Source organism: Nocardiopsis sp. NPDC058789, from assembly GCF_042745575.1.
GTDB lineage: Bacteria > Actinomycetota > Actinomycetes > Streptosporangiales > Streptosporangiaceae > Nocardiopsis > Nocardiopsis eucommiae.
In genome coordinates this window covers 360,667-465,020 of record NZ_JBHYOW010000002.1, presented here as the reverse complement: position 1 = coordinate 465,020, position 104,354 = coordinate 360,667, and the positions used below count along the sequence as shown (strand labels likewise).

Sequence of the window (104,354 nt, the reverse complement as noted above, 5' to 3'; positions counted from 1 at the left end):
AGCGGGAGGGCGGCAGTCGTACCGACTCGTCCTCGCCTCCAGGGAGGACCGCCCCCCCCCCCCCCCCCCCGGGCAACATACCCCCGGGGTGCCCCCCCCCCCCCCCTCCTCGTCAGCGGCGGCTGAGCCCCTCCTGCCCCTCCTACGGGGTCCCGGGGTTGTTCGGCCCGTCCTTCGGGGCCCGGTGGCGTCCCGTGCGGGGCGTGGCCGTCCCGTCGTCCCCGGGGTCGGGCTCCGCGTCACGCCCCTCGCCCCGGTAACCGTCGGTGTAACCGCCCGCGTACCCCTCGTCGAACGCGCTCACCGGCCGGTCGGCGTCCCCGGAGGTCTCCGTGCCGGGCCGCTCGGCGGCCTCCGTCCCGTCGTCGGCCCCGTCGAGGCCGGCGTCGGCCACGGTGTCCTGCTCACCGGTCGGCACCGCGCCGTCCGCCGCGCCGCGCAGCTGGAAGCCCGCGACCGCCATGACCACACCGAACACGATGGCGTAGACACCGACGACCAGCATGATCGCCTCGGCGCCCGCCAGCGGCCAGAACCACACCAGGAGACCGAAGATCACCGAGAGGGCGCCGACGAAGATCAGCAGCCACTCGGAGCTGACGTGGGCGCGCAGGCGCACGGCGGTGACGATCTCCGCGACACCGGTGACGATCGCCCAGGCACCGATCAGGAAGACGATGGCGAGGACCGCCGCCATGGGCCAGGTGAGGGCGAGCAGACCCAGGACGATGCTCAGTCCGGCCTGGACGCCCAGCGGCATGCGGGCCCCCGGGGCGGCACGGTAGGCGGTGAACGCGAGCGCGACCCCGTCCACCAGCGCGAAGGCACCGAAGATGATCGCCAGGGCCAGCAGGCTCGCGCCGGGCCAGACCAGGGCCACCAGACCGAAGACCACCGCGACCACACCGCGTACGACCAGGACCCACCAGTGTCGGCTCAGATCTCCGAGTATGTTGCCTGTCAACGCGTACCGGACCATGACCAGGCCCCCTTCCTCGTGTGGTCCCGCTCGTTACGGGGTCACGCTCTGCCACTTCCCTCAACGTCGCATACGGATGACAGAAAGTGCGCAAAATACACGGAAAGGGAAGTTCTTCACCTGGTACCGGCTGGGGCGGGCGCTGGTCGCACGGGGCCGGGACGCTCGAACGCCCGCCCTCGTCGGTGACGTGGGCGGGCGGTCGGGGCACTGCGGCGGGAGCTAGCCCTGGCCGGGGTAACGGCGCTCGTCGGAGCCGACGTAGTGCTGACGCGGGCGGGCGATCCGGAAGGCCGGGTCGTGCAGCTGCTCGCGGTAGTGGGCGACCCAGCCGGGCAGGCGGCCGATGGCGAACAGCACGGTGAACATGTTGCTCGGGAAGCCCATGGTGCGGTAGATGACGCCGGTGTAGAAGTCGACGTTCGGGTAGAGCTTGCGCTCCGTGAAGTACGAGTCCTGGAGCGCGGCGGCCTCGAGCTTGAGGGCCAGCGCGAAGAGCTCGTCGGGGTTGTCGTGGCTGTCGAGGATCTGGCTGGCCAGAACCTTGATCTCCTTGCTGCGCGGGTCGAAGTTCTTGTAGACCCGGTGGCCGAAGCCCATGAGACGCATCTCGCGGGCCTTGACCTTCTCCAGGAAGTCCTCGATCGAGATACCGGAGTCGCGGATCTCCTCCAGCATCTCCAGGACGGCCTGGTTGGCGCCGCCGTGGGACGGGCCGGACAGGGCGTTCACACCCGAGGCGACGCTGGCGTAGATGTCGGCCTTGGAGGAACCGACCACCCGCACGGTGGCGGTGGAGCAGTTCAGCTCGTGGTCGGCGTGCAGCACCAGCAGCATGCCGACGGCCTTGTTGAACAGCTCGCCGAGCTCACCGGTGGGGGCCTTGTCCCCGAAGGTCATCCGGATGAAGTTGTCGACGTAGTCGAGCGAGGCGTCCGGCTCGATCGGGGTCTCACCGATGGAGTTGCGGTAGATGCGGGCCGCGATCGTCGGCAGCTTGGCCATCAGCCGGATCGTGGCGAGCTCGACCTGGTCCTCGTCGTCCGGGTCCACGCTGTCGTCGTAGTACGCGGCGAGGGTGTTCACGGCGCTGGCGATCAGCGCCATGGGGTGCCCGTTGCGGGGCATCGCGTCGATGAACGCGCCCATCTCGGCCGGGATGTCGGCGTTGTCGCGCAGCTTCTCGGAGAACTCCTTGAGCTGGCCGGGTTCCGGCAGCTCGCCGTAGATCACCAGGTAGGCGGTCTCAAGGAAGGTGCTGTGTACCGCGAGGTCCTCGATCGGGTACCCGCGATAACGCAGGATGCCCGCGGCCCCATCGATGTAGGTGATCTTCGAGCTACACGAAGCGGTGTTGCCGAACCCGGGATCCAGGGTCGTCATACCGGTCGACCCCAGCAGGGTCTTCAGCTCGATGGTGCTCTCACCCTCGGTACCGGTGAAAACCGGCAGCTTCAGCACGCCGCCCTCGTAGTGGAGCTCCACCGTGCGCTCTTTGTCATCGCTCATGCCCGAGGTCAACCTTTCCAGGCGGGGGATACGTGAGGTGCGTCAGACGCGAGGCGATCCGCCGCCGCGATCTTGTTCACTCGTTATTGTTCTGTTTTGTTAAACGACGGTTAAGCAAAATCATATAAGTTTCACCGATTCACGAACAGGTGACATGCAACACATACCCAGACGTGATCAGAATTACCACCGAGTGAAGATTTACAGACTTTGCCGAACGTCGATAACGTCGTGATCGCCCTGAGACTTCACGGACGCCGACGGGGTTCTCCCGCCACCCGCCCCTGGTCTCCTGAACCGGTCCCCTGGGCGCACCGAACCCCACGTGGGACGCACGTGGGCCCGTCCTTCGGCCCGCGCTTCACAGATGCGGACAGACCCGAACAGAACTCGGTGCGGCCAGGTGTTCGAACACGCCCTAGCGGCCTGCTATCAGAGTACCTTCGCCCTGATCACAAGGGCTGAGGCGGGGCACCCCCGACTCGGTGATCTTGGCCTCTGCCGCGCCCGGTCGGGGTGCGGCGGCGACGCGTCGGGCGCCTTCCCCGGCGCTCCGGGGACCTGAGTATGTGCCCAGGGCACGAGAGTTCACACGCGTCCGCGACGTGGTGTTCGTCCCCCTCGTCACGTCCGGGCCGAGGGGCCCGAACGGGGCAGTGAATGGCACACCGAACGTGACCGAAGTCGACAACGGGTGACCGGCATTCACCGCCGGTAAACAATGTCCTCGCACAATGCCGGAAAATCCGACCCCCGCGTTGACAGCCGGTGACCGGGGGCTACTCGCCCTCGTCGACACCACCGGCGAGCAACGCCTGCATGAACAGCGACGGGTGGTCCCGCTCGATCACGCGCAGACGCCACTTGTTGTGGACCAGCACCAGCAGTTCACCGTCCGAGCGGCGGCGCAGGACCTCGGCCCCGGACAGCGAGTGCAGGGTCGGCGCGGACTCCTCGTCGGTGCGCCGCGCCACCGAGTACTCCAGGGGGGAGGCCTCGATCGGGCTGCGGAACTCCTGCTCCATCCGGTGCCTGACCACGTCGAACTGGAGCGGGCCGACCGCCGCCAGCACCGGGGCCTGCTCGCCTCGCACGTCCGAGGTGAGCACCTGCACCACGCCCTCGGCGTCGAGCTGGGCGATACCCCGCTGGAACTGCTTGTACTTGCCCGCGTCCACCGCGCGCGCCACCACGAAGTGCTCGGGCGCGAAGCTGGGGATCGGCGGGAAGGCGACCTTCGGACCGTCGAAGAGGGTGTCCCCCACCGCCAGCGCGTGCGCGTTGACCAGGGCGATCACGTCACCCGGGTAGGCCGTGTCGATGGTGGAGCGGTCCGAGCCGAACACCGCCTGGGTGTACTTGGTGGCGAAGGGGCGACCGGTGGGCGCGTGCGTGAGCACCATGCCCCGGTCGAACCGGCCCGAGCTGACCCGCACGAACGCCATCCGGTCCCGGTGGTTCTTGTCCATGTTGGCCTGCATCTTGAAGACCTGGCCGGAGAAGGGCTGCTCCACCCGGCGCGGCCGGTCCTTGTCGTCGACCTTGGCCGACGGCGCGGGGGCCAGGCCCACGACCGTGTCCAGCAGCTGGCCCACCCCGAAGTTGGAGAGCGCGGCGCCGAAGAGCACCGGGGAGGACTCGCCCGCCATGAAGGACTCGTGGTCGAAGTCGGCGCCGAGCGCCTCCAGGAGCTCGATCTCCTCCTGGGCCTGCGTCCAGGCGTCGAGCTCGACCTCGGCGGCGCGGTCCGCGTCCAGGACCTCCTCGATCGCCTTCTGGGCGCCGCCGGGGGTCCGGGTCATCTTGGTGTACGTGCCGCTGGTGCGGTCGACCAGGCCGCGGAAGTCGCCCGCGATGCCGACCGGCCAGTTCAACGGGGTCGGGCGCAGGCCGATGCGCTGCTCGATCTCGTCCAGGAGCTCCAGCGGCTCTCGGCCCGGACGGTCCCACTTGTTGACGAACGTGATGACCGGCATCTTCCGGGCACGGCACACGTCGAAGAGCTTGAGGGTCTGCGGCTCCAGGCCCTTGGCCGAGTCCAGCAGCATGATCGCGCAGTCGACCGCCGAGAGCACCCGGTAGGTGTCCTCGGAGAAGTCGGCGTGACCGGGGGTGTCCAGCAGGTTGAGGACACGGTCGTCGTAGTCGATGCGCAGCGCGGCCGAGGTGATGGAGATCCCCCGGTCCTGCTCCATGTCCATCCAGTCCGAGGTGACGCCCTTGCGGTCGCCCTTGCCGTGCACCGCGCCGGCGGAGGAGATCGCCGCGGCGTGCAGTGCCAGCGCCTCGGTCAGCGTCGACTTACCGGCGTCGGGGTGGGAGATGACCGCGAAGGTCCGCCGCCGCTCCGCCTCATGGGCGACCTCGGACTCCTGCTTGGTCGCTCCCGCCGTGTCCACGCTCATCTGCGCTGTCCGCCCCGCCTCGTTCGCTGCCCTGCTTTCGGCCCCGTCCAGCCTACGCGCGCACGGACGTGGCTGGGACCCGATCGGGCTAGCGCTCCCGCTCGACCGCTTCCGAGACGCGTCGCAGCAGGTCGGAGGTGTCCGCCCCCCGCGGATAGACCGCCACCAGGACCCGTTCGCCGTGGGCCTCGCCGCCCCGCTCGGGCGCGTCGTCCGGGCCGCCGAGCAGGGGCGCGGCTAGGTCGGTGACCCTGGTCATCGCCTGGTCGAAGCGTTCCCAGACCCGCCCGCCGTCGGGCTCGCGCAGCCAGCCGCGCAGCACGTGGTTGTGGGCGGCGATGACGGCCGCCGCGACCATCTCGTCCTCCAGGGACGGTCGGTCGTGCCCGGCGCTGTGGGCCAGGTGGCGGCTGAACGCGGCCTGGTAGCGCGCGGTCATCGCCACCTCCCGGTCGCGCAGGCGGGGGTGGGCGCGGACCAGCCGGTACCGGGGGACGGTGATCTCGGGGTCGCGCACGTAGCCCTGGAAGACCAGGCGCGCGGCGGCGACCACCGTGTCCGCGGGGGGATCGGGGGAGGCGTCCATGTAGCGCACGACCGTCTCGAAGAGTTCGTCGTGCTCAGCGAAGAGGAGGTCCTCCTTGGAGCCGAACCTGCGGAAGAGGCTGCGGCGGCTCACGCCCGTGGCGGCGGCGATGCCGTCCATGGTGGTGCCGTCGAACCCCTCGTCGGTGAACAGGCGCACCGCCGCCAGCACGGCCTCGCGGGTCGACACACGTGTCGTCGCCATGTCCACCTCCCGTTCCGGCGCCAAGGTATCCGACCCCGTCTGTGTACTTCGTCCCGATCATCTCCTACTCTGGCACCGAATGCCATATTCAGGCACGCGGTGCCAGTACGAGGAGAGCGTGATGGGCGACTTCGACCTGTTCAAGACCAACGAGGAGCACGAGGAGCTGCGGGCGGCGGTCCGCTCCGTGGCCGAGGACAAGATCGCCCCGCACGCCGCCGAGGTGGACGAGCGCTCCGCCTTCCCGCAGAACGCGCTGGACGCCCTGGTCGCCACCGACTTCCACGCCGCGCACATCTCCGAGGACTACGAGGGCGTGGGCGCCGACGCGCTCGCCACCTGCGTCATCATCGAGGAGGTCGCCCGTGTGTGCGCCTCCTCCTCCCTCATCCCGGCGGTGAACAAGCTCGGCACCATGCCGCTCATCCTCGGCGCCTCCGAGGAGGTCAAGCAGCGCTACCTGCCGCCGGTGGCGCGCGGCGAGGCGATGTTCTCCTACGGCCTCTCCGAGCGCGAGGCCGGTTCCGACACCGCCGCCATGCGCAGCCTGGCCACCCCCAAGGGCGACGACTGGGTCCTGAACGGCCAGAAGTCCTGGATCACCAACGCCGGTGTCAGCGAGTACTACACCGTCCTGGCCGTCACCGACCCCGAGGGGAGGCGAGGCCGCAACATCTCCGCGTTCGTGGTCCACGCCGACGACGCCGGGTTCACCCTGGGCGAGCCCGAGCGCAAGCTCGGTATCAAGGGCTCCCCCACCCGCGAGCTGTTCTTCGACGACGTCCACATCCCCGGCGACCGCATGGTCGGTGCTCCGGGCGAGGGCCTCAAGATCGCCCTGCGCACCCTGGATCACACCCGTGTCACCATCGGCGCGCAGGCCGTCGGCATCGCCCAGGGCGCCCTGGACCACGCGGTGGCCTACGTGAAGGAGCGCAAGCAGTTCGGGAAGTCGATCGCGGACTTCCAGGGCATCCAGTTCATGCTCGCGGACATGGCCATGAAGCTGGAGACCGCCCGGCAGATGGTCTACGTGGCCGCCGCCAAGTCCGAGCGCGGCGACGACGACCTCGCCTTCTACGGCGCCGCCGCCAAGTGCTACGCCTCCGACGCCGCCATGGAGATCACCACCGACGCCGTGCAGCTGTTGGGCGGCGCCGGCTACGTGAAGGACTTCCCGCTGGAGCGCATGATGCGCGACGCCAAGATCACCCAGATCTACGAGGGCACCAACCAGATCCAGCGCATGGTGATGGCCCGCCAGCTCCTCAAGTAGGGGCCTCGTTCGGACGCCCGCCTCCCGTCCCGGGGAGGCGGGCGTCCCGTCAGTGCACGGACTCCCGCACGAACTTGGCCACGGGCACGGGGTCGCGCCCCAGGGCGCGGCGGACGTCCTCGGTGACCACGGCGGCCCGGCCGTCGGCGACGGCTCGGAACCGCTCGTTGAGGGTGTCCACGTACCGGTCCGACCAGCCCATGTTGGTGGCCCGGAAGTAGAACCCGGCCTCGTCGACCTTCTTGTACCGCCACACCGGACTCTCCGTCCCCTTGGTCATCCGCACGACGTCGCGGAAGGACACGGGGGCGGGTCCGGTGAGCGTGTACTCACGGCCGTGCAGGGAGTCGTCCGTCAGAGCCGCGACGACGGTGTGGGCGACGTCGCGCGCGTCCACGAAGCTGACCTCCGCGCGCTTGCTCAGCGGAAGTTCCAGACGCCCGTTGCGCGAGCGCGCCAGCCGGGCGAAGAGGCCCTCGGTGAAGTCCTGGTCCAGCCAGTTGGGGCGGACCACCGTCCAGTGGTCGAACAGCTCGCGGACCCGGCGCTCCAACACGCGCTGTTCGGAGTCGGGCGGCCCGTTCTCACTCCCCATCGCGGTGGTCAGCACCGCCGTCCGCACCCCGGACCCGGCCGCCCTCTCCAGGAAGGCCCCGGCCCGGTCGGCCAGCCCGCTGGCCATGGGAACGGTCACGAAGAGGCTCTCCACCCCCTCCAGCGCCGGTTCCCAGCTGGTGGTGTCGGTCCAGTCCAGCCGCACCTCACCGTCCCTGGAGGCACCGGCGGCGGGCAGGCCGCGTCTGCGCAGTTCGGTCAGGACACGTCGACCCACCTGTCCGGTGGCGCCGGTGACCAGTGTGCTCATCGGGTGATCCCCCAGGTTCACGCGCGGGTGCTCCGCCTGCTGACGGTACCCACTCCCGGGGGCGGAACGAGCGCGAACGGTGGAACGGCCCGGACGCACCGTCCCTCAGCCGCGACCACGGGAGGCGGCCAGCGACTCCACGGCGACGACGAGGACGAGACCGAGGGCGGCCAGGCCCAGGTTGGCGAGCAGGGCGTTCTCCTGGAGCGCCGCGACGTTCTGGACGACCAGGCGGTGGAAGGAGTTGAGCACGATCCCGAGGATCGGCTGGGTCCAGAGGTGGTCGACGGCCCCGCTGACTCCCATGAGGACGAGGAGGACACCCAGGGCCCGAAGTGGTTTGCGCATGGCACGAGCCTAGGAAGCGGGACCCCTCCGGCGGATCGGGCACAGGGTGGTCGCCCCACGACCAAAGTAGCGTCCCTCGCGGCCTTCGGTATCGACTCCGCCCCGTCCGCCCACCTGCGCGGCGTCCACTCCCTAGACTCCGAGACGATGAACGAGACGACCTCCTCCCGGCACCGGTACCGGCGCGGCGCGCGGGACTGGGTCGTGGACACCCTGATGTTCCTGACCGCCCTGGGCTTCGGACTCCTCGGCGCGGTGACCCTGCCCGGCGAACCCCCGCCGCCGGCCCCGCCCGACCCCCTGCGCGTCACCGAGCAGCTGGTCGCCCTGGCCTGCTGCGCCTCCCTGTGGTGGCGGCGCCGCTGGCCGGTGGGGATCGCGGTGGCCCTGGTCGCGGTCTCCGGGGTGTTCCCGCTGGCCGGTGGGGCGATGCTGGTCGCCCTGTTCTCCCTGTGCGTCCACCGCCCTCCGAGAGTGGGGCTCACGGTGCTCGGACTGAGCTTCCTGGCCTCCTACGTGGGCGCCCTGGTCCACCCCGACCCGTACGGGACCCCGGTGGTGACCACGTTCCTGCTGAGCGCGGTGTTCCAGGGAGCGGCGGCCGGGTGGGGCCTGTCGGTGCAGCACCGCCGCCAGCTGCTCGACTCCCTGCGGGAGCGGGCCGCGCACGCCGAGGCCGAGGCGCAGCTGCGCGCCGAACAGGCCCAGCACCGGGTCCGCGAGTCCATCGCCCGGGAGATCCACGACGTCCTCGGGCACCGTCTGTCCCTGCTCAGCGTGCACGCGGGAGCCCTGGAGTACCGGCCGGACGCCCCCGCCGAGGAGGTCGCACGGTCCGCCGGGGTGATCCGGGAGAGCGCCCACCAGGCCCTCCAGGACCTGCGCGAGGTGATCGGCGTGCTGCGCGCGCCGGTGGGCGAGCTCCCCCAGCCCACGATGGCCGACCTCGCCCAGCTGGTAGCGGAGGCCGGGGACACCGGTGCGGGGGTGGACTTCGTGGAGGAGTACTCCGGTGAGGTCCCCGAACGCACCGGGCGCACGGCGTACCGGATCGTCCAGGAGGGGCTGACCAACGCCCGCAAGCACGCGCCCGGCGCCCGCACGTCCGTGCGGATCTCGGGCTCCCCGGGCCGGGGGCTGAACGTGGAGGTGGGCAACGGACCCGCCGTCCGCACACCGGAGGCACCCGGCGGCGGCCAGGGCATGGTCGGCCTGACCGAGCGGGTCTCCCTCGCCTCCGGCCGCCTGGAGTACGGCGCGACCGCCGATGGTGGCTGGCGCCTGTCCGCCTGGCTACCGTGGCCCTCATGAGCGAAACGGAGCGGGACGTGGACCGTCGGATCGGTGTGGTGATCGTCGACGACGACGCCCTGGTGCGGGTCGGCCTGGTGATGATGATGGGCGGCGCCCCGGACGTGCGGGTGCTCGCGGAGGCCGAGGACGGGTCCGCGGTCCAGGAGCTGGTCGAGCGGCACGCGCCGGACGTGGTCCTGATGGACATCCGCATGCCCACGGTGGACGGGCTGACCGCCACCGAGAGGCTGCGCGCGCTCCCCGACCCGCCTGAGGTGCTGGTGCTCACCACCTTCGACGCCGACGAGCACGTGCTGCGGGCCCTGCGCGCGGGGGCGGCCGGGTTCCTGCTCAAGGACACCCCGCCGGAGGAGATCGTGGAGTCGGTCCGGCGGGTGGCGCGGGGGTTCCCCGTGCTGTCCCCGAACGTCACGCGGCGGCTCATGGACCGGGTCGCCCAGAGCGACCAGGGCGGGCGCGCGGACCGGGCCCGGGCCCGCCTGTCCCTGCTGAACGCGCGGGAGACCGAGGTGGCGGTGGCGGTGGGCGAGGGGCGTTCCAACGCGGACATCGCCGCGCGGCTGTTCCTGAGCGTGCCGACGGTCAAGACCCACGTGTCCAGCGTCCTGACCAAGCTGGACCTGAACAACCGCGTGCAGATCGCCCTCCTCGTGCACGACGCCAGGCTCCTCGACGAGGGCTGACCCGCGCGGGTCCTCCCAGCTCAGCGGGGCTCCGGATCGCATACTGGTGGTGACCGGTCACGGGGACGAGGGGGGTCCATGGGCGAGCACGACGACGCCGACGTCTACGCGGAGCGGCTGATGCGCCGCGGCGCGCCCAAGGAGGGCTTCCCCCAACGGGGCACCGAGGCGCGCGTGGCCTACCAGCTGGTCCACGACGAGCTCATGCTCGACGGCGTCTCCCGGATGAACCTCGCCACCTTCTGCACCACCTGGGTGGAGCCCGAGGTGCACCGGCTCATGGACGAGTCGCTCGACAAGAACATGATCGACAAGGACGAGTACCCGCAGACGGCGGAGCTGGAGAAGCGCTGCGTGCGCATGCTGGCCGACCTGTGGCACTCCCCCGACCCCGTCGCGGCCCCGGGCACCTCCACCACCGGTTCCAGCGAGGCCGCCATGCTCGGCGGGCTCGCCGCCAAGTTCGCCTGGCGGCGGCGCCGCGCTGCGGAGGGGAAGCCCACCGACCGGCCCAACCTCGTCTGCGGCCCGGTCCAGGTGTGCTGGGAGAAGTTCGCCCGCTACTTCGACGTCGAGCTCCGCCAGGTCCCCCTGCGGGGCGACCGGTACCTGATGGAACCGGACGACGTCGACCGCCACTGCGACGAGAACACCATCATGGTGGTCTGCAACTTCGGTCAGACCTTCACGGGGCTGTTCGAGGACGTCCGGGGTATCGCCGCCGCCCTCGACCGGTTCGAGGAGCGCACCGGCCACGACATCCGCATCCACGTGGACGGCGCGAACGGCGCCTTCGTCGCCCCGTTCTCCACTCCCGACCTCGTGTGGGACTTCCGGCTGCCCCGGGTCCGCTCGATCAACGCCTCCGGGCACAAGACCGGCCTGGCCCCGCTCGGCGCGGGGTGGGCGGTCTGGCGCACCCCCGAGGACCTGCCGGAGGAGCTCGTGTTCCAGGTCAGCTACCTGGGCGGGACCGAGGCCACCTTCAGCCTGAACTTCTCGCGCCCCGGCGGGCAGGTGATCTCGCAGTACTACGACTTCGTCCGCCTGGGCCGCGAGGGCTACCGGCGCGTGCACGGCGCCCAGCTGGAGACCGCCCGGCACCTGGCCTCGCGGGTGGCCGCGATGGGCCCGTTCGAGATCATCCACGGCGGCGACCCGGACCGGGGCATCAGCGCCGTGGCGTGGCGGATGGTCGGTGACGAACCCTTCACCCTGTACGACCTGGCCGACCGCCTGCGGACCCGGGGCTGGCTGGTCCCGGCCTACCCGCTGCCCGCCGACCGCCAGGACGAGGTCATCCAGCGCGTGCTGGTGCGGCACGGGTTCAGCCACGACATGGCCGACCTGTTCCTGAACGACCTGGAGCGCGCGATCGAACACCTGCGCGGCCACCCGCCCACGCCCTCGCTCACGCGGGACGAGGCGGGCGGCTTCAACCACGGCGCCGGATCGACCGTCCTCCCTCCGGGAACCTAGGAGGCGGGTTCGAAGGACTCGGAGATGCGGTCGAGGAGCTCGTGGTTGTAGTCCTGCTCGTCGGCGCTGACGAGGAAGAGGGCGTAGCCGACGTCCTCGGTGTGGAAGCCGCGGTTGATGGCGTGCATCTCGCCGTCGCGCCCGCTGAAGGTGAACTCCCAGTCGGCGGCGCTGACGTAGTCGTCGGCCCAGCCGCCGTCCACGTCCTCGATGCCGATCAGCGAGTAGCCGGAGAAGTTCTGGCGGCCGGTCGGCTCGAAGTCGCGCCAGTCGTCACCGGCGTCGTCGTTGGGGTTGTCCGTCTGGTCCACCAGCAGGTACCCGCCGTCCGGGTTGCGGAAGTAGACCATGTGGCCCTGGCGGTCGACCTCCCAGTTCCCGGGAACGTCGACGGAGAAGCCGCTGGAGTCCTCGTGGCGGTCGAGGAAGTCCCACTGGTCGTCGGCCTCCTCCTCGTCCTCCGGCGCCTCCTCCTCGTCCGCTCCCGCGTCGCCCTCGGCGGTGTCCTCGGTCCCCTCCTCGGTGGCGGCCTCCTCCGGGGCGCCTCCGGCGGCCTGTTCCTCGCTGGAACCGGCGAGCCCGGCGTCGGCGTCGTCCGAGCGGTTCATGCTGACGAACAGCGTGGTCGCGCCGACCACCAGCAGCAGGGCGACGGCGGCGGCCGCGACCAACAGCGTCCGGCTCCGCGATCCGGCCGTGCGCTCCCGGGGCCGTCGGGGGACGGCGGCGGGCGGCGGAGCCGGGGCGGGCGCGGCCTCGGCGGCGCTGACCGCGCGGTGCACGGTGCCCTGGTCGGTCACCCGGTTCCAGTCGGAGGGGTCCTCCGGGGCCGGTTCCAGGGAGGGAGCCAGCATGGTGGTGCTGGTCGAACCGGAGTCCCGGATCTCCCGCAGGAGGGCCCGCACCTCGAGGACCGACGGCCGGTCCTCGGGACGCTTCTCCGTGAGTGCCTCCAGGACCGGTCGGAGCGCTCCCGCGTTGGGGGTCTCCGGCAGGTCCTGCGTGACGATGGCGGTCAGGGTCGCCATCGGGGTGGGGCGGTCGAACGGCAGCGAGCCCTCCACCGCCTGGTAGAGGGTGATGCCGAGCGCCCACATGTCGGAGGCGGGCGTGGCCGCGCGGCCGTGCGCGATCTCCGGGGCGAGGTAGCTCGGTGAGCCGATCAGCAGTCCGGTGCTGGTCAGGTGGGTGGAACCGTCCAGGTGGGCGATGCCGAAGTCGGTGAGGACGGCGCGGTCGTTCCCGGCGATGAGCACGTTGCCGGGCTTGATGTCGCGGTGCACGATGCCGCGGTCGTGCGCCTCGGCCAGCCCGGCGGCCATCTGCTCACCGACGTTGGCCGCACGGGGGACCTCCAGCGCGCCCTCGTCCTTGATGAGGTCCCCGAGGGAGGGCCCCCGGACGAGCTCCATCACGATCCACGGGCGGCCGTCCTCCTCGGCCACGTCGAACACCGTGATGATGGAGGGGTGGCTGAGCTGGGCGGCGCTGCGGGCCTCGCGGATCATGCGGGTGCGCAGGACGTCGACCTCGTGCGGAGGCAGGTTCGGCGGCGTGGTCAGCTCCTTGACCGCGACCGGGCGGTCGAGCAGGGTGTCCGTGCCGCGCCAGACCCGTCCCATGCCGCCCGCGCCGATGACCTCGTCCAGGCGGTACCGGTTGACCAGGACACGGCCGGGGTCGGATTCCGAACTGTTCATGTGCGCGCGATCCTCTTCGGGGGAGGTGCCCTTCCGTGGGAGGAGGGCGGGACAGGGCAGGGGTCGAGAGGGCCGGGGGACCGTGCCGAGTCTAGGATGCCGCCCCGCTCCTTGGTGCTCTCCCGAAGGTGCCAACCCCGTTCCCGCAGGGCACGAACCGCCCGCAACCCTCCCTGAGGTGCACGAATCCCGCCGGAGGTCGTCGGTGTGACCTCCGGCGGGACGGGGGCGTCGGTCAGCGCAGTCGGACCGGGAGGGCGTCGACCCCGGAGGCGATGATCGACGGCGCCGGGACCAGGTCGGCGTCGTCCACGGCCACGGCCAGGTCGGGGAAGCGCGCGAACAGGCGCGGCAGCACCTCGTTCACCTCCATCCGGGCCAGGCTCGCCCCCAGGCAGTAGTGGCGGCCGTGGGAGAAGGACAGGTGTGAGCTGTCCTCACGGGTGACGTCGAACTCCTCGGAGGTGGGCCCGTGGCGAGCGTCGTCCCGGCTGGCCGAACCGTAGCCCAGCAGAAGCGGTTCGCCCTTGGGGATCGCCACCCCCGCCAGTTCCATGTCCTCCGTGGTGTAGCGCATCGGCACGTACTGGCCGGGCGGGTCCCAGCGCAGCACCTCCTCGACGGCCTTGGACCACTCGACCTTCCCCGCCACGACCAGGTCGAGCTGGTCGCGGTGGTGCGTGAGCGCCCGCACCGCGTTGGAGATCAGGTTCATCGTGGTCTCGTAGCCGGCGCTGACGAACAGCACCAGGTTCCAGATGAGCTCGTCCTCGGTGAGCCGGTCCTCCTCGTCGCGGGCGGCGATGAGGGCGCTGGTGAGGTCGTCGCCGGGTGCGGCGCGCTTGGTCTCCACCAGTTCGGTGAGCACGCCCCACAGTTCGAGGAAGGTGGACATCGCCTCCTCGGGGGTGACGCTCTGGTCGAAGAAGACGCCGACCGGCCCGTGCAGGCGGGGCCGCGTCGCCTCGTCCACCCCGAACAGCTCGCTGATCACGGTGAGCGGCAGCGGCTGGGAGACGACGGCCCGGAGGTCCACGACCCCGTCCGGGCTCTCCTCTGCCGCCCGCTCCAGGTCGTCCAGGAGCGACTCCACGATGGCGACGACTCCCCCGCGCAGCAGTTCGACCCGGCGCGGGGTGAAGGCCTTGGAGACGAGTCGGCGCAGACGGGTGTGGTCCTCACCGTCCTTGGAGAGCATGTTCTCGTTGATGATCCACGAGATCAGCGGCCAGTCCGCCGGGATCTCCCCGGCGTTGAAGGCCGTCCAGTACTTCTTGTCCTTCTGCACACGCGGGTCGGCCAAGGCCGCGCTGACGGCCTCGTGGGTGGTCACGACCCACGCGTCAACCTCACCAGGAAGCTGGACAGGGACGACAGGGGCGATCTTCCGGAGGTGGGTGCTCTGCGCGCGGAGGTTTCCGGGCGCGAGTCCGACGCGTTCCATGGAGTTCCTTCGACGGGGGTGGGGGGCGGGGGGATCTGGGGGTTGAAGCGCACGGGAAGGGTGACGGGGATCCAGGACAGGGCGGACAGCTGCCAGCGCAGGTCCTCCGGCGGCACCTCCACCCTGAGCCCCGGCAGGCGGTCGAGGAGGGTGCGCAGCGCGACCATCGTGATCGTGGTGGCCTCCTCGCGTGCCGGGCAGCGGTGCGGTCCGGCGCCCCAGGCCACGTGGGCCCGGTTGCGGGACTCCTCCATCCGCTCCGCGTTCTCCTCCACGTAGAAGCGGTTGGCCGCCGCGAAGCCCAGCAGGATCGGGGAACCCGCCTCGATGGTGCGGCCGCCGTCGAGCGGCACGTCCACGCGCGGGTAGATGACGGGGTAGTTGGTGATGGGCGGGTCGCGCCACAGCACCCGGTCGACGATGTCGGCCAGCATCGTCGGGGAGGGCGCGCGGTCGGTCGGCGCGTTGGGGTCGGCCAGGACCTCGCGCACGCCCGCGTTGATGAGGTTGGCGGTCGGCTCGTTGGCGGCGGCGACCACCAGCAGGAGCTGCATGATCACCTCCTCGTCGGTGAGCGCGGCGCGGTGCCGGATGAGGCGGGTGGTGACGTCGTCGCCGGGGTCGCGGTGCTTGGCGGTGACCACCTCGGACAGCGCCCGTTCCGCCTGGGCGTTTGACCGCTCCGTGTCGACGCCCAGCCACAGGTTGCGCATGGCCTCCACGAAGCGCACGCCCTGGTCGCGGTCGAACCCGAACAGCTCGTTGATGACGAGCAGGGGAAGCATCCGGGCGTACTCGTTGAGGGCGTCGGCCCGGCCGCGCTCGCAGAACTGGTCGATGAGCCCGTTCGCGTAGCGTGCGGTGACCTCGACCCAGCGGTCGGAGCCGATCGCGCCGAGGCTGTCGGTGATCGCCCTGCGGTAGCGCTGGTGCTCGGTGCCGTCCACGAAGAGGGCGTTGGGGCGGGGAGCCATCATGGGCAGGACCGCCGCGTCGGCGCTGACGCGCCCCTCGTGGAAGTCCTTCCAGAGGCGGGCGTCGTGCCCGAATGTGGTGGTGTCCCGCGACCACGAGATGAGGGTGGTGTAGTCGGTGACGAGCCACCCGTGCACACCGGGTTCGAGCTCCACCGGGACCACCGGGCCGTGCTCGGCGCGCATGCGTTCGTACACGGCGTAGGGGTCGGGTCGCGCTTCGTGGTGGTACAGCTTCGCGCGGGGGCATCCAGATGTCACGGAAGGGACCTCGGCTGTGCGGGGGGCGGCTGCGGAGCTGACGTCCTCTCTCGTGCTCGTGTCGTGGACGACGCTTCGCGGGCGGGCCGCCCGGATCGACGCGGAGCCCCACGGGGGTGGGGTTCCGCGCAACCCTAGCGGCCCGCCCGCGAAGGAGGCGAGACCTGAGTCACATTGCCACTACTACGTGTCGATCTGACCGGTTCCGGCCAGTGGGCGGAACCGGCGCAACCGCTGACTGTTGGTCACCACGAACACGCTCGACAACGCCATCGCCGCACCGGCGAGCATCGGGTTGAGCAGGCCCATCGCGGCCAGGGGCAGCGCCGCGGTGTTGTAGGCGAAGGCCCAGAACAGGTTGCCCTTGATGGTGCCGAGCGTGCGCCGGGACAGCCGGACCGCGTCGGCGGCCGCCCGGAGGTCCCCCCGGACCAGGGTGAGATCGCTGGCCTCGATGGCCACGTCGGTGCCGGTGCCCATGGAGAGCCCGAGGTCGGCCTGGGCGAGCGCGGCGGCGTCGTTGACGCCGTCACCGACCATGGCGACCGTGCGGCCCTCGGACTGGAGCCGGGTGACCACGTCCACCTTGTCCTTGGGCAGAACCTCCGCGACGACCTCGTCGATGCCCACCTCGGCGGCGACCGAGCGGGCCACCGCCTCGTTGTCGCCGGTCAGCAGGATCGGGGTGAGCCCGAGGTCGCGGAACTGGCGGACCGCCTCGGCGCTGGTCGGCTTGACGGTGTCGGACACCACCAGGACGCCCCGGGCCCGGCCGTCCCAGCCGACCGCGACGGCGGTGCGGCCCTCGGACTCGGCGGCCCGCATGGCCCGGGTCAGGTCGTCGGTCAGGGGCTGGGACCACTCCTCCAGGAGCGCGGCCCGTCCCACGAGGACGGCGTGGCCCTCCACGACGCCCTGGACGCCCAGGCCCTCGACGTTGCCGAAGTCCTCCGGGGTGGGCAGGTCCCCGACCCGCACCACGGCCCCCGTGGCGACGGCGCGGGCGATGGGGTGCTCGGAGGCGTTCTCCAGGGCGCCCGCCAGGCGCAGGACCTCGTCCTCGTCCTCCCCCTCGGCGACGGTGACACCGGCCAGGGCCATCCTTCCGGTGGTGACGGTGCCGGTCTTGTCCAGCACCACGGTGTCCACCCGCCGGGTGCTCTCCAGCACCTCGGGGCCCTTGATCAGGATGCCGAGCTGGGCGCCGCGCCCGGTGCCCACCATCAGGGCCATCGGGGTGGCCAGTCCGAGGGCGCAGGGGCAGGCGATGATCAGCACGGCCACGGCGGCGGTGAAGGCCGCCCCGACCGGGTCACCGGTGCCGAGCCAGAACCCGAGCGAGGCGACGGCGATCATGATGGCGACGGGCACGAACACCCCCGAGACCCGGTCGGCGAGCCGCTGCACCGCGGCCTTGCCGTTCTGGGCGTCCTCGACCAGGCGCGCCATCTGCGCGAGCTGGGTGTCGGAGCCGACCCGGGAGGCCCGCACGACCAGTCGGCCGCCCGCGTTGACGGTGGCCCCGACCACGGCGGAGCCGGTTTCGACCTCGACCGGGACGGACTCGCCGGTGAGCATGCTCATGTCGACGGCGGAGGTGCCCTCCTCCACGGTGCCGTCCGTGGCGATCTTCTCGCCGGGGCGGACCACGAAGCGGTCACCGACCGCGAGCTGGTCCACGGGGACCAGCTCCTCGCGGGCCGCGCCGCCGGTACCGCGCAGGACGGCGACCTCCTTGGCGCCCATCTCCAGGAGCGCGCGCAGGGCCGCCCCGGCGCGGCGCTTGGAGCGCGCCTCGAAGAACTTCCCGAGGAGGATGAAGGAGGTGACGCCCGCCGCGACCTCCAGGTAGACGTTGCCGGACCCGTCGGTGCGGGCGATGGTGAACTCGAAGGGGTGGGTCATGCCCGGGGTTCCCGCCGTGCCCAGGAAGAGGGCGTAGAGGGACCACAGGAAGGCCGAGGTGACACCCAGGGAGACCAGGGTGTCCATGGTGGCGGTGCCCAGCCTGAGGTTCTTCCACGCGGCGACGTGGAAGGGCAGTGCGCCCCAGACCACGACCGGCGCGGCCAGGGCGAGCGAGGCCCACTGCCAGTAGGTGAACTGGAGTGCCGGGACCATCGCCATCGCGATGACGGGGACGGACAGCACGAGGGAGACCAGGGCGCGGTTCCACAGGGCCTGGGTGGGGTCGGCCGGGTCGGCCGCGCCGCCGGTGGTCTCGGGTTCGGTCCGTGGCACGGTGGCGGTGTAGCCCGCCCTCTCGACCTGGGCGACCAGGTCCTCGACCGGGACCGCCGCGCCCTCGAAGGTGACACGGGCCTTCTCCGTCGCGAAGTTGACGGTGGCGGTGACACCCTCCACCTTGTTGAGGCGCTTCTCCACCCGGTTGGCACAGGCCGCGCAGGTCATCCCGCCGATCGCCAGTTCCACCGGCTCCACCGCGGCGGACGCCGTCTTGCTGCTACTCATATGCCGCTCCAGGATGGTCAGTGGTCGACGCCGTCGTCGGCGTGGTCCCGCTCGGTGCCGTCGTGGTCCTGTTCGGCGGGGGCCGGGTACTCCACGCTCTCCGTGGACCCTCCGGTCTGGTCCGGCAGGACGGGGCCGACGAGCGTGCCGACCCCGAACGCCGCGACGAACACGACCACGAGACCCACCGCGTACAGCGCGAGCTTCGCGGTCACACCCATGTCAGCTCGCCACCTCGTACCCGGCCTCGTCGATCGCGGCGCGCACGGCCGCGTCGTCGATCCGGCTCTCGGCGGTGACGGTGACGCTCCTGCTCTCCAGGTCGACCTTGACGTCGGTGACGCCGGTGATCCCGCTGACCTCCTCGGTGACCGAGTTGACGCAGTGTCCGCAGCTCATGCCCTCGACGGTGTAGACGGCGGTGCTGGCCATTGCTGCCTCCTGGTGGTTCTGCCGCGCAGGTGCGCGGCCTCGCGTTCCTACGAGGCCCAATATACCCCCCTGGGGTATATGCCTGTCAAACACCGGCGCCACCTCGACGCGGAACACGCGGCCCAGCGTACCCCAGGGGGGTACCAGGAGTCGATGGAACCCCTGGCAGGAGCGGACGGGCGCACGAGAAGGGGCCCCCGCGACGCGCGCGGGGACCCCTTGGATCATCGGACACCCCGGGGCCGCCGTTCTGGCGACGTACCCGCGCTGACCGGGAGAAGTCGTGTTCCGGATACCCTCCCCCCGTTTGTCGGACACCGTCCGGGCGGCCGGAGGAGGGAGGAGCGGAAGGGGGTGACGGGGGACTGGGGGATCGGGGACTCGGCCGCGGGGGTGGGCTACTCGGCCTTGAGCTCCAGCCGGGCCACCACACGCTCACTCAGATGGTGCCCCTCCAGCGTGAACCCGGCCCTGCGGAACATCTCGACCGTGCCGGTGTAGACCTCGGCGCTGGGGGCGCGCCCGCCCGCCGTGTCCACGGGGTAGGCCTCCAGGACCCTCCCCCCGCCCGCACGGGCGTACTCGATCGCACCGTCCAGCAGGCGGCTGCCCATTCCGCGCTTGCGTCTGCGCGGCGGCAGCCAGAAGCACACCAGGGACCACACCCCGGGTTCGTCGGGATCGGCCGGGCGCAGCGTCCGCGAGCGGGACAGGCGGATGAAGTCCTCCCGCGGCGCCACAGAGACCCAGCCGCAGGGGCCGTCCCCGTCATAGGCGATCAGCCCGGGGACACGACCGTCCTGGGTCAGTCGACGCAACTCCTCCTTGTTGTCCAGACCCCGCGTGGACCGGTCGCAGGACACGCTCGCCGTGTGGTCCTTGGCGCGTCTTCGGAAGAACGTGCACCAACAGTGCCCGTACGCTCCGGTCGGTCCGAACAGGTTCTCCAGGTCATCCCACCGCTCGGCGGTGGCGGGCTCGATTGAGACGATGGACATCGGACTCCCTCGCGAGACACAACTCTGACCGCCACAACTGTGATCCAGCACACTAGCGATGATCCGCGGTGACCGAAAGAACACGGATGCCTGAAAGCTCCTACCGTTAGGGATTTGTGTGCTTTCGGAAGTGAACCCAGCGCCGCCTGAGCCGTCGGGGACCCCTGGGAAGCACACGGGGGCACGCCCGAACCGCTCGGACGCGCCCCCGTCGGCCCTCGGTCAGGAGGAGAGCCCCTCCTTCTCCCGGACCTCGGCGTCCTCGGCCGGCTCCCAGCACTCCACCCCGCGCACGTCCGGCATCCGGTCCCTGGTGAAGACCGGGTCCAGGCCCTGCTTGCGCTGGTCCGTGTAGTCCTTGAGCAGACGGCAGGCGATCACCGTCAGCGGGGTGATGGCGATCAGGTTGACCAGCGCCATCATGCCCATCGTGGTGTCCGCCAGGGTCCAGATCAGGTCGATCGAACCCAGCGACCCCAGGAAGGTGGCGACGAGGAAGACGACCTTGTAGCCGAACAGCACGTTCCCGTTGCCGGTCAGGTACTCGATGTTGGACTCGCCGTAGTAGTAGTTGCCGAGCACCGAGGTGAACGCGACCAGGAAGATGATGAGGGTCATGAGGTGCAGCGCCCAGGGCCCGAGCATGGACATCAGGGCCATCTGGGTGAGGTCGCCCTCCAGGGTGCCGTCGAGCGTCCCCTGGTAGCCGAGCAGGACGATGAAGGCGGTCACCGAGCAGACCACCAGGGTGTCCAGGTAGACGCCGAGGGTCTGCACCAGGCCCTGCTTGACCGGGTGCGAGACCGAGGCGCTGGCCGCCGCGTTCGGCGCGGAACCGAGACCGGCCTCGTTGGAGAACATGCCCCGCCGCACGCCCTGGATGATCACCACGCCCAGAGCGGCCGCCGCGAACTCGCCCAGGCCGAACGCGTTCTGGATGATCGAGGCGAACATGCCCGGCACGAGCTGCCAGTTCAGCGCCATGACGATCAGACCGATGACGATGTACAGCCCGGCGAAGAAGGGGATGAGCGCCTGCGCGGTGTTGGCGATCCGTCGGACGCCGCCGAAGATCACCAGGGCGGTGAGGACCACCAGCAGGGCACCCACGATCGCGGAGAACAGCAGGTTGGTCTCGGCACCGAGCTCACCGGCGGAGTTGGCGATCGTGTTGGTGATGGTGTTGCTCTGCACCGCGTTGAACACCATCGGGAAGGTGATGATGAGGATGATCGCGAAGACCACGGCGAGCCAGCGCTGCCCCAGGCCGCGCTCGATGTAGTAGGCGGGCCCGCCCCGGTACCCCGCCGAGTGGCGGACCTTGTACAGCTGCGCGAGCGTGGACTCCACGAAGCTCGCGCCACAGACCACCAGCGCCATCGCCCACATCCAGAAGACCGCTCCGGGACCTCCCAGGGAGATGGCGATCGAGACGCCGATGATGTTGCCCGTGCCGATCCGGGCCGCGGCCGAGATGAAGAAGGCCTGGAGCGAGGAGACCGCCTTCTTGCCGTCGGGCGCGACCTCGGGCTTGCTCTTCAGCACCCGGAACATCTCCGGGAACAGTCGGAACTGCACGAGCCCGCTCCGGACGGTGATGTACACGCTCACCACGATCAGGAGCGGGATCAGGACCCACGCCCAGAAGAAGTCGTCGTTGAAGGTGCCGATCGCGTCCGTGACGCGGGCGTCGAGGGTGGGTACTGCGTCTGCCAGTAGCACGGCGGTGGGGCTCCTTCGCTCCAAACAGGGACAACCGCCGACCCATGCCCCGAAACGGGCACGGAACACCATCCGGAGCGCACTGTACCCGGATGGTGACTCTTCCGTTATTCGGTCGTCCCGACCGCGTCACCCCTCGTGAACGAGGTCCGCGTACTCCGGGTTGCGCTCGAGGAAGGCGCGGGCGAAGGGGCAGACGGGCACGATCCGCAGTCCCCGCTCCCGGATCTCGTCCAGGGACCGGCGCATCAGCTCGCTGGCCACCCCCCGCCCCTCGACGGCGGACTCCACCTCCACGTGCGGCAGGGCCAGGACCCCCTCGGAGATGAGGTGGTAGGCGGAGAAGCCGACCACCCTGCCGTCGGCGCTCACCTCGTAGCGCGATCGTTCCGGCACGTCGACGACGGACAACTCCATGGCCACTTCCCCTGACTCGTGCGTGTCGCACGCGCGTGGCGCGCGCGTCGTGGGCCCCACAGGATGTCATGTTCCCTGCCGGACCCGCCCACGCACACCCCTCCGGGGTTCAGTGCCCCCCGAGGTGGGGGTCGGTGACGCCGCCGGGGCACGCCAGGGCGTCGATGTCCCACCCCAGCCTCCCCGCCCCGGCCCGGTAGGCGCTCTCCAGGAACCCGAGGACCGCCGCACGGGGATCGGGGTGCTCACGGGCGTCGGCGTAGCGCAGCAGTGCCAGGTGTCCGTGGCCGCTGGGCCGCCACTCCGCCTCGACGGGGCTGAGTGGCTCCTGGGTGAGCCCCTCCGGTTCGGGGGCCGCGTAGGCGTAGAAGCAGGGTTCGGGGACGTCGTCGTCACCGAACCAGAAACCGAAGCTGACCACCTCGCGCGAGTAGGCCTCGCGCACCAGTGCGCCCGCCTGCCTCGGCTGGTCGATCGGGTGCGGTGAGAAGCGGGTGACGGCGATGTCGAACGTGTGCCAGAAGTGGTGCACCGGGCTGGTCTTGCCGGAGAAGGAGGACGCGAACTCCTCCAGCACGAGGTTCACCTGGCTCAGGATCCGCCAGTACCGGTTGGCGTGCTCGGGCACGTAGGTGGCGTGCTGGACGTCCTCCGCGAAGGGGCGGCCGGTGTCCGGGAGGTCGAAGGGGGTGGCCAGCGGGACGCTGCCGTCCACGCCCAGGCTGTCCAGGGCCGACTGGAACTGGAGGTAGAACGAGGACACGGTGTGCCCCTGGAGCGGGAAGCTCGCGGTGTGCCCCTCCAGGTTCGACGCCACCAGCTCGTGACGGACGAAGTCGAAGTCCACCGTGAAGACCGGGTTGCCGTCCACCAGCCCCATCGGGCGGGACGTCACGCCCGTGCCGGTCAGGTGGAAGGGCACGTGCCACCAGTGGTTGCGGCGGGGACTGTGGGCCAGCCGGACCTTGCCGACGATCTGCTCGAAGCGGTGCAGGGTCTGCTTGGTGTCGTACCACTCGTCGAGCGGCAACGCGGGGAACAGCTCCATGGTGACGGTTCTCCTGGTCTGGTCACGTGGCGGCGCGTTCGCGCGGCGCCCGGGCGCGTCGTGGACCGGCCGGTTCACCAGCCCCGGCGGGCGGTACGCACCGCCTGTCCGGAGGCGGGCGAGTGCGGGTCACGCGTGCGGTAGAGGACGTAGGGACGGAACAGGTAGCCGATCGGCGCGCTGAACGCGTGCACGAGCCGGGTGAACGGCAGCAGCGCGAACAGGGCCAGGCCCATGAGCGCGTGCAGCTTGTAGGGAGCCTCGGCGGCCGCCATCGCGGCCACGTCCGGTCGCAGGATCCAGATCGACCGGAACCACGGCGACACCGTCTCCCGGTAGTCGCCGGAGTGCCCGCCCGCGAGCGCCACCCCGGCGAAGTAGACGGTCATGCCCAGGCCGGTCACGATGGCCAGCACCAGGACCACGTACATGAGCTTGTCGTTGCGGGTGGTGGCGCTGAAGACCGGTCCGGTGGTGCGCCTGCGCCAGATGAGCAGGGTGATCCCGGCGAGCGTGCACACGCCCGCCACGATCCCCATCGACAGCGCGACGACGTGGTACGCGGTGTCGGAGACGCCCAGCGCCCTGGTCCACGTGTCCGGGACCAGCAGGCCCACCACGTGCCCGACGATCACCACGAGCAGGCCGAAGTGGAAGAGCGGGCTGCCGATCCGCAGCAGGCGGGACTCGTACAGCTCCGAGGAACGGGTGGTCCAGCCGAACCGGTCGTAGCGGTAGCGCCACACCAGCCCTCCCACCACGAGCACCAGCACCACGTACGGCAGCACGCCCCACAGGACGAGGTCGACCGGCCCCGTCGACCCGGAGCTCACCGCGGTCGCCTGGTCACGTCGGTCAGGGGCAGCGGGACCCGGGGGCGCGCGCCGTAGGGCTCCATGCCCACGTCCTCGGCGGGAGGCCCCTGCTGGGCCAGCAGGCGCACGCGCTCCTCGTCCGCGCGGCGGGGCGCCGGCAGCGTGTGCCGGACCGCGTCGACCACCCGCGCGTAGGGCGTGCCGTGCTCCTCCAGGGACCGGGAGAGCAGGTCCAGGCCCGAGCGGAAGTCCACCAGCAGCTCCTGCCCGGCCTCGGCGTCCCCCCGGGCCGCGAACTCCAGCATGACCGCCAGGTGGTCCGGCAGCTCGCGGGCGTGCACCCGCCACCCCGCCTCGCGGTAGACCCGCTTGATCTCGGCCAGCGCGTGGCCCCGGCGCCGGGTGTCGCCGTCGGTGTAGTAGGTCATGTGGAGCGCGCGGCGGCGGCGCAGGTCGAACACGTCCACGTAGTGTTCGGCCAGTTCCAGTTCGGGCGTGCTGGAGGCGTGTTCGCAGAACTCCAGCAGGAGGGTCCGGGGCTGGCCCTTCGGCAGTTCGGCGACGGCGCGCGCGGCTAGCGGGAGCCGTTCGAAGAAGAGGGCGTCCGGGTAGCCGAGCAGGACGGACGCCGCCTGGTGGGTGACCGCCCGGGCGTGCGCCCTGCGTGCCTCCCGGCCGGCGCCGAGCCAGCCCGTGCGCCCCGGGCCGTCCGGGTCGCGGCCGTCCTGGCTCGGGATCACCGGGCGGGCGCCGAGGCCCTCGCCGGAGACGCCCCCCGTGCCGTCGGTGTTGGTGTTGGTGCTCATGGTCGACCCCCTTCGGGCGGCCCGGGGTCCGCGCCCCGCCCGCCGCCGTCGTCGGTACCGCCACCCCGTCGGGGTGGGAAGAGTCCTCCGGGACGACCGTTGCCGTCCCAGTTCAGCAGGTTGACGCGGCCGTCGGTCGTGGACCCCTCGGGCCCGCCCTCGCTGGTCTGGCGGTCGCGCAGGGCGTGGAAGGTCTCCACGGTGGCGGCGTCCGGGCGCCCGGAGGCCTCCCCGAAGGGGACGTCGCCCATCCCGCCCATCCCCGGGCCGCCGTCGAAGTCGAGACTGCACCCGACCTCCTCGATGACCCCCTTGTCGGCCTCGTCCACGCCGAAGGCCGTCGGCACCACGTAGCGCTCGTCGTACCTGGCCAGCGCCAGCAGCCGGTACATGTCCTCGATCTCCGCCCCGGTCATCCCGACCGCCTCGGCGATGGACTCGTCGCGCTCCTGGCCGAGGTTGATCCGGCGCATGTACGACCGCATGGCCGCCAACCGCCGCAGCACGAGGTCCACGGGCGCGGTGTCCCCCGCCGTGAACAGTTCGGCCAGGTACTCGATCGGGATGCGCAGGGCGTCGATGGCCCCGAACAGGTGGTCGGCCTCCTCGCCGTCGTGGCCGGTCCTGGTGAGCGCGTCCACCACCGGCGACAGCGGCGGGACGTACCAGACCATCGGCATCGTCCGGAACTCCGGATGCAGCGGCAGGGCCACCCGGAAGCGCTTGGCCAGGGCGAGGATCGGGGACCTGTCGGCGGACTCCACCCAGCGGTCGGGGACGCCGTCGCGCCGGGCGGCCGCGCGCACGGCCGGGTCGGCGGGGTCGAGGAACACGTCCAGCTGCGCCTCGTAGAGGTCCCGCTCGTCCTCGACGGCCGCGGCCTCACCCACCCGGTCGGCGTCGTAGAGCACGACCCCCAGGTACCGCAGGCGCCCCACGCACGTCTCCGAGCAGATGGTGGGCATGCCCACCTCCACGCGCGGGTAGCAGAAGGTGCACTTCTCGGCCTTGCCCGTCCTGTGGTTGAAGTAGATCTTCTTGTACGGGCAGGCGGTGACGCACATGCGCCAGCCCCGGCAGCGGTCCTGGTCCACGAGCACGATGCCGTCCTCGACCCGCTTGTACAGCGCCCCGCTCGGGCAGGCGGCCACGCAGGTGGGGTTGAGGCAGTGCTCGCAGATGCGCGGCAGGTAGAACATGAAGGTCTCCTCGAAGGAGAGCTTCACCTTGTCCCCGAGCCTGCGCACGATCGGGTCCTGGGAGGCGAGTTCGGGGCCGCCGCCCAGGTCGTCGTCCCAGTTGGCGCTCCAGCTCACCCGCATGGGCTTGCCGGTGAGCGCCGAACGCGGGCTGGCCACGGGGAAGTCGTCGCCCAGGGGCGCGTTGGTCAGGGTCTCGTAGTCGTAGGTCCAGGGTTCGTAGTAGTCCTGGATGGAGGGCATGACCGGGTTGGCGAAGATGGTCGCGAGCCGCTTGATCCGCCCGCCCGCGCGCGGCACGAGCCGACCGTCGGGGCGACGGACCCAGCCGCCCTTCCACCGCTCCTGGTCCTCGTAGGTGCGGGGGTACCCCTGGCCGGGCCGGGTCTCGACGTTGTTGAACCACGCGTACTCGACACCGCTCCGGTTGGTCCACGCCTGCTTGCAGGTGACCGAGCAGGTGTGGCACCCGATGCACTTGTCGAGGTTCATGACCATGGCGACCTGCGCCATGACCCTGCCGATCGGCCTCCCCTCCGAGTCCCGGGTGGCTCCGCCCGTCCGCTCCCGGCTCCGCTCCGTCATCAGTACCGCACCTCCGTCGTCCGCTTGCGCACGACCGTGACCTCGTCGCGCTGGTTCCCGGTCGGGCCGAGGTAGTTGAAGGCGTAGGTGAACTGGGCGTAGCCGCCGATCAGGTGGGTCGGCTTGACCAGCAGGCGGGTGAGCGAGTTGTGGATGCCGCCGCGACGTCCGGTGGTCTCCGTCTTCGGCACGTCGATGGTCCGCTCCTGGGCGTGGTGCATGTACACCGTGCCGGTCGGCATGCGGTGCGAGACCACCAGGCGCGCGGCGACGACCCCGTTCCGGTTGACCGCCTCGACCCAGTCGTTGTCGGCCGCCTCGATCGCCTCGGCGTCGGCCACGCTCATCCAGATCGTGGGGCCGCCCCGGGACAGGGTCTGCATGAGCAGGTTGTCCTGGTACTCCGAGTGGATCGACCACTTGGAGTGCGGGGTCAGGTAGCGCACGACCACCTCGCGCTGTCCGGTCGGGCCGATCCGGGGCTCCCCGAACAGGCGGCCCATGTCCAGCGGGGGCCGGTAGACCGGCAGGGCCTCACCGAACTCGTGCATCCAGTCGTGGTCCAGGTAGAAGTGCTGGCGACCGGTGAGCGTGTGCCAGGGCTTGTCGTGCTCGACGTTGATGGTGAAGGGCGAGTACCGGCGGTCGGCGGCCTCCTTGCCGGACCACTCGGGGCTGCTTCCCACCGGGGTCGGGCCGTGCCGCGCGTCGTCGAAGACCACCCGGCGCCCCTCGGCGTGGTGGATCAGCTCGTCCATGTCGGTGCCGGTGCGCGCGGCCAGGCGTTCGAACCCCTGCGCGGCGAGGCGTCCGTTGCTGGTGCCGGACAGGGCGAGGATCATCTCGCAGGCCTTGACGTCGGTGTCCAGGGAGGGGCGGCCGTCAGCGACCCCGCCGCGCACGGTGCCGTTGCGCTGGCGCAGCCACTCGACCTCCTCGTCCGGGGTGAACGACACACCCTTGACGGGGAGCCCCTTCCCCTCGGCCAGCGGGCCGAGCGCAGCGAGCTTCTGGGCCACCGCCGAGTAGTTCCGGCGGACCGGGACGATGTTCGGCATGGTCCTCCCGGGGACCGGCCGCTCCCCCGCCGCCTTCCAGTCCGTCGGCACCCCGTGCGGCTGGGCGAGCTCCCCCTCGGTGTCGTGCTGGTGGGGCACCGCGACCAGGTCGGTGACCTCGCCCAGATGGTCCGCTGCCAGTTCGCTGAACACCTTCGCCAGCGCGTGGAAGGTGTCGAAGTCGGTGCGGGTCTCCCACGGGGGGTCGATCGCCGGGTTGAAGGCGTGCACGAAGGGGTGCATGTCCGTGGTGGAGAGGTCGTGCTTCTCGTACCAGGTGGCGGCGGGCAGCACGATGTCGGACAGCAGCGTGGAGCTGGTCATCCGGAAGTCCAGGGTGAGCAGCAGGTCGAGTTTGCCCTCGGGGACCTCATCCCGCCAGGTCACGTCCTCGGGCCGGTCGTCCGGTCCGGCGGGCTCCGACCGCAGGTTGGAGTGCGTGCCCAGCAGGTGCTTCAGGAAGTACTCGTTGCCCTTGGCGGAGGAACCGAACAGGTTGGACCGCCACAGCGTGAGGGTGCGGGGCCAGTTCTTCGGGTCGTCCGGGTCCTCGGCGGCGAACCGCAGCGTGCCGTCCTGGAGCTGGTCGGCCACGTACTCGGCGGGGTCCCGGTCCCGTTCGACCGCCTCCTTGCCGAGCTGGATCGGGTTGCGGTTGAAGGTCGGGTAGGACGGCATCCAGCCCATCCGGGCCGAGGCCGCCACGAGGTCGGCGGTGTGCTGCCCGCGGACCCGCCCGGGCCCGAGGGGGGACATGAGGGCGTCGGCCCGGTAGGTGTCGTAGCGCCACTGGTCGGTGTGGGAGTACCAGTAGGAGGTCCCGGCCATGAAGCGCGGCGGGCGCGACCAGTCCATGCCCGAGGCGTAGGCGGCCCAGCCGGTGGCCGTACGGCACTTCTCCTGGCCCACGTAGTGCGCCCATCCGCCGCCGTTGACCCCCTGGCAGCCGGTGAGCAGCAGCAGGGAGAGGAAGGCGCGGTAGGCGTTCTCCCCGTGGAACCACTGGTTGGTCCCTGCGCCCAGCACGATCATGGCCCGGCCGCCGCTGGCCTCGGCGGTGTCGGCGAACTCGCGGGCGATGCGCACGGCGCGGTCGGCGGGGACGGAGGTCAGGGCCTCCTGCCAGGCCGGGGTGCAGGCGGCGCCCGGGTCGTCGTACCCGTCCGGCCAGACACCGGGCAGACCGGGGCGGGACACCCCGTACTGGGCCAGGACCAGGTCGAACACGGTGGTCACCAGGCGGTCGCCCACCCTGCGGACGGGCACGCCCCGGGTGTCGACCTCGGCCGTGCCGTCGGGGGTGTCGAAGCGGGGCAGGGCGATCTCCGCCGCCTCGGCGCCCTCGGCGTAGAAGGTGAGTTCGGGGACGCGGCCCTCCAGGTCCAGGTTCCACTTCCCCTCGCCGTCCGCGCCCCAGCGGTGGCCGACGGTGCCGTTGGGGGCGACCGGCGCGTCCTCCCCCTCCGGCCAGAAGACGGGCTTCCAGTCGGGGTTGGCCTCGTCCGTGTTGCCCGGCAGATCCGAGGCGGTGAGGAACTTGCCGGGCACGAACCGCCCGTCCCGCCGGTCCAGTGTCACGAGGAAGGGCAGGTCCGTGTAGGTGCGCGCGTACTCGGTGAAGCGCGGCGTGGGCCGTTCGACGAAGCGCTCCCTGAGGATCACGTGCCCCATGGCCATCGCCAGGGCGCCGTCCGTGCCCGGGTGCGGCGCCAGCCACTCGTCGGCGAACTTGGCGGCGTCGTTGAAGTCCGGGGCGACCACCACGACCTTCTGGCCCCGGTAGCGGGCCTCGGCCATCCAGTGGGCGTCCGGAGTGCGGGTCACCGGGACGTTGGAACCCCACAGCACGAGGTAGGCGGCGTCCCACCAGTCCCCGGACTCGGGAACGTCGGTCTGGTCGCCGAACACCTGCGGGGAGGCCACCGGCAGGTCCGCGTACCAGTCGTAGAACGACAGCATCGAGCCGCCGAGCAGGTTGACGAACCGGGCGCCCACACCGTGCGAGACCATCGACATCGCGGGGATCGGCGAGAACCCGGCGATCCGGTCGGGACCGTACTCCCTGATGGTCAGGACGTGCGCGGCCGCCGCGATCTCCAGGGCCTCCTCCCAGGTGGTGCGGACCAGCCCACCCTTGCCCCGCGCCCGCTGGTAGCGGCGGCGCCGCTCGGGGTCGGTGGTGATCTCCTCCCACGCGAGGACCGGGTCACCCAGCCGCTCGCGGGCCTCCCGGTACATCTCCACGAGAACGCCGCGCGCGTAGGGATAGCGCACCCGGGTCGGAGAATAGGTGTACCAGGAAAAGGCTGCGCCGCGCGGGCACCCCCGGGGTTCGTACTCGGGGCGGTCCGGACCGACCGACGGATAATCCGTCGCCTGAGTTTCCCAGGTGATGATTCCGTCTTTGACATAAACATCCCAGGAACAGGATCCCGTGCAGTTCACCCCGTGGGTGGAACGCACCACCCGGTCGTGGCTCCACCGGTCCCGATAGAACACGTCACCCTGGCGTCCACCGTGCCTGACCTGGGCACGGTCCCCGTCGAGAGGCTCCGAACGGGTCAGGTAGTTTCCCAAACGGAGAAGGCTGTCGCCCGCTCCCGTGCGTTTACTCCGTGCCGCCATAAGGAAAACACCTCGTTTGCCCGCCCGTTGCCCGGAGCGCGGGGAGAAAGCCCAGCTCCGACCACATTCCGTTAATGAATATGCCTGTTCCGGCACGGATGTCACGTTTCCCACACCGCAAGGGGCGACAATCGCCGTCAGACCGACTGACGAAGGAGCCGTAATGCGTGCGGAAGCTGGGGAGCGGACGACCCGTTCCGGAACCGCGGGCGGCAACCTCGCCCTGGCCACGGCGGCGTTCGCGCTGACCTTCTGGGCCTGGAACCTGATCGGCCCGCTGTCACGGAGCTACAGCGAGGACCTGGGCCTGACGCCCACGCAGACGTCGATCCTGGTGGCATTCCCCGTGCTGGTCGGCTCGCTGGGGCGCATCCCGGTGGGCACCCTGACCGACCGCTACGGCGGCCGGGTGATGTTCACGGCCATCTGCCTGCTCAGCATCGTGCCGACCCTCCTGGTCGGGCTGTCCGCGAACTCGTACCCGATGCTGCTGGTCTGGGGCTTCTTCCTGGGGATCGCGGGCACCTCCTTCGCCATCGGCATCCCGTTCGTCAACGCCTGGTACCAGGCCGGGCGACGCGGGTTCGCCACGGGCGTGTTCGGCGCGGGCATGGGCGGCACGGCGCTGTCGGCCTTCCTGACCCCGCGCCTGGTCGAGGCCATGGGCGTGCTCACCACCCACCTGCTCATGTGCGTGGCCCTCGCCGCGATGGGCGCGGTCATGTGGCTGTTCGCCCGGAACTCACCCGAGTGGAGTCCGCGGACCGAGCCCGCCCTTCCCCGCCTGCGCGAGGCACTGGCCCTCCGCGCCACCTGGCAGGCCTCGGCGCTCTACGCGCTCGTGTTCGGCGGCTTCGTCGCCTTCTCCACCTACCTGCCGACCCTGCTGACCACGGCCTACGACTTCGCGCAGACCGACGCCGGCATGCGCACCGCCGGGTTCGCCGTGGCGGCGGTCGTCGCCCGTCCGGTCGGCGGTGTGCTGTCGGACCGGATCGGACCGGTGAAGGTCTGTCTGATCTCCTTCTTCGGCACGTGCGCGTTCGCCGTCGTCCTCGCGCTGCACCCCCCGGCGGAGTTCCCGGCGGGGCTGTCGTTCGTGCTGATCGCGCTGACCCTGGGGCTGGGCACCGGCGCGGTGTTCGCCCTGGTCGCCAAGCTCGTGGACCCGTCCCGCGTGGGTACGGTCACCGGTCTGGTGGGCGCCGCCGGTGGCCTGGGCGGCTACTTCCCGCCGCTGCTCATGGGCGTGGTGTACCAGGCCACGGGCGCGTACACGCTGGGCTTCGTCCTGCTCGCCGTGGTCGCGCTGATCGTGGCCCTGTACACCACGCGGGCCTTCCGGGACGTCACCTGAGGTTCACGGCGCTCACAGCGCCGCGAGGTCCCGGGCACGGACCAGGACCGCCGACCGGTTGCCGACCTTCACCCGTTCCAGCGCCCGCACGCCCTCGGGCAGCGGCACCCGGCGGGTCCGCGCCGTCACGACCACCACCGCGCTCCGGGGCAGGGTCCGCCCCATCGAGGCGAGCAGCGCCCTGATCGGGTCGTCGGGGACGTTCCCCTCCCAGTGGGTCATCTCCCCGTAGGGGACATCCGTGATCACGAGGTCGGCGTCGACCGGATCGGTGGCCGTGAAGACGTCGACCACCCCGGACTCGTGCGGGAGGTCCCCGCCCATGGCGGCCAGCCCGGCGGCCAGGTCGCGGGCGGACTCGGCCCGTTCCACGAACGCCACCCGGCCGAAGTCCCGTGCCGAACGGCGCAGCTCGCGCTCCCGTTCGGCCAAGCCCTCGGCGGTCAGCAGCTCCAGGTTGCGGGCGGCGATGGCCACCGCGTCCCCGTCCACGTCCGTGGCGCGCACGTGCGTGAGCCGGTCGCGGTGGAGCAGCCCCAGCACGGCCACCAGGTACCCGCTGCCGCAGCAGGGGTCCCACAGCCGCACCCGGTCGCCCTCCACGTGCACCATGGCCCGCTGGAGGAGCTCACTCGCCAGTCTCACGGGGAAACCCGGGTAGCCGGGCGCGGACCGCAACACCTGCCCGCTCGCCAAGGCCGAGTGGTCCGTACGCTCGGTGGCGTACCGGTAGCTCACAACTGTCCCCCCTGTCACCCAGACAACGACGAAGGCCCGGTGTCTGGGACACCGGGCCTTCGATGATGCGGTCCTGACGGGATTTGAACCCGCGGCCTCCACCTTGACAGGGTGGCGAGCACTCCTAACTGCTCCACAGGACCTCGTTGCAAGAACAACTCTAGCGCGACTTTGGAGCACTTCGTACCGGGGTCGACCTAGAGTGGCTCACGACGCACCCGAACCCGTGAGAGGACCACCGCGTGAGCGACTCGTCCGCCCCCCTTCCCTCCGGCCCCGACTCCACGCGGGTCGACCGTTGGCTGTGGGCGGTACGCCTCACCAAGACCCGCGCCGACGCCGCTCAGGCCTGTCGCGGAGGGCACGTGCGCGTCAACGACCGCCCCGCGAAACCGGCCACGGTGGTGAAGGTCGGCGACCAGATCCGGGTGCGCCTGCACGGCACCACCCGCGTCGTCGACGTGAGCCACGTCATCGTGAAGAGGGTCGGCGCCCCGATCGCGGCCCGCTGCTACGTGGACCGCACCCCCGCGCAGCCGCCCCAGGCCACCGCACCGGTGATCCGCCGGGACCGTGGCGCGGGCCGCCCCACCAAGCGGGACCGCCGCCAGCTGGACCGGCTCCGCACAGAGTTCCCACCCGCCTGACCCCGGAGTCCGCGAACCCTGGCGTCCACCGCTTCCCTGAGCGAGGATGGAAGGGACCCCCCTTGGCTTTCGTGCGGAGACGAACCGTGGACAGCGAGAACCCTCCCGAAGACCTACCGGAGAACGACCTCACCCAACGGCCCGAGGGGCACCAGCTCCAAGGGCCGGGTCACACCGTCCACAACCAGGTGAGCGGTGACATCCAGGGGAACTTCTACCAGGTCATCAACCACGCTCCCGCGATGGGCGGTGCCCTGCCCCAGACGAGATCGCCCGCTGGACGCCCGGATCAGCGACGACGCGCCCAGGACTTCCTGGTCAGCGTCAACGAACAGGCGCTGCGTCACGCGGACGACTCGTTCCGCATGAGCATGGTGGTCATGGGCACGGGCGCGTTGGTCATCGCCATCGGCGTGGTGCTCAGCCTGATCCTCGCGCTACTCTCCACCACCGGGGCGGGTTCCGTGACCGCCGTCCTCGCCTCAAGCGTCACGGGCGGCACCATACTCTCCCTGGGCACGGCTCTGGCGCTTCACTCCCACAGGTCCCGGAAGCACCTCGCGGATCAGGCTCAGAGGTGCACGACGAGCTGAGACTGGAGGAGGCGATCGACCGGGTCATGGACATCACCTCGTCGCTCAACGACCCGACACAGGGCGACAACCTCCGCATGATGGCGGCACTGCGCATCCTCGGTCTGGAGCCCACCCAGGAGTCAGTCAGCGCCCTCATACAGGCACAGCGGAACAGGGACCCGGGATGACCCTCACACCTCCCGGGACTCCAGGGGGTGCGCGTCGAGGAAGGCCAGGACGGCCTCGGTGGCCTTCGGCGCGGCCTCGTGCAGGTAGCCGTGACGGGCCCCGGGCAGGACCAGCAGTTCCGCCCCGGTGATCCGCTCGGCGAGCAGCTCGGCGTTGCCCACCGGGGTGAGCTCGTCGTCCTCGCCGTGCACCACCAGCGTCGGCGCCTGGATCAGGGGGAGCAGGTCCCAGCCGTCGTGCCTGAGACTGGCCTCGTAGTGGCGGCGCTGCGCGCGCAGCGGGTTGCGGGGCAGCACGCGGGTGACCGCCTCCGGGTGTTCCCGCGCCCAGTCCGGTGTGTAGAACAACGGACCGATCAGCCCGCGCCCCTCGTCACCGCTGGCCTTGCGCAACGCGAGGGAGGCGTGCCGAGGGCGCTCCACCTCGTGCTCCCCGCCGGGGGCCGTGGAACCGAGCACCAGGGCGCCGACCCGCTCGGGGGCGATCGCGGCGAGGGTCTGGGCGACCTTGCCGCCCATGGAGAAACCGTAGACGTGCGCGCGCCCGACCCCGAGGTCGTCCAGGACCGCGAGGACGTCACGGGCCAGCAGTTCCATGCTGTACGGCCGGTCCAGCGGGGCGTCGCTGCCACCGGTGCCCCTGAGGTCCACGCGCACCACACGGTGGCGCTCGGCGAGGTCCTCGTACACCCCGTCCCACATCTCGTGGTCGAGGGACTGCCCGTGGATCAGTACCAGGGGCTCCCCCGCACCGTGGACGTCGTACCAGATTCGGGTTCCGTCTGCGGCGGTCGCGTGGTTCACGTCAACGGACACTACCCGACAATCCCGTCACGGGACCGGCTCTCATCCGTTCGTGACCTTCGTCCGCGAACCAAACCCCCGTCTGCGAGCATCTTCCCAGGTCCCCTCGTCCTGGGGTGAGGTCCACCCGAACCGGTTGAAGGAGCGCGCATGAGTTCCCCCGTCATCGCCACCGACACCGACCAGGGCCCTCGTCCGAGCCAACAGGACGCCTGTGCCCACCAGGTCGAGTCCGCCTCCGACGGATGGCGGGCCGCGGTGGCGGACGGGTTCGGTGACCACCCCGACACCGCGCTGGCCGCGCAGCTCGCCGCCGACACCGCCACCTCGGCGCCCGGGGAGGCCGTGGACGCCGTCCTGGCCGCCGCACGGGCGATCACCCGCGCCCACCCCGGAGCCGACTGCGTGATGGCCCACGCCCGCCAGGACGCCCCCGACGACCCCATAGACATCGCGTGGGTCGGTGACTGCCGTGTCTGGACCTGGAGCCCCGGCCAGGGTCTGCGCCAGCACACGCGGGACCACACGCGCGGCCAGGAGCTGCGCGACCGGTGGGCCTCGGAGGACCTCGCCCGAACGTGCGACCACGCGGTCACCACCTCGGTGGCCACAGCGGGGGTCGACGACATCGGCACCACCACCGCGCCCTCCGCCGACCTCACGCTGTTCACCTGCGACGGCGTCCACGACTACGTGGACGAACGGTTGATGGCCGAGCTGGTGGCCGACCACGCGCACGACCCCGACACCCTGGCGCGGGTCCTGGTGGACGCCGCCCGCGAGGCGGAGAGCACCGACAACGCCACCGCCCTGGTGATCCTCGCGGCCCGGGACCCGGCCCCGCACCGGACCCGCCAGGAGGTCCTCCTGGACGGTCTGGAGAGCTTCGGGGAGCCGGGGCGTCTCTCCGAGAGTCCGGAGCACCTGCTGGAGGCCCTGGCCGAGGACCGCGCCACCGGGATCGCCTGCGACCGCTTCCTGCTGCGCGACGGCACCACCTACTGGTGCACGAAGGACTCCGACCACACCGACCACCACGTGAGCTGGCACGGCGTCACCTGGTGACACCCGGCCCGTGGTCGGGGCACGGCATGGCCGTGTTCAGGGGGATTCACGCGAAGTGTCTCGTCGGGGAGGAGGGCCGCGCCGAGCGCCAGATCGAGAAGGCTCTACACCGGTCCTGAACGTGGCCGCGCATTGGCCGTAGGCATCCATCGAGACCCACAACCGGCCACCGGCAACCACCGACGCACGAAAAAGCCCCGCCACCTATGGAAACAGGTGGCGGGGCCTTTTGCATGTCTTGAGATTGTGGCTAGGGGCGGGGTCGAACCGCCGACCTTCCGCTTTTCAGGCGGACGCTCGTACCAACTGAGCTACCTAGCCGCGGCGCCGATTCCCTCGGCGACGCACGCGGTCCTGACGGGATTTGAACCCGCGGCCTCCACCTTGACAGGGTGGCGAGCACTCCTAACTGCTCCACAGGACCTTGTTCAGTTGTCACACCCGGCCTCGCGGCCCGGTGTGTCGCTGCGGTTCTCATTCTGCCAGACGCCCGACAGTGCTCTGAACCGCTTCGTACCCCCAACGGGATTCGAACCCGCGCTACCGCCTTGAAAGGGCGGCGTCCTGGGCCGCTAGACGATGGGGGCCCGTGTAGACAGCCTAAGCATAGGGGAGATTCCCACCAACACCAAAGCGAATGTCCCGAGCGACCCAAACCCTTCATGACCTGCGACGACGTGGGGCTACGAGGCCCCCTCCGTGGGCGTCGCCTCCTCGTCCTCGTCCTCCGGTTCACCGATCCGCCGGTCGGGGTCGGCCTCGATGTGCCGCTCGACCTGCGCCGACGTGAGCCCGATCCCTCCGAGGTCGATGTCGTCACGGGCCTGGAGGCGACCGGTCTCGGCGTCGAAGTACAGGACCGACGCCTGGTACGGGGTCGGCCGACCGGAACCGTGATCCAGGCCACGCAGCCCGGCACCGCCGGTGGAACCCTGGACGAGGAACCTGGTGCCCAGGTCCGTGAGCTCGGTGGAGCGCAGGTGCTCGTTGCCCGCCAGGACCAACGGCACCACTCCGTCGAACGGCCGCGCCTGGGTCCGGGTGTGCAGGATCGCGACGTCCACGTCCTCTCCGCCGCCCCGGACCGACGCCGCCTGCTCCTCACCCAGCGCGGCGACCCCCGCCGCGTCGGGGTTGAGCCGGGTGGCGTCCGGGGTGAACCGGGGGTCGCCCGCCCCGTAGAAGGTGAGGCCGCCGACCTCCTCGACGTCCCCGTCCAGGACCACCGCGTTGGGCTGGGCCGCCACCGCGCGCTGGGTTCCCATGGAGTCGTGCTGGCCGCGCACCCACACGTAGGGCACGTCCAGCTTCCCGATCTCCTCCGCGAAGACGTCCTCCGCCGCGCTGCCGCGGTCGGTGAGGTCGCCCGAGTCCACGATCACGTCCACCCCGTACTGCTCCTGGAGTGTGGCGATGATGCTCCACGACGCCGGGTTGAGCTGGATGTCGGACACGTGCAGCACCCGGATGACGGACTCGTCGTCGTCGTAGACCGGCAGCGAGGACGTGGCCTCGTAGATCATCGACACGTTGCCGACGAGACCGGCCAGTTGCTCCTGGTACTCGCTGAACCGGCTGACGACGTCGTCGGCGCTGCCCACCACCTGGGGGGCGCCCGCGATGAGGCCCGTGTAGCGCGGCTCCGCGATGGCGCTCGGGTTGAAGGTGAGCCCCGCCAGGCCGCCGAAGCCCACAAGGACGAGCAGCGAGGTGGCCCCGCTCGCCAGGGCGCGCCAGCCGCTGCGGAACAGCAGCAGGCCCATCAGGGCCGCGCCGAGGGTCGCCACGAGCAGGGAGCGCAGCAGCAGGGCGGTCACACCGCTCGTGAGGTCGGCGCCGATCCCCGCGGCCATGCGGTTGATGGCGTCGGGGTCCGCGAACATCTCCTCGGCCGCCGAGAGCCGGATGTCGGTGATGGTCGCCTCGAGTCTCAGGGGCGCCGTGTGGGTGTCGAACGCCAGCTGGCCCAGCGGCGCGACGTTGACGACGGTCTCACCGTGCCACTGGGGGCTCAGGGAGAAGGTGACGTCGGCCGGGCCGATCGGTGTGACCACCTGGCCGCCGAGGGCCAGCCCGAGCCAGCCACCGACCAGTCCCGCGACGACGACACAGCTCCACCGCCACGCACGCCCGGCTCGCCACCGGCGAAGGGTCGCACGGGACCGTTCGAGGGCCCCCCGGTAGTCGTACGCGCGGATCTCTCCCCAAGACAACACACCACCATCATGCCGTTGACTGAAGCCGTTCCCAATGTTTCCTCCCGTCCAGAGTGTTATGTCTCTTCCTCGCCACACCGTGAAGGCAGCACAATGGCAGGCGTGGTTGAACTGACACGCAGGGACTTCGAGGAACTGGTGGCCGACGCCCTGGACCAGATCCCGCCGGAGCTGGCCCGACTCATGGACAACGTGGTGATCACGGTGGCGGAGGAGTCCCCGGAGGGCCTGCTCGGCCTGTACGAGGGGATCCCGCTGACCGAGCGCGGGGACTCCTACTTCGGGGTGCTCCCGGACCAGATCTTCATCTACCGGCGCAACATCTGCGCGATGTGCGAGACCCCCGACCAGGTGGTGGAGGAGGTGCTGATCACCGTCATCCACGAGATCGCGCACCACTTCGGCATCGACGACGCCCGCCTCACCGAACTCGGCTGGGGCTGATCCGCTCACCCAGAGCGATATTCCGGAGAAATAGAGATCCGAAGATCCCATAAATTCCGGCATCCGAGACATTCGTGACACCATTCCGGCGAGTAACGGAAGCGCCCTCCCGACCGGAACCCCCGGAGAGCGCACGACACTCCCCCACATCGGCACCCACCTGGGAAAACGATCCGGACAGCAGGCTCCGGGGGCGATACCGAATCACATCGGGAGACATTACTCGGAGCAACGAATCAGACACGAATTCCCCCAACCCGCTTGCCAGCCCGACGCTCTTCCGGAACCGTTGGTCATGGGGGCACGACACAGCGTGATTCACCCCTGTGACAGTAAGGGAGTGCCTGGTGGGCAATCCGAGCCTCGACAGGGCCGCTGACGGCGGAGACCACGAATCTCCGAAGGAGCAGGACAACAAATGGCGTAGCAGTTACCGCGACGTCATGGCGATAGCCGAGTTCCGTTCCATGTGGTTGGCCCACGCACTGTCGATGATCGGCACCAACCTGCTGAACATCACTTCCAGCGTCCTGGTGTACCAACTGACGGACTCGGCCTTCGCCGCCGGGATCACGCTGGCCGTGATGTTCCTGCCGCCGATCCTCGCCGGTCCGCTCTTCTCGGGGCTCGCGGACATCCTGCCGCGCCGCCAGGTGATGGTGGCCTGCGACGTGATCAGGGCCGTGGTCATCGTCGTCGTCGGCATACCCGGCATGCCGGTCTGGGCGGTCTGGGCGCTGCTGTTCGTCTCGATCCTGCCGTCGATCCCGTTCGCCGCCGCGCGGGCGGCCCTGCTCAGCCAGATCGTCCAGGGTGAGCGCTACGTGGCCAGTACCGCGATCATCCAGCTGACGGCGCAGATCGGGATGCTCCTCGGGCTGATCGCGGGCGGTGTGATCGTCACGTTCGTCAGCCCCAACGTCACCCTGATGTCCACGGGAGTGCTCTTCGTCCTGTCCGCGCTGATCCTGAGGTTCGGCGTGAGGGCCCGCCCCGCTCCGGTGCGCGAGCAGGGCGGCGAGAAGCGCCCCGGCCTCCTGGTGATGACCAGGGACGGCGCCAAGCTCGTCTTCAGCGACCCCAAGCTGCGCGTCCTGGCGATGCTCGCCTGGCTCGCGGGTCTGTACTCGATCCCCTACGGGCTGGCCAACCCCATGGCCACCGAAGCGGGCGCGGGGCCCGCCGCGGCCGGGTTCATCATGGCGGGCCAGTCGATCGGTGCGCTCGTGGGCGGTTTCGTCCTCACCCGGCTGATCCCCCCGCCGACCCGCACCCGTCTGCTCGGCCCGCTGGCGATCCTCACCTGCGTGCCGCTGCTGCTCTGGGTGTTCCCGATGCCGCTGTGGATGATGATCACCGCCCTGACCCTCTGCGGGGCTGCCGGTTCCTATCAGTTCGTGGCCAACGCGGCCTTCGTCCTCTGTGTGCCCAAGGAGGGCCGTGGTCTGGCCTTCGGCCTGGTCGCCTCAGGGCTCCAGGCCGCGCAGGGCATCGGCATCCTGCTGTCCAGCTACTTCGTGGAGCTCACCAGCACCAGCACGGTCATCGCCGGTGCGGGGCTGCTCGCCCTGCTCTCCGCGATCTGCCTCGCGGTCCCGTGGGCACGGATGTCCCGGGAGGTCGCGGAGCGGATGGAGGCCACCGAGTCGGAGTCCGCCTAGCGTTCGGCGCGGTGCTCCGCGGGCTGTTCGCAGGCCTGGTCAGTCTCTCGTTCGTCCCGTGGGGCACACAGCTCACGCCGCTGCCAGCCCGGGTGCGCGCGCAGGGTCCACATCAGTTCTCACTCGACTTTCCCTGGAAGTTACGGATGATCTGCTCCAGCAGCGAACGCCGCTCGCTCTCGGCCGGCATGAGCAGCCAGGCCAGGACGTAGATCGGGATACCGGCCATACCCAGCAGGGCCAGGACCACGAAGACGATCCGGATGATCGTGGAGTCCACACCGGTGTAGGCGGCGATGCCCCCGCAGACGCCGGTCAGGAAGCGGTCGGTCTCGCTGCGCTGGAGTCGCTTGGTGGCGAAGTTCTCGTTCATACCTCCACCTTGCCCTCTGGTGCCGACGATTCCCATCGGGGACAGCCCTGGGTGGTCCCTGACTTCCGCCCCCGAAGGGTCCGACGGCACCCGCCTCCGGTGCGTTCCCGAGACGTGGGGCACATCAGCGCTCGGGGGCGAAGACCTCACCCAGCGTCCGGAAGGCCGCTCCGAGGTGGACCCGCAACGCGTCGATCCCGTCCTCGTCCTGCTCCGGAACCGCCCTCATGGCGTGCCGCATGGCGGACATGGCGGCGGCCGCCGCCACCTGGGAGCGCGTGTCGTCGGCGGGCACCCCCTCGCGTTCGGCCATCGCGGCGGCCACGCTCCGCTCGACGTCGTGGAAGCGGCCGAGCAGGCCGGGCAGGAGGTGGGGTTCGCGGTCCACGAGCTGTCTGCGCAGGGCGATGTCGGCGCGCTGTCTGCCGAGGTCGCCGGAAACGAGAAGGGAGGCCATCAACAGCGAGCCGAGGTCCTCGGTGAACACGCCGGTGGGGCCTCCGGCCACGAACGCCGCGCGCGCCTCCTCGTCGAGGGAGACGGGGACGCCGTCGAGGAGCGCGTCCTCCTTGGTGGCGAAGTAGTTGAAGAAGGTCCGGGGCGAGACCTCGGCCTCGGCGGAGATCGCCTCCACGGTCACGTTCTCCAGACCGCGCTCCAGGGTGAGGCGCACGGCGGCCTCCCGCAGAGCCCGGCTCGTGGCCAGCTTCTTGCGTTCTCGCAGCCCCATAGGTCCTCCCGTTACACGGACAACATTTGCAGCCCGCGCAATATTTCCTCAGGTGTATCTTCGCGCACCCCAGGGCCCCTCAGGGACGCACCCCTCCGGGTTCGCCCGGGGACACGGCCCGCCGACGCCCGGTGATCATCTCACCCCCTGCGACCGGGGGCGCGACCGCCGAGGCGCCCCCCCACGCGGCGAGCAGGCGAGTCCACTGCTCCACGACTCCTGCGGTGTCCGGCATGTCGCCCCGTGTGACGTTCCGCTGGCGCTCGGGGCACACCACGAGGCCCTGGCTCAACGGCAGAGAAGCGGACCTGTGATCGGCGGGTTCGGGATTGGATTCCCGTGGGCCTGCTCGCTCTGTTCCCAGCGATATTCCACGGCGCTCATCGCCGCCGATGGCACTCTTCTCGCCACTAGGAGATTTCCGCGCAGGAAAGACGACAACTCCCACGCCAAAACACGCCTCCCGAAGAGCGGTCCACGGACTGGGCCCAGGAACTGGGACGCGCCACGTCAGCCGCGGTACTCCCCGCGCCGGTCCGGAGAGACTCCCCGGACCTCAGTACTGGTTCAGTCGGCGCAGCTTCGGACGCGTGCGCAGGACGATGTACGCAGCGGTCCACACCACGGCCACGACCAACCCGATAAGGGCGCCCTGCCCGAAAGCCTGAGACGTCGCCGTCAGTGCCTCCTGATCAGACATGGCCGAGTGGTCAACGTTCCCGGACATCCTGCTGGAGGCGAAGAAGAACACCAAAATGAACGCCATGGGGAAGTGGAGCACCGCCTGCATGATGTAGCGGAAGCGCAGATCCCGTACCATTCTGACCCCGAAACCGACACCACCGGCGGCAATGCCTCCGGTCGTTCGTACGGCGCCCACAAAAGCGTCGACTGGGGCGTTGACCACCCGTCCACCGATGTCGCTCATATCCTGCTCGTACTGGGCGTTCGCTCTCGCCCTGGCGATGTCGTGCTCCAGCCCGGTGACCCGGTACCCGCCGTGGAAGTTGTCTCTGCTGATACGTGCCATGATCGTTCTTCCTCGTCCTTCGAGTGGAACTCGCCATTCCAGCGGTGCTGGTCGGGGATGGAGACGCGTCGTCGCCGACGGACGCTGTGAGGGAGCAGCCGTTCCTCTCTGGCCCACGGTGATCCTGGTACTCGAGTCAAATCTACAGGAGGTCGTCAGTTCTCGTAGAAGCGATCGGCACCGACACCCCTGTGCCCACTCTCCAGCCTCGAAAGGCCCCCGCTCCAGGCAATTCCTTTGCCCGGAGCGCGGAATCCGGACCTGATCTGGGATAACACGGGTTCTTTCCTTGGAGGAGTTTTCTCCCGGCGGCGGCGCCTTTGCTGGTCAGGGGTGTGGGCTGAAGGTCGAGGGCCTCCTTGGGGCGGGGGACACCGAGCTCAGGGCGGGAGGATCATCGGCCCGACCGGGAAGAGAGCCGTGGCGAGACCATACGTCCCATCGCGCGCAGCAGGCCCCGGAACTCGGCCCCGTTGGGGCGGACACCCAGACCGGCGTACATGAAGGCGTTTCCGTACTCGGCCATGAGAACGATCCGGCCTTTCTCGATGTCGAACCGGATCACGTAGGTGTTGCGGTAGGGCTGGCCCGTGCGTGCGACGACCATGTCGCCGATGCCGTGGAAGAACAGCTCGCCGCCGTCGGGTGAGACGCGCCATGTGTGGTCGCGCCACAGGAGCGGGGTGAACTTGTCGAAAATGGCGCGCGTGTAAGCGAGAACCTCCCTCTTGCCCTTCATGTCCGCGACGCAGAAGCCCCGTGTGCGACCAGCGATGACGTCCGCGACGCCGTCGGGGGTCGTGGCACTTCGGGTGTGCATGAACAACTGCCGTGCGTCGTCGGCCAGGGTTCGGGCCACGGCTTCGATGTCCTTGGCCTCGACGGCGCGGACGAACTCCCGGGCGATGCCGAGCCCGGTGTGGGTGGCGGGTGCTCGTGTCTCGTCATTCATGAGAATTTCCGATCAGGGTGTTCCACTCAGGAGCGGGTTCCGTGTGAACCGGGCGCGCTCTCGATGATGCGGAGCACCGAACCGGGGAGGAAGGCCGCGTTGAGGCTGGTACGGGCAGGACCATGCTGTACCGCCACACAGGGCGGAACGACGGGGACAATGGGCGGTATGTCGAGCAGCGATCGGACCGGGTTCGGGGAGTACCTGAGGCGGCGCAGGGCCGCGATGGGCCCGCCGGAGCCGCGGGGCAGTGTGCGGGCGTCCCGTCGGCGGGTTCCGGGGCTTCGCCGCCAGGAGGTCTCCGATATCGCGGGTATCTCAGTGGAGTACTACACACGCCTCGAACAGGGGAGGGTGCCCCGTCCGTCGCGCGAGACGCTCACCTCGTTGGCACGGGCGTTCGGTCTCTCCGACGCCGAACGCGACCACCTCTTCCGGCTGGGTGGTGAGCCCCCGCCGGAGCCGCCCTCTCCCGCCTCGGTCATTCGACCCGGGTTGCTGCGTCTGCTGCGTGGCCTCGACGACACGATGCCGGTCACCGTGCATGACGGACGACTCGATCTCCTGGCACGCAACAAGGCCGCGGAAGAGCTGCTCGGCCCCCTGACCGGCGTCGGTCGGTTCGGACGCAACATCGCCCACCAGGCCTTCACGACCACCGTGCTGTCGGACTTGCTCGGAGGCGACGGTGGGGAGCGGTTCCTGCGGGTCGCGGCCTCCGAACTCCGCACGGCGCTCGGCCGGTACCCCGATGACGACTACCTTCGCTCGTTGTTCGCCGAGCTCACCGCGACCAGCCAGAGCTTTCGCGACCATTGGGAGAAAGGGGAAGTCAGCGTTTCGAGATCCGAGATGAAACAAATGCGCCACCCGACCGACGGGTGGGCCCGATTCGAGATCGAGATGCTCCATGATCCCGAGCGTGACCACTGGATCATGCTCTACACGCCCCAGGACGACGAGTAGTCCTCCGACTACGGAAGACCACCGTAGACCAGGGGGTTCCGGAAGACCAAGTGGTCTCGTTGACCACCAAGCGCGCATCCGCGCCACCGTGCGCAGCGCCCTGTCCGACACGGTCGGCAGCCCGGAGCTACCGGCGATCTTCAACGCCGCCTCCCACGCCCGACTGCCGTCCTGTGCCAGGAAGAGCTCCTGATCTGGACAGCCGACCGCGTCTTCCGGTGGGAGAAAAACGGCACCGTTCCGGGCGAGGTGATGATCTGGACTCCCGATCAAACCATCCGCTTCTTGGACCACGCCCGCAGGTACGCCTGGCTGTACACCCTCTTCCACCTGATCGCCGTCAAGGGACTACGGCGCGGCGAAGCCTTCGGGGTGCCGTGGCCCAACACACGGCTGGTGGACGGCGAGATCGACATCCTCACCCAGGTCGTCCAGCTCGGGTGCGCGACCCACACCTGCACACCGAAGAGCACGGCCGGGAAGCGCACCATCACCCTGGACACGGCCACCGTGCGGGTGATGCGCTCATGGCGGCGCTACCAGCTCGAAGCGAAAATGGCCCTGGGATCGGAGTGGGTGGAGACGAGGCTGGTGTTCACCCAGGCGGACGGCCGAGGCTGGCACCCGGCCCAGGTCACCGACTGGTTCCGCCGCATCACCCGCGCCGCAGAGCTACCACCCATCACTCTCCACGCTCTCCGGCACGGGGCGGCGTCCATGAGTCTGGCCGCCGGGTGGATGTCAAGGTCGTCTCAGCTGAACTCGGACACGCCACGGCCCACTTCACCCAGGACACCTACCAATCCGTGTTCCCCGAGGTGGCCAAAGCAGCGGCCGAGGCCACTGCCGCGATGTTGAAACCCGCAGCGCACCGAGCCTGACCTCAAGTCGTCGAGCCCCGCTGGGAACAAGGTCGCACGCGACCCTCAGCGGGGTCCTCCTCGCCCCGCCCAAGGGGCCGACCTCGGTGGTGAGCTCCCCGGTGGCTCGGGTGTTCACCAGACCTACGTGCACCGCTCACCTCCCCCCGACCTGACACGTCAACGAAGCCGAGTGGTGGTCGCAGCGGGTGGCGTGACCGGACGCCGCGACCGCCCGCCGCTGCGGTAGAGTTGTCCCGGCGGCGGCCGGGAGTCAGGCTCCAGGTCGCAGCGCGGGCCTCTAGCTCAATTGGCAGAGCAACGGACTTTTAATCCGTGGGTTCAGGGTTCGAGCCCCTGGGGGCCTACCATGTTAGTTCCTGGAACCCTATAATTGCGGATCTGCGATGGCGGTCCAGAGCTATGGAAGTGCATGCCCCTCCCCGGCCGAGCAGATCAGCCTTGGGTCAGATTTGTGATTTGGCGTAGAGTTTACATCCGCCAAGAGCCTTGAACGTCCAGAAATTGGACTGTGCCGAGGCACCCTTCTGCCTCCTGTGATGAGACATCTGATTTTTCACAACCAAAGGTTGGAATGAGAGAAGGAGTGACCCTTCTGCCGAGCCTCCCGAGGGGAAATTTCATAGAATTCTCGGTACGCCCGACTAAAGACGGATGCACTAGAGAATCCCCACTTCCTCGATATATGATAGAGCGGGGTCGAATCTAATTCGGGGTCGAGTAGGTCACGCCGGGCCCCTTCAAGCCTCTCGCGGCGCAACCATGCATTCACGGTCATATTCTTTCCTCGAAAGATTCGATGCAGGTAAGAGGTGGATATACCGTGAACTTGCGCAACCATCTTAGGGGACAATTCTTGATCCCCGAGGTTGGATCTCATGAAATCTTCGATGCGGAGTAGTAGTGTATTCTCCCGAGTTTCCATCGGCAGTTTATCCTCTTCTTCCAGCGAATGCGCTAGAAGCCCAGATATTAGGTCGATTGTCACGGTAGAGAGTCGCTCGCCGTCGCGAGGGCCGTAGCACGAAGAGTCATGGGAGAGTTGAATCAGGAACCTTCTGAGGAGGGCGCCGTAGCCCTCCTGAGTTGACATTTTACTGCCGATCAAATTTTCTAACTTTCGGGAGTTTCCCAGCGAGGACTTCGGAACTTCTATACCGATACCCCTCTGCTTGGGCAGCCCCCATGCGGAGCGTATTCGGAAGGGGTGGGAGGTGTCGACCAGACTTATCTCGTGACGACGAACAGTGGTGGTACGCCTTTGGGACTCAATTTCTAGGCGGCCGTCCTCAACTAGGCTGAAGTGGTAGCATTCGGGATCCGATGTGCGGATGAGCTTTGATGTTCGGTTGAAAATTACGGGCTGGAAGACGGTGGGCCAGACAAGAACGCCATCCAGCAGCATCAATCTCTGCACCCCGCGGAAGTCATCAGTGCAATCGCTAGTGATATGAATAGGGGCGTGAGTCTTTCCTATCGCATCTCGCCAATAGTCGAAACGATCCGAGGGTTCAACCTCTGTGGTATCGAACTTGTCTTCAATCATCTTCCACCCTGTGGCATCAATATTGTGCTCAACGTACTGCACCGAGAAGTATTATCCAGGCACACGGGAGGCAATTCGGCTCTTTGCTTTTCCATGGCCATGATTGCGATCCGAATGATCTCGGCGGCCAGAATATTCGGTTTGGCGCGGGCCCACGAAAGCGCACGGCAGCATCTCGTCGACCGGCGAGCGTGCGGCCTTGGTGGTGCCGGTTGGAAATCTCTACGGCGAAATAGAAAACCCCTGCGAGTGCTGCGCCTGATCTTTGGCAAGGGGTGGTTTTCGATCGATATCAATATTGGGAAGACGCCTTTGCAGCATTGCCTGAGACTGCGCGGAAGGAAACTGTCGGGAAGCAGGGAATGTCCTTGCTCAACAAGTTTGACAAGAAGTGTCTCTGAGAATCCATAGCCTGTAGTGAACTCTTCTTTGCTCTGAGTGAACAGGAGGGAGGTGATGACTCACAGATATGAGGTACCGGAGTACGGTGCAATCTCCTCTATCGAGGGACTACTAGCTCACGTCTCGGGGACGGATGGCTTCTGTCGACCATGCCCCGGCTTGCGTGGGTAGGCGAAAGCCGTCCCCCACAAAGAGGAGCTCGCGTTGGGCAAGCAAGTCGGCTGGGCTTGTCAGCGGACAGCACCCTGACGAGACTGCCGACATCCTCAAAGCGTGGGCGAGGCTGCCGATCACACATAGAGGGGGCCAAGGGGAATGGATGCCTTTTGAGCAGCGCACCTGCTCCGAACTACGAGTTCGTCCCCCACCTGGTAATAATCGCGCGGGGCCGTGCCCGGGCTGCTCCAGGGCCGTGGCCGACGCCCTGCCTCACCGACAGCAGCGAAGACCTGTCGGCTGCGGATGGAACCCAGCCAGCAGATGCAGGACCTCACGCACCGCACCACCGCTTCCTGCTCTACAGCACCGTGCACGATCACGCCCCGAACACGCCGTTGACGGACGCCCAGAGGGCGCGCCTGGCCACGCAGGAACAGCTCAGCCACGTCGAGACCGAGTGCGCCCGGTCGGATCCGTTCCTACCGATCCGACCCAAGACGCCGAACGTCCTGCGGTTGCCCGCCAGGCCGACCGCGAGGAAGTCCCCCCAGACGGCGCCCCCGGCGGAGTGCTCCTCGTGCCTATCCGTTCTCTGACTGGTAGTCGCAGTGGAGTGAGGCCGCGTCACCATGGGTCGCGTCGCCGGTGGTCTCCATGACGTAGTCGACGGGAAAGGGGCACCAGGCCCCAGGTCGTGGGGGCTTCCTCAGCACCATGTCCAGGCTTATGGAGACATGTCGTGCCACCTCGGTCGGGGCATTATCGCCCCCGGGCCAGCGGGTGAGGGAGCGCGCTATGAACCCGTCACAGGGGCCGAGGCGCCCTCCCAGGATCGGGGCGGACAGGGGTCCGGAGCAGGTCGAGGATGTCGTCCAAGAAGACCGAGAGCAGGACGGCGACCATCGCCGAGGCCGCAGCCAGCACGGCCTCGCCCGGGGAGGGCCAGACGTCGGGGGTGTCCCCCGCCAGCGCCAGCGCGGCCATGGCAGTCAGTACCAGGTTGCGCACCGCGTGCGGCCAGCCCAGCGGCGTGCTCGAACGGCCGAAGCACGGACAGCGGATCGCGCGGCCGCTCAGCGCGGAGTAGGCGGCCAGCAAGGTGAACGATCCCAGCATCACGGCGGCGGCCGTCAGGGCGGGCACGCGCGCGAGCGGGCCGAGGAGCAGGGCCGCGCCGACGACGAACTCCGCGGCGACGTGGGCGTGGGAGGCCGCTCGGGGGGAGACCCGTCGACCTAGCTGCCCGAGCTGGCCCAGGAGGACCTGCCAGGTCTCCTGGTTTGCCGTGGAGCGGGTCTTGGCGACGGCGGAGACGAGCAGGACCCCCGCCACCGCCAGCTGGAAGGACAGGGAGAGGTAGGTGGGCATCGCTGGTCGGACTTTCTATGTCGCTGCGGGGCTGACGGGTCCCGGTTGCCGCGGAGCGCGCGTGGCTTCCACCTCTTCCACCCGCTCGGCCGAGACGGGCCAACGTTAGGCACCGGCGGAGTCCGCTGCAGCAGGAAGGGATTTCATTTGAGGATTATTTGAGCTGTGGGTTCTCGTGGCCTGCTGCGATGAGTCGTTTACCGCTTGCTTTTAACTTGTTCACGGAAAGTCAAGTCCGCGTGGAGCCAATGTGACTCCCCAGGTTGGCCTCGGGAAGAACGCGGTTTTCTCGGTTGCCTGTGCGTCAAGTTTTCTGGGACTGGATCCCCAGCAAGGGGAAGTTGGGGTGTAATGGGATTGAATGTCTGATTTCGTTTCCCCATGCGGACGGGCCCGACAGATGAACTTCGGAGAGGACTCCTCACATTCTTGAGATTTCATGTGAAGAAGCGGTTGCCTTCTTCGCGTTGGCTGCGTCTGGCGAAAAGTGACTCTCTTGTTTTCGGGGTGGCCTCCTGCTTCTATGGCCTTGCTCTCCGGAGGGCTGCTGTTGCTCGCGATAACTCGGAAGCCGCCCCGAGCGGTTTCCGTATCCGTGGAAGGACACGCAATGAGAAAGAAGTTCGCAGGGGTGCTCTCCCTCGCTGCGGCCGCCGTGTTCGCGTCGGCGCTGACCGCAGCCCCGGTGTCCGCGGCGACGCCGTCCCCGCAGAGTCACATCACAACCGGGACCGCCTCGGACGTGGAGGCCCAGCTCGTCAAGATCACGGCGATCACGCCCGCCCATGTTCGCACCGCACCCTACGCGGACGCTCACAGCGTCTGGAGGATGCAGCCAGGTCAGTCCATTTACGTGAGCTGCTACGTCATCAACAGGCACGGAAATGTCTGGTACCGCACCCAAGGGGCCAATATCCACTACACCTACAGCCATCACTTCCCCTCCTACCCCGGTATCTACAAGTGCTAGCTCTTCGGGGCACCTGGCTCCGGTGGATTGACCTCGATGTCGCTTGATCGCCCTACACATTCGTGGTCCTCGGAAATTCTTTTCACCAGCTTCACCAGACCTCCGAACGCAGGGATTTTACGGACACGCTGGTGTTCGTAATTCCCTGTCGCGCCCGCCGAAGGGGCGGACGCGAATCATGAGAAAGGTACGTTTATGGGATTCGCTACACGGATTTCGGACCGATTCCTCGACAGGATCGCCCCCAAGGCGACAGCGAAGGCCGACCAGTTCGAGTGCACTTACCAGTACAGCTGCCGACTGCCTCTCTGTGGCCCCAGGCGTGTCTACAACTCCCGGTACCAGCGCATGGTTTGTGCTGGCACCAACGGGCCGAGCTACGGGCAGTGGCAACTGATCGGCTGCTGCGGGTAGGGCCCTGACCCATTAAAGGGGCGTGGTGCCGGTTCGACATCCGGTACCGCGCCCCGCCCGGCCCGCTCCCCTGCGAGCGCCGGAAGCCGCGCTTCCCCGTGCCGGACACCTGTGCCCGGCACGGCACAGCCCCGCCCCGCGCACGGGACCCCCATAGAGCCAGCCCCACGGAGGTCACATGGACAACATCACCGGCGCCGTCGTCCTCATCGGCGTCGTCTCCGTGCTCAACCTCGTCCTGACCCTGGCGGTCATCCGCCGCCTGCGGGAGACCAGCCAGGACGTCCGGTCGGCGTCCGCCTCGGGCCCCGCCACCCTCGACGAGCTGCCCGCCGGTACGCCGATCCCGTCGTTCCGGGCCACGACCCCGGAGGGGAAGGAGGTCACGTCCGATGAACACCTCGGGCAACAGACCGTCTACGCGTTCTTCGACACCAGCTGCACGATGTGTAAGAGCCGCCTGACGCCCCTGGTGGAACGGGCCAGGCACAACGGTCTGACCCCAGAGCAGGTCGTGGTGGTCATCGGTGACGCCGACGGCAGGGCCGACGAGTACACGACCCTGCTCGACGACGGCGTGACCGTGATCGTCGAGGAACCGTTCGGACCGGTGGCCCAGGAGTTTCCCCTCCAGGGAGTCCCCACCTTCATCCTCGCCGACGAGAGCGGCAGGGTCACGCGCTCCGGTCCTGATCTGGACGCCGTACCGGCGGTGGCGCGCTGATGACCGCGACGGACGGGGGGTCCCGCGACGGGGAGGCCGGAACGCGGTTCAGCCTCACGTCGGCGGGACAGGCGTTGGGAATCGCTTGGCGGGCCGCTCCCGTCAGCCTGGTCCTGTACGCCTGTGTGACACTCGTGCTCGGGCTGGCCCCCGTGGCGACCGCGGTACTGACCAAGTGGCTCTTGGACGCCCTTCAGTTCCCGGGTTCGCAGGGGCCCCTCCCGCCTCTAACGGCCTCCCCCCTGGTCCTCGTCGTGGTCATGGGGGCCCTAGGGGCGGTACTGGCCCTCGGCGCGCACCTGTCGACCTATCTGTCCGCGCGCATCCAGCGCGGCGTAACACTCGTAGTTCAGGAGCGCCTATACACGGCGGTCAACAGGCTGGACGGCATCCGCAGGTTCGAGGACCCCCGTTTCCTCGACCATCTGCGCATGGCGCAGCAGGCAGCCAACACCGCACCGCAGGAGGCGGTCCGCGCGCTCTCGGGGACCCTCCAGGGGGCGCTGACCGTGTTCGGCTTGCTCGGTGTCCTGGTGCTGATCAGCCCGGTCGTCGCCGCCGTCACCGTCGTTGCCGGAGTGCCCGCGCTCCTGGTCCAGCTGTCCGTCAGCCGACAGCAGAACCGGCTGATGTGGCGGATCAGCCCCCGGTTCCGCCGACAGCTCTTCTACCAGGCGCTCATCCTGGACCTGGCCGCCATCAAGGAGACGCGCCTGTTCGGCACGGGCGGCTTCCTCCTCGGGAGGATGCGCGACCAGACCCGGAGCATCAACAGGGCGGAGGACCTGCTCGACCGAAGGGTTCTCGTATCGCAGGGTCCGTTGGCGCTCCTGGGCGCACTGGTCGCCTCCGGCGGGCTGGTGTGGATGATCGGCGCTACCCTCCGCGGCGACTTCACCATCGGTGACGTCAGTGCGTTCGTCGCGGCGGTCGCGGGCGTGCAGACCGGCCTGGGGGCCATCGTCACGGAGTTCACGGCCGGTTACCAGGCGATCCTGCTGCTGGGGCACTACCGACGTGTGGTGACCGTCGAACCCGACCTTCCCGCGGACCCCGCGCCCGTACCGATCCCACCCCTGCGGGAGGGGATCCGGATCCAGGACGTGTGGTTCCGCTACACCGAGGAGGGGCCCTGGGTCCTGCGGGGGGTGTCGCTGACCATCCCCGTCGGTGCCACCCTCGGCGTAGTCGGACTCAATGGGGCGGGCAAGAGCACCCTGGTCCGGCTCCTGTGCAGGATGTACGACCCGGACAGGGGCCGGATCCTCTGGGACGGCCTCGACATCCGCCGCTTCGACGTCGGGGACCTGCGCTCACGGATCAGCGCCGTGTTCCAGGACTACATGAACTACGACATGTCGGCGCGGGAGAACATCGCCATCGGAGCCCTGGACAGCCTGGACGACACCGGAGCGGTCCGGCGGTCCGCCCACCAGGCGGGGATCGGAGAGCACTTGGAGTCGCTGCCCCACGGCTACGAGACCATGCTCTCCCGGGTCTTCCTCCAAGGCGAGGAGGGCGGGGTCGAGGAGGAGGGGGTGACGCTCTCGGGCGGCCAGTGGCAACGCGTGGCCATCGCACGGGCGCTGATGCGCAGCCGCAGGGACCTGCTGTTCCTGGACGAACCCAGTTCGGGGCTGGACGCCGCCGCCGAACAGTCCGTTCACGAACGCCTCCGCCGCTTCCAGACGGGAGCCACAACGATCCTGATATCCCACCGGATGGGGGCCGTACGTCACGCCGACGAGATCGTCGTCCTCGAGGACGGGCAGGTCACGGAGACAGGGACGCACGACCGGCTCATGGAGCTCGGGGGCGAGTACCACCGGCTGTTCTCCCTCCAGGCGTCCACGTACACGGGCGCCCCCGCAGTCCGGGCGGAGGGGTGATGTCCCTCGTGCCCGCCGTCGGCGTCCTGGGCTCGCTCCTGCTGACTACGGTCCTCGCGTTCGCGTGGGCCAGGTTCAGCTACGCCGTCATCACGGTTGAGGGCAGGAGCATGTCCCCCACACTGGCTCCGGGTGATCGTGTCGTGGTCAGGCGAGGTCGGGGAGGGGCACGAGGGAACGCCGTCGTCGTCGTGCGCGAGCCTCGCCACGGACGAGGGTGGGCTGGGAACCCGCCGGTGCGTGCGGGGGAGGCGGTCTCCGGTACGGAATGGTACGTCAAGCGCGTGGTCGCCGTGGCCGGGGAGCCCTACCCGCCCGCTCTCGGTAGGTCGGGGCGTGTGCCCCCGCGGCACCTGGCCCTGTTGGGCGACAACGTGCTCAGTACGGACTCCCGAGAGTACGGGCCGTGTCCCGAGCACCAGGTCCTGGGGGTTGTGGTCCGGCGTGTGGGGGGAGAGTGATCCGGCGGAAGGCGTCGTCCGCCAGAGCTCCCGCGCCGGCACCAGCAGGCCGAGACAAGCAGGTGGCCGTAGGACAGGGTGTGTGCTGTGGTTCCCCAGAAGGCGCTCAGGGCGCGTGGCGCAGAGGGCACCGGCAGCCGCCTCTGACACGCGCCCCGGGGAGATCCCGGAGACTTCCCTGATATCCCCACGGACCCCTGGCAGCCGTCGACGCACCCACCTAAGGTCCTGTCCATGTGGACAGCAAACGATCCATACGGACAGCACGCGCACCCACCGGTCGACAGCGGTCGGCTGCACTACCTCGACCACCTCAAACTCCTGCTCATCGCACTCGTCGTGCTCCTCCACGCGGCACAGCCCTACGGCCCCGCCGACTGGTGGTACTTCGAGGGCCAGGCCCAGGCGCCGCTGCTCTCCAACGCAGCACTCGTCGCGGGCACCTTCCTGATGAGCCTCTTCCTCCTGATCTCCGCCTACCTCGTCCCTGCGACCTACGACCGCAAGGGCGCCAAGGCCTTCCTGGGCGAACGCTTCCGGCGGTTCCTGCCACTGGTGCTCATCGGCTTCCTGGTGGTCGTCCCGGTCCTTATGTACGCCTATTACCTGAACTTCCGTGCCCACCCCGACGTCGGCTTCGCCACCTACTACGCCGATATCTACATGGGCGGCGCCGAACGACCGCAGGGCTGGTCCGGCCCCATCTGGCCGGACCGCCAGTTCGCCCACCTGTGGTTCATCCAACACCTGCTGGTCTACGCCGTCCTGTACTCCTTGTGGCGCACCATGACGACACGGTCACGGCTCCGGACCCTCTCCTCCACGGACACCGTGCCCCGGGCCCCCTCGACCGCCGCGATCCTGCTCTTCGTGGCTCTGATGGCGCTGGCGACCTTCACCGTGAGGATCTGGTACCCCGTGGACACCTGGGTCCCGCTCCTGGAATTCATCCAGGCCGAGCCCGCCGATCTGGTCCTGCAGTCCTCCTTCTTCGTGGCAGGCCTCCTCGCCTACCGACAAGGCTGGCTCATGGCCTTCCCCGACCGCGCCGGGTATGCCTGGCTCGCCCTCGGCACGGCGCTCGCCGGAGCCCACCTGGCCTACGGTGGGGAACTGGGCGTGTGGTACGCCGACGGTGGCTGGAACACCGGCTCCCTGCTGTGGTCGACCGTGGAGACACTGATGTGCGTGTCCTTGTCCATCGGTTTGATCGTGCTGTTCCGCCGCTGGGCCGCCCGGCCGAGCCGGTTGCCGCTCGCCCTGTCGGCGCTGGTCTTCACCGTCTATCTCTTCCACGTTCCGGTGGTCGTCGCCCTGCAGTACGCGGCGGATGCCCTCACCGTGGGCCCTTGGGGGGGTTTCGCCCTCTCCGCTGGCGGTGGCCTGGTGGTGAGCTTTGCGCTGGCCTGGGGCGCCAGTCGAACCCCCTATCTGCGCAGGGTGGTGTGAGCGACGCCCGGTCAGTGAGGCGGCTAGGCTGTGCGCCCATGACGCACAGTGCCGATCTCACCGGCCGGGCCCGCATCCGGATGTCCGCGCTGCGCCTATTCGCCGAACAAGGCTTCTCCAACACCTCACTCCGCGCCATCGCGGCCGACGCCGACGTCTCCCACGCGTTGGTCCGGCACCATTTCGGCTCCAAGGAGAATCTGCGCGAGGTCGTGGACGAGGACGTCATGGACGCCTTCGACACGGCTCTCTCCGACGTCGGCGCGCGAGAAGGCGAGCCAGAGGGCCTCGCCGCTTTCGGCGAGGCCAGCGCTAGGTTGTTCGGAACAGATCAGGTCCGGCGTGAATACCTCCGCCGTGCCTTGGCAGAGGGCAGCGACCTGAGCGCCCGTCTCTTCGCCCGTCTGCTGGAGGGGGTACGGCTAAGGCTCTCGACGATGGGCGCCACGGACGAGCGGTGGGCCCCCTACCAGGTACTCTTCCTGATACTGGGCCCCATGCTCCTGGAACCGGTGATGCGACCGGGTCTGGACACACCGGTTTTCGACCCCGCAGTGGTCGCCGACCGCAGCGCGGCCAATCAGCACCTGCTCACCCACGGGATGTTCGCCAGGGACTGAGGTACACACCAGACGAGCCGACCGAAAGGTCGCCCGGCGGACGCGCGCGAGAATTCGTCGCAGCACACCAGGGATCGGCCTCTTGATGTCTTCTGGGGCCGTGGTTAGCGGAGTCTCTTGAAGGAGGCCGAGGGAGCGCAAGTGGGAGGTGTGTGGAGCAGGCCCTCGTGAAGGCCTTGCCAACCTCGAGACACGGGCGAGGCTGGCGAGCGCACATGGAGCGAACCCAAGGTGGAATGGGCGCCCGATTTGTGCAATGCACCCGCTCTGAACTGCGGGTTTGTCGCGGCTAAGCGGCGTGATCACGCTTATTAAAAGTCCGTTGCTCTGCCAATTGAGCTAGAGGCCCGCGCTTCGACCTGGAGGCTGCCCCCGGCCGTCGCCGGGACAACTCTACCGCAGCGGCGGGCGGTCGCGGCGTCCGGTCACGGCCACTCACCGCCGCCACCACTCGGTTCCGTTGAGTGCGAGGACGGGGAGGGGAAGGCGGTGCACGCGGGTCTGGTGAACACCCGAGCCTCCGGAAGAGCGATGGTGCGCCGCCCCGCCGCTCCACCGCGCCGTGGTCCCTTGACCGCGAACAGGTGGAAGAGCGCACACGACCAGGCGTACCCGCGAGCATGGTCCAGGAACGGGTGAACACCGCCTCCACGTGGCGGCCTTGAACCGGGGAGGACGTTTCTGGTTGGTTGACGGAGGTCCTCGTGCGTTCGGGGCCCGGAGGAAGCCGAAGGAGCCGACCGTTGCTGAGTAGCGAGCTCGCCGCGCTGGCCGGGGTCACCGTCCGCACGCTGCGCCACTACCACCAGATCGGGCTGCTGCCCGAGCCGCCGCGATCGAGCGGGGGCTACCGGCGCTACGAGGTGGGCCACCTCGTCCGTCTCCTGCGCGTCACGAGGCTGGCCTCGCTGGGTGTGCCCCTGTCCGTCCTGCCCTCGGTGCTGGACGACCCCGCGGCCGCGGAGGAGCTCCTGGACGAGCTCGACGACCGGGCCTCGGCGGAGATCGAACGGCTCACCCGTCGCCGGGCCGACATCGCCGCGCTGCGACGTGGCGGCACCCCGCCGGACCTGCCCCCGGAGCTCTCGGAGTGGCACCCCGCCCCCGAGGCCGGTACGCCGACGGACATGGCCCGGCACGAACACGAGCAGCTGGTCCTGGCCGCGCACCTGCTCGGCCCTGCGGCGTTCCGCTCCCTGTTCGGCGGTCTGACCGTGCCCCCGCACGTCACGGCGCGCTTCTACGCGCTGGGACCCGACTCCCCCGACGACGAGGTCGCGTCCGTGGTCGACGCACTCCTCGCGCACGTCGAACCGATCATGGCCGAACTCGCGGACCTGCCCCAGCTGGACTCCCGGGCCTCGGAGCTCCTGGAACAGCTGAACGAGCAGAACCTCGGGCCCGTGCAGCGGCGCGTGCTGCGCCAGCTCCAGCTTCGACTGGCCAGCTCCGAAAGTGACCCGAGTCACTCCGGGAGGGCTTGAGTCGGACGCGACGTCGGGGTCTGGACTGGGTGGTGTCCGCACTCACCCGACCGCAGGGATCCGCCATGACCACCCCACCGAAGCCGTTGGCCGTCGAGGACTTCTTCGGCCCGCCGTCCCGGAGCCGCGCCGTCCTGTCCCCGGAGGGCACGAGGGTCGCCTACCTCGCCCCGTGGCGGGAACGGCTCAACGTGTTCGTCCGTGACCTGGACTCGGACTGGGACGACCCCGACGCCCCGGGGGTCCGGCGCGTCACCTCCGACACCCAGCGCAGCATCGAGAGCTTCTTCTGGAGCACCGACGGCCGCTACCTGCTGTTCCAGCAGGACGCCGACGGCGACGAGAACTGGCACCTGCACCGTGTCGACATGGCCCGGCCCGAGGAGCCCCCGGTGGACCTGACCCCCTACGAGGGCGTCCGGCTGCTCGGCACTCAGCTCCCCCCGGATCGGCCCGGAACGGCCCACGTCCAGCTCAACCTGCGCCGCCCCGACCTGATCGACCTCTTCGAACTCGATCTGGACACCGGCGCACTGACCGGCGTGGCGGAGAACCCCGGCGACGTCGTGGGCTGGCTGCGCGCCCCGGACCGGTTGCTCGCCTTCACCATGGAGGAGGGCGGCGACCACGTGCTCTCGGAGTGGTCCGGAGGCGACCGGCGCCCGATCGCACGGTTCTCCGGCACCGACGCGCCCTTCGGGCTCCTGCCCGCCGCGCTCACCCCCGACGGCGAAGGGCTCTGGACCGGTTCCGCACGCGGATCGGACCGCACCCGCCTCGTCCGGGTCGACCTGGGCACCGGTGCGGAGACCGAGGTGGACAGCCACCCCGTGTTCGACCTGGACACCCCCCGCCCCGAGGCCGATCCGCGCTTCCCGTCCTCGCTCATCCTGCACCCGGGCACCGGGGACCTCCTCGGAGCCCGCTACCTCGGTGCGCGTCAGGAGATCCACGCGCTCGACCCGCACTTCGCCACGGTGCTGTCCCGCCTCCAGGAACTGTCCGACGGGGACCTGGCCCACGTGTCCTGCGACGCCACGGCCCGGCGCTGGGTGGTGGACTTCACCCACGACCGCGACCCCGGCGTCACCTGGTTCCACGACCACCTGACCGGGGAGACGCGCCGCCTGTTCCGGCCGTTCCCGCACCTCGACCCGGACCAGCTCGCCCCGGTCGCCCCGATCACGCTGACCGCTCGCGACGGCCTGTCCCTGCCCTGCCACCTCACCCTGCCGGTCGGGGTCGAGCCGCGCGGTCTGCCCACCGTGCTGCTGGTGCACGGTGGACCGTGGTACCGGGACAGCTGGGGCTACGACCCGGAGGTCCAGTTCCTGGCCAACCGCGGCTACGCGGTCCTCCAGGTCGACTTCCGCGGCTCCACCGGTTACGGCAAGGCCCACACCCAGGCCGCGATCGGGCAGTTCGCCGGGCGCATGCACGACGACCTGATCGACGCGCTCGACTGGGCGGTCGACCAGGGCCACACGGATCCGGACCGGGTCGCCGTCTACGGCTGCTCCTACGGGGGCTACGCGGCGCTCGTCGGGGCCGCGTTCACCCCCGACCGGTTCGCGGCGGCGGTGAGCTACACCGGGATGTCGGATCTCGTCGACCTGGTCCGGTCGGTCGTCCCGTTCGCCCGTCGCAGTGTCGAGAACAGCTACCTGCGCTACATCGGGGATCCGGACGACCCCCGTCAGGAGGCCGAGATGCTCGCCCGCTCGCCCATCAGCCGGGTCGACGACATCACCGCGCCGGTTCTGCTGGTCCACGGTGCCAACGACGTCCGCGTCCACCGCCGCCACTCCGACCGCGTGGTCGACGCGCTCCGAGCCCGGGGCGCGGAGGTCGAGTACCTGCTGAACGAGTCCGAGGGCCACTGGTTCGTCAACACGGACAGCAACGTCGAGCTGTACGGCACGCTCGAACGCTTCCTGGCCCGCCACCTGGGTGGACGGTCCTAGACGACGGTGACGTGGGACCGGGTCCGGAGGCACTTTCCGGCCCCGTCCCCTCGCGTGGCCCGGAGCACGCGCACCCGGAACGCATGGCGCTTCGACCCTCACCCGGGCCTGAGGGGGTGCGGGCCCCATCCCTGGTTGCGGACGGTGTCCTCGACGTAGTCGGCGAAGTCGCGGGGTTCCCGTCCCAGCGCGCGTTGGACACCGTCCGAGAGATGGGCGTCCTCACCTCGACGGACGAGCGCGCTCAACGCCAGCACGCCGTCCGCCGTGCCGGGCGGGTAGTAGTGCTCCACGAGGTGGGCGCGGTAGGCGTCCTCCTCAAGGAAGCGCGTGCTGATCGGCCTTCCCGTCGCCTTGGAGATGATCGCGGCAGCGTCGGGCACGGTCAGGGCACGAGGGCCCGAGAGTGAGTAGTGCCGTGCGTGGTGCCGGTCGTCGGTCAGTGCGGCCGCGGCGACCGACGCGATGTCCTCGACGTCCACGAAAGGGTGTGCGCCCTCCCCGGTCCCGTGAACCAGGTCGCCGTCGATGACACCGCGGGCGAGGAACGGCTCCTCGCTGAAGTTCTGCGCGAACCAGACGGGCCTGAGGATGGTCCACCCGGTGCCCGACCCGCGTACGACCTCCTCTCGCTCCAGGCCCTCGACCAGGTGCGTGTCGATCCATTCGCGCGCCGAGAGGAGGACCAGGCGTCGCACCCCGGCCCTGACCGCGCGATCGACGAAGGCCTCCGTCGGATCCTGACCGGTCGGAGCTTCGTACGGAACCAGGTAGATCGCAGTGGTTCCGTCGATGACGTCACTCCAGGTGCTCTCGTCCTCCCAGTCGAAACGGCTGGAGCCACGGCGTGAGGCGGCGCGCACACGGTGCCCCCGTTCCTTCAGCCGTGCGCTCACGCGCCGCCCCGTCTTGCCGGTCGCGCCGAGCACCGTGATGGTCTGAGGTGTGGTCATGCCCTCAGCCCACCATGTTCCTGTGGGAGGGGGAATGTCCCGGAGTCGCGTGTGGATGTTCGAGGCTCCACGGTTCCTCCGTTCACCGGGGCCTTTGTCGTCCGTTCTCCGAGCCCTTTCCACGGAGATCACGGACCGTCATCCGGAACCCGTCGAAGCGCGTGTGTTCCATGCCACCCGAGATTGTTTCCGCCCATCATGAATAAGGCCCTCGAAAAGTGGCAGTAATGCTTGTACAGACGGGCAGCGACGCCACCGATCCCCACAAGGAGGAGGGCTTCATGGGCCAGTCGGAGAAACTCAGGGGCAGGACCACCCAGGTCACGGGCAGGGTCAAGGAGATGGCCGGAAGGGCGACCGGAAACAACCGGCTGCGCAACCGGGGCCGTTTCGAAATGTTCAAGGGACGCGCCCTCACGCGCACCGCGGGGTGGAAGGACTCCGTCCGCGGCACCCTCAGGAGTCTGCGCTCCCCTGGGCGGTGAGACCCCGACCGCCTGAGGACGACATCGAACCGTCGGCCCTTTCCACACGGCGTGGGAAGGGCCGACGCGTGTCTCAGGGACGGCGGGTCGAGAGGACGCAGAACTCGTTGCCCTCCGGGTCGAGGAGCACGACCCAGCTGAAGCCGTCCCCGGGCACGTCGGCGCGCCGGGCGCCCAGGTCGAGCAGCCGCCGAACCTCCTGGTCCTGCTCCCTGTCGGTGGGGTTGACGTCGATGTGCAGCCTGTTCTTGACGGTCTTGCCCTCGGGCACGCGCGCGAAGGTCAGTACCGGGGCCACCGGGCCCGCCCCGGCCTCGCCGGGGGCGCCGATGGCGACGAACCCCTCCTCCTCGTCGTCGTCCTTCACCTCGTAGTCGAGGGCCGCGCACCAGAACCGGGCGAGCAGGTGCGGGTCGGCACAGTCGATCGCGAGCTCGGTGAACTTGCTGGCCATGCCGGGACCTCCGGTCTCACGGGACGTTCGCTGTCGCGGACATCCTTCCAGGTTCGCCTCCGGGAGTCTCTTGACTTATCGTTCACCCAGTTCAGGCTACAGTTATCGAACAAGGTTTCGATCGCAGTGTCTTCCCCCTCCGGCTGTGAACACACGCAGAGAGGGGAGAACCGGTGTTCACGCACCTGCGCGCCGCCTCGTCGTTCTCCTTCCGGCACGGCACCGCCCCTCCCGCCGCGTTGGTCGAGCGCGCCGCGCTCGACGGCCAACCCGTGGTGGCCCTCACCGACCGGGACGGGCTCTTCGGTGTCGCCGAGCACATCCGGACCTGTGAACAGGCCGGGGTGCGCCCCGCCCTGGGCGCGGACCTCGCCCTCGCCTCCCCCGAGGGGGGACGGATCGTGGTGCTGGCCCGGGGCGCGCGGGGCTGGACCAGCCTGTGCCGCCTGGTCACCGCCGTCCACCGCGCGCCCGGTCCCGTGGCCGTGCTCCCCGAGCAGCTGGCCGAGCACCACGAGGGTCTGGTGGTCCTGTTGGGACCCGACTCCGACGTGGGGCGCGCCGTCGCGCAGGACCGCCCCCTGCACGCCCGGACCCTGGTGACCGCCTGGCGGGGGGTGGGTGTGGAGCTCGCCCTGGCCCCGCACGACCACGGCGCCTCCGGGCAGCGCCGCACCGCCCGGGACATGGTGCGCCTGGCCGACGAGGAGCACCTCCTGGCCGTGCTGACCAACGCCGTGCGCTACCCCACCTCCGAGTCGGCGGGGGTGGCCCTCGCCCTGGACCGCATCCGCCAGCACGCTCCCGGCGGCTACCGTCCCGCGCCGCGCACCGAGAGCGCCCACCTGGCCACCGGTGAGGAGATGTTCCGGATCGCGGTCGGTGTGTGCGGCGGGGACCGTACGCGCGCCCGCCGTCTGGTCGCGCACACCCTCGCCCTGGGCAGCTCCTGCGCGCTGGATCCCGTCGCCGACCTGGGTTGGGGCCGCCTGCACCTGCCGGAACGCCCTCAGGCCGCCGCCGACCTGCGCGGCCGGGTCACCGGGGGCGCCTCCCTGCTGGGGTTGGAGGGGGACCGCCGCGTCGACGAACGGGTCCGGCACGAGCTGGAGGTCATCGGCCGTCTGGGACTGGAGAGCTACTTCCTGACCGTGGCCGACGCCGCCCAGGCCATCCGGGACAAGCAGATCCGCTGCTTCGCCCGGGGTTCGGCGGTGGGCAGCCTCGTCGTGCACCTGCTGGGCATCTCCGCGATCAACCCCCTGGAGCACGGCCTGCTGTTCGAACGGTTCTGCACCCCGAGCCGCCCCGGACTGCCCGACATCGACCTGGACGTGGAGTCCGACCGGCGGCTGGAGGCCTACGACGCGGTCATCGCCTCCCACCCCGGGGCCAGCGCGACCGTGGCCATGATGGAGACCTACCGTGCCCGCAGCGCCCTGCGGGACGCCGGGGCGGCGCTGTCGCTGCCCTCGGTGGAGGTGGACCGCATCGCCTCGGTCTTCCCCCGGGTGCGGGCCTCCCGCATCAGCGAGACCGCGCGCGAGCTCCCGGAGCTGCGGAGCCTGGACGGCCTGGACAGCGAGCACGTGCGCAGGCTCTTCTCCCTCGCGGAGCGGTTGTCGGGCCTGCCCCGGCACGTGGCCATGCACCCGTGCGGGCTGGTGCTGTCGGACCACGCCATGGGCGACCGGGTCCCCACCCAGCCCTCCGGCGCCGGGTACCCGATGGTCCAGGCGGACAAGGAGGACGTGGAACACCTCGGGCTGCTCAAGCTGGACGTCCTCGGGGTGCGTATGCAGTCGGCCCTGGCGCACACCCTGGACGAGATCGACCGCACCTCGGGGCGGCGCCCGGACCTGGAGGCCCTCCCGGACGGGGACCCCGCCACCGCGCACATGGTCGCGGCCTCGAACACCCTCGGCTGCTTCCAGATCGAGTCCCCCGGGCAGCGGGAGCTGGTCTCCAGGCTGCGCCCGGACGGGGTGCCCGACCTCATCGCGGACATCTCCCTGTTCCGCCCCGGGCCCATGGGCACCGACATGGTCGCGGCCTACCTCGGGGCGCGGGAGGGCTCCGAGCCACCCCGGCTCCCCCACCCCGACCTCGCGCCGGTGCTGGCCGAGACCGGCGGGGCGCTGCTCTTCCACGAGCAGCTCCTGCACGCCGTCGACACCATGACCGGGTGCGGGCTGGACCGCGCCGAGGCCATGCGGCGCGCCCTGGGCACCGAGGAGGGCCGTCGCGAGGTGGAGACGCAGGTGCGTTCCCTGATGTCCGAGCGCGGGTACGACGCCCGGACCGTCGAGGACACCTGGCGGCTGGTGGCCGCGTTCGGCAACTTCGGCTTCTGCAAGGCCCACGCGGCCGCGTTCGCCCTGCCCACGTACCAGAGCGCCTGGCTCAAGCGGCACTTCCCCGCCGCGTTCTTCGCCGGGGTGATGACCCACGACCCCGGCATGTACCCGCGCCGGGTGCTCCTCAACGACGCCCGCCGCATGGGGGTGCGGGTACTCGGCCTGGACCTGAACGCCTCCCAGCGGCACTGGGGGCTGGAACCGGTCGGGGAGCGCTGGGGGCTGCGCCCGGCCCTGGCCGACCTCGGCGCCGTCACCGGGGCCGAACTCGACCACCTGCTGGCGCGGCGCCCCTTCACCGGTCTGCGGGACCTCCTCGCGCGGGGGTCGCTGTCCCGTGAGGCGCTGGACAACCTCGTCCTGGCCGGGGGGCTGGACTCCCTGGCCGGGGTCACCGGCGCCCCGGGCGCCCCGGACCGGCGCGACGTCCTCGTGCACGCGCACTCCCTGGCCCAGGCCCAGCACCGGCACGGGGACGCCCCCGGGCAGCTCTCCCTGGACGAGACCCCCGAGACCGTGCCCGCCGGGGTGGCCGCCCCGATGACCCACGCCGACCGCGTCAACGAGGAGCTGCGCGCGCTCGGCTACGAGCTCTCCGGGCACCGGCTGGACGCCCACGCGGAGGACTTCGCCAGGCTGGCCTCCACCCGGAACCTGGTCCTGGCCAGGGACCTGCACCGTTTCCCGGACGGTGCCCGGGTCCTGGTGGCCGGGGTGCGGGTCTGCACCCAGACCCCGCCCACCCGTTCGGGCAAGCGCGTGGTCTTCACCAGCATCGAGGACCGCAGCGGGGTCATCGAGGTGGTCCTGTTCTCCGAGGCCCAGCGGCGCTCCGCCGGCGCGGTGTTCGGTTCGGAGCTGCTCGCCGTGCACGGGCAGGTCCGGCGGTCCTCCCCGGGGGCGCTGCCCACCATCACCGCCACCCGCGCCCTGCCCCTGTCGGAGGTCTGAACGGCGTCCGGTCAGGCCCGCGTCCCGGGGCCACGGAGACGCCGGGTGGAGCGGCGGAACGCCCAGACGACCACGACGACGGCCAGCGCCGTCAGCGGGAGGCCCGTCACGGTGTCCGCGATCGCGAGCCCGGTCGTGGAGTCGGCGACGTAGAGCCACTGCCGTACGGCGAACCGGCCCGCGAACATGAGCGTCACCGCAGCGGTGGCGAGGTCGTGCACCAGCAGCGTGGAGCGGTCCTCGCGCCAGGCGTGGCCGCCTCCGTGGACGGCGTTCCAGACCACCCCGGTCAGCGGTCGGCGGGCGACGAGCGAGACGAACAGGACGACCGCCCCGACCAGGGACGCCCAGATCCCGATCAGGAAGAAGTCGTTGGCCGACCCGGTCGCGGCGGCCAGGCCACCGGCCACGGCGACGCCGAAGACCCCGCCCAGCGCGGGCATGAGCTTCTCACCGCGCCACAGCCGGAACACGGCCAGTGCCAGGGCGACCGCGACCGCGCCCCCGATCGCGGCCAGCAGGGAGAGGAAGGGGACGAGCACCGCGAAGACCACGACCGGCAGGACGGAGCACAGCATCCCGACCGGACCGCCGACCCCCTTCAGCACCTCCTGTCTGAGGTCGACGGGCGGTGCGGCGGGGGTCCTCTCCTCAACGGTGTCGGACGTGGTCTCGGTGGGGTCCGTGGCGAGCGGGGCCATGTCGTTCCTCTCGTTGGTCTCGGGAGGCCGGGTGCCGGGGGGCCGGACCCTGCCTGCGCGTCCACGTCCAGGATTCACCGTGTCCGGGCCGACCGACAGTGACGGAGTGTCATGACTTCGCACCACGAATGTCACTACCCCCGGTCACTCCGGATCAGCGAGGAGGTCCGTGTGGGCCGAGGCGTTGCCCAGGGACCGCAGCAGCTCCCCCACGAGGCGGTCGGTGGCGCTGCCGGGCTTCTCCAGCTCCAGCTGCGGGACACGGGTGACCTGCTCGTAGCGCTCGGCGTCGTACTCCGTGCCCGGTGAGGAGGCGCGCTCCCCGTCCCACGAGGACACCCCGTGGGTGTTGGTGACCGCCACCCCCACGTCCCAGCTGCCCCCGTACCCGGCGTCCTCGGACAGGCTCGCGAGCAGGTCCAGGAAGGCCCGCACCCGGAAGGCCAGGGCGCCGTCGAAGAACAGGTACCGGCCGTCGCTCCGGTCGGCCGCCCGCCCGCAGTACAGGGACACCTCGCCGCGTTCACGGACGACGAGGCGCAGGTCCCGTTCCTCCCGTACCACCATCGACGACGTGGACAGCTGGCTGGCGATCCCCACGCCGCCCGCGGTGCGGAAGCCGGAGACGAGCTCCCCGAAGACCGGCGACACCCGGGCGGCCGCACCGGCCCGTTCCCGGGTCCGCCGCGAGACCCCGTCCCGGACCAGGTCGAACAGGAGCGGCCGCGCGTCCTCGGCGGCGGTCCAGGCCTTGAACATGCCCGGGATGCGCCGCGAGGGCAGCGCGACCACGTGCAGGTGCGCCAGCGCCCCCTCCGGGAACGGGTCCTTCTCCACCTGTTCGCGCAGCGCGGTGCGCACCACGTCCAGCGAGGTGTCCCTGGCCCGGATGAGCCGTTCCACCTCGGTGTCGGGCAGGCGCCGTTTCTCCCGGTCGCCGCGCCCGTAGTACGCGCCGCCCGCCATGTGCGGGGCGAGCGGGGAGGCGGGCACCTCGATGAGCAGGTACCCGTGGCCGGGCCGCTCGCTCTCCAGCCACTCGACGGACACCTGGAGCGGCGGGTCGCAGGAGGACGCGGCGATCCGGGCCGGGGTCTCCAGGATCTGGTCGACCCACTCGACGGGAGCGAGCTCGAACCGCCCCTCGGTCTTGACCTCCCGCACGCCGACCACGATCAGCCCGCCGTCGATCGCGAAGGACGCCATGTCCTTGGCCTGGTCCTTGGAGCCGCGGAGTTGTTGCTTCGCCTCGCGTTTGGGGGTCTCGGTGAACGCGCCCTCGTTCAGGGCGGCCTCGAGTTCGGCTTCGCTGGCGGGACGCCATGTCGGGGGCAGGAGTCGATCCATGTCGGCATCATGCCCACTCTCATCGGCAACCCCGCACGTCTTCGCGAATCAGCCCCGAAGACGGCGACTCCGGGTGCGCGGAGCCCGGGCCTCAGGGGTGCGCGGGAGCCGTGCCGGGGCCCCGGAAGGTGCGGCGGTAGGCGCGGGGCGAGACCCCGAGTTCGGCGTGCATGTGCTGGCGCAGCGAGACGGCCGTGCCGAACCCGGCGCGGTCGGCGACCCGCTCCACCGGCAGGTCCGTCCCCTCCAGGAGCTCGCGTGCCAGGTCCAGTCTGCGCAGGGCGATCCACCGGCCCGGGGACAGGCCGGTCTCCTCCCGGAACCGGCGCGTGAACGTGCGCACGCTCATCGACTCCCGCCCCGCGAGGTCGGCCAAACGGGGCTGGAGGTACAGGTGCTCCTGGGCCCAGGCGCGGGCGCGGGCGGTGGCGGACCGCTCCGGGTCGGGCACGGGCAGCCGGACGTACTGGGCCTGGCCGCCGTCCCTGTGCGGCGGCACCACGGTGTTGCGGGCCACCTCGTTGGCCACGGAGGCGCCGTGGTCGGTGCGGACCATGTGCAGGCACAGGTCGGTGCCGGAGGCGACCCCGGCGGAGGTCAGCACCCGTCCGTTGTCGGTGTAGAGCACGTCCGGGTCGAGTTCGACGTGCGGGTACATCGCGCGGAAGTACCCGGCGGACATCCAGTGTGTGGTGACGCGACAGCCGTCCAGGAGGCCCACGGCGGCGAGCACGAACGCCGCCGAGCAGACGGAGGCCACCCTCGCTCGCGCTCCGACGCGGGCGAGGGCGGCGGCCAGTTCGGGACGGATCGGGTCGTGCGGGCGCTCGGCGTAGTCCTCCTCGGCCGCGGGCAGGACCACGGTGTCCGCGTCGTCGAGGGCCTCGGGGCCGTGGCGGACGTTGAGGGTGAGGTCGGTGTCGGTGGTGACCACCCCGGCCTCCAGGGCGCAGGTGACCACCTCGTAGAGCGGCTGGCCGTCCGCCCCTCGGGCCCGTCCGAACAGGCGGTGGACGATCCCGGCCTCCATGGGCAGCACCCCGTGCCGGACGAACACGGCCACGCGGTGGCGGCCGGGGCGGACGAAGACGCTCATGCCGCGATCCTATGGCCTGATTCTTTCGGTTGTTGTCCTTCGGGTCACTGTCCGGCTCCGATCTGGAACGCGAGCCTGGTGTCATGGCTTCCAGGACCGACCCATCCCGCCGTCCGCGCACCGCCCGGACCCCGCGCCGACACGCCCCCGTCCACCGTGCCTGGGTGATCGCCCTCGTGGCGGGGCTGACCATCGTGGCCGCCGCGTCCTTCGCGGCCGTACCGGGGCTCCTCGTGGAACCCCTGCACGCCGAGTACCGGTGGTCGCGCGGCGCGATCGGGCTGGCCGCCTCGGTCAACATGCTCCTCTACGGGCTGGTGGCGCCGTTCGCGGCGGCGCTGATGGACCGCTTCGGCCTCCGCCGGGTCGCCGTGGCCGCGCTCGGCGCGGTCGTGGTCGGCGCCGGGCTGACCACGGTGATGACCGCGCCCTGGCAACTGACCCTCCTCTGGGGGCTGCTCGTCGGCGCGGGCACCGGCTCACTGGCGATGACCTTCGCCGCGACCGTCACGCACCGCTGGTTCACGGAGCGGCGCGGCCTGGTGGTCGGCGCGCTGACCGGGGCGAGCGCCTTCGGTCAGCTGGTCTTCCTGCCCGCGCTGGCGTGGATCGTGGACCACCAGGGGTGGCGTCCGGCCGTGGTGACGTTGACCCTGACCGCCGCCGCGACGGCGCTCCTCGTGGCCCTGGTCCTGCGCGACCACCCCGCCGACCTGGGGCTGCGCCCCTACGGCGCGAAGGAGGACGTGCCCAGGCCCGAGCCGGAGCGCGGGGCCGCGCGGCGCACGGTCCGGGTCCTGTTCGCGTCGGTGCGGGACCGCCGGTTCTGGGTGGTCGCGGCGACGTTCGCGGTGTGCGGGGCCAGCACCAACGGACTCCTGTGGACCCACTTCGTCCCCGCCGCTCGGGACCACGGCATGGCGGTGACGACGGCCGCCGCGCTGGTCTCGCTGGTCGGTGTGTTCTCCCTGGCGGGCACCGTGCTGTCCGGCTGGCTCACCGACCGGGTCGACCCCCGCCACCTGCTGGCCCTCTACTACGGCGGCCGCGCGCTGCTGTTGGTGGCGCTGCCCGCGCTCCTCGGCCCGGAGGCCGGGGTCGCGATCGTCGCCTTCGTGGTGGTCTTCGGCCTCCTGGACGTGGCGACCGTGCCGCCGACCATCCTGCTGTGCCGCCGGATCTTCGGGGTGGACGGAGCGGTCGTCTTCGGGTGGGTGGGGGCGGCCCACCAGGCGGGAGCGGGCGCCATGGCGGTCCTCGGCGGCCTCACCCGGGACCTGACCGGCGGCTACGGCGCGGTGTGGATGGTCGCGGCGGCGCTGTGCGCGACGGCCGTGCCGCTCGCCCTCCGGATCGCGCGCGGGGAGGAGGGATGACCGTGCCGAGCACCGTCACGGACGCGCCCCGGCGCCCCTCCGTCCCGTTCGCCCTGGTCCTGCTGCTCCTGGCGGCGGCCCTGGCCCACGTGGGGCTGTCCGGGCTCGACCAGGGGTTGAGGGCCGCGCGCGGCGAGGGGGCGCCGGGGGTGTTCACCGCCGCCGACCTCACCTGTGTCCGGCACCCCGGGCACACGTCGTGCGCCTGCCACGGGAGCTTCGTCCCGGACTCCGGTGGTGCGCCCCGGAGCGTCGACCTGCACGCCGCCGGTCCCGGGACCTGCCTGGTGGGGGAGCCGGTCCCCGCGACGGACGCGGGTGCCGCGCACCGCGTGTACGGCCCGGACGGCTCCCGCGAGTGGCTGTTCGCCCTGGCCCTGCTCGGCGTCTCCCTGGCCGCGCCCGTGGGCCAGGCCCTGCTGTGGATCCGGTGGATCCGGGGCCGTTCACGCCCTACCCCTGCTGGTCGCCCGCCCCCGCGGTGAGCGCGGCGAGCAGCGGACCAACGGTCGATGGTGGTGCGTACGTGGGCGTTCGGGGGCGTTCGGGGCGCGCGCCGTTATTGTTGCTGGCATGACCGAAGACCGTCGGCGGGCTCCGCTGAGCAGCGACCTCGCGCAACGCGTGGTCGACCTCATCGCGCCGACCATCAGCCACAACATCAACGTGATGGACGAGCACGGCACGATCATCGCGTGCATGGACCCCTCACGGGTCGGCAGCCTGCACCACGGGGCCCAGCGGGTCATCGCCGAACGGCGCAGCGTGCTGGTGACGGTCCCCGAGCCGGGGACCTCCGACCGCCCGGGCGCCAACGAACCCCTGGTGATCGACGGTGAACTGCGCGGGGTCGTCGGGGTCACCGGCAACCCGAGGGAGGTCGAGGACCTGGCCCGGGTGGTCGCGCTCACCGTGCAGCTGCTCATCGCCCAGGAGTACGAGCAGGACGCGGTGAGCAGGCGGCACACCGAGGGCCGCGATCTCGTGGCGGCGCTGAGCTCGGGCACGACCCGCTCGGACGACGCCCGGGCGCGGCTGGCGGCCTCCGGGCTCCCCGCGCCGTGGTCGCTGGCGCTGTGGGCGTCCGCCACCCCGAGGCCGGGCGGCGGGGTCGCTCCCCCGCAGCTGGCCGAGGCCGCCGCCGCCAGGGTGAACGGCGTCAGCGGGCGGCGGGCGGCCGTCCTGCACGGGGCGCTCTGGATCATCGTCACCGGACGCCTCCCCGCCGCCGACTCCCTGGAGCTTCCCCCGGACAGCCGCCACACGCGCACCCCGCCCACCGACGACGTGGACACGTTGATGGCCCACGCCGAGGAGTCGCGCGCGCTGTGCCGGTACGCGGGGCTGATCCCCAGCATCGAGCGCGCCGAACCGTGGTCGCGGGAGATCGCCGTGGCCGTGGCCCACCTGTCCCGGCGGACCCTCACCCGCATGGCGGCCCGGACCGCGCCCCTCAGCGCGGCGCAGCGCCGGACCGTCTCCGCGATGGCCTCGGCCGTGTCCATGCGCGAGGCCGCCGACACCGTCTTCGTGCACCGCAACACACTCCTCCAGCGCGTGGACCGCGTCCGGGAGGCGACGGGCCTGGACATCCGGAGGCCCGATGACCTGACCACAGTGCACATGTGCCTGTACGCGGAGGCAGCACTGGGCATTTCGCCCATAGTTCCCCGATAAAGCCGCAGGAAGTCTGGGCGCTACACCGTCGAAATGCACCGAATCCGATTCTATGATCTCGCTCATGTCCACCGAGTTGCATGAGCATGACGAGACCGTTGACGCGCCCCCAGCCGTCCGGGTCGTGGTGATCCCCGATTCCTTCAAGGGGAGCGCCTCCGCCGTCGAGGTCGCGGAGGCCATGGCCCACGGCGTCCGCGACGCGTACGCCGACCACGGCCTTCCCGTGTCCGTGACCACCCTGCCCTTCGCCGACGGCGGCGAGGGAACCCTCGACGCCCTGCTCGGCGCCTGGGGCACGGAACCCCTCACGGTGGACACCACCGACGCGCTGGGCCGCCCCACCGTGGCACGCTTCGGTGTCTCCCCTGACGGCACCACCGGTGTGATCGAGGCCGCCGAGGCCAACGGCCTCCCCGGCGTGGCCGACGTCCCCCTCCAGGCGCGCACCGCCAGCAGCCGAGGGGTCGGGCGGCTGGTCACCGAGCTCCTGGACCGGGGCGTGGCGGAGATCCTCCTCTGTATCGGGGGCTCGGCCTCCACCGACGGCGGCACCGGCATGCTCAGCGCGCTCGGCGTGCGCTTCCTCGCCGCCGACGGCTCCGAGCTCCCCGACGGGGGCGGCCGCCTCGACGAGCTCTCCTCCCTCGACCTGGACCGGCTGGACCCGCGCGCCCGCTCCGTCCGCTGGCGGGTGGCGTGCGACGTCACCAACCCGCTGGTCGGCCCCCAGGGCGCCGCCGCCGTCTTCGGTCCGCAGAAGGGCGCCGATCCCGAGGACGTGCGCGTCCTCGACGCGGGCCTGGACCGGCTGGCCGAGGTCCTGGCCAAGAGCACCGGCGAGGACCTGCGGCACGTGCCCGGCATGGGCGCGGCGGGCGGCATGCCCGTCACGCTCACGGCCCTGCTCGGAGCCGAGGTCCTGCCCGGTTCCCGGATGGTCGCCGAGGTCCTGGGCGCCGAGGAGCTGCTCTCCCGCGCCGACCTCGTGCTCACCGGCGAGGGCCGCTTCGACAGTCAGTCCCTGGGTGGGAAGGTCGTCGACGCGGTCCGCCGCCTCACCCCAGAAAACGTGCCCGTCGTGGTGATCGCCGGAAGTGTCTCCGTCGGCCCCGACGAGCTCCGCCGCTCCGGGATCACGGCGGCGTTCTCGATCGCCCAGGGGCCCCGGACCCTGGCCGAGATGCGGGACGAGGCCGTCTCCGCCATCACCTGGACAGCGTTCAACTGCTGTCGCATCCTCCCTCACCGTCCAGGCCGACCCGACTCGGCCAGCCCTAAGGAACAACTTCCGTGATTAACCTCGCCATCCTCCTCCTGCTCGTGGTGGGCATCGTGCTCGCCACCGCCAGGTGGAAGATCAGCCCCTTCCTGGCACTGATGGGCGCCGCCGTCCTGGGCGCCTTCCTGTACCGGATGCCACTGGCCGAGATCGTTCCGACCATCACCGAGTCGTTCGGTGGCACCCTCGGCAACATCGGTCTGGTCATCCTCTTCGGCACGATGATCGGCGTGATCCTGGAGCGCTCCGGCGCCGCGATCGCGATGGCCGAGGGTCTGATCAAGATCCTGGGCACCCGGTTCCCGAACCTGACGATGTCCCTCATCGGCTACATCGTCTCCATCCCGGTGTTCTGCGACTCCGGCTACGTCATCCTGAACTCGCTGCGCAAGGCCATCACCGTGCGCACCGGGGTCTCCGCCCTGGCCACCTCGATCGCGCTGATGACCGGTCTGTACGCCACGCACACCCTGGTCCCGCCGACCCCGGGTCCGCTGGCCGCCGCCGAGAACATCGGTGTCACCAACAACCTCGGCATGATCATCGCCATCGGTCTGCCGGTCGCCGCCGTGGCCGCCGTCGCCGGTCTGATCTTCGCGAGCCTGCACTCCCGCAAGGAGTTCACGCCGCTGCCCGCCGAGACCGAGACCGACATCTCGGGGCAGTCCTACGAGGAGCTGCGCGCGAGTTACGGCCGCCTGCCCAACGGGTTCCTGGCGTTCTTCCCGATCCTGCTCCCGCTGGTGCTCATCTGCGTCGGCTCGGTCGTGAAGCTGCCGTCCCAGCCCATCGGCGACGGCACCCTGTTCGACGTCGTCGCGTTCGTCGGCACCCCGGTGATCGCGCTCGCGCTCGGCCTGCTCTCCTCCGTGATGCTGCTGCGCGGCCACGGCAAGCTCGCCCGCTTCAACGAGCAGATCTACGACTCGGTCCGCCTGGCCGGTCCGATCCTGCTCATCACGGGTGCCGGTGCCGCCTTCGGTGGCGTGCTGGCCGCCTCCCCGCTGACCGACTTCCTGTCGGACAACCTGAGCGGCCTGGGCCTGGGCCTCGCGGTGCCGTTCCTGATCGCGGCCGCCCTCAAGACCGCCCAGGGCTCCTCGACGGTGGCGATCGTGAGCACGTCCGCGATGCTCGCGCCCATGCTCGGCACGCTGGGTCTGGACTCGACGGAGGGCATGGTCCTCGCTGTGCTGGCGATCGGCGCCGGCGCGATGGTCGTCTCGCACGCCAACGACTCCTACTTCTGGGTCGTCTCGCAGCTGAGCCGTATCCCGGTCGCGACCGCGTACCGGACGCTCACGCTGGCCACCGCCATCGAGGGTCTCGCCGCCTTCGTCACCATCTGGGTGATCAGCCTGTTCCTGCTGTAGACCGCCTCGGCGGAGCTGGCCGGGTGCAGGCGGTCAGACCGAGAGGGGCCCGGGTGGACGTTCGGCGTCCACCCGGGCCCCTCCGTGTGTTCCGGTCCGGATCAGCGGCGGGTCCGGCGCAGGCACGAGACGACGTCCCACACGCTGAGGGCGATCACCGCGACGGCGAGCGGGAGGGGCGCCACCGACCAGTCGGTGGCCACACCGAAGACCGCGCCGAACCGCTCGGGGAGGTCGGGGACGATCAGCTGTTCCCGGAGCAGCAGCCACACGGTGACGATCGCCCAGGTGGCGCTGGCCAGCACGTGGCCGACCGCGAGGGCCGGTGTCCAGCGGCCGCTCCTCCACACCGCGAGGGCCAGGACGATCTCGACCACCAGCGGGCCCACCAGGAGCACCACCCAGGGCAGGGCGAGGTCCGGGTCGAGGACCTGCACCTGCCGTGCGGGGTCCGCGACGCCGAGGAACTGCCAGGTCAGCAGGGCGATCACCAGTGCCGTGAAGGCCACGTGGAACAGGGTCTCCGCCACCCCGACCCTGGCGCCGGGAGACTCCTCCGGCAGCTGACCGGTGTCCCAGGCGGTCACGGGCCGGTCCCGCGCCTCGGCCGGGCGCGTCCTCTCGATGACCGCGTAGACGAGGGTCACCCAGAAGCAGACGTGCACCGTGACGGCGATCGCGGCCACGAGCGGTCCCAGGACGACGTCGCCGGGGTCGCCGGAGGCGGACACGAACCGTTCCGCGAGTGCCAGGGCGAGCGTGAGCGGCAGCAGGACCGCCAGGAGGCCCCGGAGGAGGCGGACGTACTCCGGGTACACGCCCGGGCCAACGAGGTACCGGGGCCGGTCCCCGTACTCGCGGGCGAGCAGGTCCGGGTCGCCCAGTTCGGTGAGCGCCTCCCGTTCGGCCTGTTCCGGGTCCGCCCCGGCGTCGATCCTGGCCTCGACCGAGTCCTGGATGGAGCCGCGCAGTTCCCGGGCCACGTCCGGCCCGGTGTCGGGCCCCAGGTGGCGGGTGACGGACCAGACGTAGCGGTCCGTGAGGGTGGATGCGGTACCGCGTTCACTCATGGTGTTCCCCTTGTCCGAGGGCGCGGATCGCGTCGTCCAGCACCCGCCACTCCCGTGTCATCCGCTCCAGCACCGCGAGGCCGTCCGCGCTGACCCGGTAGAACTTGCGCGGCCGGGCCTCCTCGGTGTTCCACTCGCTGGTCAGCAGCCCCTGTTTCTCCAACCGCCGCAACAGCGGGTAGAGGGTGTTGCCGTCCACCGGGAACCCGCTCTTCTCCAGGGTCTCCAGCAGGGCGTAGCCGTAGTGGGGCCGCTCCAACGTGGAGAGGCAGGCCAGTACGACCGTGCCCCTCCGCAGTTCCTGGAGGTGTCCGGCCAGGAGCTCGTCGTCCTTCATGCGTCACACGATAGTGTGCCTCACACACTATCGTCAATCACACAGGCGAAGAGGACCCGGACGACGGGTGCACGGGATCACGACGCCGCCCCCGCCTCCGATCCCACGAGGGCGCGCATGCCCTCGACGAGTCCGGTGCCGTCGGGCACCCCGTCCGGATCGACCAGGAACAGGGCCATCGTGCCCGGCACCATGGTGAGCAGCAGCGAGCCGAGTCCGCGCTCCTGCTCCGCCGTGACCTCCTCCTCGGGGACGTCGAGCACCAGCGCGACGAGCGCGCGCCGGGCCAGCGCGTGCCCCTGGACCAGCCGCGCCCGCAGCTCGGGCTGGCGCTCCAGGTGCACCAGCGCCTCGAAGTTGGCGGCCACCATGGTCCGCGCCTCGGGGTACGCGCGGGCGAGCTGGTTCATCGTCTCCTCGAAGCGGCCCAGCGGCGTGGTCCGCTCGGGCCGCAGAGTTCCCAGGACCCGCTCCGTCCACTCACCGACGGCCTCGATCATCGCGGCGGTGAGCAGGGCCTCCTTCGAGCCGTAGTGGTAGCCGATCGACGCCAGGTTGGCCCCGGAGGCGGCCACGACGTCCCGGGCGGTGGTGCGGGCGTACCCCTTTTCGTAGAGGCACCGCTTGGCCCCTTCGAGCAGCTGTTCCTTGTGTCCCATAGCTGGATCCTAGTCATTTTCCATACGAGCGTCTTGTACGAACGTCATATACATACGTATGATCACGCCATGGAGATCACGAGACTGGACCAGGGACGGGAGGGCGACGCCGCCTCCCTCCTCGCCCGCGCCATGGACCTCGACCCGGTGAGCGTCTGGCTCTTCCCCGACCCCGAGGGCCGGGCCCGCGCGCTCCCGCTGGTCACACGGTCCTTCGTCGACCGGGCCATGGCCACCGACCGGGTGCTGGTGGACTCCTCCGGCGACGCCGTGTCCGCCTGGATCCGCGAGGACGGGACCGGCCACGGCGCGCCCCGGGACGAGGACCCCCCGGAGGAGTTCGCCCCCTACGCGGAGCGGCTCGCCGCCATGGACGAGCTCGCGTCCTCACGGCACCCGGCCGGACCGCACCTGTACCTGCCGATGATCGGCGTCCTCGACCGGGCGCGCGGACGGGGCGTCGGGAGCGCCATGCTCCGCCAGCGCCTCCGCGACGCCGACCTGCCCGTCTACCTGGAGGCGAGCTCGACCCGGAGCCGGGACCTCTACCTCCGCCACGGCTTCACGCCCTTCGGTGACCCCGTCCACTTCCCCGACGGCCCGCCGATGTTCCCGATGCTGCACACGCCCCGATGACCCCCACGACCACTGGAGCGCCCATGAGGGCCTACACGCACGCCACCGTCATCGACGCCACCGGAGCCCCGCCGCGCCCCGACCACACGGTGCTGGTCCGGGACGGCGTGATCACGACCGTCGCCCCCGCCTCCGTCACCCCGGTCCCCGAGGGTGCCGAGGTCGTCGACCTCACCGGCCGGTACCTGATCCCCGGCCTCACCGACGCGCACACCCACAGCAACGGCGCCGACCGCGTCATCCCCGCCCTGTACGTCCTCAACGGCGTCACCGCCGTGCGGGAGATGTGGGGCTCCGACGAGGTGCGGCGGCTCCGCGCCCGCGTGGAGGCGGGCGACCTGCTCGGCCCGCGCTGGACCGTGGCCGGGAGCCTGATCGACGGCGCGCCCTCCCTCTGGGACGACGCCCCCAACCCCGAGCCGCCGACCGTCGTCGCCCACGCCCGGGAGGCGCGGCGGGCGGTCCACGAGTCCCGCGACGCGGGGGCCGACTTCGTCAAGGTCTACTCCCGGCTCGACGCCGAGTGCTACCACGCGATCCTCGACGAGGCCCGACGCGTCGGCATCCCCGTGGCCGGGCACCGCTCCGACCACGTGCCCTTCGTGGAGCAGATCGAGTCGGGGCAGCGCTCCTTCGAGCACGTCCACGGCCTCTGGCCCGCGCTCTCGCGGAACCCGGAGGCGATGGAGGCGGCGATGGACCGGATCCGCATCGAGCCCGACACCTACTACTCCAGCTGGTTCCACCAGGTCACCGAGGTCGAGTGGGAGGCCGCCAACACCCTGGGCCCGGCCGAGTCGGCCTCCGTGTTCGCCCGGATGGCCGCCAACGAGGTCGCCTACTGCCCCACCCTCGTCATGCACCGGGCCCTCGACCTGCCCGAGCGGGTGCGGCTGACCGACCCCCGCCTGCGGTACATGCCGCCGGACACCACCGCCCTGTGGGAGTACGTGCTGGAGGCGATGTACCTGAAGGGGCGCGGGGCGGAGGAGTCGGCGCGGCGCCGCGTGCTGTTCGAGCTGCGCCGGGCCGCCGTCGCCGCGATGGACGACGCCGGGGTCCGTCTGCTCGCCGGGACCGACCCGCAGACCCCGGGCGTCCTGCCGGGGTTCGGACTGCACGAGGAACTGGAGCTGATGGTGGGGGCCGGGCTCTCCCCCCTGCGCGCGCTCCAGACCGCCACCGTCGAACCGGCGCGGTTCCTCGGACGCGAGTCGTGGTCGGGCACAGTGGAACCGGGCCGGGTCGCCGACCTGCTGGTCCTGGACGCCGACCCGCTGGCGGACATCCGCAACACCACCCGGATCCACGCCGTGGTGATCCGGGGCCGCCACATCGGCCCCGAGGAGCGCGCGACCCTGCTGGCCGGGGTCGAGACGGCCGCCGCCGAGGGATGACCCGCGAGGTCGGGGCCCCCGGGCACCGGCCCCGACCTCCTCCGCCACCGAGGCCGCCGCCCCGGTCCGGGACCGACGCCGGAAAAGGAGTGTGCGTGCCGTGAAGGGTGTGACAGGTTGGGCGCATGCCTGACTACCGCCGCGACCTTCTGCGCGACCAGTACGACCTGACCTGGGCGCTCTTCGAGTACCACCTGGAGCGCATGGAGCCCGAGGACTACCTCTGGGAGCCCGCCGAGCTCTGCTGGACACTGCGCCGAGGGCCCGGCGGCATGTGGACCCCGGACTGGGCCGACAGCGAGCCGGACCCGGTGCCGGTGCCCACCATCGCCTGGCTGACCTGGCACATCGGCTGGTGGTGGACGGTCACCCTCGACCACACCCTGGGCCGCACCCCGCAGGACCGCGCCGAGATCCGGTGGCCCGGCGAGGAGGGTGCCGCCGACTGGCTGCGCGGCATGGGGCTGGACTGGATCGACGCCCTGTCCGAGATGGACCTGGACCGGCCCGCCTCGTTCCCGTGGCAGGGGGCGGAGGGGAAGACCAACGCGCACACGGCCGCGTGGGTCAACTCCGAGCTGATGAAGAACGTCTCCGAGGTCGGGCAGCTGCGCCTGCTCCGCGCCGCCGCCCGCCGCTAGGCGACTTCCGGAGCCTTCTCCCTGCCCTCGGGGACGTCCTCGGAGGCGTCCAGCCGGGTGCGGCGCAGCAGCCACAGCACGGCGATCCCGGTCGGGGCGAGCAGGGCCACCCCGAGGCCGTACCCGGTCTGCACCGCCGTGGTGAAGGCCCCGAAGGCCGCGTCCAGGAGCTGCCGCGCCTGGTCCGCCGGGAGGCCCTCAGCCACGCCCACGGCGCCGCCGACGCTCTCCCCTGCCGCCTCCAGCCCGGGTCCGGGAATCCCGTCGAGACCGGCGCCGTCGAGACCACGCCGGTAGACGACCGCCGCCATGCTGCCCAGGAGGGCCATGCTGAGCGCTCCGCCGAGGCCGCCCGCCACGTCGGACATCGCCGCCGCCGACCCGGCCCTGCTGACCGGGGCGCTCACCACGATGAGGTTCACGCCGAGGGTGAAGAGCGGCCCGAGCGCCAGGGCCATGACGGTGGCGGCGGAGATCAGCGCGGCGGCGCCGACCTGGCCCACCATCAGCGCGAGCGCCCCGCCCGCGACGGAGGCCACGAGCAGACCGCCTCCCATGGCGGCGGAGGGCCGCATCCACCGGGTGAGCAGGGGCGCGCCCAGGCCGCCGACGATGGAGGCCAGCGCGGGCACGACCATCAGCGCACCGGTCTCGGCGGGTGAGAGGCCGAGTGCGGTCTGGAGGTACTGGACCAGCAGCATGTCCGCCGCGCCGTAGCCCAGGAGCATCAGCAGCAGGGCGCCGAGGGAGACCGTGAACGCGGGGGTCGCGAACAGGCGCATGTCCATGAGGGGTTCGGGCAGGCGCAGCTGTCTGCGGACGAACAGCGCGCCGAGCACCAGCCCGGCGACGACCGGGAGAAGGTAGGGCCACACCGCGCCGTCGGATCCGGAGGCGCTCCGGTCCGCGATCTCCTGGAGCCCGAAGACCACGGCGATGATCGCGCCCATGGACAGGGCCACGCTGGGCAGGTCCACGCTCCCCTCCACCCGCTCCCGGCCCGCGGGCAGCAGGGGCGTGGCCAGCAGCAGGAGCGCGGCGACCGGGACGTTGATCAGGAAGACGGCGCCCCAGGAGAAGTGTTCGAGGAGCACTCCGCCCAGCGGCGGCCCCAGGGCCATCCCGCCGGAGAAGGAGCTCATGACCACCGCGACGGCCACGGAGAACTGGCGGGCGTCGGTGAAGACGACCCTGAGCAGCCCGAAGATGCTCGGTGACATCGTCGCCGCCGCCGTCCCCATGAGGGCGCGCATCGCGATGAGGACCTCGGGGGTGGGAGCGAAGGCCGCGACGAGGGACGCCAGCCCGTAGACGGCCACTCCGCCCATGAGCAGGCGTCGGCGCCCGACCCTGCGGCCCAGCCAGCCCATGGTGAGCGCCAGGCTGACCCCGACGAACTCCCCCGCGTGCAGGACCCACAGCATCTGGGTGCTGCCCGGGGACAGGTCGGCGGCGATCGCGGGCAGCGCCATGAACAGCACGGACATGTCGGTGGCGGCCATCAGCAGGGGGAGCGTCATCACGGCGAGCGCCGTCCAGTCCCGCCAGGTCGCGCGTCGGGGGGCTTGGGTGTTCACGTGTCCTCCAGGTTCGGTCCCATGCGGCCGACCCTAGAACCTCAACCAATGTTCAGTTCAACCCCGCACCCTCCGCCCCCACGGTTGAGGCTCCGCGCGACCGGGTAGTCCCACCTGTGTCCGAGCAGGTCAGGCTAGTCGCGAACCCCGAGGGGTCACGGCGGTCTCGGGGGGCGAACCATGGGTGTCGAACGCGGTCTCGACGGACTCCGGAAGGTCCTGGACGGACTCGGGTTCCCCCTGACCCGGGACGAGGCGGTCGCGGCGGCCCTGGACGCGGGCGCCGACGAGGAGATCGTGAGCGCCCTGCGGGCCATGCCGAACGCCGAGTACAACGAGGCCAAGGAGATCCTGGCCGCCGTCCCGCTGCCCGAGCGCGAACCGGGGTCGCACACCGAGTCCGCGCGTTCCCGGGAACGCGGCCCGCACTAGCCCGACCTGAAAACGCAGGTCAAGGGCGCGCAAGACTGAGGTCAACCTCTCAAAAGGGACTCCCCAGTACATTTCAAATAGTGGTTAGGTTAGGCTCTCCTTCATCACTGGAACCTGGAGGAGAACCACCATGAAGTCCCCCGGCCGCCCCGTCACGGCGCTCTCACTCATCCTCGCGTCGTCCCTGGTCATCGCGGGTTGCTCCGCGGACGCCCAGGACACCGACGACTCCTCCGCCGCCGGGGGCGCCACGATCGAGGTCGAGGACAACAACGGCACCCAGACGGTGAACTCCCCCGCCGCGTCCGTGGTCGCCCTCGACAACCGGACCTTCGAGACCCTCTCCGACTGGGACGTCGAGCTCTCCGCCGCCGCCGTGTCGCTCATGCCCGACACCATCGGCTACACGCGGGACGACTCGATCATCGACATCGGCACGCACAACGAGCCCGACCTGGAGGCGATCGTCGCCGCCGAGCCGGACCTCGTCGTCAACGGCCAGCGCTTCACCCAGCACCAGGACGACATCGCCTCGCTGGTGCCGGACGCCACCATCCTGGACCTCGACCCGCGCGAGGGCGAGCCCTTCGACGCCGAGCTCAAGCGGCAGGTCACCGCCCTCGGTGAGGTCTTCGACAAGCAGGACGAGGCGGCCCAGCTCGTCGAGGACCTCGACGCCGCCGTCGAGCGCGTCCAGGCGGCCTACGACGAGGACCAGACCGTCATGGCCGTCACCACCTCCGGCGGCGAGATCGGCTACCTCGCGCCGAGCGTCGGCCGCACCCTCGGCCCGGCCTTCGACATCCTCGGTCTCACCCCCGCGCTGGAGGTCGACGGCGCCAGCGACGACCACCAGGGCGACGACATCTCCGTCGAGGCCATCGCCGACTCCGACCCCGACTGGATCCTCGTGATGGACCGCGACGCCGCCGTCGCCGCGGACGAGTCCGGGTACGAGACCGCCGAGAACATCCTGTCGAGCTCCGAGGCGCTCTCCGGCGTGTCCGCCGTCAAGGACGAGCAGATCGTCCACATGCCCGTGGACACCTACACCAACGAGGGCATCCAGACCTACACCGAGTTCTTCAACGCGTTCGCGGACGCCCTGGAGGCTCGGGCTTGATCCCGCTCGCCCCCGGGGCACGCGCCGACGTCACCACGCACGTCGGCGCGTGCCCCCGTGAACGGCACCGGCGCTCCGGGGGTGGCCGGACGTGACGACCGCGACCCCGCCCCCGTCGCGCACCCGGCACAAGGGACGGCTGTTCGACTGGAGGCTGCTGGTCGGCGTCGCCGTCGTGGGAGCCCTCCTCGCGCTGTCGCTGGCCACCGGCGTGTACGACATCCGCGGCGCCGACGACGGCGGCGAGATGTTCGCGATCACCCGGATCCCGCGCACCGTCGCCCTCGTGCTCGCGGGCGCGGCCATGGCCATGTCCGGTCTGGTCATGCAGCTGCTGACCCAGAACCGCTTCGTCGAGCCGACCACCACCGGGACCACCGAGTGGGCGGGCCTCGGTCTGCTCACGGTGATGATCCTGCTGCCGGGCGCGAGCATCGGCACCCGCATGGCCGGGGCGATCCTCGCGGCGTTCGTCGGCACGATGGTGTTCTTCCTCTTCCTGCGCCGCGTCACCCTGCGCTCCTCCCTGATCGTCCCCATCGTGGGCATCATGCTCGGCGCCGTCGTCAGTTCGGTGTCCACCTTCGTCGCCCTCCGCACCGACATGCTCCAGAACCTCGGCGTGTGGTTCGCGGGCAGTTTCACGTCGGTCCTGCGCGGACAGTACGAGCCACTGTGGATCGTGGCCGTGGTGGCCGTCGCGGTGTTCGTCGTCGCGGACCGCTTCACCGTCGCCGGGCTGGGCGAGGAGATCTCCACCAACGTCGGCCTGAACCACAACCGGGTCGTCCTGCTCGGCACCACCCTCATCGCGGTGGCGACCGGCGTGGTGACCGTGGTGGTGGGCAACCTGCCCTTCCTCGGGCTCATCGTCCCCAACATCGTCTCGATGTTCCGCGGCGACGACCTGCGCGGGAACCTGCCGTGGGTGTGCCTGCTCGGAATCGGCATCGTCACGGTGTGCGACCTGGTCGGCCGGACCATCGTCATGCCCTTCGAGGTGCCCGTGTCCCTCATCCTCGGTGTCGTCGGCGCCGTGGTGTTCATCCTTCTCCTGTTGAGGCAGCGCCGCCGTGGCTGAGTCGACCGTTCCCCGGGTACGGACCTCCCGGACCCTGCCCACCCCGCGCGCCCGCCTCCGCTACCGGATCGTCGTCTCGGCCCTCGTGGTCCTCGCGGTCGGCTTCACCTTCGGCCTGCTGGCCTGGGACAACCCGATGCCGGTGGGATCGGACGGGTTCTGGCGCATCGCGGAGCTGCGGGCCACCAACGTGGTGGTCATGGCCGTGGTGGCGATCTGCCAGGCCATCGCCACGGTGAGCTTCCAGACCGTGACCAACAACCGCATCATCACCCCGTCGATCATGGGGTTCGAGGCGCTCTACGTCGCGGTCCAGACCTCGGCGGTGTACTTCCTGGGCGTCGCGGGCGTCCTCGCCGTCAAGGGCCTCCCGCAGTTCGTGCTCCAGATCGCGCTGATGGTCGGCTTCGCGATGCTGCTGTACGGCTGGCTGCTGTCCGGCCGCTACGGCAACCTCCAGGTGATGCTGCTCATCGGCATCGTGGTCGGCGGCGGACTCGCCTCGGTCTCCACGTTCATGCAGCGCCTGCTCACCCCCAGCGAGTTCGACGTGCTGGCCGCCCGGCTGTTCGGCAACGTCTCCAACGCCGACGCCGCGTACCTGCCGGTGGCGATCCCGCTGTGCCTGGTGGCCGCGACCCTGCTGGTCCTGGGTTCTCGGCGGCTGAACATCGTGGCGCTGGGCCGGGACGCCTGCACCGGGCTCGGCCTGAACCACCGGCGCGAGACCATGCGGGTGCTCTTCCTGGTGTCGGTGCTCATGGCGGTCTCCACCGCGCTCGTGGGCCCGATGACCTTCCTCGGCTTCCTCGTCGCGACCCTGGCCTACCAGTTCGCCGACACGTACGACCACCGGTACGTGTTCCCGGTCGCCGCGCTGACCTGCTTCGTGGTCCTCAGCGGCGCCTACTTCGTCATGCGGAACGTCTTCTACGCCAACGGGGTGGTCTCGATCATCATCGAGTTCGTCGGCGGCCTGGTGTTCCTGTTCGTCATCCTCAGAAAGGGCCGGCTGTGATCACCCTCGAAGGCGTGCGCAAGGAGTACGGGGGCGAGGTGACGATCGGCCCCGTGGACCTGGAGATCCCCCGGGGCGGCGTGACCGCCCTGGTGGGGCCGAACGGCGCCGGGAAGTCCACCCTGCTCACCATGGTGGGGCGGCTGCTCGGCCTCGACGCGGGCACCATCGAGGTCGCCGGGTACGACGTGACGAGGACGCCCTCCAAGGACCTGGCCAAGATCGTCTCCGTGCTGCGCCAGGAGAACCACTTCATCACCCGGCTGACGGTGCGCCAGCTCGTCGCGTTCGGCCGCTTCCCCCACTCCAAGGGGCGGCTGACCGTGGCCGACGAGGAGGTGGTCAGCCGCGCGATCGACTTCCTGGACCTCACCGAGCTGGAGGACCGCTACCTCGACCAGCTCTCGGGCGGCCAGCGCCAGCGCGCGTACGTGGCGATGGTGCTGTGCCAGGAAACCGAGTACGTGCTGCTCGACGAGCCGCTGAACAACCTCGACATGCGCCACTCGGTGCAGATGATGAAGCACCTGCGCCGGGCGGCGGCCGAGCTCGACCGCACGATCGTGATCGTGCTGCACGACATCAACTTCGCCGGGCACTACGCGGACCACATCTGCGCCGTCAAGGACGGCGCGGTCGTGGAGTTCGGCACCCCGGCGGAGATCATGACCGACGACGTCCTCACCCGGGTCTTCGACACCCCGGTGACCGTCGTCGACGGCCCCAACGGACCGCTCGCCGTCTACTACTGATCCCGGGATACTGGGGTGGTGAGCACCCCTCCGGCCGAAGTGACCGTCACCCCCGACCTCGTCCGCCAGCTCCTGCGGGAGCAGCACCCCGACCTCGCGGAACTCCCGATCGCGCCCGTCTCCCACGGCTGGGACAACACCCTCCTCACCCTGGGGGAGCACCTGTGCGTGCGCATGCCGCGGAGGGAGGCCGCGGCCGCGCTGGTCGTGAACGAGCAGCGGTGGCTGCCCGGGATCGCCCAACGGGTGGGCGTCCCCGTCCCGGTGCCCGTGCGGGTGGGCCGCCCCGGGCACGGCTACCCCTGGCACTGGTCGGTCGTCCCGTGGTTCGAGGGCCGCACCGCCGCCGAGGTCCCGGTGGAGGAGCGCTCCGAACTGGTCGAACCCCTCGCGCTGTTCCTCTCCCGGCTGCACGTGCCCGCCCCGGACGACGCGCCCCGCAACCCGGTCCGGGGGGTGCCCCTGCGCGACCGCGACACTCGGGTTCGCGAACGCCTGGCCGCCAGCCCCGACCCCCGCGCCCCGGACCTGCTCGCCCTGTGGGAGGAGCTGCTCCCGACCCCCGGGTGGTCCGGTCCGGCGCTCTGGCTGCACGGCGATCCGCACCCCGCCAACCTCCTGGTCGGATCGGCCGCGCACACGCGTGAACGGGGCCGCCTCGACCTCGTCGCGGTCCTGGACTTCGGCGACCTCACCTCCGGTGACCCCGCCTCCGACCTCGCCGCCGCCTGGCTGGCCTTCGGCCCCGAGGACCGCGCCCGGCTGCGCGCCGCCCTGGACCGCCGCCGGGGGATCGACCCCCACACCTGGGACCGGGCGCGCGCGTGGGCGCTCCTGTACGCCACCCTGCTGTGCGCCAGCGCCCCGGAGCACCCGCTCCTGGGCGCCATCGGGGACCACACCGTCCTCCAGCTGCTGCACACGTAGACGGGCCGGGCCCCGGTCCGAGCGGGGTGCTGGTCGGTGCGGCTCCGACGGAGGCGCACAATGGTCCGAAACCCACCCGGACCCGACAGGTGATGATCGTGAGCAGACCAGGACCGACCGTGAAGTCCCTGATGGAGGCGTTGGAGGGCCCGGTCCACGGGCTGGTCTCGGCGCCCCGGGGGCTGGACGCCCTGGTGCGCTCCGTCGTGGTGGCCCACCCCGACGATCCGGTGCCCCCGGGTTCCCTGGTCGTCGCTCCCGCCGGTGGCACCGAGGCCCTCGCCCTCGCCCGCCGGGCCGTGCGGGGCGGGGCGAGCGCCGTCGCCGTGCCCGGGTCGCCCGACGACGGGCTGCGCGACCTCGACCTCGCCGTGCTCTCCGTCGACCCCGCCCTGGACGCCGCCGAGTTCGCCGCCCTCGCCCGTACCGCGCTGGACTCCTTCGACCCCGAGGACCGGCACCGGGACCTGTTCTCCCTCGCCCAGACCGTCGCGACGCTGACCGGCGGGATCGTGAGCATCGAGGACGGCGCGAACCGGGTGCTGGCCTACTCCGCCTCCCACGAGGGCGCCGACGAGCTGCGTCAGCAGACCATCCTCGGCCGCGACTGCCCCGCGTCCTTCGTCGCGCACCTGCGCGCGTGGGGCGTGGACGAGCGCATTCGCGCCGGTGAGGTCGTCGAGGTCGCGGAACGCCCCGACCTCGGCGCCTCCCGCAGGAGGGTGGTGGGCATCCGGGCCGGGGAACGGCCGCTCGGCAGCATCTGGGTCCAGCAGGTCGACCGTCCCCTCTCCCCCACCAGCGACCAGGTGCTCCGGGGCGCGGCACGCCTGGCCGCCGTCCACGTCTCCCGCGCGAACAGCGGGGCCCGCGCCACCGGCCACGACACCGTGGAACTGTCCGTGGGGCTGCTGACCGGCGCCTTCGACACCGACGCGCTCGCCCGGCACCTGGGCGTCGACCCGGCCACGCCCGTGTCGGTGATCGCCCTGGCCCTGCGGGAGGAGGAGGTGGACCAGCCGTGGCGGCTGCACCAGGCCGCCGAGGTGGTCTCGGTCTACGCGGCCGCCTACCGCAGGAACGCGCTGGTCATCCCGGCCTGCGGCCTGCTCTACGTCCTGCTGCCCACGCCCTCGGGGCAGGCGCCGCTCACGTGGGTGCGGGAGCTGGTGGCGATGCTGCGTCAGCACCTCGGCACCCCGGTGCAGGGTTCCGTGGCGGGGGTGGCGCCCCGGATGCGCGGGGTGCCCGCGCTGAAGAAGCACGCGAGCCGCGTCCTGGAGGTCATCGCCGACGACCCGGACCGGCTGGTCGCCGACTACGAGGAGACGCGCTCCTCGGTGGTGCTCCGGGAGGTGGTCGAGTACCTCGCGGAGCGCCCCCACCTGCGCGACGAACGGCTGGACTCCCTCGACGACGACCAGCGCAGGTCGCTGTCGGCCTACCTGGACGCCTTCGGTGACGTGACCAGCGCGGCGACCGGTCTGCACGTCCACCCCAACACCCTCCGCCACCGCATCCGACGGATCTGCGCGCTCACCGGGCTCAACCTGGACGACGCCGACCAGCGGCTCCTGGCGTCGGTCAGCCTGCGGGTGTGAGCGGGCGGCGGGTCGCGGTCCGGCCGCTCCCGGGTCTCCCCGAGATCACGGCCGACCTGCGGCGATCCCCGTGCGGGCCCGGGTTGTCGCGGCCGACACCGCTCCGCCCGGCTTGTCGTCGGTTCGGACAACGGTGACCGGCGCCACCCGCTCCTAGGCTCCAGGCCGTACTCACGGGCCCCGCCGTCCGCCCGTGGAAACCGTCCCCGTCTGGAGCCCCGTCCATGAGTCCCGAGAGCACGAGCGCGTCCGACGCGCAGGCCCGCCCGCCCAGGGCCAAGGTCCTGGTGGCCAGCCTGACCGGAAGCACGATCGAGTGGTTCGACTTCTTCCTCTACGGCACGGCCGCCGCACTGGTCTTCAACAAGCTCTTCTTCCCCTCGGACGACCCGCTCGTCTCGTTGATGCTGTCGTACCTGACCTTCTCGCTGACGTTCTTCATCCGACCGCTCGGCGGCGTCCTGTTCTCGCACATCGGTGACCGGATCGGCCGGAAGAAGACGCTGATCATCACGCTGTCGCTCATGGGCGGCGCGACGATGCTCATCGGGCTGCTGCCCACCTACGACAGCATCGGGATCCTCGCGCCGGTCCTCCTGGTGTTCCTGCGGATCGTGCAGGGCCTGGGCATCGGCGGGGAGTGGGGCGGCGCGCTGCTGCTCGCCTACGAGTACGCGCCGAAGAACCGGCGCGGCTTCTTCGGTTCCGTTCCCCAGATGGGCATCACCTCCGGGATGCTGCTGGCCAGTCTGGCGCTGACCCTCATGTCGCTCATGCCCGACGACCAGTTCGAGACGTGGGGCTGGCGGGTCCCGTTCGTGGCCAGCGTCCTGCTGGTGCTGCTGGGTCTGTGGATCCGCTCCGGGATCGACGAGACCCCCACCTTCCGCCAGGCCAAGGAGGAGGGGAACGTCGCCAAACTGCCCGTCGCGGAGACCTTCCGCCACCACTGGCGCGCGGTGCTCGTCGCGGTGGGCGCGAAGATCGTGGAGACCGCGCCGTTCTACGTCTTCGGCACCTTCGTGGTCAGCTACGCGACCGGGACCCTGAGCTTCGACAACACGACCGCCCTCAACGCGGTGACCATCGGCGCGGTCGTGGCGACCGTGTGCATCCCGCTCGCCGGGCGGCTCTCCGACACCTTCGGCCGCCAACGCGTCTACCTGGTCGGCGCCGCCGCCCTGGGACTGTTCACCGCCCCGTACTTCCTGATGCTGGGGACCGGCAGCAATCTCATGCTGATCCTGGCCACCGTGATCGGCCTGGGTGTCCTGTGGGCGCCCGTGACCGCCACCATCGGCACCCTGAGCTCGGAGATCTTCTCCACGCGCGTGCGCTACACGGGGGTGACCCTCGGCTACCAGATCGGTGCGGCGCTCGCGGGCGGCACCGCGCCGCTGATCGCGACCTGGCTGCTGTCCCGGTTCGACGACTCGTGGGTGCCGATCGCCGTGTACCTCAGCCTCACTGCCGTCGTCTCGATCGTCGCGGTGTCCTTCGCCCACCGGATCTCCGACGTGGAGGACCGCCAGCCGACCCGCGGGGCGGACTCCGGAGTCTGACCGTCCGGGGAGGGCGGCCGTACCCGGCGCCGCCCTCCCGCCGGAATGTCGTACCCGGGAGCGAGCATGGGGTCCCGACTTCCCCCACAGAGGAGATCCCATGTCCTTCCAGGCCTACCTGGACACCATCGAGGACCGGACCGGGCTGGTGCCCCGCGCCCTCGTCGACCTCGCGAGGGAGAAGGGTTACGACGACCCCTCGGTGAAGGCGGGCACCATCATCGCGTGGCTGGCCGAGGACTACGGCCTGGGCCGGGGCCACGCGATGGCCCTGGTGCACGTGATCAGGAAGGGCCCGACCATCGACGCCAGGCACGTGGGCACCTCCGGCAGCCACCGGGACGCCTCGGCCGTGCTCTGGCTCGACGGGAAGGCGACCAACCCGCACCGGGGCTGAGGAGGTCAGGGCGTGACGATCGCGAAGTCGGGGTCGGGCCGCTCCAGCACCTCCATGACCCGCCGGACCGCGTCGAGGTCCCCGTCATGGTCGATCCCGTCCGTGTCCCCGTACGCGAGCAGGCCCAGGAGTTGGGCCTTGGTCAGGCGCAGGGTCAGGTCCGTGGTCCCGTCACCCTCCCCCGCGGTGGGCCAGTGGACGAAGACACCGTTGGACACCTCGGTCCGGTAGGTCTCCCCCAGGTCGGTGATGTTCCAGTCGATGACCACCGACAACGCGGCGGCCCGGAGGCCGTCCACCCGGATGGAGACGGTGTCGAAGAGCTGGGTGACGGTGAGCATGGCGGCCATGCCGGAAGCGGCGAGCCCCGTGTGCGCCACGCCCCCGCGCAGTTCGCTCGCCCCGGTCAGGTAGCAGTTGCGCCAGGTGGCGTTCTCGGCACCCTCCCCGAGCCGCTGGAACACGGAGGCGAGGAGCTCCCGCGCCCCGGCGTGCGCGGGATCCGCGAACACCGCGTGCCGCAACAGCTGGGCGGCGAAGCGCGGGTCACCGTCGTCCGCGTACGCGCGCGCCCTGGCCACCACGGTGTCCGTCCCGCCGATGGTGTCCACGTACCGCCGGGCGCTCTCCACCGGCGGGTGCTCCCAGAGGGAGGCGGGGTTGCCGTCGTACCAGCCCAGGTAGCGCTGGTAGATCGCCTTCACGTTGTGGGAGAGCGAACCGTAGTAGCCACGGGTGCTCCAGGCCCGCTCCAGCCCCTCCGGCAGACGCAGCTCCTCCGCGATCTCGGGACCGGTGAGTCCCCGGTTGAGCAGGCGCAGGGTCTGGTCGTGCATGTACGCGTACAGGTCGCGCTGCTCGGACAGGTACCCCACGATCCGTTCGCGGCCCCAGGTCGGCCAGTGGTGGGAGGCGAACAGCACGTCCGCGCGGTCGGCGTACAGCTGGACGGCCTCGTTGAGGTAGCGGGACCACACCCGGGCGTCACGCACCACCGCGCCGCGCAGGGTGAGGACGTTGTGCATGGTGTGGGTGGCGTTCTCCGCCATGCACAGGGCCCGGTGAGCGGGCAGCAGGAAGTTCATCTCCGAGGGCGCCTCGGTCCCGGGCGTCAGTTGGAAGACGAAGCGAACCCCGTCCACCGTCTCCTCCTGGCCGGTGCGGGTGACGTCCACGGTGGGCGGCACCAGGCTGGGCGTCCCCGTGGACACCGCCGCCCCCAGCCCCATGCCGACGGCCCCGTCGGGCCCGACCCCCAGGTTGGCCCCCGAGTAGTACATGCCGCGCCGCAGCATGGCCGGGCCCGCGTACACGTTCTCCACCACGGAGTGCTCCAGGAAGCCCTCCGGCGCCAGGATGGGCACGTCGTCCCGCGCCGGGTCGATCACCCCGAGCGCGCCGCCGAAGTGGTCGATGTGCGAGTGCGTGTAGAGCAGCCCCGTCACGGGCCGCTCGCCCCGGTGTTCCCGGTAGAGGGCCAGGGCGGCCGCGGCGGTCTCCGCCGAGACGAGCGGGTCGACGACGACCACGCCGCGCTCGCCCTCGATCAGCGTCATGTTCGACAGGTCCAGGCCCCGGACCTGGTAGATCCCCGCGGCGACCTCGTACAGGCCCTGACGGGCGCACAGCCGGGCCTGGCGCCACAGGCTCGGGTGGACGGAGTCGGGGCGTTCGCCCTCCAGGAACCCGAAGGCGTCGCCGTCCCACACCACCCGGCCCCGGTCGTCGCGGACCACTCCGGGGACGAGCGCGCCGACGAACCCCCGGTCGGCGTCCCCGAAGTCCGTCCCGTCCTCGTACCCGGGCTCTGTCATGGCCGTCCCTCCGTCGGAGCACACCCGTGCGGTCGGGCCGACTGGCCCGACCTCCATGGTGGGAAGCGGACGCCCAACGGACCCTCGGTGCCGCGCCAACTCCGCGTCATGTTCCGGTACCGAACGCGGACGGACCCCTCAGCCCGTGCCGTCGGCCCTCCCGTCGACCACGACGACCGTCCCCGTGGCGCCGTCGACCCGCAGCAGGTCCCCGGTACGGATCACGGTGGTGGCGTCGCGCACGCAGATCACCGCCGGTATCCCGTACTCACGGGCGACCGTGGGACCGTGCGCGATCGGTGAACCGGTCTCGGAGACCAGCCCGGCGGCGGTCATGAACAGCGGGGTCCAGCCCGGGTCGGTGGTGGGGGCCACGAGGATCTCACCGGGTTCGATCCGGGCGCCGGCCGGGTCGAGGACCACGCGGGCCCGCCCCTCGGCCCGCCCCGGCGCGGCCGCGATCCCCGGCAGTCCGCCCCACGCGGCGGGCGGAGCCGGGAGGGTGGCCTCCACGTCCGTGCCGTCGGTCAGGAGCGTCCCCGGAACGGTGCGCCTGCGCAGCTCCCGTCGGTGGACGCGGCGGCGCTCGGCCACCAGGTCCCGCTGGTCGGTGCCCTCCACGGCCGCGCGGACCTCGTCCACACGCAGGAAGAAGACGTCGTCGGCCCCGGTCAGCCGTCCCTCGTCCGCCAGGTCCGCCCCGACCAGGAGCAGTTGGCGGCGCATCTCCGCGAACGGCACCAGCCAGGCGAACTTGGCGTACTCCCGCATGCCCGCGAGTTCACGGGAGCGGCGCATGAGGAAGACGGCGATCGCCCCGCGCACCGGGCGGCTCCGCACGGCCCGGGGTCCGAGCTCCGCGAGCGTGGCCTCGGCGGCGGCCCGGGCCCGCTCGAACCTGCGGTCCGGTGCCTGTTCGGGGTCTTCCAGCCGGAGGTAGTTGGCGACCGTCCCGAACACGGGGGCGGGGTCCTCGCGCCAGCGGGGGACACCGATGTCCACCTCGGCGGCGGTCCGGTGACCGTAGGAGTCCAGGAAGGCGTCCAGCCCGATGTCGGGGAGCTCCCCGCGCAGGTACCGGGCGGAGAGCTCCTCCGGAGGCGTGCGGGTGAACAGGTCCCCGTGGGTCCGGGCGCGCTCGGCGACCCGCCACAGGGCCAGGTCCATCTCGGTGGTGACGTTGTGCGGCAGACCGCCCAGGACCGTGTCGGTCTCCTCCTTGGTGGCGACGCCGCCGAGCAGGGCCGCCGGGACGGTGCCGGTCACGATCCCGGCGAAGACCGGGCCGATCACCGCCGTCAGGTCCCGGCCGAGCATCGCGTCGAAGGCCGGTCCGTGGACCCAGTCCAGCCGTCGTGCCGCGCTGGCCCCGGCGCCGGGACCGCGCACGGTACGCAGGCGGGCCACGGCCCGGTGGGCGCTGGCCCGGGCCGCTCGGGGCCGGGCCAGCGCGTACCCGACGCCGAGCGCGGCGGAGGGCAGGACGCCGCCGACGATCCTGAGCACCGCGGACGCGGAGAACGGCAGTCCGGGGCGGGCGGCGAACCGCGGGTCGTCGAGCGCGTGCTCCACCGCCGCGCGCACCCGGGGCCCGTAGACGTCCATGCTCCGGGCCACCCTCCCCCGGAGCACGGCGCTCCGCAGGAAGGGGGACAGGTCCGTGTACAGCCGACCGCCGACACCGATCATGAGGGGGTCGGGGTCGGTGGCGTCTTCCGCCCCCGACCACCAGCGGGTCCACACCTGCTGGAGCAGGGACAGCCCGAGCGGGGTGAAGGGGCGCAGCATGCCCTGCATGTGCCCGGTCTCCATGTAGAAGCGGGGCAGGTCGGGCAGGTCCTGCGGGGGGAGGGGGAAGAGCGTGGTGACGGGGCGGGACTGGAGCAGCCACAGGGTGCCGTCGCGGTCGTGGGCCCACTCGACGTCCTGCGGGGAGCCGAAGAGCGTCCGGAGGCGCCGCCCGGCCGCGGCCAGCGCGACGACCTGGGCCCGGTTGAGACAGCCCCCGACCTCTTCCGGGTCGTGCCCGTCGTCAACCGTGTAGTGGTCGGGTTCGACCGAGCCGTCCACGACCGCCGTGCCCGGTCCGCGCACCGCGTCCACCACGGTGCGGGTCCGCGTTCCGGTGAGCGGGTCGGCCGTGAACATGACCCCGGCGGTGGCGGAGTCCACCATGCGCTGCACCACCACCGCCATGCCCACGTCGGCCCGGGCGATCCCGTTGGCCCGGCGGTAGGCGACGGCACGTGCGTTGTCGAGGGAGTCCCAGCAGCGACGGACCGCGTCGACGACGGCGTCCGCGCCCTCGACGTCGAGGTAGGTGTCCTGCTGTCCGGCGAAGCTGGCGTCGGGCAGGTCCTCGGCGGTCGCGCTGGAGCGCACCGCGACCCTGCCTCCGCCCATCGCCTCATAGGCCCGGACGACCCGCTCGGCGGGCACGGTGCCGGACGCGTACGCGGCGGTGGTCACGCAGAATCCGGCGGGGACCCGCTCCCCGGCCGCGGCCATCTCACCGAGGTTGGCTGCCTTGCCTCCCACCAGCGGCACCATGTCCCGGCGGATCCGGTCCAGCCCGACCACGTCGTTCGAACCCATGCGTTGGGTCTTCCCCGAACCGGACCGGTTCCACCCTGGACGGGCGGAACAGCTGGTCAGGCGGCTCGGCGGACCAGCGCGCGGACCTGCTCGGGGAACTCGTAGGGGGCCAGGTGCCCGGCCCCCTCCAGCACGTGCAGGTCGGTGTCCAGGAACCGTCGGGCCGGGCCGTGCAGGCGGGCCGGGGAGAAGAAGGCGTCGTCCGAGCCGGTTGCCACGATGACGTTCCGCTTCTGCCAGGCGAGCAGGGACTCGGTGGGGAGCGGCCCCGGGGCCAGGCTGGTCCGGCAGCACCTGCCGACCATCGTCATCCACGCCGCGAACGGGTGGACGGGGTGGCGGAAGTCGGGACCGCTCATGAAGTTGAGCAGCCTCGTGCTCTTGTCGTCGCGCGGGCCGATCATCCAGGGCAGGGTCACCCGCATCAGCTCGGGCGGGGTCGCGGCGCCGGTCAGTCCCGCCGGGTTCACCAGCACCATCCCCCTGACCAGGTCACGGGGCTTGGAGGCCAGGGCCACCGCCGCGCCCAGGGAGTGACCGAGCACCACCGCCGGGCGGTCCACCAGCTCGGGCAGCACCTCGTCGAACCATCCGCCGTACGCCTCGGCACGGTGTCCCCGGGGGCGCACACCACAGCTGAGCCCGGGCTGTCCCGGCAGGTCCACGAGGTAGACGTCCCGTTCCTCCGTCATGTCGGAGGCGGGCGAGGCGCTGAGCGCGCTGTTGAAGTTGGTGCCGCTGAGCACCACCACGGGGGTCCCCGGGCCACCGGGCATCCGGAAGGCGCGCGTGGGGCCGATCGACGTGGTGATCTCCGGCAGGAAGACGAGGTCGGGGTACTCGTCGAGCCGCTCTCCGCACCATCCTCGGATGGTGCGCTCCGCGAGTTCGGAACGGTAGACACGAGCTCCGTGAGGAGTGGTCTCCGGCATGGGCGCACCTGGTTTCGGGTAGGGGTGAACGCTTCGCCGACCAGTCTTCCCGGCACACCTGACCGGTCACTCTACGCGCGTTCCCCCGCTCCGGCCAACCGTGGGCGGGTTCTCGCGACCGCATCAGCGAACCTGGGCATACTACCTGTTCAGGGGCTATATTGATCGGAGCGCTCTGGGCTCGTTGGTACCACCTGTCCCCGGTGAAACATGGCCGAAACTGGACATACGCGTCACCATCAACGAACATGGGCGCGGCGCCACACGCGCCAATGGTGTGCCGGGAAGACTGGTCGGCGTCCCTACGACCCATGTCCGGAGCACGCCGCGATGACCACGACCAGCACCAGCCCCTCGCGCGCGCTGCGCAGAAGCCGGTTCGGTGAGCGCCACAAGCTCCCGGTCGGGAACCCCCGCCCCCACGGCACCAACGGCTACACCACCTCGTGGGGCACCAACGCGCACGGCGAACTCAGTTCCTGCCCCCCGGGACCCGGCTGACCGCGTCCCTCCGACGCGTCCCGCATCCGCTCCCCATCCGTGTCGCCGCGCGCACCGCACCGGCCGCCCCCGGGCCCGCCATGCCTCCGTCGCGCGGCACAACGCCGTGAAAGGACAGTGGCTGGTGCTGCTGCTTCTGATGATCGTGCTCGCACTGACCGTGGCGAGCACACCCTTACTGGACAGACTGCTGGGACGTAACGCGGGCTGGCCCGTCGCCGCCGTGTTCCTCGGCCTCGCCGTGCTGGTGGCCGCGCAGGCCCCGCAGGTGCTGGGCGCCGGGGTCCCGCTGGAGTTCTCCCGACCCTGGATGCCCCAGATCGGCGTCTCCCTCCATCTGCGCATGGACGGACTCGGCTGGCTGTTCACCATGCTGGTGACCGGCATCGGCGCGCTGATCATGGCGTACTCGACCCGGTACTTCCCGCCCGGCCGCCGCCTCGGCTTCTACTTCCTGATGTCCCTCTTCGCCCTGGCGATGACGGGTCTGGTCCTGGCCGACGACGTGGTGCTGCTCTTCGTGTTCTGGGAGCTCACCACCATCGCGTCCTTCTACCTGATCGGCCTGTCCGGGGTCTCGGCCAGCCGACCGGCGATCCGGACGTTCCTGCTCACCGCCATGGGCGGCCTCGCGCTGCTCGCGGCCGTGGTGCTGCTCATCGTGCGCACCGGCACCACCCAGCTGAGCGCGATCCTGGCGGACACGTCCTGGACCCAGGACACCGGGTTCGCGTCGCTGGTGGCCGTCCTGGTCGCCGTCGCCGTGTTCACGAAGTCGGCGCAGTTCCCGTTCCACTACTGGCTGCCGGACGCCATGGCGGCGAGCACCCCCGTCAGCGCCTACCTGCACGCGGCGGCGATGGTGAAGGCCGGGATCTACCTGGCCATGCGCTTCACGCCCGCGTTCGGTGACCTGATGGTGTGGAACACCCTGCTGATCACGCTTGGTCTGACCACCGCGGTGATCGGCGCGGTCTTCGCCCTCCAGCAGCACGACCTCAAGAGGCTCGCCGCCTTCTCCACCGTCAGCCAGCTCGGCTTCCTGGTGGCGGTGATCGGTGTGGGCACCCCCGCCGCCCTGGTCGCGGCCGCGGTCCACACCGTGGCGCACGCCCTGTTCAAGTCGGCGCTGTTCATGGTGGTCGGCCTGGTCGACCACCAGACCGGCACCCGTGACCTGCGCCAGCTGGGCGGTCTGCGTCGGCGGATGCCGGTCACCGCGACCGTCGCCGCGCTGTCCGCGCTCTCCATGGCGGGCATCCCGCCGCTGCTCGGTTTCATCAGCAAGGAGAACCTCTTCGAGTCGCTGCTGCACGCGCCCGGCCCGGCGTGGTTCGGCCCGGTGGCCGGCGCCGTCGCCGTCGCGGCGGCCGCGTTCACCTTCGCGTACTCGTTCCGGTTCGTGTACGGGGCGTTCGGGGGCGAGCCGAGGGGCGACGCCCGGGAGCGCACCGCGACCGAGGCGCGCTCCAGTTTCTGGTTCCCGGCGATCCTCGCCTCCCTCGGCGGGGTACTGCTCGGTCTGACCGTCCCGGCCCTGGATCCGCTGGTCAACGAGGTGGCCCTGAACGCCACCCACCAGGCGGCCGACGCGCACCTGCTGCTGTGGCACGGGTTCAACGCGGCGCTCGGCATGTCCGCGCTGGCGATCGGCCTGGGCGCCCTGCTGTCCTGGCGGAGCCGTTCCGGTGAGGCCCTCGCCGGGCGCGACCTCGTCCCGGTGACCGGGGTGCGGGTCTTCGAGGCCCTGTACGACGGGATCATCCGGGCGGGCAGGCGCACCGGCGACCTCACGCGCACCGACTCCCCCGCCTTCCACCTGGGTGTGCCGATGGTGCTGATCATCGCGCTGGCCCTGGTCACCGTGGTGTTCCGGCTGGACCTGCCCTCTCCGGCCGGGGAGACCTCGCTGGGCCTGGACTGGCTCCTCGTGGGGCTGATGGTCGTCGCCGTCGGCGCCGCCGTGGTCACCCGCTCCCGGATGGCGGGACTGGCCCTGGTCGGCGTGGCCGGGTTCACCGTCGCCCTGTGGCTGTTCTTCCTGGGCGCCTTCGACGTGGCCCTCACCCAGCTGCTGGTGGAGATCCTGACCGTGGTCGTCGCGGTGCTGGTGCTGCGCCGCCTGCCGCGCCGCTTCCACGCCGTCCGGCGCCGCCGCACCGTCCTGACCGCCGCTATCGCGATCGGTGCCGGTCTGGCCGCCGGTCTGGGCGCCTACGCCCTCACGGGTCGGCGCGAGCTGTCGCCCGTGGCGGAGTACCTCCTGGCCCACGCCCCGGAGGACACCGGCGGCACCAACGTGGTCAACACGATCCTGGTCGACTACCGAGCGCTGGACACCCTCGGGGAGCTCACCGTCCTCGGTGTGGCGGGGCTGATCATCATCGCGGTGATCCGGTCCAGCGACCTGCTCCCGGTGCACTCCTCGCGCCAGGTGGTCGTGGGCCCGGCCAACGCCGCGCACGACCCCACCGACAACACGGTGCTGATGCGCACGGTCGGCCGCTTCCTGATGCCGCTGCTGGTCATCTGGTCGCTGTACCTGCTGTTCCGTGGCCACAACGAGCCCGGCGGCGGGTTCATCGCGGGTCTGGTGGGCGGGGCGGGCTTCGCGCTGACCTACCTCTCGGCCGCCAGTGACCGGGCCGCGCGCATCCGCCTGGCCTACCCGGCGATCATCGGCACCGGTGTGCTGGTGGCCGCGTTCTCCGGGTTCCTCGGCTACCTGGAGGGCTCGTTCCTCAAGCCGCTCCACGCGGAGATCCCGCTGGCCTGGGGTGACTACTTCCACTTCACGACCGCGTTCGTCTTCGACGTCGGCGTCTACCTGGCGGTCGTGGGCGTCCTGCTCACCGCGCTCAACGAGCTGGGGCTCGAACGCGGCGGGCCGGGCTCCGACGGCGCGGTCCCGCCCGGGACCGACACGACGGTGCCGCCGGACACCGACGCACACGACCCGGCCGACTCCACCACGGGAGGCAAGCGATGACCCTCGCCATCACCATCGGCGTCATGGTCGCCGGAGGCGTCTACCTGATGCTCCAGCGCGGCATGGTGCGTATCGTCCTGGGCCTCATCCTGGTCGGCCACGCCGTGAACCTGCTGATCATGTCGGCGGGGGGCGTGTTCCGCCGGGACCTGCCGCTGCTCCAGTTCGGCACCGCGCCCACGGCGGCGGACCCGCTGCCGCAGGCGTTCGTGCTCACCGCGATCGTGATCGCCTTCTCCATCGCGATCTACATGCTCACCCTCGCCGCCTCGGGCAGCGACGACGACACCGAGGACGCCTCATGAACGCGGCGCTGCTGCCTCTCTTCGTCGCGGTCCCGCTGGTCGGCGCCGGACTGCTGATCGTCCTGAGCCGGCCCCTGTGGCTGCGCCGGATCCTGCTGCTCCTGCCCACCTCGCTGTCACTGCTCGGCGCCTCCGGGCTGGTCTGGCTCACCCGGGACGGCGCGGTGTTCGCCCACAACGTGGGCCTGTGGCAGGACGGGGTCGCCATCCCGTTCGTCGTCGACGTCCTCAGCGCGCTCATGCTGTGGACCACCTCGCTCCTGGCGCTGGTGTGCTCGGTGTTCGCGATCGCCACCGAGGACGACCGCCGGTCGTTCTTCTCCCCGCTGGTCCTGGTGCTGACGGCCGGTGTGTCCGGTGCGCTCCTCACCGGCGACATCTTCAACATGTTCGTGTTCATCGAGGTCATGCTGCTGCCGTCGTACGGCCTGCTGGCGATGCTCGGTGCCATGGGCAGGCTGCGGGCCGGGCGTATCTACGTCACGGTCAACCTGCTCACGTCCACGATCTTCCTCGCGGGCGTGGCGCTGGTCTACGCCACCGCCGGAACCGTGCACATGGGCGAGCTGGCGGGGGCCGCGAAGGACGACCCGATGGTCGCGGTCGGCATGGGCGTGGTCATCCTCGCGCTGTCGATCAAGGCCGCCGTCGTCCCGGTGCACGGGTGGCTGGCCCGGACCTACCCGGCCGCCTCCCCGGCGATCACCGCCCTGTTCTCCGGCCTCCACACCAAGGTGGCGATCTACGCGATCTACCGCCTGTACGCGCTGGTCTTCGACGGGGACGCGAGGTTCCTGTGGATCGGTGTCGTGGTCTTCACCCTCACCATGCTCATCGGCGTGATGGGCGCGGTCGGCGAGGGCACCACCCGCTCGATCCTGGTGTTCCACATGATCAGCCAGATCGGGTACATCCTGCTCGGGGTCGCCCTGTTCACCGAGATCGGGCTCATGGCGGGCATCTTCTACCTGATCCACCACATGATCGTGAAGGCGTCGCTCTTCCTCTCGACGGGCGCGATCGAGCACACCTACGGGACCGGCGCGCTGGACCGCCTCGGCGGTATCGCCAGGCGGGAGCCGCTGCTGGCCCTGGTGTTCATGGGCGCGGCCCTCTCCCTGGCCGGTCTGCCGCCGTTCTCCGGGTTCGTCGCCAAGCTCACCCTGGTCGTCGCGGCCGTGGACGACGGTCAGTGGACCGCCATGGCGGTGATGATCGCGGTCAGCCTGATCACCCTCATGTCGATGCTGAAGATCTGGGGCGGCGTGTTCTGGGGCCCGGCCCCGGACGAGGACGGGTCCCCCGTCGTCGCCGGTTCCGACGGCGCGGTCGCCACCGCGACCCGCGCCACCCCGAGGATCCGGACGGCGCTGATCGTGCCGGGCCTGGTCCTGACAGCCACGACCCTGGGCATCGGTCTGGGCGCGCAGGTCCTGCTCGACCTGAGCGCGCAGGCCGCGAACGGGCTCTTGGACACTTCCGGATACGTCGAGGCGGTGCTGGGACGATGATCCACCCGATGTGGGCACCACGTGTGCTCTGGTTCCCCTTCTACGCGGGCGCCGAGATCGTGAAGACCTCCCTCCAGGTGATGTGGGACATCGTCACCCCGGGCAGCTCGGCGACCCCGGCGTTCGTGGAGGTCCCGGTCCGCTGCCGGACCGACTTCGAGTTCACCCTGCTGGCCAACCTGATCTCCCTGACGCCGGGGACGGTCACGGTGGCCGTGCGCCGCGATCCCGCGACGCTGTGGGTGCACGGGCTGTACGTGACGGACCGCGCGTCCTTCCAGCAGGAGATCCACGCGATGGAGGACCGCGTCCTGGCGGCCACCCGCCCGGCGGGCCCGCCGGAGAGCGTCCCGGCCGAGGGAGAACGGAACTGATGCAGCTCATCGACATCGGCCTGGCCGCGATCGTGCTGGCCATGGCCATCGCCGCCTACCGCATCCTGACCGGCCCCTCTGCCGCCGACCGGGGCGCCGCCTCGGACATCGTCTTCTTCGGCTTCGTGGGGCTGGTCGCCATGCTCGGCTTCCGGCTGGACACCGAGCTGGTCGTGGACATCGTCCTGGTGTGCGCGCTGACCGGCTTCCTGGCCGCCCTGTCCCTGGCCCGTCTGATCACCGGAGGTAAGCGATGAACGCGCTGGACGTCGCCGGGGTGGTCTGCATGATCGTCGGCGGCCTGGTGTTCCTGGTCGGGGCGGTCGGTCTCCTCCGTCTCCAGGACTTCTACGCCCGGCTCAGCGGTGTGGGGGTCGCGGGCGGACTCGGGACGGCACTGGTGCTGCTCGGTCTGCTCCTGCACTACCCGTCCGTGGAGAACGCGGTCAAGATCGGCCTGGCCCTGCTGATCCAGCTGGCCACGGCGGCGGTCGGCGGCAACGCCATCGCCAGGGCCGGCTACCTGACCGGGGTGAAGCCCACCGAGAACACGAGGTTCGACGACCTGGCCGCCACGGAGAAGGACGCGTAGGCACCGGCCGGGGCCCCGCGGTCCGCGTGCGCGCCCCGCGGGGCCCTCCTTCGTACGGGTGCGCAGTGCCACAGGACGCGGTACCCGTGAGCTCGGGGGCCGTGTGCTAGGTTCGTGAGGTTGCAATCGTGGTGCCCGTGTTCTCGGGTGATCACCACAGTGACGGGAGAACGGAGGCGGTCCGCCCCCACGGGAGCGCGTCCCCGTCGTTTCTCCTGATTTCCCAGAGCCGGTCATCTGGCAGTCGTTCTCCGACAGGCACCGGTTCGTCCGCCACGACCCCCAGCGCTACGTGTGGGCGGCCGTGGATATCGAAGTATTTTCCCCCACGCATCTTCGGTGTCACTCACCGAAGCAGTGCTGTGGACTTCCGACCCGGCCTCTGTCGTCGGCGAAAGGTCATCTGTGAACCATCCCCGTACCAACGCACGTCGCGACCGCACCTCCAACGGCTCCCGTGGCGGCTCCGGCTCCTACGGCCGCCCCCGCCCCCGCCGTTCCTTCGACGGTCCGCGTCGTGGCGGCGGCGGCCAGGGCGGCCGCTCCGGCGGCGGCTCCCGCTTCTCCGGCGGCGAGTTCGCGCTGCCGACCACCGTCAACCCCGGGCTCGACCCGGTGGACGACTTCCAGGCCCTGGACATGCCCGCTCCGCTCAAGGAGACGCTGGCCCGCCAGGGGCTGACCACGCCCTCCACGATCCAGGCGGCCACGCTGCCGAACTCGCTGGCCCGTCGGGACGTCCTGGGCCGCAGCCAGACCGGCTCGGGCAAGACCCTCGCCTTCGGTCTGGCGCTGCTGGCCCGGCTGGACGGCCGCAAGGCCGAGGAGCGGCACCCGCTCGCCGTGGTGCTGGCGCCGACCCGCGAGCTCGCCCAGCAGGTCACCGACTCCCTCACGCCCTACGCCCGTTCGGTGCGGGTGCGCATGGCGACCGTGGTGGGCGGCATGCCCATCCACCGCCAGGCCCGCTCCCTGCGCCAGGGTGTCGAGCTGGTCGTGGCCACCCCCGGCCGTCTGCGCGACCTCATGGAGCGCGGCGACTGCGTCCTGGACCAGGTCGAGGCCGTGGTGCTCGACGAGGCCGACCAGATGACCGACATGGGCTTCATGCCGCAGGTCACCGCGATCCTGGAGCAGGTCCCGGCCGACGGCCAGCGCATGCTGTTCTCGGCCACCCTGGACCGGAACGTGGACCAGCTGGTCCGCCGCTTCCTCAACGACCCGGTGGTGCACTCGGTCGACCCGTCCGAGGGCGCGGTCTCGACCATGGAGCACCACGTCCTGCACGTGTCCCACGCGGACAAGCAGGCCACCGCCACGCACATCGCGGCTCGCGAGGGCCAGGTCATCATGTTCCTGGACACCAAGCACGCCGTGGACCGGATGGCGCAGCACCTGCTGGCCAGCGGCGTCCGGGCGGCACCGCTGCACGGCGGCCGTTCGCAGCCGCAGCGCACCCGCACCCTCAAGCAGTTCAAGGAGGGCACGGTCACCGCGCTGATCGCCACGAACGTCGCCGCGCGCGGCATCCACGTGGACGGCCTGGACCTGGTCGTGAACATCGACCCGCCCACCGACCACAAGGACTACCTGCACCGTGGCGGCCGTACCGCCCGCGCGGGCGAGTCCGGCAACGTGGTCACGCTCGTGACGCCCAACCAGCGCCGCGACATGAGCCGCCTGATGTACCGCGCGCGGATCGAGCCGCAGATCGCCCAGGTGCACGCCGAGGACCCGGAGCTGGCCCGCGTGACCGGCGCCCGCACCCCGTCCGGCGTCCCCGTGAGCCTGCCCGCCGAGCCGCGTCGGGAGAACCGTCAGCGCGGTCCGCGCGGCGGCCAGGGCGGCCCCCGCGGTGGCGGCGGCTACGGTGGTCCGCGCTCGGGTGGGTCCTCCCGCCCGCGCCGTCCGCGTCGCGCCCCGCAGGACTAGGTTCCGACCTCACGAAGCCCCGTCACGTCCGTGGCGGGGCTTCGTCGTGTCACCTGCGCGCGGACGACAGCGCCACCCCGGCCACGATGAGCACCGCGCAGACCGCCTGGGCTCCCGTGACGGGCTCCCCGATGGTCAGGTAGGCCAGGGCCGCCACGCAGACCGGCTGGAGGTAGTAGAGGACCCCGGCGCGGGTGGCGCCGATCATCTCCACGGACCTGTTCCAGAGGAAGAACGCCAGCGCGGAGGAGGCGGCCCCGATGTAGAGCAGGGCCGCGAGGTTCCCCGGTGCGGGGGTGAACCCGCCCTGCGTCGTCACGGAGACGATCTGCGCGGGGAGCAGCATGACCAGGCCGAAGAGGACCGTGGCGGCGAGGAAGACCACGGCGGGCAGCCCCTGGGGTTTGCGTCTGAGCAGCGCGGAGTACCCGGCGAAGGTGAACATGGCCGCGAGCATCCAGAGGTCGCCGGTGGCGAGGTCCAGGGTGAGGAGCACCCCGACGTCGCCCTTGGTGATCAGGCCGACCACGGCCGCCAGGGCGACGGCCATGCCGGTGATCCGCAGCGGGGACGGGCGTTCCCCGCCGAGCGCCGCGAAGACCGCGATCGCCACCGGGGAGGCCGCCGCGATGAGCGCGAGGTTGGTGGCCGACGTGGTGTGGCCCGCGACGTAGATCAGGGTGTTGAAGAGCGTGACGCCGAGCAGGCTGACCAGCGCGATATAGGGAGCGCGCTCCCGGATGGTCCGCCGGTGCTCCCACAGCCCCCTGGCCGCGAACGGCAGGAGGACGACCAGGGCGATCGCCCACCTCCAGAAGGCGGTCTGGACGGGCGGTATCTCCCCGGAGACGGCCCGGGCGATGACGAAGTTCCCGGACCAGATGAGGGTGGCGGCGGCGGCCAGGAGCGGACCCCACCACACGCCCCAGCGGGGGTCGGTCCGGTCCTCGGGCTCGGTACTGGTCACGGTGGTGGACACTCCTTCGGATCATCGGACGAACACGGCGCCGGGCGCGACCGCGACCGCCCCGGAGGGCTCGGGTGCGGAGGGGGCCGTCGAGCGGCGAGGGGGGGACGGACGCGCCGGGCCGGGGTCAGAGCCCTCGGTGCGGCGGGCGGTCCGGGCACTCGGTCGGGGCCCTGCGGGCGGGCGTCGTGACGTCGGTTCCGAGTGCGGGCAGCACACAGACCTCCAAGGTGGAGAGTGGTGTGCGGCCGGGGCGATTGTCGCACACCCCTGATCCCGGGCGAAGGCCCCGGGGCGCCCTTGTGGGCGCGGACCCCGGGTCCCTAGACTCCCCGTGCAAATGTCGGACAACCAGGAGGCCGCCGTGACGCCCATGACCCAGCCCACCCGGGCCGAACCCCTGGTCGTGCAGGTCAGCAGGCAGTTCAGGGAACGTATCGCGGCCGGGGAGTGGGCCGTCCACAGCCGTATCCCCGGCGAGAAGCACCTCGCTGAGGAGCTCGGGGTCAGCCGGGGCACCGTCCGCGAGGCCCTGCGCGCCCTCACCGCCGCCGGTCTGCTGGAGCCCCGCGTGGGTGACGGCACCTACGTCCGGGCCAGCGACGAGCTCACCGGCCTGCTCGCCCAGGGCGGCGGCACCGACCTCGAACACGTCCTGGACGTCCGCGCCGTACTGGAGATCGCCGCCGCCGAACGCGCCGCCCGCCACCGCACCGACGCCCACCTGGACGCCATGCGCGAGGCGGTCGCCGCCCGTGCCGAGGCCGAGCGCGCCGACGACGTCGACGCCTACGTGGCCGCCGACTCGCGCTTCCACCGGGCCGTCGTGGAGGCCGCCGACAACCCGCTCCTCACCCGGCTCTACGACGCGCTCCGGGAGAACGTGGTGGAGTCCATCCGGCGCACCACCTCCCTGCCCGAGGTGCAGGGCCTCAACGACCTGCACGAGGGCCTGCTCGCGGCGGTCGAGGACGGCTCCCCCGAGCACGCCCGCGCCATCGCCGCGGAGCTCGCGGACGAACTGGGGTTCATCAGCGCCGTCGTGGAAAACGAGACCCGGCCGGGCGGGGCCTCGTGACCGCCCCCGCCACCCGGGCCCGCACCCGCTCTTGGGCGCGCGCCGCCCTGGCCATGGGCTCGGTCCTGGTGATCGCCTCGTGCCTGCGCCCGGCCCTGACCTCGGTCGGTCCGGTCCTGGCGGCCGTCGGCACCACCACCGGGCTCTCCGACGGCGCCCTGGGGATGCTCACCGCGCTTCCCCTGCTCGGCTTCGCCCTCTTCTCCTCGATCGTCCACGGCCCCACCGCCCGGTGGGGCGTGGACCGCGTCGTCCTGGCCGCGCTGGCCCTCCTGGCCGCCGGGATCGTGGTCCGCTCGCTCCCGGCCCCGGCCACCCTGTGGCTGGGCACGGCGATGATCGGTGCCGCCGTGGCGTTCGGGAACGTGCTCGTCCCGGTGATCCTGCGGCGCGACCACCCGAGGCGGATCGCCCTGTTCACCGGGGTGTCCTCCTCGGTGATGACCGGGTTCGCCGCCCTGGGCGCCGGGCTGTCCGTGCCCCTCGCGGCGCTCGCGGGCGGGTGGCGGGCCTCGCTGGCCCTGTGGGCGGTCCCGGTGGTGCTCGCCCTGCTGGTCTGGGCGGCACGGGTCCGCTGGGTCCCCTCACCCGCGCCCGTCGCGGCCTCGGCCGGAGCCGACGAGCCCGTCGGCTCGGTCTGGCGTTCGTCCACCGCGTGGCTGGTCACCGCGTTCATGGGGCTCCAGTCCACGTCCTACTTCACCCTGATCAACTGGCTGCCGAGCGTGGAGGCCGCGCGCGGGGTGAGCGCGCAGACCGCGGGATGGCACCTGTTCGCGTTCCAGATCACCGGTGTGGTGGCCGGTCTGGCGATCACCGCCCTGATGGGTCGGCGCGCGGAGCAGCGTCCCGCCTGCCTGGCGGTGAGCCTGCTCATCGTGGTGGCCATGGCCGGTCTGCTGTGGGTCCCGGCCTGGGGGCCGCTGTGGATCATGCTGGCGGGCGCGGGGACGGGGAGCTCCATCGTGGTGGCGCTGTCCCTGATCGCCCTGCGCGGCCGCACCCAGGCGGAGACCACCCGGCTGTCCGGCATGGCGCAGTCCATGGGCTACCTGCTCGCCGCCTGCGGACCGATCGCGGCGGGTGTCCTCATCCAGCTCACCGGCGCCACGGACCTGGTCCTGGTCCTGGTGGGCGGCCTGGCACTGGTCCAGACGGGGGTCGCGCTCGGGGCGGGCAGGGACCGGGGGATCTGACCGACGAAGAGGAGCGCCCCTCCCG

Annotated in this window: 92 protein-coding genes and 5 tRNA genes; 51 read left to right on the top strand and 46 right to left on the bottom strand. The window is 70.8% G+C overall.

Going from position 1 to position 104,354, the window contains the following annotated elements:
• Positions 1-142: 142 nt before the first annotated feature.
• The 4 genes from ACFW3L_RS04225 to ACFW3L_RS04210 form a co-directional block, all read right to left on the bottom strand.
• Positions 143-979 (bottom strand): HdeD family acid-resistance protein, encoded by an 837-nt coding sequence (locus ACFW3L_RS04225; protein WP_378736150.1) that lies wholly within the window; start codon positions 977-979, stop codon positions 143-145.
• 222 nt (positions 980-1,201) lie between these two features.
• Positions 1,202-2,488, bottom strand: coding sequence for a citrate synthase (locus ACFW3L_RS04220; RefSeq protein WP_378736148.1), 1,287 nt, complete (start codon positions 2,486-2,488; stop codon positions 1,202-1,204).
• Positions 2,489-3,267: 779 nt separating this feature from the next.
• On the bottom strand, positions 3,268-4,893 hold the full coding sequence (locus tag ACFW3L_RS04215; protein WP_378736146.1) for a peptide chain release factor 3: 1,626 nt from the start codon (positions 4,891-4,893) through the stop codon (positions 3,268-3,270).
• A gap of 88 nt (positions 4,894-4,981) precedes the next feature.
• Positions 4,982-5,683, bottom strand: coding sequence for a TetR/AcrR family transcriptional regulator (locus ACFW3L_RS04210; RefSeq protein ID WP_378736144.1), 702 nt, complete (start codon positions 5,681-5,683; stop codon positions 4,982-4,984).
• Positions 5,684-5,804: 121 nt separating this feature from the next.
• Here ACFW3L_RS04210 and ACFW3L_RS04205 point away from each other — a divergent pair, with 121 nt between their 5' ends.
• Positions 5,805-6,959: an acyl-CoA dehydrogenase family protein gene (locus tag ACFW3L_RS04205; protein WP_378736198.1), complete on the top strand. Its 1,155-nt coding sequence runs from the start codon at positions 5,805-5,807 to the stop codon at positions 6,957-6,959.
• A gap of 49 nt (positions 6,960-7,008) precedes the next feature.
• On the opposite strand, the gene ACFW3L_RS04200 is transcribed toward ACFW3L_RS04205, so the two are convergent.
• Together ACFW3L_RS04200 and ACFW3L_RS04195 are read right to left on the bottom strand one after the other, a co-directional pair.
• Complete coding sequence (locus tag ACFW3L_RS04200) at positions 7,009-7,824, bottom strand: NAD(P)H-binding protein (protein ID WP_378736142.1); 816 nt, start codon at positions 7,822-7,824, stop codon at positions 7,009-7,011.
• Positions 7,825-7,929: 105 nt separating this feature from the next.
• The gene (locus tag ACFW3L_RS04195) at positions 7,930-8,172 is read right to left on the bottom strand and encodes a hypothetical protein (protein WP_378736140.1); all 243 of its coding nucleotides are present in this window, start codon (positions 8,170-8,172) and stop codon (positions 7,930-7,932) included.
• 147 nt (positions 8,173-8,319) lie between these two features.
• Here ACFW3L_RS04195 and ACFW3L_RS04190 point away from each other — a divergent pair, with 147 nt between their 5' ends.
• The 3 genes from ACFW3L_RS04190 to ACFW3L_RS04180 all read left to right on the top strand — a co-directional run bounded on the left by ACFW3L_RS04190 (position 8,320) and on the right by ACFW3L_RS04180 (position 11,648).
• On the top strand, positions 8,320-9,483 hold the full coding sequence (locus tag ACFW3L_RS04190) for a sensor histidine kinase (RefSeq protein WP_378736138.1): 1,164 nt from the start codon (positions 8,320-8,322) through the stop codon (positions 9,481-9,483).
• A complete protein-coding gene (locus tag ACFW3L_RS04185; RefSeq protein WP_378736136.1) occupies positions 9,480-10,169 on the top strand; it encodes a response regulator in 690 nt (229 codons plus the stop codon). The genes ACFW3L_RS04190 and ACFW3L_RS04185 overlap by 4 nt, the downstream gene beginning before the upstream one ends.
• A 78-nt stretch (positions 10,170-10,247) precedes the next feature.
• Complete coding sequence (locus ACFW3L_RS04180) at positions 10,248-11,648, top strand: glutamate decarboxylase (RefSeq protein ID WP_378736134.1); 1,401 nt, start codon at positions 10,248-10,250, stop codon at positions 11,646-11,648.
• Here the strand turns inward: ACFW3L_RS04180 and ACFW3L_RS04175 are convergent.
• From ACFW3L_RS04175 to ACFW3L_RS04110, 14 genes are all read right to left on the bottom strand, one after another.
• Entirely contained in the window at positions 11,645-13,348 is a 1,704-nt protein-coding gene (locus ACFW3L_RS04175; RefSeq protein WP_378736132.1) for a serine/threonine-protein kinase, read from the bottom strand. The two genes, ACFW3L_RS04180 and ACFW3L_RS04175, sit on opposite strands and share 4 nt — an antisense overlap.
• Positions 13,349-13,583: 235 nt before the next feature.
• The gene (locus ACFW3L_RS04170; RefSeq protein ID WP_378736130.1) at positions 13,584-14,681 is read right to left on the bottom strand and encodes a cytochrome P450; all 1,098 of its coding nucleotides are present in this window, start codon (positions 14,679-14,681) and stop codon (positions 13,584-13,586) included.
• Positions 14,678-15,964 carry a cytochrome P450 gene (locus ACFW3L_RS04165; RefSeq protein WP_378736196.1) on the bottom strand — a complete coding sequence of 429 codons (1,287 nt, stop codon included), beginning with the start codon at positions 15,962-15,964 and terminating at the stop codon, positions 14,678-14,680. Before ACFW3L_RS04165 ends, ACFW3L_RS04170 begins: the two co-directional genes overlap by 4 nt.
• 246 nt (positions 15,965-16,210) lie before the next feature.
• Positions 16,211-18,499 (bottom strand): heavy metal translocating P-type ATPase, encoded by a 2,289-nt coding sequence (locus ACFW3L_RS04160; protein WP_378736128.1) that lies wholly within the window; start codon positions 18,497-18,499, stop codon positions 16,211-16,213.
• 17 nt (positions 18,500-18,516) lie between these two features.
• Positions 18,517-18,720 (bottom strand): hypothetical protein, encoded by a 204-nt coding sequence (locus tag ACFW3L_RS04155; protein ID WP_378736126.1) that lies wholly within the window; start codon positions 18,718-18,720, stop codon positions 18,517-18,519.
• A 1-nt stretch (position 18,721) separates the two neighbouring features.
• A complete protein-coding gene (locus ACFW3L_RS04150; RefSeq protein ID WP_352388309.1) occupies positions 18,722-18,931 on the bottom strand; it encodes a heavy-metal-associated domain-containing protein in 210 nt (69 codons plus the stop codon).
• Between the two features lie 398 nt (positions 18,932-19,329).
• Positions 19,330-19,929 carry a GNAT family N-acetyltransferase gene (locus ACFW3L_RS04145; protein ID WP_378736123.1) on the bottom strand — a complete coding sequence of 200 codons (600 nt, stop codon included), beginning with the start codon at positions 19,927-19,929 and terminating at the stop codon, positions 19,330-19,332.
• 222 nt (positions 19,930-20,151) lie between these two features.
• Complete coding sequence (locus ACFW3L_RS04140; RefSeq protein WP_378736121.1) at positions 20,152-21,651, bottom strand: alanine/glycine:cation symporter family protein; 1,500 nt, start codon at positions 21,649-21,651, stop codon at positions 20,152-20,154.
• 129 nt (positions 21,652-21,780) lie between these two features.
• Positions 21,781-22,068, bottom strand: a complete 288-nt coding sequence (locus ACFW3L_RS04135; RefSeq protein ID WP_378736119.1) for a GNAT family N-acetyltransferase — start codon at positions 22,066-22,068, stop codon at positions 21,781-21,783.
• A 109-nt stretch (positions 22,069-22,177) separates the two neighbouring features.
• A complete protein-coding gene (locus ACFW3L_RS04130) occupies positions 22,178-23,116 on the bottom strand; it encodes a DUF5996 family protein (RefSeq protein ID WP_378736117.1) in 939 nt (312 codons plus the stop codon).
• A 74-nt stretch (positions 23,117-23,190) separates the two neighbouring features.
• The gene (narI, locus tag ACFW3L_RS04125; protein WP_378736115.1) at positions 23,191-23,949 is read right to left on the bottom strand and encodes a respiratory nitrate reductase subunit gamma; all 759 of its coding nucleotides are present in this window, start codon (positions 23,947-23,949) and stop codon (positions 23,191-23,193) included.
• Positions 23,946-24,737, bottom strand: a complete 792-nt coding sequence (gene narJ / locus ACFW3L_RS04120; RefSeq protein ID WP_378736113.1) for a nitrate reductase molybdenum cofactor assembly chaperone — start codon at positions 24,735-24,737, stop codon at positions 23,946-23,948. Before narJ ends, narI begins: the two co-directional genes overlap by 4 nt.
• Positions 24,734-26,521 carry a nitrate reductase subunit beta gene (gene narH, locus ACFW3L_RS04115; RefSeq protein WP_378736111.1) on the bottom strand — a complete coding sequence of 596 codons (1,788 nt, stop codon included), beginning with the start codon at positions 26,519-26,521 and terminating at the stop codon, positions 24,734-24,736. The genes narJ and narH overlap by 4 nt, the downstream gene beginning before the upstream one ends.
• Positions 26,521-30,204 (bottom strand): nitrate reductase subunit alpha, encoded by a 3,684-nt coding sequence (locus ACFW3L_RS04110; protein WP_378736109.1) that lies wholly within the window; start codon positions 30,202-30,204, stop codon positions 26,521-26,523. The genes narH and ACFW3L_RS04110 overlap by 1 nt, the downstream gene beginning before the upstream one ends.
• Before the next feature lie 163 nt (positions 30,205-30,367).
• On the opposite strand from ACFW3L_RS04110, the gene ACFW3L_RS04105 reads away from it, so the two are divergent.
• Positions 30,368-31,561 (top strand): nitrate/nitrite transporter, encoded by a 1,194-nt coding sequence (locus ACFW3L_RS04105; protein ID WP_378736107.1) that lies wholly within the window; start codon positions 30,368-30,370, stop codon positions 31,559-31,561.
• Positions 31,562-31,573: 12 nt separating this feature from the next.
• Here ACFW3L_RS04105 and ACFW3L_RS04100 read toward each other — a convergent pair whose 3' ends face one another.
• Entirely contained in the window at positions 31,574-32,299 is a 726-nt protein-coding gene (locus ACFW3L_RS04100) for an rRNA methyltransferase (protein ID WP_378736105.1), read from the bottom strand.
• A gap of 68 nt (positions 32,300-32,367) precedes the next feature.
• Positions 32,368-32,442: transfer RNA gene (locus ACFW3L_RS04095), tRNA-Asp, on the bottom strand.
• A gap of 99 nt (positions 32,443-32,541) precedes the next feature.
• On the opposite strand from ACFW3L_RS04095, the gene ACFW3L_RS04090 reads away from it, so the two are divergent.
• The 3 genes from ACFW3L_RS04090 to ACFW3L_RS04080 all read left to right on the top strand — a co-directional run bounded on the left by ACFW3L_RS04090 (position 32,542) and on the right by ACFW3L_RS04080 (position 33,709).
• Entirely contained in the window at positions 32,542-32,946 is a 405-nt protein-coding gene (locus ACFW3L_RS04090) for an RNA-binding S4 domain-containing protein (protein ID WP_378736103.1), read from the top strand.
• 86 nt (positions 32,947-33,032) lie between these two features.
• On the top strand, positions 33,033-33,539 hold the full coding sequence (locus tag ACFW3L_RS04085) for a hypothetical protein (protein WP_378736101.1): 507 nt from the start codon (positions 33,033-33,035) through the stop codon (positions 33,537-33,539).
• Complete coding sequence (locus tag ACFW3L_RS04080) at positions 33,524-33,709, top strand: hypothetical protein (RefSeq protein ID WP_378736099.1); 186 nt, start codon at positions 33,524-33,526, stop codon at positions 33,707-33,709. The genes ACFW3L_RS04085 and ACFW3L_RS04080 overlap by 16 nt, the downstream gene beginning before the upstream one ends.
• 3 nt (positions 33,710-33,712) lie before the next feature.
• On the opposite strand, the gene ACFW3L_RS04075 is transcribed toward ACFW3L_RS04080, so the two are convergent.
• Complete coding sequence (locus ACFW3L_RS04075) at positions 33,713-34,513, bottom strand: alpha/beta fold hydrolase (protein ID WP_378736097.1); 801 nt, start codon at positions 34,511-34,513, stop codon at positions 33,713-33,715.
• Between the two features lie 150 nt (positions 34,514-34,663).
• Between ACFW3L_RS04075 and ACFW3L_RS04070 the strand changes: the two genes are divergently transcribed.
• Positions 34,664-35,578: a PP2C family protein-serine/threonine phosphatase gene (locus ACFW3L_RS04070; RefSeq protein WP_378736095.1), complete on the top strand. Its 915-nt coding sequence runs from the start codon at positions 34,664-34,666 to the stop codon at positions 35,576-35,578.
• Positions 35,579-35,825: 247 nt separating this feature from the next.
• Here the strand turns inward: ACFW3L_RS04070 and ACFW3L_RS04065 are convergent.
• From ACFW3L_RS04065 to ACFW3L_RS04050, 4 genes are all read right to left on the bottom strand, one after another.
• A tRNA-Phe gene (locus ACFW3L_RS04065) sits at positions 35,826-35,899 on the bottom strand.
• Positions 35,900-35,927: 28 nt separating this feature from the next.
• Positions 35,928-36,002, bottom strand: a tRNA-Asp gene (locus ACFW3L_RS04060).
• Positions 36,003-36,092: 90 nt separating this feature from the next.
• Positions 36,093-36,165 (bottom strand) — tRNA-Glu (locus ACFW3L_RS04055).
• Positions 36,166-36,261: 96 nt separating this feature from the next.
• A complete protein-coding gene (locus tag ACFW3L_RS04050; protein ID WP_378736194.1) occupies positions 36,262-37,791 on the bottom strand; it encodes a metallophosphoesterase in 1,530 nt (509 codons plus the stop codon).
• A gap of 96 nt (positions 37,792-37,887) precedes the next feature.
• Between ACFW3L_RS04050 and ACFW3L_RS04045 the strand changes: the two genes are divergently transcribed.
• Positions 37,888-38,238 carry a metallopeptidase family protein gene (locus ACFW3L_RS04045; protein WP_378736093.1) on the top strand — a complete coding sequence of 117 codons (351 nt, stop codon included), beginning with the start codon at positions 37,888-37,890 and terminating at the stop codon, positions 38,236-38,238.
• A 347-nt stretch (positions 38,239-38,585) separates the two neighbouring features.
• Positions 38,586-39,899, top strand: a complete 1,314-nt coding sequence (locus ACFW3L_RS04040; protein ID WP_352387777.1) for an MFS transporter — start codon at positions 38,586-38,588, stop codon at positions 39,897-39,899.
• A gap of 112 nt (positions 39,900-40,011) precedes the next feature.
• On the opposite strand, the gene ACFW3L_RS04035 is transcribed toward ACFW3L_RS04040, so the two are convergent.
• The 4 genes from ACFW3L_RS04035 to ACFW3L_RS04020 form a co-directional block, all read right to left on the bottom strand.
• The gene (locus ACFW3L_RS04035; RefSeq protein WP_378736091.1) at positions 40,012-40,272 is read right to left on the bottom strand and encodes a PspC domain-containing protein; all 261 of its coding nucleotides are present in this window, start codon (positions 40,270-40,272) and stop codon (positions 40,012-40,014) included.
• Between the two features lie 124 nt (positions 40,273-40,396).
• A complete protein-coding gene (locus tag ACFW3L_RS04030) occupies positions 40,397-41,002 on the bottom strand; it encodes a TetR/AcrR family transcriptional regulator (RefSeq protein ID WP_378736089.1) in 606 nt (201 codons plus the stop codon).
• 556 nt (positions 41,003-41,558) lie between these two features.
• Positions 41,559-42,032 carry a hypothetical protein gene (locus tag ACFW3L_RS04025; RefSeq protein WP_378736087.1) on the bottom strand — a complete coding sequence of 158 codons (474 nt, stop codon included), beginning with the start codon at positions 42,030-42,032 and terminating at the stop codon, positions 41,559-41,561.
• Positions 42,033-42,426: 394 nt separating this feature from the next.
• The gene (locus tag ACFW3L_RS04020) at positions 42,427-42,984 is read right to left on the bottom strand and encodes a nuclear transport factor 2 family protein (protein ID WP_378736085.1); all 558 of its coding nucleotides are present in this window, start codon (positions 42,982-42,984) and stop codon (positions 42,427-42,429) included.
• Positions 42,985-43,152: 168 nt separating this feature from the next.
• On the opposite strand from ACFW3L_RS04020, the gene ACFW3L_RS04015 reads away from it, so the two are divergent.
• From ACFW3L_RS04015 to ACFW3L_RS04005, 3 genes are all read left to right on the top strand, one after another.
• The gene (locus ACFW3L_RS04015; protein WP_378736083.1) at positions 43,153-43,950 is read left to right on the top strand and encodes a helix-turn-helix transcriptional regulator; all 798 of its coding nucleotides are present in this window, start codon (positions 43,153-43,155) and stop codon (positions 43,948-43,950) included.
• A gap of 285 nt (positions 43,951-44,235) precedes the next feature.
• Positions 44,236-44,808, top strand: coding sequence for a tyrosine-type recombinase/integrase (locus ACFW3L_RS04010; RefSeq protein ID WP_378736081.1), 573 nt, complete (start codon positions 44,236-44,238; stop codon positions 44,806-44,808).
• 297 nt (positions 44,809-45,105) lie between these two features.
• Positions 45,106-45,181, top strand: a tRNA-Lys gene (locus ACFW3L_RS04005).
• 206 nt (positions 45,182-45,387) lie between these two features.
• Here the strand turns inward: ACFW3L_RS04005 and ACFW3L_RS04000 are convergent.
• Together ACFW3L_RS04000 and ACFW3L_RS03995 are read right to left on the bottom strand one after the other, a co-directional pair.
• A complete protein-coding gene (locus ACFW3L_RS04000; RefSeq protein WP_378736079.1) occupies positions 45,388-46,419 on the bottom strand; it encodes an AraC family transcriptional regulator in 1,032 nt (343 codons plus the stop codon).
• Between the two features lie 1,323 nt (positions 46,420-47,742).
• Complete coding sequence (locus tag ACFW3L_RS03995; protein ID WP_378736076.1) at positions 47,743-48,306, bottom strand: MauE/DoxX family redox-associated membrane protein; 564 nt, start codon at positions 48,304-48,306, stop codon at positions 47,743-47,745.
• A 610-nt stretch (positions 48,307-48,916) separates the two neighbouring features.
• On the opposite strand from ACFW3L_RS03995, the gene ACFW3L_RS03990 reads away from it, so the two are divergent.
• The 8 genes from ACFW3L_RS03990 (at position 48,917) to ACFW3L_RS03955 (ending at position 58,281) form a co-directional block, all read left to right on the top strand.
• Positions 48,917-49,276, top strand: a complete 360-nt coding sequence (locus ACFW3L_RS03990) for a hypothetical protein (protein ID WP_378736074.1) — start codon at positions 48,917-48,919, stop codon at positions 49,274-49,276.
• A gap of 592 nt (positions 49,277-49,868) precedes the next feature.
• Positions 49,869-50,414, top strand: a complete 546-nt coding sequence (locus tag ACFW3L_RS03985) for a hypothetical protein (protein ID WP_378736072.1) — start codon at positions 49,869-49,871, stop codon at positions 50,412-50,414.
• The gene (locus ACFW3L_RS03980) at positions 50,414-52,303 is read left to right on the top strand and encodes an ABC transporter ATP-binding protein (protein WP_378736070.1); all 1,890 of its coding nucleotides are present in this window, start codon (positions 50,414-50,416) and stop codon (positions 52,301-52,303) included. Before ACFW3L_RS03985 ends, ACFW3L_RS03980 begins: the two co-directional genes overlap by 1 nt.
• Positions 52,303-52,764, top strand: a complete 462-nt coding sequence (locus tag ACFW3L_RS03975) for a S26 family signal peptidase (protein ID WP_378736068.1) — start codon at positions 52,303-52,305, stop codon at positions 52,762-52,764. The genes ACFW3L_RS03980 and ACFW3L_RS03975 overlap by 1 nt, the downstream gene beginning before the upstream one ends.
• Before the next feature lie 234 nt (positions 52,765-52,998).
• Positions 52,999-54,213, top strand: a complete 1,215-nt coding sequence (locus ACFW3L_RS03970) for an acyltransferase family protein (RefSeq protein ID WP_378736066.1) — start codon at positions 52,999-53,001, stop codon at positions 54,211-54,213.
• Positions 54,214-54,251: 38 nt separating this feature from the next.
• Positions 54,252-54,833 (top strand): TetR/AcrR family transcriptional regulator, encoded by a 582-nt coding sequence (locus tag ACFW3L_RS03965; RefSeq protein ID WP_378736064.1) that lies wholly within the window; start codon positions 54,252-54,254, stop codon positions 54,831-54,833.
• 743 nt (positions 54,834-55,576) lie between these two features.
• On the top strand, positions 55,577-56,317 hold the full coding sequence (locus ACFW3L_RS03960) for a MerR family transcriptional regulator (protein WP_378736062.1): 741 nt from the start codon (positions 55,577-55,579) through the stop codon (positions 56,315-56,317).
• Positions 56,318-56,382: 65 nt separating this feature from the next.
• A complete protein-coding gene (locus tag ACFW3L_RS03955; RefSeq protein ID WP_378736060.1) occupies positions 56,383-58,281 on the top strand; it encodes an alpha/beta hydrolase family protein in 1,899 nt (632 codons plus the stop codon).
• Positions 58,282-58,379: 98 nt separating this feature from the next.
• Here the strand turns inward: ACFW3L_RS03955 and ACFW3L_RS03950 are convergent, their stop codons facing one another.
• Positions 58,380-59,234, bottom strand: coding sequence for an NAD(P)H-binding protein (locus ACFW3L_RS03950; RefSeq protein WP_378736058.1), 855 nt, complete (start codon positions 59,232-59,234; stop codon positions 58,380-58,382).
• 227 nt (positions 59,235-59,461) lie between these two features.
• On the opposite strand from ACFW3L_RS03950, the gene ACFW3L_RS03945 reads away from it, so the two are divergent.
• On the top strand, positions 59,462-59,719 hold the full coding sequence (locus ACFW3L_RS03945) for a CsbD family protein (protein WP_378736056.1): 258 nt from the start codon (positions 59,462-59,464) through the stop codon (positions 59,717-59,719).
• 73 nt (positions 59,720-59,792) lie between these two features.
• Here the strand turns inward: ACFW3L_RS03945 and ACFW3L_RS03940 are convergent, their stop codons facing one another.
• Entirely contained in the window at positions 59,793-60,173 is a 381-nt protein-coding gene (locus ACFW3L_RS03940) for a VOC family protein (RefSeq protein ID WP_378736054.1), read from the bottom strand.
• A gap of 173 nt (positions 60,174-60,346) precedes the next feature.
• Between ACFW3L_RS03940 and dnaE the strand changes: the two genes are divergently transcribed.
• Positions 60,347-63,481, top strand: a complete 3,135-nt coding sequence (dnaE, locus tag ACFW3L_RS03935) for a DNA polymerase III subunit alpha (protein ID WP_378736052.1) — start codon at positions 60,347-60,349, stop codon at positions 63,479-63,481.
• 11 nt (positions 63,482-63,492) lie between these two features.
• Here dnaE and ACFW3L_RS03930 read toward each other — a convergent pair whose 3' ends face one another.
• The 3 genes from ACFW3L_RS03930 to ACFW3L_RS03920 all read right to left on the bottom strand — a co-directional run bounded on the left by ACFW3L_RS03930 (position 63,493) and on the right by ACFW3L_RS03920 (position 66,625).
• Positions 63,493-64,182 (bottom strand): DUF3159 domain-containing protein, encoded by a 690-nt coding sequence (locus ACFW3L_RS03930; protein WP_378736050.1) that lies wholly within the window; start codon positions 64,180-64,182, stop codon positions 63,493-63,495.
• 144 nt (positions 64,183-64,326) lie between these two features.
• A complete protein-coding gene (locus ACFW3L_RS03925; RefSeq protein ID WP_378736048.1) occupies positions 64,327-65,529 on the bottom strand; it encodes a helix-turn-helix domain-containing protein in 1,203 nt (400 codons plus the stop codon).
• A 91-nt stretch (positions 65,530-65,620) separates the two neighbouring features.
• Positions 65,621-66,625: a GlxA family transcriptional regulator gene (locus ACFW3L_RS03920; protein ID WP_378736046.1), complete on the bottom strand. Its 1,005-nt coding sequence runs from the start codon at positions 66,623-66,625 to the stop codon at positions 65,621-65,623.
• Positions 66,626-66,708: 83 nt separating this feature from the next.
• On the opposite strand from ACFW3L_RS03920, the gene ACFW3L_RS03915 reads away from it, so the two are divergent.
• The 5 genes from ACFW3L_RS03915 (at position 66,709) to ACFW3L_RS03895 (ending at position 72,333) form a co-directional block, all read left to right on the top strand.
• Positions 66,709-68,001, top strand: coding sequence for an MFS transporter (locus ACFW3L_RS03915; protein ID WP_378736044.1), 1,293 nt, complete (start codon positions 66,709-66,711; stop codon positions 67,999-68,001).
• Positions 67,998-68,486 (top strand): hypothetical protein, encoded by a 489-nt coding sequence (locus ACFW3L_RS03910; protein WP_378736042.1) that lies wholly within the window; start codon positions 67,998-68,000, stop codon positions 68,484-68,486. Before ACFW3L_RS03915 ends, ACFW3L_RS03910 begins: the two co-directional genes overlap by 4 nt.
• Positions 68,487-68,574: 88 nt before the next feature.
• Positions 68,575-69,678, top strand: coding sequence for a CdaR family transcriptional regulator (locus ACFW3L_RS03905; protein WP_378736040.1), 1,104 nt, complete (start codon positions 68,575-68,577; stop codon positions 69,676-69,678).
• Positions 69,679-69,730: 52 nt separating this feature from the next.
• A complete protein-coding gene (locus ACFW3L_RS03900) occupies positions 69,731-70,975 on the top strand; it encodes a glycerate kinase (RefSeq protein ID WP_378736038.1) in 1,245 nt (414 codons plus the stop codon).
• Positions 70,972-72,333 (top strand): GntP family permease, encoded by a 1,362-nt coding sequence (locus ACFW3L_RS03895; RefSeq protein ID WP_378736036.1) that lies wholly within the window; start codon positions 70,972-70,974, stop codon positions 72,331-72,333. The genes ACFW3L_RS03900 and ACFW3L_RS03895 overlap by 4 nt, the downstream gene beginning before the upstream one ends.
• Positions 72,334-72,434: 101 nt before the next feature.
• Here ACFW3L_RS03895 and ACFW3L_RS03890 read toward each other — a convergent pair whose 3' ends face one another.
• From ACFW3L_RS03890 to ACFW3L_RS03880, 3 genes are all read right to left on the bottom strand, one after another.
• On the bottom strand, positions 72,435-73,403 hold the full coding sequence (locus ACFW3L_RS03890) for a permease prefix domain 1-containing protein (protein ID WP_378736034.1): 969 nt from the start codon (positions 73,401-73,403) through the stop codon (positions 72,435-72,437).
• Entirely contained in the window at positions 73,396-73,740 is a 345-nt protein-coding gene (locus ACFW3L_RS03885; protein ID WP_352388307.1) for a PadR family transcriptional regulator, read from the bottom strand. The genes ACFW3L_RS03890 and ACFW3L_RS03885 overlap by 8 nt, the downstream gene beginning before the upstream one ends.
• Before the next feature lie 77 nt (positions 73,741-73,817).
• Positions 73,818-74,399, bottom strand: coding sequence for a TetR/AcrR family transcriptional regulator (locus ACFW3L_RS03880; RefSeq protein WP_378736031.1), 582 nt, complete (start codon positions 74,397-74,399; stop codon positions 73,818-73,820).
• Between the two features lie 69 nt (positions 74,400-74,468).
• On the opposite strand from ACFW3L_RS03880, the gene ACFW3L_RS03875 reads away from it, so the two are divergent.
• The 3 genes from ACFW3L_RS03875 to ACFW3L_RS03865 all read left to right on the top strand — a co-directional run bounded on the left by ACFW3L_RS03875 (position 74,469) and on the right by ACFW3L_RS03865 (position 77,073).
• Complete coding sequence (locus tag ACFW3L_RS03875) at positions 74,469-75,035, top strand: GNAT family N-acetyltransferase (protein ID WP_378736029.1); 567 nt, start codon at positions 74,469-74,471, stop codon at positions 75,033-75,035.
• Positions 75,036-75,058: 23 nt separating this feature from the next.
• Positions 75,059-76,432, top strand: coding sequence for an amidohydrolase family protein (locus tag ACFW3L_RS03870; protein WP_378736027.1), 1,374 nt, complete (start codon positions 75,059-75,061; stop codon positions 76,430-76,432).
• Between the two features lie 125 nt (positions 76,433-76,557).
• A complete protein-coding gene (locus tag ACFW3L_RS03865; RefSeq protein ID WP_378736025.1) occupies positions 76,558-77,073 on the top strand; it encodes a DinB family protein in 516 nt (171 codons plus the stop codon).
• Here ACFW3L_RS03865 and ACFW3L_RS03860 read toward each other — a convergent pair.
• Positions 77,070-78,650, bottom strand: coding sequence for an MFS transporter (locus tag ACFW3L_RS03860; RefSeq protein ID WP_378736023.1), 1,581 nt, complete (start codon positions 78,648-78,650; stop codon positions 77,070-77,072). The genes ACFW3L_RS03865 and ACFW3L_RS03860 overlap by 4 nt on opposite strands.
• A 180-nt stretch (positions 78,651-78,830) precedes the next feature.
• Between ACFW3L_RS03860 and ACFW3L_RS03855 the strand changes: the two genes are divergently transcribed.
• From ACFW3L_RS03855 to ACFW3L_RS03815, 9 genes are all read left to right on the top strand, one after another.
• Complete coding sequence (locus ACFW3L_RS03855) at positions 78,831-79,082, top strand: DUF2795 domain-containing protein (RefSeq protein WP_378736021.1); 252 nt, start codon at positions 78,831-78,833, stop codon at positions 79,080-79,082.
• A 130-nt stretch (positions 79,083-79,212) separates the two neighbouring features.
• Positions 79,213-80,205, top strand: a complete 993-nt coding sequence (locus ACFW3L_RS03850) for a siderophore ABC transporter substrate-binding protein (RefSeq protein ID WP_378736019.1) — start codon at positions 79,213-79,215, stop codon at positions 80,203-80,205.
• Between the two features lie 91 nt (positions 80,206-80,296).
• The gene (locus ACFW3L_RS03845; protein WP_378736017.1) at positions 80,297-81,286 is read left to right on the top strand and encodes an ABC transporter permease; all 990 of its coding nucleotides are present in this window, start codon (positions 80,297-80,299) and stop codon (positions 81,284-81,286) included.
• Complete coding sequence (locus ACFW3L_RS03840; RefSeq protein WP_378736015.1) at positions 81,279-82,304, top strand: iron chelate uptake ABC transporter family permease subunit; 1,026 nt, start codon at positions 81,279-81,281, stop codon at positions 82,302-82,304. Before ACFW3L_RS03845 ends, ACFW3L_RS03840 begins: the two co-directional genes overlap by 8 nt.
• Positions 82,301-83,056, top strand: a complete 756-nt coding sequence (locus tag ACFW3L_RS03835) for an ABC transporter ATP-binding protein (protein WP_378736013.1) — start codon at positions 82,301-82,303, stop codon at positions 83,054-83,056. Before ACFW3L_RS03840 ends, ACFW3L_RS03835 begins: the two co-directional genes overlap by 4 nt.
• A gap of 18 nt (positions 83,057-83,074) precedes the next feature.
• Entirely contained in the window at positions 83,075-83,983 is a 909-nt protein-coding gene (locus ACFW3L_RS03830) for an aminoglycoside phosphotransferase family protein (protein ID WP_378736011.1), read from the top strand.
• A gap of 98 nt (positions 83,984-84,081) precedes the next feature.
• Complete coding sequence (locus ACFW3L_RS03825) at positions 84,082-85,584, top strand: PucR family transcriptional regulator (RefSeq protein WP_378736009.1); 1,503 nt, start codon at positions 84,082-84,084, stop codon at positions 85,582-85,584.
• A 224-nt stretch (positions 85,585-85,808) separates the two neighbouring features.
• Positions 85,809-87,146, top strand: coding sequence for an MFS transporter (locus tag ACFW3L_RS03820; RefSeq protein WP_378736007.1), 1,338 nt, complete (start codon positions 85,809-85,811; stop codon positions 87,144-87,146).
• A gap of 100 nt (positions 87,147-87,246) precedes the next feature.
• Positions 87,247-87,543, top strand: a complete 297-nt coding sequence (locus ACFW3L_RS03815) for a DUF4287 domain-containing protein (RefSeq protein WP_378736005.1) — start codon at positions 87,247-87,249, stop codon at positions 87,541-87,543.
• A gap of 5 nt (positions 87,544-87,548) precedes the next feature.
• Here ACFW3L_RS03815 and ACFW3L_RS03810 read toward each other — a convergent pair whose 3' ends face one another.
• From ACFW3L_RS03810 to ACFW3L_RS03800, 3 genes are all read right to left on the bottom strand, one after another.
• Positions 87,549-89,357, bottom strand: coding sequence for an alkyl/aryl-sulfatase (locus ACFW3L_RS03810; protein ID WP_378736003.1), 1,809 nt, complete (start codon positions 89,355-89,357; stop codon positions 87,549-87,551).
• Positions 89,358-89,495: 138 nt separating this feature from the next.
• The gene (locus tag ACFW3L_RS03805) at positions 89,496-91,952 is read right to left on the bottom strand and encodes a PEP/pyruvate-binding domain-containing protein (protein WP_378736001.1); all 2,457 of its coding nucleotides are present in this window, start codon (positions 91,950-91,952) and stop codon (positions 89,496-89,498) included.
• 56 nt (positions 91,953-92,008) lie between these two features.
• Entirely contained in the window at positions 92,009-92,884 is an 876-nt protein-coding gene (locus ACFW3L_RS03800) for an alpha/beta fold hydrolase (RefSeq protein WP_378735999.1), read from the bottom strand.
• Positions 92,885-93,214: 330 nt separating this feature from the next.
• On the opposite strand from ACFW3L_RS03800, the gene ACFW3L_RS03795 reads away from it, so the two are divergent.
• From ACFW3L_RS03795 to ACFW3L_RS03760, 8 genes are all read left to right on the top strand, one after another.
• Positions 93,215-93,385 (top strand): hypothetical protein, encoded by a 171-nt coding sequence (locus ACFW3L_RS03795; RefSeq protein WP_378735997.1) that lies wholly within the window; start codon positions 93,215-93,217, stop codon positions 93,383-93,385.
• A gap of 121 nt (positions 93,386-93,506) precedes the next feature.
• Positions 93,507-96,374 carry a DUF4040 family protein gene (locus tag ACFW3L_RS03790; protein WP_378736192.1) on the top strand — a complete coding sequence of 956 codons (2,868 nt, stop codon included), beginning with the start codon at positions 93,507-93,509 and terminating at the stop codon, positions 96,372-96,374.
• Positions 96,371-96,679, top strand: coding sequence for a sodium:proton antiporter (locus tag ACFW3L_RS03785; RefSeq protein WP_378735995.1), 309 nt, complete (start codon positions 96,371-96,373; stop codon positions 96,677-96,679). The genes ACFW3L_RS03790 and ACFW3L_RS03785 overlap by 4 nt, the downstream gene beginning before the upstream one ends.
• Entirely contained in the window at positions 96,676-98,190 is a 1,515-nt protein-coding gene (locus ACFW3L_RS03780; RefSeq protein ID WP_378735993.1) for a monovalent cation/H+ antiporter subunit D family protein, read from the top strand. Before ACFW3L_RS03785 ends, ACFW3L_RS03780 begins: the two co-directional genes overlap by 4 nt.
• Positions 98,187-98,564, top strand: a complete 378-nt coding sequence (locus tag ACFW3L_RS03775; RefSeq protein WP_378735991.1) for a Na+/H+ antiporter subunit E — start codon at positions 98,187-98,189, stop codon at positions 98,562-98,564. The genes ACFW3L_RS03780 and ACFW3L_RS03775 overlap by 4 nt, the downstream gene beginning before the upstream one ends.
• Positions 98,564-98,821: a monovalent cation/H+ antiporter complex subunit F gene (locus ACFW3L_RS03770; protein WP_378735989.1), complete on the top strand. Its 258-nt coding sequence runs from the start codon at positions 98,564-98,566 to the stop codon at positions 98,819-98,821. Before ACFW3L_RS03775 ends, ACFW3L_RS03770 begins: the two co-directional genes overlap by 1 nt.
• On the top strand, positions 98,818-99,156 hold the full coding sequence (mnhG, locus tag ACFW3L_RS03765) for a monovalent cation/H(+) antiporter subunit G (RefSeq protein WP_378735987.1): 339 nt from the start codon (positions 98,818-98,820) through the stop codon (positions 99,154-99,156). Before ACFW3L_RS03770 ends, mnhG begins: the two co-directional genes overlap by 4 nt.
• Before the next feature lie 405 nt (positions 99,157-99,561).
• Positions 99,562-101,088, top strand: coding sequence for a DEAD/DEAH box helicase (locus ACFW3L_RS03760; RefSeq protein WP_378735985.1), 1,527 nt, complete (start codon positions 99,562-99,564; stop codon positions 101,086-101,088).
• A 49-nt stretch (positions 101,089-101,137) separates the two neighbouring features.
• On the opposite strand, the gene ACFW3L_RS03755 is transcribed toward ACFW3L_RS03760, so the two are convergent.
• The gene (locus tag ACFW3L_RS03755) at positions 101,138-102,055 is read right to left on the bottom strand and encodes a DMT family transporter (RefSeq protein ID WP_378735983.1); all 918 of its coding nucleotides are present in this window, start codon (positions 102,053-102,055) and stop codon (positions 101,138-101,140) included.
• Positions 102,056-102,395: 340 nt separating this feature from the next.
• Here ACFW3L_RS03755 and ACFW3L_RS03750 point away from each other — a divergent pair, with 340 nt between their 5' ends.
• A complete protein-coding gene (locus ACFW3L_RS03750; protein ID WP_378735981.1) occupies positions 102,396-103,133 on the top strand; it encodes a FadR/GntR family transcriptional regulator in 738 nt (245 codons plus the stop codon).
• A complete protein-coding gene (locus tag ACFW3L_RS03745; RefSeq protein WP_378735979.1) occupies positions 103,130-104,329 on the top strand; it encodes an MFS transporter in 1,200 nt (399 codons plus the stop codon). The genes ACFW3L_RS03750 and ACFW3L_RS03745 overlap by 4 nt, the downstream gene beginning before the upstream one ends.
• Positions 104,330-104,354: the final 25 nt, after the last annotated feature.

Excerpts from the sequence above, each read along its gene's own strand:
- ACFW3L_RS04225 (WP_378736150.1), bottom strand. The coding sequence starts at position 979 with ATGGTCCGGTACGCGTTGACAGGCAACATACTCGGAGATCTGAGCCGA.
- ACFW3L_RS04220 (WP_378736148.1), bottom strand. The coding sequence starts at position 2,488 with ATGAGCGATGACAAAGAGCGCACGGTGGAGCTCCACTACGAGGGCGGC.
- ACFW3L_RS04215 (WP_378736146.1), bottom strand. The coding sequence starts at position 4,893 with ATGAGCGTGGACACGGCGGGAGCGACCAAGCAGGAGTCCGAGGTCGCC.
- ACFW3L_RS04210 (WP_378736144.1), bottom strand. The coding sequence starts at position 5,683 with ATGGCGACGACACGTGTGTCGACCCGCGAGGCCGTGCTGGCGGCGGTG.
- ACFW3L_RS04205 (WP_378736198.1), top strand. The coding sequence starts at position 5,805 with ATGGGCGACTTCGACCTGTTCAAGACCAACGAGGAGCACGAGGAGCTG.
- ACFW3L_RS04200 (WP_378736142.1), bottom strand. The coding sequence starts at position 7,824 with ATGAGCACACTGGTCACCGGCGCCACCGGACAGGTGGGTCGACGTGTC.
- ACFW3L_RS04195 (WP_378736140.1), bottom strand. The coding sequence starts at position 8,172 with ATGCGCAAACCACTTCGGGCCCTGGGTGTCCTCCTCGTCCTCATGGGA.
- ACFW3L_RS04190 (WP_378736138.1), top strand. The coding sequence starts at position 8,320 with ATGAACGAGACGACCTCCTCCCGGCACCGGTACCGGCGCGGCGCGCGG.
- ACFW3L_RS04185 (WP_378736136.1), top strand. The coding sequence starts at position 9,480 with ATGAGCGAAACGGAGCGGGACGTGGACCGTCGGATCGGTGTGGTGATC.
- ACFW3L_RS04180 (WP_378736134.1), top strand. The coding sequence starts at position 10,248 with ATGGGCGAGCACGACGACGCCGACGTCTACGCGGAGCGGCTGATGCGC.
- ACFW3L_RS04175 (WP_378736132.1), bottom strand. The coding sequence starts at position 13,348 with ATGAACAGTTCGGAATCCGACCCCGGCCGTGTCCTGGTCAACCGGTAC.
- ACFW3L_RS04160 (WP_378736128.1), bottom strand. The coding sequence starts at position 18,499 with ATGAGTAGCAGCAAGACGGCGTCCGCCGCGGTGGAGCCGGTGGAACTG.
- ACFW3L_RS04155 (WP_378736126.1), bottom strand. The coding sequence starts at position 18,720 with ATGGGTGTGACCGCGAAGCTCGCGCTGTACGCGGTGGGTCTCGTGGTC.
- ACFW3L_RS04150 (WP_352388309.1), bottom strand. The coding sequence starts at position 18,931 with ATGGCCAGCACCGCCGTCTACACCGTCGAGGGCATGAGCTGCGGACAC.
- ACFW3L_RS04145 (WP_378736123.1), bottom strand. The coding sequence starts at position 19,929 with ATGTCCATCGTCTCAATCGAGCCCGCCACCGCCGAGCGGTGGGATGAC.
- ACFW3L_RS04135 (WP_378736119.1), bottom strand. The coding sequence starts at position 22,068 with ATGGAGTTGTCCGTCGTCGACGTGCCGGAACGATCGCGCTACGAGGTG.
- ACFW3L_RS04130 (WP_378736117.1), bottom strand. The coding sequence starts at position 23,116 with ATGGAGCTGTTCCCCGCGTTGCCGCTCGACGAGTGGTACGACACCAAG.
- narJ (WP_378736113.1), bottom strand. The coding sequence starts at position 24,737 with ATGAGCACCAACACCAACACCGACGGCACGGGGGGCGTCTCCGGCGAG.
- narH (WP_378736111.1), bottom strand. The coding sequence starts at position 26,521 with ATGACGGAGCGGAGCCGGGAGCGGACGGGCGGAGCCACCCGGGACTCG.
- ACFW3L_RS04110 (WP_378736109.1), bottom strand. The coding sequence starts at position 30,204 with ATGGCGGCACGGAGTAAACGCACGGGAGCGGGCGACAGCCTTCTCCGT.
- ACFW3L_RS04105 (WP_378736107.1), top strand. The coding sequence starts at position 30,368 with ATGCGTGCGGAAGCTGGGGAGCGGACGACCCGTTCCGGAACCGCGGGC.
- ACFW3L_RS04070 (WP_378736095.1), top strand. The coding sequence starts at position 34,664 with ATGAGTTCCCCCGTCATCGCCACCGACACCGACCAGGGCCCTCGTCCG.
- ACFW3L_RS04045 (WP_378736093.1), top strand. The coding sequence starts at position 37,888 with ATGGCAGGCGTGGTTGAACTGACACGCAGGGACTTCGAGGAACTGGTG.
- ACFW3L_RS04035 (WP_378736091.1), bottom strand. The coding sequence starts at position 40,272 with ATGAACGAGAACTTCGCCACCAAGCGACTCCAGCGCAGCGAGACCGAC.
- ACFW3L_RS04030 (WP_378736089.1), bottom strand. The coding sequence starts at position 41,002 with ATGGGGCTGCGAGAACGCAAGAAGCTGGCCACGAGCCGGGCTCTGCGG.
- ACFW3L_RS04025 (WP_378736087.1), bottom strand. The coding sequence starts at position 42,032 with ATGGCACGTATCAGCAGAGACAACTTCCACGGCGGGTACCGGGTCACC.
- ACFW3L_RS04020 (WP_378736085.1), bottom strand. The coding sequence starts at position 42,984 with ATGAATGACGAGACACGAGCACCCGCCACCCACACCGGGCTCGGCATC.
- ACFW3L_RS04015 (WP_378736083.1), top strand. The coding sequence starts at position 43,153 with ATGTCGAGCAGCGATCGGACCGGGTTCGGGGAGTACCTGAGGCGGCGC.
- ACFW3L_RS03995 (WP_378736076.1), bottom strand. The coding sequence starts at position 48,306 with ATGCCCACCTACCTCTCCCTGTCCTTCCAGCTGGCGGTGGCGGGGGTC.
- ACFW3L_RS03990 (WP_378736074.1), top strand. The coding sequence starts at position 48,917 with ATGAGAAAGAAGTTCGCAGGGGTGCTCTCCCTCGCTGCGGCCGCCGTG.
- ACFW3L_RS03985 (WP_378736072.1), top strand. The coding sequence starts at position 49,869 with ATGGACAACATCACCGGCGCCGTCGTCCTCATCGGCGTCGTCTCCGTG.
- ACFW3L_RS03980 (WP_378736070.1), top strand. The coding sequence starts at position 50,414 with ATGACCGCGACGGACGGGGGGTCCCGCGACGGGGAGGCCGGAACGCGG.
- ACFW3L_RS03975 (WP_378736068.1), top strand. The coding sequence starts at position 52,303 with ATGTCCCTCGTGCCCGCCGTCGGCGTCCTGGGCTCGCTCCTGCTGACT.
- ACFW3L_RS03970 (WP_378736066.1), top strand. The coding sequence starts at position 52,999 with ATGTGGACAGCAAACGATCCATACGGACAGCACGCGCACCCACCGGTC.
- ACFW3L_RS03965 (WP_378736064.1), top strand. The coding sequence starts at position 54,252 with ATGACGCACAGTGCCGATCTCACCGGCCGGGCCCGCATCCGGATGTCC.
- ACFW3L_RS03955 (WP_378736060.1), top strand. The coding sequence starts at position 56,383 with ATGACCACCCCACCGAAGCCGTTGGCCGTCGAGGACTTCTTCGGCCCG.
- ACFW3L_RS03950 (WP_378736058.1), bottom strand. The coding sequence starts at position 59,234 with ATGACCACACCTCAGACCATCACGGTGCTCGGCGCGACCGGCAAGACG.
- ACFW3L_RS03945 (WP_378736056.1), top strand. The coding sequence starts at position 59,462 with ATGCTTGTACAGACGGGCAGCGACGCCACCGATCCCCACAAGGAGGAG.
- ACFW3L_RS03940 (WP_378736054.1), bottom strand. The coding sequence starts at position 60,173 with ATGGCCAGCAAGTTCACCGAGCTCGCGATCGACTGTGCCGACCCGCAC.
- ACFW3L_RS03930 (WP_378736050.1), bottom strand. The coding sequence starts at position 64,182 with ATGGCCCCGCTCGCCACGGACCCCACCGAGACCACGTCCGACACCGTT.
- ACFW3L_RS03925 (WP_378736048.1), bottom strand. The coding sequence starts at position 65,529 with ATGGATCGACTCCTGCCCCCGACATGGCGTCCCGCCAGCGAAGCCGAA.
- ACFW3L_RS03920 (WP_378736046.1), bottom strand. The coding sequence starts at position 66,625 with ATGAGCGTCTTCGTCCGCCCCGGCCGCCACCGCGTGGCCGTGTTCGTC.
- ACFW3L_RS03915 (WP_378736044.1), top strand. The coding sequence starts at position 66,709 with ATGGCTTCCAGGACCGACCCATCCCGCCGTCCGCGCACCGCCCGGACC.
- ACFW3L_RS03910 (WP_378736042.1), top strand. The coding sequence starts at position 67,998 with ATGACCGTGCCGAGCACCGTCACGGACGCGCCCCGGCGCCCCTCCGTC.
- ACFW3L_RS03905 (WP_378736040.1), top strand. The coding sequence starts at position 68,575 with ATGACCGAAGACCGTCGGCGGGCTCCGCTGAGCAGCGACCTCGCGCAA.
- ACFW3L_RS03900 (WP_378736038.1), top strand. The coding sequence starts at position 69,731 with ATGATCTCGCTCATGTCCACCGAGTTGCATGAGCATGACGAGACCGTT.
- ACFW3L_RS03890 (WP_378736034.1), bottom strand. The coding sequence starts at position 73,403 with ATGAGTGAACGCGGTACCGCATCCACCCTCACGGACCGCTACGTCTGG.
- ACFW3L_RS03885 (WP_352388307.1), bottom strand. The coding sequence starts at position 73,740 with ATGAAGGACGACGAGCTCCTGGCCGGACACCTCCAGGAACTGCGGAGG.
- ACFW3L_RS03880 (WP_378736031.1), bottom strand. The coding sequence starts at position 74,399 with ATGGGACACAAGGAACAGCTGCTCGAAGGGGCCAAGCGGTGCCTCTAC.
- ACFW3L_RS03875 (WP_378736029.1), top strand. The coding sequence starts at position 74,469 with ATGGAGATCACGAGACTGGACCAGGGACGGGAGGGCGACGCCGCCTCC.
- ACFW3L_RS03870 (WP_378736027.1), top strand. The coding sequence starts at position 75,059 with ATGAGGGCCTACACGCACGCCACCGTCATCGACGCCACCGGAGCCCCG.
- ACFW3L_RS03865 (WP_378736025.1), top strand. The coding sequence starts at position 76,558 with ATGCCTGACTACCGCCGCGACCTTCTGCGCGACCAGTACGACCTGACC.
- ACFW3L_RS03855 (WP_378736021.1), top strand. The coding sequence starts at position 78,831 with ATGGGTGTCGAACGCGGTCTCGACGGACTCCGGAAGGTCCTGGACGGA.
- ACFW3L_RS03850 (WP_378736019.1), top strand. The coding sequence starts at position 79,213 with ATGAAGTCCCCCGGCCGCCCCGTCACGGCGCTCTCACTCATCCTCGCG.
- ACFW3L_RS03820 (WP_378736007.1), top strand. The coding sequence starts at position 85,809 with ATGAGTCCCGAGAGCACGAGCGCGTCCGACGCGCAGGCCCGCCCGCCC.
- ACFW3L_RS03815 (WP_378736005.1), top strand. The coding sequence starts at position 87,247 with ATGTCCTTCCAGGCCTACCTGGACACCATCGAGGACCGGACCGGGCTG.
- ACFW3L_RS03810 (WP_378736003.1), bottom strand. The coding sequence starts at position 89,357 with ATGACAGAGCCCGGGTACGAGGACGGGACGGACTTCGGGGACGCCGAC.
- ACFW3L_RS03805 (WP_378736001.1), bottom strand. The coding sequence starts at position 91,952 with ATGGGTTCGAACGACGTGGTCGGGCTGGACCGGATCCGCCGGGACATG.
- ACFW3L_RS03800 (WP_378735999.1), bottom strand. The coding sequence starts at position 92,884 with ATGCCGGAGACCACTCCTCACGGAGCTCGTGTCTACCGTTCCGAACTC.
- ACFW3L_RS03795 (WP_378735997.1), top strand. The coding sequence starts at position 93,215 with ATGACCACGACCAGCACCAGCCCCTCGCGCGCGCTGCGCAGAAGCCGG.
- ACFW3L_RS03785 (WP_378735995.1), top strand. The coding sequence starts at position 96,371 with ATGACCCTCGCCATCACCATCGGCGTCATGGTCGCCGGAGGCGTCTAC.
- ACFW3L_RS03780 (WP_378735993.1), top strand. The coding sequence starts at position 96,676 with ATGAACGCGGCGCTGCTGCCTCTCTTCGTCGCGGTCCCGCTGGTCGGC.
- ACFW3L_RS03775 (WP_378735991.1), top strand. The coding sequence starts at position 98,187 with ATGATCCACCCGATGTGGGCACCACGTGTGCTCTGGTTCCCCTTCTAC.
- ACFW3L_RS03770 (WP_378735989.1), top strand. The coding sequence starts at position 98,564 with ATGCAGCTCATCGACATCGGCCTGGCCGCGATCGTGCTGGCCATGGCC.
- mnhG (WP_378735987.1), top strand. The coding sequence starts at position 98,818 with ATGAACGCGCTGGACGTCGCCGGGGTGGTCTGCATGATCGTCGGCGGC.
- ACFW3L_RS03750 (WP_378735981.1), top strand. The coding sequence starts at position 102,396 with ATGTCGGACAACCAGGAGGCCGCCGTGACGCCCATGACCCAGCCCACC.